Annotated in this window: 73 protein-coding genes and 1 pseudogene; 40 read left to right on the top strand and 34 right to left on the bottom strand. The window is 69.8% G+C overall.

The features are described 5' to 3' along the window. The 6 genes from RR3_RS05295 to RR3_RS05270 all read right to left on the bottom strand — a co-directional run. Positions 1-1,115 (bottom strand): cbb3-type cytochrome c oxidase subunit I (locus tag RR3_RS05295; RefSeq protein ID WP_174557548.1); only part of this gene is annotated, 1,115 nt, incomplete at its 3' end. A 601-nt stretch (positions 1,116-1,716) separates the two neighbouring features. Continuing rightward, positions 1,717-2,826, bottom strand: a complete 1,110-nt coding sequence (locus RR3_RS05290) for an alcohol dehydrogenase catalytic domain-containing protein (protein ID WP_064065927.1) — start codon at positions 2,824-2,826, stop codon at positions 1,717-1,719. An 89-nt stretch (positions 2,827-2,915) separates the two neighbouring features. Then, positions 2,916-3,677, bottom strand: coding sequence for a glycerophosphodiester phosphodiesterase (locus RR3_RS05285; RefSeq protein WP_017681902.1), 762 nt, complete (start codon positions 3,675-3,677; stop codon positions 2,916-2,918). Then, entirely contained in the window at positions 3,677-5,053 is a 1,377-nt protein-coding gene (locus RR3_RS05280; RefSeq protein WP_017681901.1) for an ABC transporter substrate-binding protein, read from the bottom strand. Before RR3_RS05280 ends, RR3_RS05285 begins: the two co-directional genes overlap by 1 nt. 44 nt (positions 5,054-5,097) lie before the next feature. Further along, entirely contained in the window at positions 5,098-5,934 is an 837-nt protein-coding gene (locus RR3_RS05275) for a carbohydrate ABC transporter permease (protein ID WP_017681900.1), read from the bottom strand. Next, positions 5,934-6,893: a carbohydrate ABC transporter permease gene (locus tag RR3_RS05270; RefSeq protein WP_026138035.1), complete on the bottom strand. Its 960-nt coding sequence runs from the start codon at positions 6,891-6,893 to the stop codon at positions 5,934-5,936. The genes RR3_RS05275 and RR3_RS05270 overlap by 1 nt, the downstream gene beginning before the upstream one ends. Before the next feature lie 312 nt (positions 6,894-7,205). Between RR3_RS05270 and RR3_RS05265 the strand changes: the two genes are divergently transcribed. Beyond that, the gene (locus RR3_RS05265) at positions 7,206-8,015 is read left to right on the top strand and encodes a DeoR/GlpR family DNA-binding transcription regulator (RefSeq protein ID WP_017681898.1); all 810 of its coding nucleotides are present in this window, start codon (positions 7,206-7,208) and stop codon (positions 8,013-8,015) included. A gap of 6 nt (positions 8,016-8,021) precedes the next feature. Then, entirely contained in the window at positions 8,022-8,702 is a 681-nt protein-coding gene (locus RR3_RS05260; protein WP_064065928.1) for an HAD family hydrolase, read from the top strand. 53 nt (positions 8,703-8,755) lie between these two features. On the opposite strand, the gene RR3_RS05255 is transcribed toward RR3_RS05260, so the two are convergent. After that, positions 8,756-9,838 carry an ABC transporter ATP-binding protein gene (locus RR3_RS05255; RefSeq protein WP_040273054.1) on the bottom strand — a complete coding sequence of 361 codons (1,083 nt, stop codon included), beginning with the start codon at positions 9,836-9,838 and terminating at the stop codon, positions 8,756-8,758. Between the two features lie 188 nt (positions 9,839-10,026). Between RR3_RS05255 and ggh the strand changes: the two genes are divergently transcribed. Beyond that, entirely contained in the window at positions 10,027-11,364 is a 1,338-nt protein-coding gene (gene ggh, locus RR3_RS05250; protein WP_040273051.1) for a glucosylglycerate hydrolase, read from the top strand. A 102-nt stretch (positions 11,365-11,466) separates the two neighbouring features. Here ggh and RR3_RS05245 read toward each other — a convergent pair whose 3' ends face one another. Together RR3_RS05245 and RR3_RS05240 are read right to left on the bottom strand one after the other, a co-directional pair. Beyond that, positions 11,467-12,924, bottom strand: coding sequence for a catalase (locus RR3_RS05245; protein ID WP_017681894.1), 1,458 nt, complete (start codon positions 12,922-12,924; stop codon positions 11,467-11,469). A gap of 106 nt (positions 12,925-13,030) precedes the next feature. Further along, positions 13,031-14,842, bottom strand: a complete 1,812-nt coding sequence (locus RR3_RS05240) for a sigma-54-dependent Fis family transcriptional regulator (RefSeq protein ID WP_010596328.1) — start codon at positions 14,840-14,842, stop codon at positions 13,031-13,033. A 163-nt stretch (positions 14,843-15,005) separates the two neighbouring features. Between RR3_RS05240 and RR3_RS05235 the strand changes: the two genes are divergently transcribed. The 9 genes from RR3_RS05235 (at position 15,006) to RR3_RS05195 (ending at position 24,267) form a co-directional block, all read left to right on the top strand. Next, complete coding sequence (locus tag RR3_RS05235; RefSeq protein WP_010596327.1) at positions 15,006-16,634, top strand: ferritin family protein; 1,629 nt, start codon at positions 15,006-15,008, stop codon at positions 16,632-16,634. A 90-nt stretch (positions 16,635-16,724) separates the two neighbouring features. Then, the gene (locus RR3_RS05230) at positions 16,725-17,768 is read left to right on the top strand and encodes a 2Fe-2S iron-sulfur cluster-binding protein (protein ID WP_048771201.1); all 1,044 of its coding nucleotides are present in this window, start codon (positions 16,725-16,727) and stop codon (positions 17,766-17,768) included. A gap of 50 nt (positions 17,769-17,818) precedes the next feature. Beyond that, positions 17,819-18,925: an aromatic/alkene monooxygenase hydroxylase subunit beta gene (locus RR3_RS05225; RefSeq protein ID WP_040273022.1), complete on the top strand. Its 1,107-nt coding sequence runs from the start codon at positions 17,819-17,821 to the stop codon at positions 18,923-18,925. A gap of 2 nt (positions 18,926-18,927) precedes the next feature. Next, on the top strand, positions 18,928-19,263 hold the full coding sequence (gene mimD, locus RR3_RS05220; protein ID WP_085997962.1) for a propane 2-monooxygenase effector subunit MimD: 336 nt from the start codon (positions 18,928-18,930) through the stop codon (positions 19,261-19,263). Positions 19,264-19,341: 78 nt separating this feature from the next. Next, the gene (locus tag RR3_RS05215; RefSeq protein ID WP_010596322.1) at positions 19,342-20,385 is read left to right on the top strand and encodes an amidohydrolase family protein; all 1,044 of its coding nucleotides are present in this window, start codon (positions 19,342-19,344) and stop codon (positions 20,383-20,385) included. Then, positions 20,382-21,131: an iron-sulfur cluster assembly protein gene (locus RR3_RS05210; RefSeq protein ID WP_010596321.1), complete on the top strand. Its 750-nt coding sequence runs from the start codon at positions 20,382-20,384 to the stop codon at positions 21,129-21,131. Before RR3_RS05215 ends, RR3_RS05210 begins: the two co-directional genes overlap by 4 nt. After that, positions 21,128-22,153: an NAD(P)-dependent alcohol dehydrogenase gene (locus tag RR3_RS05205; protein ID WP_010596320.1), complete on the top strand. Its 1,026-nt coding sequence runs from the start codon at positions 21,128-21,130 to the stop codon at positions 22,151-22,153. Before RR3_RS05210 ends, RR3_RS05205 begins: the two co-directional genes overlap by 4 nt. A gap of 37 nt (positions 22,154-22,190) precedes the next feature. Then, on the top strand, positions 22,191-23,840 hold the full coding sequence (groL, locus tag RR3_RS05200) for a chaperonin GroEL (protein WP_017681891.1): 1,650 nt from the start codon (positions 22,191-22,193) through the stop codon (positions 23,838-23,840). A 100-nt stretch (positions 23,841-23,940) separates the two neighbouring features. Next, positions 23,941-24,267 (top strand): putative quinol monooxygenase, encoded by a 327-nt coding sequence (locus tag RR3_RS05195; RefSeq protein WP_010596318.1) that lies wholly within the window; start codon positions 23,941-23,943, stop codon positions 24,265-24,267. A gap of 5 nt (positions 24,268-24,272) precedes the next feature. Here the strand turns inward: RR3_RS05195 and RR3_RS05190 are convergent, their stop codons facing one another. After that, positions 24,273-27,395, bottom strand: coding sequence for an NAD-glutamate dehydrogenase domain-containing protein (locus RR3_RS05190; RefSeq protein WP_064065929.1), 3,123 nt, complete (start codon positions 27,393-27,395; stop codon positions 24,273-24,275). Between the two features lie 177 nt (positions 27,396-27,572). On the opposite strand from RR3_RS05190, the gene gabT reads away from it, so the two are divergent. From gabT to RR3_RS05170, 4 genes are read left to right on the top strand one after another with little or no spacing between them, the layout of a single operon-like run. Continuing rightward, complete coding sequence (gene gabT, locus RR3_RS05185) at positions 27,573-28,931, top strand: 4-aminobutyrate--2-oxoglutarate transaminase (protein WP_048771209.1); 1,359 nt, start codon at positions 27,573-27,575, stop codon at positions 28,929-28,931. A 30-nt stretch (positions 28,932-28,961) separates the two neighbouring features. Continuing rightward, positions 28,962-30,155, top strand: a complete 1,194-nt coding sequence (locus RR3_RS05180) for an acyl-CoA dehydrogenase family protein (protein ID WP_003934993.1) — start codon at positions 28,962-28,964, stop codon at positions 30,153-30,155. A 32-nt stretch (positions 30,156-30,187) separates the two neighbouring features. Then, a complete protein-coding gene (locus RR3_RS05175; RefSeq protein ID WP_010596314.1) occupies positions 30,188-31,654 on the top strand; it encodes an aldehyde dehydrogenase family protein in 1,467 nt (488 codons plus the stop codon). Beyond that, the gene (locus tag RR3_RS05170) at positions 31,651-32,766 is read left to right on the top strand and encodes a CaiB/BaiF CoA transferase family protein (RefSeq protein ID WP_017682277.1); all 1,116 of its coding nucleotides are present in this window, start codon (positions 31,651-31,653) and stop codon (positions 32,764-32,766) included. Before RR3_RS05175 ends, RR3_RS05170 begins: the two co-directional genes overlap by 4 nt. An 84-nt stretch (positions 32,767-32,850) precedes the next feature. Here RR3_RS05170 and RR3_RS05165 read toward each other — a convergent pair whose 3' ends face one another. Beyond that, positions 32,851-33,999: a hypothetical protein gene (locus tag RR3_RS05165; protein ID WP_048771218.1), complete on the bottom strand. Its 1,149-nt coding sequence runs from the start codon at positions 33,997-33,999 to the stop codon at positions 32,851-32,853. 477 nt (positions 34,000-34,476) lie between these two features. Between RR3_RS05165 and RR3_RS05160 the strand changes: the two genes are divergently transcribed. Next, complete coding sequence (locus RR3_RS05160) at positions 34,477-35,076, top strand: hypothetical protein (protein ID WP_017682279.1); 600 nt, start codon at positions 34,477-34,479, stop codon at positions 35,074-35,076. Between the two features lie 7 nt (positions 35,077-35,083). Next, positions 35,084-35,728, top strand: a complete 645-nt coding sequence (locus RR3_RS05155; protein ID WP_026138123.1) for an RES family NAD+ phosphorylase — start codon at positions 35,084-35,086, stop codon at positions 35,726-35,728. Between the two features lie 138 nt (positions 35,729-35,866). Here RR3_RS05155 and RR3_RS05150 read toward each other — a convergent pair whose 3' ends face one another. Then, entirely contained in the window at positions 35,867-37,417 is a 1,551-nt protein-coding gene (locus tag RR3_RS05150) for a PucR family transcriptional regulator (protein WP_017682281.1), read from the bottom strand. A gap of 28 nt (positions 37,418-37,445) precedes the next feature. Next, a complete protein-coding gene (locus RR3_RS05145) occupies positions 37,446-39,005 on the bottom strand; it encodes a PucR family transcriptional regulator (RefSeq protein WP_082900283.1) in 1,560 nt (519 codons plus the stop codon). A 110-nt stretch (positions 39,006-39,115) separates the two neighbouring features. Here RR3_RS05145 and RR3_RS05140 point away from each other — a divergent pair, with 110 nt between their 5' ends. The 9 genes from RR3_RS05140 (at position 39,116) to RR3_RS05100 (ending at position 53,364) form a co-directional block, all read left to right on the top strand. Beyond that, positions 39,116-41,176 carry a hydantoinase/oxoprolinase family protein gene (locus RR3_RS05140; protein ID WP_064065930.1) on the top strand — a complete coding sequence of 687 codons (2,061 nt, stop codon included), beginning with the start codon at positions 39,116-39,118 and terminating at the stop codon, positions 41,174-41,176. Beyond that, positions 41,176-43,137 (top strand): hydantoinase B/oxoprolinase family protein, encoded by a 1,962-nt coding sequence (locus tag RR3_RS05135; RefSeq protein WP_010596305.1) that lies wholly within the window; start codon positions 41,176-41,178, stop codon positions 43,135-43,137. The genes RR3_RS05140 and RR3_RS05135 overlap by 1 nt, the downstream gene beginning before the upstream one ends. Positions 43,138-43,304: 167 nt before the next feature. Then, positions 43,305-44,708: a purine-cytosine permease family protein gene (locus RR3_RS05130; protein ID WP_010596304.1), complete on the top strand. Its 1,404-nt coding sequence runs from the start codon at positions 43,305-43,307 to the stop codon at positions 44,706-44,708. Between the two features lie 170 nt (positions 44,709-44,878). After that, complete coding sequence (locus RR3_RS05125; RefSeq protein ID WP_010596303.1) at positions 44,879-46,348, top strand: amino acid permease; 1,470 nt, start codon at positions 44,879-44,881, stop codon at positions 46,346-46,348. Positions 46,349-46,508: 160 nt separating this feature from the next. After that, the gene (locus RR3_RS05120) at positions 46,509-47,969 is read left to right on the top strand and encodes a class I adenylate-forming enzyme family protein (RefSeq protein WP_010596302.1); all 1,461 of its coding nucleotides are present in this window, start codon (positions 46,509-46,511) and stop codon (positions 47,967-47,969) included. An 82-nt stretch (positions 47,970-48,051) separates the two neighbouring features. Continuing rightward, positions 48,052-49,839: a DUF3556 domain-containing protein gene (locus RR3_RS05115; protein ID WP_064065931.1), complete on the top strand. Its 1,788-nt coding sequence runs from the start codon at positions 48,052-48,054 to the stop codon at positions 49,837-49,839. Further along, positions 49,836-51,263 (top strand): phytoene desaturase family protein, encoded by a 1,428-nt coding sequence (locus tag RR3_RS05110; protein ID WP_017681618.1) that lies wholly within the window; start codon positions 49,836-49,838, stop codon positions 51,261-51,263. Before RR3_RS05115 ends, RR3_RS05110 begins: the two co-directional genes overlap by 4 nt. Beyond that, positions 51,256-52,551, top strand: coding sequence for a PucR family transcriptional regulator (locus tag RR3_RS05105; protein WP_048771234.1), 1,296 nt, complete (start codon positions 51,256-51,258; stop codon positions 52,549-52,551). The genes RR3_RS05110 and RR3_RS05105 overlap by 8 nt, the downstream gene beginning before the upstream one ends. 93 nt (positions 52,552-52,644) lie before the next feature. Continuing rightward, entirely contained in the window at positions 52,645-53,364 is a 720-nt protein-coding gene (locus RR3_RS05100) for a haloacid dehalogenase type II (RefSeq protein ID WP_059174492.1), read from the top strand. A gap of 52 nt (positions 53,365-53,416) precedes the next feature. Here the strand turns inward: RR3_RS05100 and RR3_RS05095 are convergent, their stop codons facing one another. The 7 genes from RR3_RS05095 to RR3_RS05065 form a co-directional block, all read right to left on the bottom strand. Beyond that, on the bottom strand, positions 53,417-55,492 hold the full coding sequence (locus tag RR3_RS05095; protein ID WP_040272999.1) for a PhoX family protein: 2,076 nt from the start codon (positions 55,490-55,492) through the stop codon (positions 53,417-53,419). Positions 55,493-55,630: 138 nt separating this feature from the next. Further along, positions 55,631-56,374, bottom strand: coding sequence for an amino acid ABC transporter ATP-binding protein (locus tag RR3_RS05090; protein ID WP_010596296.1), 744 nt, complete (start codon positions 56,372-56,374; stop codon positions 55,631-55,633). A gap of 3 nt (positions 56,375-56,377) precedes the next feature. Next, complete coding sequence (locus tag RR3_RS05085) at positions 56,378-58,174, bottom strand: ABC transporter substrate-binding protein/permease (protein ID WP_017681621.1); 1,797 nt, start codon at positions 58,172-58,174, stop codon at positions 56,378-56,380. A gap of 40 nt (positions 58,175-58,214) precedes the next feature. After that, positions 58,215-59,156: a winged helix-turn-helix transcriptional regulator gene (locus tag RR3_RS05080; protein ID WP_172603522.1), complete on the bottom strand. Its 942-nt coding sequence runs from the start codon at positions 59,154-59,156 to the stop codon at positions 58,215-58,217. Positions 59,157-59,166: 10 nt separating this feature from the next. Next, positions 59,167-60,543: a carotenoid oxygenase family protein gene (locus RR3_RS05075; protein WP_234420139.1), complete on the bottom strand. Its 1,377-nt coding sequence runs from the start codon at positions 60,541-60,543 to the stop codon at positions 59,167-59,169. Between the two features lie 10 nt (positions 60,544-60,553). Next, on the bottom strand, positions 60,554-61,780 hold the full coding sequence (locus RR3_RS05070; RefSeq protein ID WP_072786354.1) for an acetyl-CoA acetyltransferase: 1,227 nt from the start codon (positions 61,778-61,780) through the stop codon (positions 60,554-60,556). Positions 61,781-61,910: 130 nt separating this feature from the next. Continuing rightward, positions 61,911-62,705 (bottom strand): LLM class F420-dependent oxidoreductase, encoded by a 795-nt coding sequence (locus RR3_RS05065; protein ID WP_064065933.1) that lies wholly within the window; start codon positions 62,703-62,705, stop codon positions 61,911-61,913. Between the two features lie 92 nt (positions 62,706-62,797). On the opposite strand from RR3_RS05065, the gene RR3_RS05060 reads away from it, so the two are divergent. Beyond that, positions 62,798-63,274, top strand: a complete 477-nt coding sequence (locus RR3_RS05060; RefSeq protein ID WP_064065934.1) for a nitroreductase family deazaflavin-dependent oxidoreductase — start codon at positions 62,798-62,800, stop codon at positions 63,272-63,274. A gap of 6 nt (positions 63,275-63,280) precedes the next feature. Here the strand turns inward: RR3_RS05060 and RR3_RS05055 are convergent, their stop codons facing one another. Continuing rightward, positions 63,281-63,919, bottom strand: a complete 639-nt coding sequence (locus tag RR3_RS05055) for a TetR/AcrR family transcriptional regulator (protein WP_010596287.1) — start codon at positions 63,917-63,919, stop codon at positions 63,281-63,283. 181 nt (positions 63,920-64,100) lie between these two features. Between RR3_RS05055 and RR3_RS05050 the strand changes: the two genes are divergently transcribed. Beyond that, on the top strand, positions 64,101-65,273 hold the full coding sequence (locus RR3_RS05050) for an acyl-CoA dehydrogenase family protein (protein WP_064065935.1): 1,173 nt from the start codon (positions 64,101-64,103) through the stop codon (positions 65,271-65,273). Between the two features lie 9 nt (positions 65,274-65,282). Beyond that, a pseudogene (locus RR3_RS05045) lies at positions 65,283-66,420 on the top strand (acyl-CoA dehydrogenase family protein). Positions 66,421-66,430: 10 nt separating this feature from the next. Here RR3_RS05045 and RR3_RS05040 read toward each other — a convergent pair. From RR3_RS05040 to RR3_RS04995, 10 genes are read right to left on the bottom strand one after another with little or no spacing between them, the layout of a single operon-like run. Next, entirely contained in the window at positions 66,431-66,724 is a 294-nt protein-coding gene (locus tag RR3_RS05040) for a gas vesicle protein K (protein WP_003934962.1), read from the bottom strand. Continuing rightward, entirely contained in the window at positions 66,717-66,953 is a 237-nt protein-coding gene (locus RR3_RS05035) for a gas vesicle protein (protein ID WP_010596284.1), read from the bottom strand. Before RR3_RS05035 ends, RR3_RS05040 begins: the two co-directional genes overlap by 8 nt. Beyond that, positions 66,950-67,738, bottom strand: coding sequence for a GvpL/GvpF family gas vesicle protein (locus RR3_RS05030; RefSeq protein ID WP_059174488.1), 789 nt, complete (start codon positions 67,736-67,738; stop codon positions 66,950-66,952). The genes RR3_RS05035 and RR3_RS05030 overlap by 4 nt, the downstream gene beginning before the upstream one ends. After that, positions 67,731-68,120 carry a gas vesicle protein gene (locus tag RR3_RS05025; RefSeq protein WP_040272977.1) on the bottom strand — a complete coding sequence of 130 codons (390 nt, stop codon included), beginning with the start codon at positions 68,118-68,120 and terminating at the stop codon, positions 67,731-67,733. The genes RR3_RS05030 and RR3_RS05025 overlap by 8 nt, the downstream gene beginning before the upstream one ends. Then, a complete protein-coding gene (locus RR3_RS05020; RefSeq protein WP_040272975.1) occupies positions 68,117-68,455 on the bottom strand; it encodes a gas vesicle protein GvpO in 339 nt (112 codons plus the stop codon). Before RR3_RS05020 ends, RR3_RS05025 begins: the two co-directional genes overlap by 4 nt. A 6-nt stretch (positions 68,456-68,461) precedes the next feature. Then, positions 68,462-68,719, bottom strand: a complete 258-nt coding sequence (locus RR3_RS05015; RefSeq protein ID WP_010596279.1) for a gas vesicle protein GvpG — start codon at positions 68,717-68,719, stop codon at positions 68,462-68,464. 3 nt (positions 68,720-68,722) lie between these two features. Next, positions 68,723-69,520, bottom strand: a complete 798-nt coding sequence (locus RR3_RS05010; RefSeq protein WP_010596278.1) for a GvpL/GvpF family gas vesicle protein — start codon at positions 69,518-69,520, stop codon at positions 68,723-68,725. Then, complete coding sequence (gvpJ, locus tag RR3_RS05005) at positions 69,520-69,942, bottom strand: gas vesicle protein GvpJ (protein ID WP_029540195.1); 423 nt, start codon at positions 69,940-69,942, stop codon at positions 69,520-69,522. The genes RR3_RS05010 and gvpJ overlap by 1 nt, the downstream gene beginning before the upstream one ends. Then, positions 69,939-71,174, bottom strand: a complete 1,236-nt coding sequence (locus tag RR3_RS05000; protein ID WP_064065945.1) for an SRPBCC family protein — start codon at positions 71,172-71,174, stop codon at positions 69,939-69,941. The genes gvpJ and RR3_RS05000 overlap by 4 nt, the downstream gene beginning before the upstream one ends. A gap of 5 nt (positions 71,175-71,179) precedes the next feature. Continuing rightward, positions 71,180-71,884, bottom strand: coding sequence for a hypothetical protein (locus RR3_RS04995; protein ID WP_010596275.1), 705 nt, complete (start codon positions 71,882-71,884; stop codon positions 71,180-71,182). A 293-nt stretch (positions 71,885-72,177) separates the two neighbouring features. On the opposite strand from RR3_RS04995, the gene RR3_RS04990 reads away from it, so the two are divergent. Continuing rightward, positions 72,178-72,399, top strand: a complete 222-nt coding sequence (locus RR3_RS04990) for a CsbD family protein (protein ID WP_010596274.1) — start codon at positions 72,178-72,180, stop codon at positions 72,397-72,399. Between the two features lie 4 nt (positions 72,400-72,403). On the opposite strand, the gene RR3_RS04985 is transcribed toward RR3_RS04990, so the two are convergent. Next, entirely contained in the window at positions 72,404-72,919 is a 516-nt protein-coding gene (locus RR3_RS04985) for a TIGR04338 family metallohydrolase (RefSeq protein ID WP_064065936.1), read from the bottom strand. Continuing rightward, entirely contained in the window at positions 72,916-73,725 is an 810-nt protein-coding gene (locus RR3_RS04980; RefSeq protein ID WP_017681638.1) for a DUF2786 domain-containing protein, read from the bottom strand. The genes RR3_RS04985 and RR3_RS04980 overlap by 4 nt, the downstream gene beginning before the upstream one ends. An 89-nt stretch (positions 73,726-73,814) precedes the next feature. On the opposite strand from RR3_RS04980, the gene RR3_RS04975 reads away from it, so the two are divergent. The 6 genes from RR3_RS04975 (at position 73,815) to RR3_RS04950 (ending at position 80,731) form a co-directional block, all read left to right on the top strand. Then, positions 73,815-74,888: an ABC transporter ATP-binding protein gene (locus tag RR3_RS04975; RefSeq protein WP_010596271.1), complete on the top strand. Its 1,074-nt coding sequence runs from the start codon at positions 73,815-73,817 to the stop codon at positions 74,886-74,888. A 145-nt stretch (positions 74,889-75,033) separates the two neighbouring features. Further along, positions 75,034-76,311 (top strand): ABC transporter substrate-binding protein, encoded by a 1,278-nt coding sequence (locus RR3_RS04970; protein ID WP_010596270.1) that lies wholly within the window; start codon positions 75,034-75,036, stop codon positions 76,309-76,311. Positions 76,312-76,325: 14 nt separating this feature from the next. Further along, the gene (locus RR3_RS04965; RefSeq protein ID WP_040272965.1) at positions 76,326-77,408 is read left to right on the top strand and encodes a carbohydrate ABC transporter permease; all 1,083 of its coding nucleotides are present in this window, start codon (positions 76,326-76,328) and stop codon (positions 77,406-77,408) included. Next, positions 77,405-78,256 carry a carbohydrate ABC transporter permease gene (locus RR3_RS04960; RefSeq protein ID WP_010596268.1) on the top strand — a complete coding sequence of 284 codons (852 nt, stop codon included), beginning with the start codon at positions 77,405-77,407 and terminating at the stop codon, positions 78,254-78,256. Before RR3_RS04965 ends, RR3_RS04960 begins: the two co-directional genes overlap by 4 nt. Next, entirely contained in the window at positions 78,253-78,450 is a 198-nt protein-coding gene (locus RR3_RS04955; protein WP_010596267.1) for a hypothetical protein, read from the top strand. Before RR3_RS04960 ends, RR3_RS04955 begins: the two co-directional genes overlap by 4 nt. 139 nt (positions 78,451-78,589) lie before the next feature. After that, positions 78,590-80,731: a transglycosylase domain-containing protein gene (locus RR3_RS04950; RefSeq protein ID WP_064065937.1), complete on the top strand. Its 2,142-nt coding sequence runs from the start codon at positions 78,590-78,592 to the stop codon at positions 80,729-80,731. On the opposite strand, the gene RR3_RS04945 is transcribed toward RR3_RS04950, so the two are convergent. Continuing rightward, complete coding sequence (locus tag RR3_RS04945) at positions 80,634-81,290, bottom strand: TetR/AcrR family transcriptional regulator (protein WP_017681641.1); 657 nt, start codon at positions 81,288-81,290, stop codon at positions 80,634-80,636. The genes RR3_RS04950 and RR3_RS04945 overlap by 98 nt on opposite strands. Positions 81,291-81,372: 82 nt before the next feature. On the opposite strand from RR3_RS04945, the gene RR3_RS04940 reads away from it, so the two are divergent. From RR3_RS04940 to RR3_RS04930, 3 genes are read left to right on the top strand one after another with little or no spacing between them, the layout of a single operon-like run. After that, positions 81,373-82,623, top strand: a complete 1,251-nt coding sequence (locus RR3_RS04940; RefSeq protein ID WP_040272962.1) for an acyl-CoA dehydrogenase family protein — start codon at positions 81,373-81,375, stop codon at positions 82,621-82,623. Further along, positions 82,620-83,690: a phosphotransferase family protein gene (locus tag RR3_RS04935; protein WP_010596263.1), complete on the top strand. Its 1,071-nt coding sequence runs from the start codon at positions 82,620-82,622 to the stop codon at positions 83,688-83,690. The genes RR3_RS04940 and RR3_RS04935 overlap by 4 nt, the downstream gene beginning before the upstream one ends. Continuing rightward, entirely contained in the window at positions 83,687-84,439 is a 753-nt protein-coding gene (locus RR3_RS04930) for an SDR family oxidoreductase (RefSeq protein ID WP_010596262.1), read from the top strand. Before RR3_RS04935 ends, RR3_RS04930 begins: the two co-directional genes overlap by 4 nt. Positions 84,440-84,465: the final 26 nt, after the last annotated feature.

The raw sequence follows: 84,465 nt of genomic DNA, 5'->3' as shown, positions 1-84,465 counted from the left end.
CCGAACAGGAAGGTGACGATGAACCCGACCGAGAACAGCATCGGCGACTCGAACGTCAGCTGCCCCTTCCACATGGTGCCGATCCAGTTGAAGAACTTCACGCCGGTGGGCACCGCGATCAGGAACGTCATGAACGAGAAGTACGGCAGCAGCACGGCGCCGGTGGCGTACATGTGGTGCGCCCACACCGCGATGGAGAGCGCCGCGATCGCCAGGGTCGCGTAGACCAGGCCGGTGTAGCCGAAGATCGGCTTGCGGGAGAAGACCGGGAAGATCTCCGAGACGATGCCGAAGAACGGCAGCGCCAGCACGTATACCTCGGGATGACCGAAGAACCAGAACAGGTGCTGCCACAGCATGACACCGCCCGTGCCGGGATCGAAGATGTGAGCGCCGAACTGCCGGTCGACGAACAGGGCGATCAGCGCCGCCGCCAGCAGCGGGAAGATCAGCAGGATCAGCAGCGAGGCGATGAAGGTGTTCCAGGTGAAGATCGGCATCCGGAACATGGTCATGCCGGGGGCGCGCAGGCACACGATGGTGGTGATGAGATTGACCGCGCCGAGGATCGTGCCCAGGCCGCCGACGGTGAGGCCGAGGATCCACAGGTCCGCGCCGACGCCGGGCGAGTGCAGCGAATTCGTCAGCGGCACATACGCCGTCCAGCCGAAGTCCGCGGCGCCCCCGGGGGTGAGGAAGCCGGCCGCGGCCATGAGGCCGCCGAAGACGTAGAGCCAGAAGCCCACCGCGTTCAGCCGGGGGAAGGCCACGTCCGGTGCCCCGATCTGCAGGGGCAGAAGATAATTGGCGAAACCGAAGAACACCGGCGTCGCATAGAGCAGCAGCATGATCGTGCCGTGCATGGTGAAGAGCTGGTTGTACTGCTCGTTCGACAGGAACTGCAGGCCGGGCACGGCGAGCTCACCCCGGATGAGCAGCGCCATGAGCCCGCCGACGAGGAACCACGCGAAGGCCGCCACGATGTACATCACACCGATCACCTTGTGGTCGGTGGAGGTGACGACCGTGAGGATCCTCGAGCCTTTCGGGCGGTGGGTCGGAGGATACGGCCGGTGCGCGTCCGGCGTCCTCAGTATCGGCGCGACATCGACCATGACCACGACTCCTGCCTTCGGGCCCGCCTCCCGGCGGGGCATCGAGTTCCGACCTGCTGCCGCGAGCGGGCGGATTCGCGGCCGCCCGCTCGACCGGCGGCGCAGACGTCCGAGCGGAGCCGCCGACCGTCGGCGCGCTGACTCTTGCACCGCCGCATCGACATCGGCAATGAGACGTGGAGCACGTCCACGGCGCGGCGTGGACTCGCCCAGGTGCGCCGGACACCGCCCGCTGCTCCGGACGGGCCGGGCCGTCGCGGACGCCGGGGTCGTCGTCGGCCGGGTCGAAAATCACTGATCAACAGGTTTTTCCACAGCTGTGGATACTCGCGTTCGCGAGCGGTCCGGGCACCCGCCGCGCACCGGCGGGACGGGAAACGCACCTCGACTCCGGCACGGCCGGAGGGACCGAGGACCGGGAGAAAAGGGTCCGAAGACTCCCGTCGCATGCGCCCATCGGTCGGAGCAGTCCGGCGCCGAGCGGGGGACCGAGCGGCCGGGACGCGCGGGCACCTCGTCCCCGTCCGCCCCGGACGTCCGGAAAATCATTTTCCCACAAGATATCCGGTCCGGGACCTTGGTCCCGGCCGACGTCCGGCGCTCAGTCGTCGAACACGACGACCTGACGTACGGCCAGGCCGTCGGCGAGCTGGTCCATGGCCTCGTTGATGCGCGAGAGGGGGATCCGGGAGGAGATCAGTTCCTCCACCGGCAGCCGGCCCTCGCGCCACAGGCGCGCGTACTCGGGGATGTCGCGGCGCGGCACGGCCGAGCCCAGGTAGCTGCCGACGATCGTGCGGGCCTCCGCGGTCACCGTCAACGGGGAGATCACGGCCGTCGTCGTCGGGGCGGGCAGGCCGACCGTCACGGTCGTGCCGCCGGGTGCCGTGAGGGCGAACGCGGTTTCGAACGCGCGTGCGCTGCCGGCACATTCGACGACGTACCGGGCTGCGACGCCCCGCTCGAGCGCCTCGCCCGGGGTGTAGGTCTCGTGCGCCCCCAGTTCACGGGCGCGGGCGAGCTTGTCGTCGAGAGTGTCGATCGCGACGATGCGCGAGATCCCCTGCGCGACGGCCGTCAGGAGAGCGGCCATGCCGACCCCACCGAGGCCGACGATCGCGATGCTGTCCTGCGGCCGCGGCCGGGCCGCATTGAGGACGGCACCCCCGCCGGTGAGCACGGCACAGCCGAGCACCGCGGCGACGTCGGGCGGCACGTCGTCGTCGACCGCGACGGCCGACGCGCGGTCGATCACCGCGTGCGTCGCGAAACCCGAGACCCCGAGATGGTGGTGCACCGGGTGACCGTCGCGGTGCAGGCGCCGGCCGCCGTGCAGGAGTTCGCCGGCGTTGTTGGCGGCGGACCCGGCGGTGCAGGGCAACCGGCCGTCCTCGGCGCAGTTGTCGCACGCCTCGCACCGCGGCAGGAACGACATGACCACCCGCTGCCCCACCCGGAAGTCGTCGACGGCCGAACCGACCTCGACGATCCGTCCGGCCGCCTCGTGTCCGAGCAGCATCGGCACCGGACGAACCCGGTTGCCGTCCACGACGCTCAGATCGGAGTGACACACCCCGGCCGCCTCGATCCGTACCAGGAGCTCGGTCGGTCCCGGCGGATCGAGCTCGAGTTCGGACACGCTGATCGGCTTCGACTCGGCGAACGGCCGCGGCCGGCCGATCTCCTCCAGGACTGCGCCGGTGATCCTCATCTGCCGCTGCTCCTCGGGTCCGTCGGACGGTTTCCCCGACCACGGTATGGCCTGCGCGGGCCGGCGGAAAACACCACCGTCGGCCCGCGTCACCCGACCGGTCGGGAAACGAGTGCCGCCGCGAGCCAGTACCGGGCCGCGCCCGGGTCGTCGGCGGTGCCGCCGTCCAGGCCGAAGGCGAGTGCGCGCCCCACGTCCTCCGGTCCTCGCAGCGGCCAGCCGTGCATCTCGTAGCCCAGGCCCCGGACGCGGTCGACCAGGGCGGCGGTCAGGCCGTCCCAGCCGCAGAAGAAGGCGCTGCACCCGGTCTCGGCCAGCACGGCCTCGATCCCGCCCGGATGCCGCTGCGCGTCCGGGTAGCCGAGCGTGATCAGCCCGCGCGGCACGGTCGGGGCATGCTCGGCCAGCAGCCGCAGGTCCTCCGGTCGAAAGCTGGTGAAGCGGACACGGGCGGTGTCGGCGGGCCGGGCGGCGACGATGCGTGCCACCTCGGGCACCACGGCGGGTGTCTTGATCTCGACCTGCAGGGTCACCGTGGTGGCGTCGAGCGCCTCGTCGAACGTGAGGACCGGATGCCCGGAGTCGAGCTGCACGGCGCGCAGCCGGTCGAGGTCCAGGTCCGCGACCGGGCCGAGACCACGCCCCGACTCGTCGGCGGCGACCCGGTCCAGCGTCGCGTCGTGCAGCACGATCGCGGCGCCGTCGGCGGTGAGGCGGACGTCGAGCTCGATCTCGTCGGCGCCGAGTTCCTCGGCGAGCAGGAACGACTCGACACTGTTCTCGGGGGCGTGCGCCATCGCGCCGCGATGCCCGACGATCGTGAAGGGGCGGGCGGGTTCGGGCGCGGGCATCAGGCGACCATCTCCTCGTACCGGGGGCGAAGGATGTCGGCCTCGACGCGCAGCTTCTCGGCGGTCTGCCGCAGGGTCGTCGCCGCGTCGGCGTTCTCGGTGTAGAGCTTCTGGATGGCGGTGCGCATCTCGACTATGGCGCTCGAGACGTAGCGGCGAACGGCGTCGGGCTGCCGGGCGATGTCGAGTTGTTCGACGGCGAGCCGGTAGTACGGATTCTCGGCCATGCGCTGCTGCACGGTGGCGGATTCGGCCGCGCCGATCGTCGCCGGGAGGTAGCCGGTGCCGACGGTCCAGTCGGCCGACGGTTGCGGCCGGGACAGGTATGCGAGGACCTTCGCGGCAGCCTCCTTCCGTTCGGGGGCGGAATGTTTCATGATCGACAGTCCGCCGCCGCCGGTGGGTACCCCGGTGGTGGTGGCCGTGGGCAGGAAGCCGGCGCCCACCTCGAAGTCCGCCCCGGAGATCAGGCCGGTGAGCGAGCCGGTGGAGTTGGTGATCGTGGCGACGAGACCGTTGGTGAAGTCGTTGTTCATGCTCTGCGCGAGGTAGCCGATCCGGTCGTCGTTGACGATCGCACGGTCGAACTCGGCGGCCGTGATGCTCTCCGGCGTGTCGAGCACCACGTCGAGACCCTCGGAGATGCCGCCGCCGAAGTTCCACAGCAGGCCCTGGAAGTACCAGTCGTCGGTGCCGGTATAGGCGCGCATCTGCAGTCGGTTGCCCCGGTAGTCGCGACCGGTGATCTCCTTGCCCCAACCGCGGAACTCCTCCCAGGTGGCCGGTGCCCGGTCGGGCAGACCGGCCGCGGCGAAGACCTCCTTGTTGTAGTAGAACAGCGGTGTCGAGCGGCCGTAGGGCACCCAGAACGACTGTCCGCGCACGACGCCCTCGTCGAACAACCGCGTGTGGAAGGTGGCGGGTCCGAAGTCGTCGGTGAAGTATCCGTCGAGGGGTTCGAGGCTGCCGTTGAGGAAGAAGATGTTCCAGTGCACATCGGAGAACACGGCGATGTCGGGAATCTGCCTGGCCTGCAGGCCCGCGGCGAGCTTCTCGGACACCCCGTCGTAGCCGTTGAACGTCTGGATCTCGGCGTAGATCTCGGACTGGGAGTCGTTGAAGTCCTTGATGATCGTGGCGAGCCGGTCGCCGTTGTTGCCGGTCCACGGACTCCACATCACCACGTTGGTGCGGCCGGCGTATTCGGCCGGCGGTGCGACCTCGGGTTGGCCGAACGAGGCCGAGGATCCGGCAGTGGGGCTTCCGCAGGCCGACAGGATCGGCACGGCGGCGGAGGCCATCGCGGCGACGGTGAGGAACCGGCGCCGGCTCAGGCGTGCCGAGGTGAGCGGCGAGGGGCGGGAAATCGGGGACATGATCTCTCCTGGAGGGGTTTTCGTGATGCGGAAGAAGGGTGAGGTCAGCGGCGGACGGCGGCGCCGGCCATTCCGCTGATGATGTAGCGCTGGGCGAGCAGGAACAGCAGCAGCATCGGCACGACGACGAACGTGGTGCCGGCCATGATCGAGCCCCACTGGTCGACGCCTTCGGTCTCCTTCAGATACATCAGGCCGATCGGCAGCGTGCGCATCTGCACGGAATTGGTCACCAGTAGCGGCCAGATGAAGTCGTTCCACTCGTCGATGACGGCGATCAGTGCGACGGTGATCACCGCCGGCAGCGACATGGGCAGCACGAAGTGCACCAGCCGGCGCAGGTGCCCGGCGCCGTCGAGCTCAGCGGCCTCGAGGACCTCCGGGGCGATCCCGCGGAAATGCTGACGCAGCAGGAAGGTTCCGAACGCACTTGCCAGCCCAGGTAATACGATGCCGGCATAGGTGTTGATCAAACCGAGGTTGCCGACGGTGATGTAGTTGATCAGCAGGGTCACGTGGCCGGGTACCATCAACGCACCGAGCACCGCCACGAAGAGCAGGTTCCGTCCGGGGAAGGACAGGAACGCGAACGCGTAGGCGCTGAAGACGGCCAGGACCACCTTGAGCGTGGCGCCGACGGCGGTGACGACGAGCGAGTTGATCAGGAACCGGTCGAACGGGGCGGCCTCCCAGGCGCGGGCGAAGTTGTCGAGGACGAACTCGCTCGGGAGCCACTGCAGCGGCCACCGGTAGATCTCGGCCTCCGGCTTGAAGGCCGAGCTGAGCATCCACAGGAAGGGAGCGGCGAACACCAGGCCCGTCACGACGAGCGCGGGCAGCGACCGCAGTCGCGCGATGCGGCGGGGAACGAGGGTGGCCATCAGTAGTGCACCTTCTTCTCGACGTAGCGCATCTGGAACACCGTCGTCGCCATCAGCACCACGAACATGATCATCGAGCCGGCCGCGGCCGACCCGGCGTCGAACTCGCGGAATCCCTGCTGGTAGATGAACCAGCTGAGGGTCGTCGTGGCGCCGGCCGGCCCGCCTCCGGTCATCATCGCGATCAGGTCGAACGACTGGAATGCGGCGATGACCTGGGTGACGAGCAGGAAGAACGTCGTGGGTGAGAGCAGCGGAAGGACGATGTGCCGCAGCGACTGCCACCGGCCGGCGCCGTCGAGCCGGGCCGCCTCGAGTACTTCGGACGGAATGGACTGCAGGGCAGCGAGGTAGACGATGGCGACGAAGCCGACACCCTTCCACACCGCGACGATGATCAGGGCCGGCAGGGCCCACCGCCCGGACGTCGTCCAGTGCGGAGAGTCCGCGCCGACGACGGAGAACAGGACGCGGGACAGACCGTAGTTGGGGTCGAACATGAACAGCCAGATCGCGGCGACGGCGGCCCCGGAGAGGATGTGCGGGGAGAACGCCAGTGCGGTGACGGCGCCGCGGCCGGGCAGGCGCACGTTGAACAGCAGGCCGAGCGCCAGTCCTCCGCACAGGCTGGTGCCGACCACGCAGACCACCCAGATGCCGGTCAACCGGAGCACCCGCAGGAACGCGGGGTCGGTGAACAGAGCGAGGTAGTTGTCGAGACCGACGAACAACGGTTGCGGGGCGATCATGTCCCACCGGGTCAGGCTCAGATAGGCGTTGCCGACGATCGGCCAGTAGGCGAATACGACGATCAGCGCGAGGTTGGGCAGCGCGAACAGCGCGAACAACAGTCGCTCGCGGCGCCTGCGCCGGGTGCGGCCCGGCCGGGGTGCCGAGGCCGGGATGTCCGGGGAGCGGACCGCCGGGTCCGTCTCGCGCCGGGTCAGTGTCACGGACACGTCCACCGTCCTTGTCGAAATAACATCGAGTAGTTAAGAACCGAAGCGGCCGGGACGATGGTGGCACCGGTTCCGGCGCCCGGTCAAAACGGGCCGGAAGGTCTCCGGTACGCGGTCGCGGAATCCAAAAGTGCGCGAAAAAATCTGCAAAGCAATGTTTTGGATCTCCAAGTCGGGGAGGGTTCCCGTCCGGGTTGCTTGCGGTTGGTGGCCCGTCGGCCATCATTTCCCAGTCCGTTCACGCGGAGTTAATAACACGACTGGTGATATAAAGTCCGTGTCGATCATCAGAACGAGAGGAGGTGATGCGCGATGTCCAGAGCGAGCCGCAACCCCCGCCAGGAAAGGCTCGACGCGATCCTCGAATCGCTGCTGGCGGACGAACGTGCCACGGCCCAGGCCCTTGCCGAGCGGTTCGGTGTGTCGCTGATGACGGTGCACCGCGACCTCGACGAACTGCAGCGCCGCGGCGTCGTCCGCAAGTTCCGCGGCGGTGTCAGCATCGAGCGCACCGGCACCTACGAGATCGCCGCGGCGGTCCGGCGCCGCCTCGCGCTGCCGCAGAAACTGGCGCTCGGCGCCGCCGCGGCGCAGACCGTCGCCCCCGGCACGTCGATCATGCTCGACGACTCGACCACCGTCGCGACGATGATCGACCACCTGGCCGGTGCCGAAGACCTGCGGGTGGTCACCAACTATCTGCCGGGCCTCGCCGCCCTCGCCCGTCACGCCGCTGTCGAGACCGTGGCTCTCGGCGGCACATACGACGTCGGGCACGAGTCGTTCCTGGGCGCCGGAGCGCTCGCCGCCGTCCGCGGCGTGCGGGTGGACACCCTGTTCCTGTCCACCACCACCGCGGACGCGGACGGGCTGTACCACCAGGAGGATTCGATCGTCTCGCTCAAGGCCGAGATGCTGCGCGTCGCCGACCGGCGCGTCCTGCTGCTCGATTCCGGAAAGATCGGCCGCCGATCCTTCCATCTCGTCGCCGGCTGGGACGCGATCGACGACGCGATCGTCGACGACGCCGCACCGGCCCACTTCGTCGACGCTCTGCGCACCCGCGGAATCCGGGTCCAGGTCGTCCGCGTACCGCCCACCCCGAACCCGGATCAGGAGTAGCCCCGAATGCACACATCCCCCGCCGTCCACGCGGTGCTCTGGGACATGGATGGCACCCTCGTCGACACCGAGCCCTACTGGTTCCGCGCCGAGCGGGAACTACTGGCCGCGTTCTCGATCCCGTGGAGCGACGGGCAGGCAGCCGAACTCGTCGGCTGCGCGCTGCCCGAGACCGCCCGGGTGCTGCAACGTGCCGGGGCGGACCTGCCCGTCCGCGCCATCGTCGACGGGCTCGTCGACTCGGTCGTGACCCAGGTGCGGCAGGCGGTCCCGTGGCGGCCGGGTGCGCGGGAACTGCTCGGCGAGCTCGCCGCGGCGGATGTGCCGTGCGCGCTCGTCACGATGAGCGAACGGCCCCTCGCCGACGAGATCGACCGCCTGCTGCCCACCGGCACGTTCCGGTTCCTGGTCACCGGCGACATGGTGAGCAACGGCAAGCCTCACCCCGAGCCGTACCTGCGGGCCGTCGAGGCGCTCGGTGACGACCTGGGCGCACCGCTCGACCCCGCACGCATCGTCGCGATCGAGGACTCGTTGCCGGGACTGGCGTCGGCCCGCGCCGCCGGCGTCGTGACGCTGGGGGTACCGAACGTGGTTCCGCTGCCCGAGAACCCGGGGCACACCCTGTGGCCCACCCTGGCGGGACGCTCGATCGCGGACCTGAACGACCTCGTCTGCCAGAACTGAGCGGACCGAACCGGTGGCGGAGCGAGCCCGTTCCTGCTCCGCCACCGCACGAGTCAGGCGCTCAACCGCATACCGGTTTCGGCGTCGAACACGTGCACCCGCGCCGGGTCCGGTTGCAGTCGCACCACCGTGCCCGCCGGCGGCGGGTTGTGTCCGTCGGTGCGGAACACCACATCGCGGCGGTCGCCCTCGACCGCGGCGCCACCGTAGACGTAGGCGTCCGCCCCGAGTTCCTCGACCATGTCGACGGTCACGTCGAATCCGGAGTCGCCCGCGGACAACGCCAGGTGCTCCGGGCGAAGGCCGATCGTCACCGTGGCACCCCGCGCGGCGGCGAGCACGTGCCGCGGCACGGGCACGAGGTGCCCGCCGATCCGCACCCCGCCGTCGGCGATCGGCGCCTCGAACAGGCTCATCGCCGGAGAGCCGATGAAGCCGGCGACGAAGGCGTTCGCCGGCCGGTCGTACAGCGCCCGCGGCGTGTCCACCTGCTGGAGCCGGCCTCCGTCGAGCACGGCGACCCGGTCCCCCATGGTCATGGCCTCGACCTGGTCGTGCGTGACGTACACCGTGGTCACGCCGAGCCGCCGGGTCAGGCGCGCAATCTGGTTACGGGTCTGCACGCGCAGCTTCGCGTCGAGGTTGGACAGCGGTTCGTCCATCAGGAAAACCTGCGGGCTGCGCACGATGGCCCGGCCCATCGCCACCCGCTGCCGCTGCCCGCCCGACAGGGCCTTCGGCTTGCGGTCCAGGTAGGCCGTGAGATCGAGCATCGCCGCGGCCTCCCGCACGCGGGCGACGCGCTCGTCCTTCGGGACCCCGGCGATCTTCAGCGCGAAGCCCATGTTCTCCGCGACGCTCATGTGCGGGTACAGGGCGTAGTTCTGGAACACCATCGCGATGTCGCGGTGGCGCGGTTCGACGTCGGTGACGTCGCCGGCGCCGATGAGCAGCCGCCCGGAGTCGACGTCCTCGAGCCCAGCGAGCATCCGCAGCGAGGTCGACTTGCCACACCCGGAGGGGCCGACGAGGACGAGGAACTCGCCGTCGGCGATGCGCAGGTCCAGCGCATCCACTGCCGGGGACTCGGCCCCCGCGTAGTGCCGGGTGGCGTGGTCGAAGGTCACTGAAGCCATTGTCTCGAAATCCCTTCACGGGCAGGAACGTGCCCGACGATCCGTGGTGAACGGACGAATGTCCACCGGCCAGTCCACCCGGTACAGGTGACGGTCCGGTACCGCCCGGGCCAACGGGTGGTGTCCGCTCGGCGTCCGGGACCGCGCCCCGACGCGCGCCGAGGGCCGGGCGGTCGCACAATGATGCGATGCCGGACCGCGGATTCACCCACACCCAGCTCGCCGCGCGGGCTGCCTATCTGCTGCGCGGCAACGACCTCGGCACGATGACCAGCGCCGCCCCGAAGCTGTACCCGCACATGTGGAGCTGGGACGCGGCGTTCGTCGCGGTGGGGCTGGCCCCGTTGAGCGTCGAGCGGGCCGTCGTCGAACTCGACACCCTGCTCTCCGCGCAGTGGCGAAACGGCATGATCCCGCACATCGTGTTCGCGAGCGGGGTGGACGGCTACTTTCCGGGACCGGCGCGGTGGGCCTGCACCGACCTGGCCGCCGCTGCCCCGCAGGGGCCGCAGACCTCCGGCATCACCCAGCCACCCGTGCACGCCATCGCGGTGCAGCGGATCCTCGACCACAGCCGACGGCACGGGCGCACCACCCGTGCCGTCGCCGAGGAGTTCCTGGACCGTCGCTGGCCCGACCTGGTGCGCTGGCACCGGTGGCTGGCCCGGGCCCGCGACCTCGACGGCAACGGCCGCATCGCGCTCTACCACGGCTGGGAATCCGGCATGGACAACTCGCCCCGGTGGGACGCGGCGTACGCCAACGTCGTCGCGGGGGCGGTGCCGACGTTCCGGCGCGAGGACCTCGCCCATGTCGGCGACGCGAGTCAGCGGCCCACCGACGCCGAGTACGCCCGCTACCTGTGGCTGCTCGAGGAGATGAAGGAGGTGCGCTACGACGACGACGCCCTGGCCACGGCCATGAGCTTCGCCGTCGAGGACGTGTTCGTCAGTGCCGTGTTCGCGCTGGCGTGCGAGGTGCTCGCCGTCATCGGGGAGGAGCATTCGCGCCCGAATGCGGACGTGCGTGAGCTGCACGAGTACGCGGACCGGTTCCGTCGCGGCGTGCTCGACACCACCGATCCGCGTACCGGCGCCGCCAAGGACTTCGACCTGCGCAGCGGCCGCTGGATGGCCACCGACACGATCGCGATGTTCGCGCCGTTGCTGTGCGGGGGTCTGCCCCGCGGCACCGAACGGGCCCTGTTGCGCACCTTCGAGGGCCCGAAGTTCTGCGGGCACCCCGACCTGCGCTACGCCGTGCCACCCTCGACGTCCCCCGTCTCCCGGGACTTCCGTTCGCGCGAGTACTGGCGGGGACCGGTGTGGCCGGTGATGACGTGGCTGTTCTCGTGGACGTTCGCCCGCCGCGGCTGGGCGGAGCGCGCCCATCTGCTGCGAGCGGAGGGCTTGCGGCAGGCGAGCGACGGCTCGTTCGCGGAGTACTACGAGCCGTTCACCGGCGAGCCGCTCGGCAGCATGCAGCAGTCGTGGACCGCGGCCGCGGTGCTGGACTGGCTGGGCTGAGCCGCCCGGGCCGGCAGCCGCGCGCCCGCCTGTCGGCCGCGTCGGCACTCGACGCGGCGAACGACCGAGGGTTGCGCGGCTGCCGGACGGATCACCGGTCGCTCACAACGCCCCCAGTGCCTCGCAGGCCTTGCGAACTCCCTCACCGTAGGCCGGATCGGCCTGCGTGCAGTTGGCGATGTGCCGTTCGATCGTCGTCACCGATGCCCCGGTGATCGCGCGCGCGGTGTTCTCGAACAGCACGGTCTGCTGCTCGGCGGTCATGGCGCGGAACAGGATCCCGGGCTGCTCGAAATAGTTGTCGTCGTCTGCGCGGTAGTCGAATCGGTCCGCGACGGCACCGACGGTCAGCGGCGGGTCGGCGTACCCGCGTTGCTCCTGGAATCGGCCGTACGAGTTCGGCTCGATGCTCGGGACGCTGCCCTGGTTGCCGTCCACCCGCATCGCGCCGTCGCGGTGGAAGGAGTTCACGTGGGCGGCGGCCCGGGGGCAGTTCACCGGGATCTGGTGGTGGTTGACGCCGAGCCGGTAGCGTGCGGCGTCCCCGTACGAGAAGAGCCGGCCCTGCAGCATCCGGTCGGGCGAGAACCCGATGCCCGGGACGACGTTCGCAGGGGAGAACGCGGCCTGCTCGACGTCGGCGTGGTAGTTGTCCGGGTTGCGGTTCAGCTCCAGCTCCCCCACCTCGAGGAGCGGATAGTCCTTCTTGGACCACACCTTGGTCAGGTCGAACGGGTGGTAGCGGTAGGTCGCCGCGTCGGCCTCGGGCATGATCTGCACGTACAGCGTCCATTTCGGGTGGTTCCCGGCCTCGATCGCCTCGTACAGGTCCCGCTGGGCGGATTCGCGGTCGCCGGCGATCACGGCCGCGGCCTCCTCGTCGGTGAGGTTCCGGATGCCCTGCTGGGTGCGGAAGTGGAACTTCACCCACGACCGGGCGCCCGCGGCATCGACGAACGAGAAGGTGTGCGAACCGAATCCGTGCATGTGCCGGTAGCCGTCGGGGATGCCGCGGTCGGACATCACGATCGTGATCTGGTGCAGGGCTTCCGGCAGATTGGTCCAGAAGTCCCAGTTGTTCTCGGGGTCGCGAAGGTTGGTCCGCGGATCGCGCTTCACGGCATGGTTGAGGTCGGGGAACTTGAGCGGATCGCGGAAGAAGAACACCGGGGTGTTGTTGCCGACGATGTCCCAGTTGCCCTCCTCGGTGTAGAAGCGGACGGCGAAGCCGCGGATGTCGCGTTCCGCGTCGGCGGCGCCGCGCTCGCCGGCGACGGTGGAGAACCGGACGAACACCTCGGTCTGCTTGCCGATCTCGGAGAACAGCGCGGCCCGGGTGTGCCGCGTGATGTCGTGGGTGACGCGGAAGGTGCCGAACGCGCCGGAACCCTTTGCATGCATGCGCCGTTCGGGGATCACCTCACGGTCGAAGTGCGCGAGCTTCTCGAGGAACCACACGTCCTGGAGGAGCATGGGTCCGCGGGCCCCGGCCGTGAGACTGTTCTGGTTGTCCGGCACAGGTGCGCCGGCAGCGGTGGTGAGTCCGTTGTGGTCGGTCATCGATCACTCCTGTCTGGTCACCCCGGTGGGGTGAACGTCTCTGCGCTCAGCAGTGTTTCGTGCGGAGCAGTGTCCCGTCGTCTCAATTTGACACGCACACTCGGAATCAGAGGGTGATGCCGAATTCTCGGATCTTGCGGTAGATCGTCGCCCGCGACATGCCGAGGGCCTTCGCGGCGGCCACCTTGTCGCCGCCGTGCAGCGCCAGCGCCTCCACGATCGCGTCCCGCTCGAGGGACTCGAGCCGGGTCAGACTCCGGCGGGTCGTCGCCCGGCACTCGGCGGGCAGGTCGGCCGGCTCGACGGTCCCGGATCGCCGCCGCCGGCAGAGCTCGTCGAGGACGCCGCGCAGATGGGTCACGTTGCCGCTCCACGACAGCCGCATGAGCTGGTTCGCCGCGGCCGGGGAGAGCGTGAGGCCGGAGGCGCCGGCGGCGTCGAGCAGGAACCGGACCAGGTCGGGCACGTCCTCGAGTCGATGCCGCAGCGGGGGAACGGAGATCGTCTTCGGGAAGAGGCGGAGCAGCGCGTGGGTGTCGCTCTGCCCCTGCGGCGGCTGCATGGTCAGGGCGACCCACGGCGCGGGCGCGCGCGTGTCCTGGGCGACGGCCTGCAGGAACGACTCGAGCGCCGCGAACTGGTCGTCGCCGAGGACGTGGGCGTGCAGCACGGCGAGGTCGCCACCGTCGTCGAGGGTCGCAGCCGCGCGTTCGGGCAGCTCGTCGCCGTCGAGCTGGACCGCGTCGAGGACCGTCAGGGCGTGCCCGGACCGGACGTGGTCGTGCGCCGCCTGGATCAGGGCGGCCTTCCCGACGCCCGGCTCACCGTCGAGGACGAGCCATTCGCCGCGCCGGCACGCCTCGACGACGCCTTCGACGGTGCGCTGCCACTGGGCGCTGCGGCCGGCCAGGGCGCGCGGCGCGGGTGGGGCGACGGCCCGGGTGGACCGGCTCCGGGCGACCTGTTCCTTGATCCGCACGACCCCGCCGGCGAGCCGGTCGTCGACGAAGGTGGGCTGGTAGGACAGCCGGGCCGTGGTCCCGCTCGGCAGGTCGGCGAGCAGGGTGAACGGCTCGTGCCGTCCCCGCGCGTCGCGGGTCCGGTCGATGATCGCGGCCTGGTCGCGCGAGTCGAACCGCTGCTGGGTGAGGGCGTTCATCATCAGGACCTCGTCGCCGATCGCGATGACCGGACGGCCCGAGTGCTGGCATGCCGCGTGGTAGTCGTGCAGCAGCGCCCGGTCCAGCTCGTTGGCGTCCTCGAGGATCCGCTCCCGGATGCGGGTGGCGGCGAGCTTGGCGAACGAGAGCAGCAGCGAGTTCGTGTTCTCGGCCTCGGTGGTCAGGTCCACCACGCCGAGCAGGGCCCCGGTGACGGGATGGGTCACGAGTGCGCCCGCGCAGGAGAACTTGCGCAGATGCCCGCTGTAGTGCTCGTCGCCCCGGATGAGCAGCGGCGCGCCGACCTCGAGCGCGGTGCCGATGCCGTTGGTGCCGACCTGGGACTCGGAGTACCGGAACCCCGGTGCGAGGTGGACCCGGTCCAGCGCGCCGAGCAGGCGACGGTCGCCGCCGTAACGGCTGAGCACGGTGCCCTTGCCGTCGGTGAGGATCAGGCTCACCGGTTCGTTCTCGATCTCCGCCGCCAACGCGCGCAGCACCGGCCGGGCCGCCCGGGTGAGGACGGTGTCGGTGGGAAGGGCTTCGACGTAGTCCGCGGCCGGGCGATCGGCGTCGACCTTGGCCTCCCGGGAACGCACCCAGGACACCCGCAGCCAGTTGCGGACCCGCCGATCGCCGAGATCGGGGAAGTCGCCCGCACGGACCGATTCGCCCGATTCCTGAAGCGAATGCCCGTCCCGGGACCCGCTCCGGTTGTGTTCACCCACCTCGATCTCCCGGTCGTCCGGAGTTGTCACGCCACCTTCTCCTCGGATCTCGCAAGAGCAAAGGTAATCACATCGATTGTGACCTGAGTCTCACATTGAGACAGATCGGGGTTGCACACCGGGGTTGTATCGGCACCCACACCCCACCGTCCACGGCTGGCACAGAGCCGGCTCCCGATCCAGGAGGCGCACATTGAGTAGGCAGAGCCTGACCAAGGCCCATGCAAAGATCACCGAGCTGACGTGGGAACCGACGTTCGCGACGCCGGCCACCCGCTTCGGCACCGACTACACGTTCGAGAAGGCCCCCAAGAAGGACCCTCTCAAGCAGATCATGCGGTCCTACTTCCCCATGGAGGAGGAGAAGGACAACCGGGTCTACGGCGCGATGGACGGCGCGATCCGCGGCAACATGTTCCGCCAGGTCCAGCAGCGCTGGCTGGAGTGGCAGAAGCTGTTCCTCTCGATCATCCCGTTCCCGGAGATCTCCGCGGCCCGCGCGATGCCGATGGCCATCGACGCGGTGCCCAACCCCGAGATCCACAACGGTCTCGCGGTGCAGATGATCGACGAGGTCCGGCACTCGACGATCCAGATGAACCTCAAGAAGCTCTACATGAACAACTACATCGATCCCGCCGGGTTCGACATGACCGAGAAGGCGTTCGCGAACAACTACGCGGGCACCATCGGCCGGCAGTTCGGGGAGGGCTTCATCACCGGTGACGCGATCACCGCGGCCAACATCTACCTGACCGTGGTCGCGGAGACCGCCTTCACGAACACCCTGTTCGTGGCGATGCCCGACGAGGCCGCCGCCAACGGTGACTACCTGCTGCCCACCGTGTTCCACTCGGTGCAGTCCGACGAGTCGCGCCACATCTCCAACGGCTACTCGATCCTGCTCATGGCCCTGGCCGACGAGCGGAACCGGCCGCTGCTCGAACGCGACCTGCGCTACGCCTGGTGGAACAACCACTGCGTGGTCGACGCCGCGATCGGCACGTTCATCGAATACGGCACCAAGGACCGCCGCAAGGACCGCGAGAGCTACGCCGAGATGTGGCGGCGGTGGATCTACGACGACTACTACCGCAGCTACCTGCTCCCCCTCGAGAAGTACGGGCTCACCATTCCGCACGATCTCGTCGAGGAGGCGTGGAAGCGCATCACCGAGAAGGGTTACGTCCACGAGGTGGCCCGGTTCTTCGCCACGGGCTGGCCGGTGAACTACTGGCGGATCGACGCCATGACCGACGCGGACTTCGAGTGGTTCGAGGAGAAGTACCCCGGCTGGTACTCCAAGTTCGGCAAGTGGTGGGAGAACTACAACCGCCTCGCCTACCCCGGCCGCAACAAGCCGATCGCGTTCGAGGAAGTCGGATACCAGTACCCGCACCGCTGCTGGACCTGCATGGTGCCGGCCCTGGTCCGCGAGGACATGGTCGTGGAGAAGGTCGACGACCAGTGGCGGACCTACTGCTCGGAGACGTGCTACTGGACCGACGCGGTCGCCTTCCGCGGTGAGTACGAGGGCCGGCCCACGCCGAACATGGGCCGTCTCACCGGTTTCCGGGAATGGGAGACCCTGCACCACGACAAGGATCTCGCCGACATCGTGCAGGACCTCGGGTATGTGCGCGACGACGGCAAGACCCTCGTCGGCCAGCCGCACCTCGATCTCGACCCGAAGAAGATGTGGACCCTCGACGACGTGCGGGGCAACACCTTCCAGAGCCCGAACGTCCTGCTGAACCAGATGACGGACGAGGAGCGCGCAGCGCACATCGCGGAGTACCGCGCCGGCGCCACGCCGCTCTGACACCGGGCCCGGCGGGCGGCGCCGCACCACATCCGGCGCCGCCCGCCGACACCACCAGCACAGAAATTCACGAGCCCAGGAGACACCCCCGTGGCCGACACGCACCGTATCAACTTCGAGCCCGTCGACATCGAGATGGAGGTCGGCGAGGACGAGTACATCCTCGACGCCGCCTTCCGGCAGGGCATCCACCTGATGCACGGCTGCCGCGAGGGTCGCTGCTCGGCCTGCAAGTCCTTCGTCCTCGACGGCGACATCCAGATGGAGGACTACTCGACGTTCGCCTGCAACGACGCCGAGACCGACGAGGGGCACGTGCTGCTCTGCCGTTCGACGGCCTACAGCGACTGCACCATCGAACTGCTCAACTTCGACGAGGACGAACTCCTGGGTGGTATCCCCATCCAGGAGGTGCGCACCCGGATCACCGCGATCGAGCCGATGACCAAGGACATCGTGTCGCTGCAACTGCAGCCCGTCGAACCCACGGAGTACGACTTCAAACCGGGTCAGTACTCGGACCTGCAGATACCGGGAACCGAGGAACATCGGTCGTTCTCCATGGCGACGACCCGATCGACGCCGGGACACGTCGAGTTCCTCGTCAAGAAGTACCCCGGCGGAAAGTTCGCCGGCCTGCTCGAGGACGGTATCGCGGTGGGCGACGAGATCGCGCTCACCGGGCCCTACGGATCCTTCACCATCAAGGACGGTCACGTCCTGCCGATCGTCTTCATCGGCGGCGGCGCAGGCATGGCCCCGATCCTCTCGCTCCTGCGGCACCTGAGCGAGACCGGCAGCACGCGACCCGTCCGGTTCTACTACGGTGCCCGCACGCCGGCCGATCTGTTCTACGTCGACGAGATCCTCGAACTGGGAAAGACGTTGACGGACTTCGTGTTCACGCCCTGTCTCTCGGAGTCGTCGGAGCCGGCACCGTCCGGCCTGCCGGACGTCGAGGAGGGCAACGTCACCGACGTCGTGGGCCGCCGCGAACCGGAGATCCACCGGTGCGAAGTCTACCTGTGCGGGCCACCGCCCATGGTCGACGCGGCTCTGGAACTGCTCGAGGTGCACAACACCCCGAAGGACCAGATCTTCTACGACAAGTTCACCAGCCCGGCCTTCGAGTAGGCGCCGTAGGAAACCACACCGCTCCTTCACCGACAGAAGTGAGATACGAGATGACCGCAACCACCGAGTCCAAGCAACGCAGTTTCCCGAAGATCGAGTTCACCGACTCCGAGGCCGGCGCGCTGGAGTTCCCCAGCTCCCGCAGCCGCACCTTCACCTACTACACGCCCGCCAAGAAGCGCTCGACGATGTACGAGGACGTCACCGTCGACGTGCAGCCCGATCCCGAACGGCACCTGTCGCAGGGCTGGATCTACGGCTTCGGCGACGGGCCGGGCGGATACCCCAAGGAATGGACGACCGCGAAGTCGTCGAACTGGCACGCCTTCCTCGACCCCAACGAGGAATGGGACCAGACGATCTACCGCAACAACGCGGCGGTCGTGCGCCAGGTGGACCTGTGCCTGCAGAACGCCAAGCGTGCCCGCGCCTACGACGGCTGGAACACGCCGTGGCTGAAGTTCATCGAGCGCAATCTCGGCGCCTGGATGCACGCGGAGAACGGTCTGGCGCTGCACGTGTTCACCTCCATCCAGCGCTCCGGCCCCACGAACATGATCAACACCGCGGTGGCGGTCAACGCGGCGCACAAGATGCGGTTCGCGCAGGACCTGGCGCTGTTCAACCTCGACCTGTCCGAGGCCGGGATCCCGTTCGAGGGGGCCGCCCACCGGGAGGTCTGGCAGTCCGCGCCGGAATGGCAGCCCACCCGCGAGGTCGTCGAGCGGCTGACCGCGGTGCCGGACTGGTGCGAGCTGCTCTTCGCCACCAACATCGTCTTCGAGCAGCTCGTCGGCTCGCTGTTCCGCACCGAACTGATCATGCAGATCGCCGCCCGCAACGGCGACTACATCACGCCGACGATCGTCGGCACCGGAGAGCACGACTACGACCGGGATCTCGCCTACACGCGCAACCTCTTCCGGATGCTCGTCCGCGACGAGCAGCACGGGGAGTCGAACAAGGAGTTGTTCGGGACATGGCTGGCGACGTGGGTGCCGCGCTGCCTCGACGCGGCCCGCGCCCTGCAGCCGATCTGGTCCCAGCCGGCGGACAAGGCGGTCACGTTCGCCTCCAGCCTCGACGCCGCCGAGGCGAAGTTCCGTTCCCTGCTCGAGGATCTCGGGCTCGACATCCCGAAGGAGTTGGACCAGTGAGCATGCAATTCGGATCGGCCACCGAGTTCTCCAACATGTGTGGCGTCACCCTGATGAACACCCCGATCGGACGTGTCGTCGCCGACGTCATGGGCGCCAAGGAGGGAGTGGAGCTGACGGAGTACCCGTCGATGATCCGCGTCGACGGCGTGAACCGCCTCGAATTCGACTACGCCGAGCTCACCGACGCCCTCGGTGAGGACTTCGACGGATCGATCTTCGAGGAGATCAGCTCCACCCACTACGGGCGCATGGTGCATCTCGACGACAAGACCATGCTCTTCGCCAGTCCCGAGGACGCCGCCGAGTACATCGGATTCGATCTCACGGCGCACTGACCGCAGCCGTCCGGGCCCGCCCGCCGGGCCCGGACGGCTCCCGATCCACCACCGGCACACGACAGAACGAGGGAAGCGATGTACGAGAAGGACGGCCAGCAGTACTTCATCGTGGACGGCCACGTGCACATCTGGGACGGCCGCGAGTCGAACCAGAAGAACGTGCACGGACGGCAGTTCATCGACTGCTTCTACGACTACCACAAGAACCTCAGCCCCGAGGAGGAGGTGTGGGACTACGACACCTACACCTACTACGGTGGCGAACGCCTCATGAAGGACCTCTTCGTGGACGGGCACGTGGATCATGCGATCTTCCAGGCCACCCTGCTGAGCGAGTTCTACCACAACGGGTTCGGGCAGACCGAGGAGGCGTTCGAGCTCACCCGCAAGCACCCGGACAAGCTCACCTACAACCACGCCTACGACCCCCGCCACGGCGAGGCCGGACTCGAGCAGCTGCGCCGGGACGCCGAGCGGATGAACCTTCAGGGCGTCAAGCTGTACACCGCCGAATGGCACGGTGACTCCCGCGGATACAAGCTCGACGACCCGTGGTCGAGGCGTTACCTCGAGGAGTGCATCGAGCTGGGCATCAAGAACATCCACGTGCACAAGGGCCCGACCATCCGCCCGCTCGACCGGGACGCCTTCGACGTCGCCGACGTGGACAAGGTCGCCACCGACTACCTCGAGCTGCGGTTCGTCGTCGAGCACGTGGGCCTGCCCCGGCTCGAGGACTTCTGCTGGATCGCGACCCAGGAATCGAACGTGTACGGCGGTCTGGCCGTGGCGATTCCGTTCATCCACACCCGCCCCCGGTACTTCGCCCAGATCATCGGCGAACTGCTCTACTGGCTCGGCGAGGACAAGATCCTGTTCTCCAGCGACTACGCGCTGTGGACACCGAAGTGGCTGATCGAGAAGTTCGTGGACTTCCAGATCCCCGAGGACATGACCGAATACGCGCCGATCACGATCGAGCAGAAGAAGAAGATCCTCGGTCTCAACGCCGCGGCGCTCTACGACATCGACGTTCCGGAACACCTGCGGCTGCCCGAGCCCGCCGGACAGGAGGGCGTGGAGGTGGCGGCGGGAGCTCGAGAGGCGGTGTCGTCGTGACGGCCGCACCGGTGTCGGGCAGCGACGTGCTCGCCGCGCTCGGCACCGTGGTCGACCCCGAACTGGACGAGCCGATCACCGATCTCGGTTTCGTGCGGTCGGTGGTGCTCGACGACGACGGGGTCACCGTGCACCTGCGGCTGCCCACCGCGTTCTGTTCACCGAACTTCGCGTACCTCATGGCCTCCGACGCTCAGGACGCGCTGCGCGCGATCGAGGGCATCGGCGAGGTGCGGATCCTGCTGGACGACCACCACGACAGCGCCAAGATCAACGCGGGGCTCGCCGCCGACGCCGGCTACCGGGGCACCTTCGGGTCCGAGGCGGAGGAGAACCTCGACGAGTTGCGCCGCACGTTCCGGCGCAAGGCGCACCTCGCCGCGCTGGAGCGCTGCCTCGAATCCCTGTTGCAGCACTCGTCCCTCACCGTCGACGACATCCCGTCGCTCACCCTGAGCGACCTGCCGCCGGGCCGGCACAAGTCGGCGCTGATGCGGCGACGGTTCGACATCGGCCTGAGCCTGTGCCCGGCCGGCCGGGTGTTCGTCGACGACGACGGGCGGCCGATCCCCCACGAGGCGGTGCCGATGCGGCTGCGTTTCGCGAAGTCCGTGCGGATCTCCATGGAGGGGAACGCGCATTTCTGCCGGGGCCTGCTGGCCACCCGGTACGCCGACGACGGCGAATCGGCAGCGCCCCGGGTCGCCGACGTCCGTTGTTCCGAAATCGTCAGGAGAGTGTCATGAAGGCCGTGCAGGTCGTGGGTTACCACACCAAGCTTCAACTCGACGACATCCCCGAGCCGAAGGTCGAAGGCCCGCTCGACGTCATCGTCCGCATCGGCGGGGCGGGGGTGTGCCGCACCGACATCCATATCCTCGAGGGACAGTGGGCCGAGAAGAGCGGCGTCGTCCTGCCGTACACCATCGGCCACGAGAACGCCGGCTGGGTGCATGCCGTCGGCGACGCGGTCACCAACGTCGCCGTCGGTGACAAGGTCATCCTCCACCCCCTCATCACGTGCGGGCTCTGCCGCGCGTGCCGGTTCGGCGACGACGTGCACTGCGAGAACAGCCAGTTCCCCGGCATCGACACCCACGGCGGCTACGCCGAGTACCTGCGCACCACCGCGCGCAGCGTGGTCCGGATCGACGACTCGCTCGAGCCGTCCGACGTCGCGGCGCTCGCCGACGCCGGGCTCACGGCCTACCACGCCGTCGCGAAGGCGGCGCGTGCGACGCGGCCCGGCGACGTGTGCGTCATGATCGGCGCCGGCGGTCTCGGCCACATCGGCATCCAGGTGCTCAAGGCGATCTCCGCGGCCACCCTGATCGTGGTGGACCGCAATCCGGCCGCGGTCGCCCTGGCCGTCGAGATCGGCGCCGACCACGGCATCGTCGCCGACGGCACCCACGTGCAGCAGATCCTGGAACTGACCGGCGGGCGCGGCGCCGAAGCCGTCGTGGACTTCGTCGGGGAGGGCGGCGCCACGAAGGACGGTGTCGCGATGCTGCGCCGCGCCGGCAACTACTACGTCGTCGGCTACGGCGAGAACATCGACGTGCCCACGATCGACGTGATCTCCACCGAGATCAACTTCGTCGGCAACCTCGTCGGCTCCTACAACGACCTGCAGGAGCTCATGGTCCTCGCCGCGCAGGGCAAGGTCGCGCTGCACACGACCAAGTACCCGCTCGAACAGTTCCAGCAGGCGATCGAAGACCTCGACGCGGGACGGGTCCGCGGCCGCGCGATCCTGGTCCCCTGAACCGCATCCACCGGTCGGCACGAAAGGAAACCCAGTCATGGCAAAGGATCTGCGGTTCGCTCAGGAAGCACGCACCCTGCTCGAGTACGGCGTCAACGCCCTCGCCGACGCGGTCAAGGTGACGCTCGGTCCGAAGGGCCGCAACGCGGTGCTCGAAAAGCTCACCGGCCCACCCACCATCACCAACGACGGCGTCACGATCGCCCGGGAGATCCAGCTGCGGGACCCGTTCGCCAACATGGGTGCGCAGCTGGTCAAGGAAGTGGCGATGAAGACCAACGGCGTGGTCGGTGACGGCACCACCACCGCGACGGTGCTCGCGCAGGCCATGGTCCGCGAGGGCCTGCGCGCCGTCGATGCCGGCGCGAACCCGATGCGGGTGCGCCGCGGCATCGAACGCACCGTTCCCGTCGTCGTCGAGGCGCTGCGCGACCGGTCCGTGCCGGTGGAGGACCGCGCGGACCTGCGGCGCGTCGCGACGCTCGCCGCCAGCGACGACGAGTCCATCGGCGAGGCCATCGCCGAGGCCGTCTCGTACGTCGGCAGGTCCGGCATCGTCACCACCGAGGAGAGCGACACCCTCGGGATGTCGGTGAGCGTCGTCGACGGCATCGAATTCGACCACGGCTACATCTCCGGCTACATGGTCACCGACCCGGAACGCATGGAAGCGGTCCACGACAATCCGCTGATCCTGCTCACCAACAAGAAGATCAGCCAGGTGCAGGACATCATGCCGAGCATCGAGGCCGCCAAACGCGCCGACCGGCCCCTCGTCGTGCTCGCCGAGGACGTCGACGGCCCCGCCCTGCAGCTCCTCGTCGGCGGCAACATGCACAAGACGATGCAGTCCGTCGTCGTACGCGCGCCCGGATTCGGTCACCGGCGGGTCGCCGAGTTGCAGGACCTCGCGGTGGCGCTGGGCGGGCACGTGATCGCCAAGGACACCGGCGTCGAGCTGTCCGAGGTGACACGCGAGCATCTCGGGTCCTGCGACCGCATCACCGTCACCGAGAACGAGACCACCATCGTCGGCGGCCACGGCGACGCGAAGCTGCTCGAGGCCCGGATCGCGCAGCTCGAGACGCAGCTGGACCGCGCCCGGATCGACGCCGACCAGGACAGCCTCCAGCTGCGCATCGCCCGGCTCACCGGGCGGGTCGCGGTCATCCGGGTGGGCGGCGCCACGAGCGTCGAACTCAAGGAGCGCATGCTGCGCGTCGAGGACGCCCTCGCCGCCACCCGGGCCGCCCTCGAGGACGGCATCGTCGCCGGCGGCGGCACCGCGCTCGGTCAGGCGCACCGCGCGCTGGCCGATCTCGAGTTGCCCGGCGACGAGGCCATCGGCCGGGACGTCGTGCGGCGGGCCCTGCCCGAGCCGCTGCGGTGGATCGCGGTCAATGCCGGCTTCGACGGCGACGAGGTCGTCGATGTCGTCGCGGGCCTGCCGTCGGGGCACGGCTTCGACGCCCTGACCGGTGAGTACGGCGACATGTTCGACGAGGGCATCGTCGACCCCCTCAAGGTCACGCGCGCCGCGCTCGAGAGCGCCGCGTCCATCGCGGCGCTGCTCATCACCACCGAGACCGCGATCGTGGAGGAGGTCGTCGGCAATCCCGGCGCGATCCACGCGCCCGGCTTCGGGGACCTGGCCGAGGGCATGGTCCGCCCGTCCAACATCTACTGAGCGCGGGGGGACGGTCTCGGCGGCGGCCGGGCCCCGTCGGTCGCTTCCCTCCGGGGCGACCGGCCGCCGCCGTGTCCACCCGGCAGAATCGGAGTACGCAATGATCTTCATCGTGGTCAAGTTCCGGGTCCGTCCCGAGTACCGGGACGACTGGCTTTCGCTCACAAGGGAATTCACCGAGGCGACCCGGGCCGAACCCGGAAACCTGTGGTTCGAGTGGTCCCGCAGCGTGGACGATCCGTCCGAGTACGTGCTCGTCGAGGCGTTCCGCGACGGCGAGGCCGGCGCCGCGCACGTCGGTGCCGACCACTTCCGCAAGGGACTCGACGCCATGCGCCCCGCGCTGAGCGAGACGCCGAGGATCCTCAACACCGAGCTCCCTGGCGTCGAGTGGGCCCGCATGGGTGAACTCGAGATGGCCGGCTGAGGCGGTCACCGCTCCGTCGCGCGCACGAGCAGGCGCAGTTCCGCGCCGAGGGTGCACGCCCGCGGCAGATCGACGGGCCCGTTCTCACGCAGCTCGGTGGTCAGGCGCGTGACCCGGGCGATCGCGTCCGGGACTCGCGCCTGCCACCGCGCCAGGACCTCGTCGACGTCCGCCGGGCCGGTCGGCGCGCCGTCCCGGCGCAGGATCGCGGCGACGAGACCGTGGTGGCGATCGGCGAGTTCGTCCCGCGCGGTGGCGATCGCCGTGCTGTCCCACCAGGTGTGGGATCCGGTGGACAGGTCCGGTGACATCCCCTCGATCCCGAGCAGCGATCCCGTGGCGGCGTGCACCCGGGCGACGAGGCGGGCCGGGCAGTCCAGCGTGTGCGCGGTGTCGACCAGGGCCGGGCACTCGGCGAGAAACCGGAAGTCGGGGCCGTCGCCCGGCGCGGCGTCTGCGAGCAGATCCTCGACCCCGGCACGCAGCCGCGCGATCTCGGCGGTCACGTCGAGCGGCGACGGCCGCAGCCGCAGGATCCACGAGGCCGCATGCTCGACGAATCCCTGCACGGCGCCGAGCCGCTCCCAGCGGTCGGCGCCGTCGCGTGCCTCGGCCCACCACCGGTCGGTGTCGAACACCGCCCGGATCACCGCGTACGCCCGGGCGACCGCCGGGGTGCGCACCCCGAGCCGTTCCTCGAGCTGATAGATCATCCCCGGACCGACGTGGTCGACGAGATCGGAGGCGATCCGGGTCGCGACGATCTCGCGGCGCAGGGGATGGTCCCGGATCTCGTCCCGCAGCACGGCGCGCATGCCGGCGGGGAAGTACTCGAGGGCGACGTCGGCGAAGACGGGGTCGTCGGGCACGTCCGACTCGAGCAGATCCCGGCACACGACGTTCTTCGACCGGGCGAGCAGCACCGCGATCTCCGGCCTGGTCAACCCGCGGCCGGCGCCGGCGCGGGCGGCCAGTTCCTGCACGGTGGGCAGCACCTCGGTGCTGCGCCGGAGTCCGCCGCCGGTCTCGAGGTGGATGATGAGCCGCTCGTGCCTGCCGAGCAGCCGGGCCGCGCGCGAGACGGCGAGTCCGAGCGCCACCGCCTGGTCCCGGTTCGTGCGCAGCACCGTCCGGGCCACCTCGTCGCGGGCGTCGTCGAGCAGCCGGTTGCGTTCCTCGAGGGTCAGACCTCCCCTGCGCCGGGCGGATTCGAGGGCGATCTTCAGGTTCACCTCGGCGTCGGAGGTGGCCACGCCGGCCGCGTTGTCGATGAAGTCCGCATTGACGCGCCCGCCCGCGGCCGCGAACTCGATGCGGGCCCGCTGCGTGAAACCGAGGTTCCCGCCCTCGCCGACGACGCGGCACCGCAGCTGCGAGGCGTCGACACGGACGGGGTCGTTTGCCGGATCCGCTGCTTCGGTGTGGCTTTCGGAGGATGCCTTGACGTAGGTGCCGACGCCGCCGTTCCAGAGCAGATCCACCGGGGCCGTCAGCAGCGCCTTGATCAACTCGTCCGGGGTGGTGGTCGGGTGGGACAGTCCGAGCAGGCGCCGTGCCGGTTCCGGGACGGTGACGGACTTCGCGGAGCGCGGCCACACGCCGCCCCCGGCGGAGAGGATGTCGCGGTCGAAGTCGTCCCAGCTCGATCCGGGAAGCTCGAACAGCCGCCGGCGCTCCGCGTAGGCACGGGCGGTGTCCGGGTCGGGGTCGAGGAAGATGTGCCGGTGGTCGAAGGCGCCGACGAGGCGCAGGTGCGGCGAGAGCAGCATCCCGTTGCCGAACACGTCGCCGGACATGTCCCCGATCCCCACCGCCGTCACCTCGGTGGTCTCGACGTCGATGCCGAGGTCGGTGAAGTGCTCGCGGACCGCGACCCACGCGCCGCGCGCGGTGATGCCCATCGCCTTGTGGTCGTATCCGCTCGATCCGCCCGAGGCGAAGGCGTCGCCGAGCCAGTAGTCGTACTCCGCGGCGATGGAGTTCGCCAGGTCGGAGAACCGGGCCGTGCCCTTGTCCGCGGCCACCACCAGATAGGCGTCGTCCCCGCCGTGGACGACGGTGCGGTCCGGATGCACGATCCGACCGTCGACGATGTTGTCGGCGAGGTCGAGCATTCCCCGGACGAACGTCGAATATGCCTGGGCGGGAGAAATATCCGGGTTTCTGCGGACGAACGCGCCCTTGGCGCCGACGGGGACGATGGGGGCGTTCTTCACGACCTGGGTCTTCATCAGACCGAGGACCTCGGTGCGGTAGTCCTCCGGACGGTCCGAGAACCGCAGCCCCCCGCGGGCGACGGTGCCGCTCCGCACGTGGATGCCCTCCACGTCGTCCGAGTGGACGAAGATCTCGCGGTGCGGAACGACCGGTCCGGGGTCGGCCAGACGGGCGGAATCGAGCATGAATGCCCCGTACGGTTTCGCCGCACCGCGATCGTCGCGCTGGTACCAGTTGGTGCGCACGGTGGCGGTGACGAACGACTCGAGGCTGCGCAGGATGCGGTCCTCGTCGAGGCTTTCCGCCGCGCCGCGCCGTTCGGCGAGCGCCTGTCCGGCGGCGACGTCCCGATCGTGCCGGTCCGGGTCGAAGCGCGCGGCGAAGCAGGCGACGAGTGCCTCGACGAATCCGGCATGCCGGCAAAGCGTGTCGACGACGTACCGTTCCGACATGATCAGTCCCGCCTGGCGGGCGAAGCGGGCGGCGGCGCGGACCAGGGCGATGTCCCGCACGCCCACCTCGGCGACGACGGCGAGGCGGGAGTACCCGTCGACGACAGTGCGGCCCTGTGCGTGGGCGTCGAAGACCGCCGCCACCCGGCGCGGCGAACCCGGTTCCCACTCCGGGGGCGTGACGAACGCGAATCGATGCACCCGGCGGTCCGCGTCGCCGGTGGTCAGGAGTTCGTGATCGTCGATCCGCAGGCCGAAGTGCTCGAACGTGTGGACGGAGTCGGCGAGCAGCGGGTCCCGGCCCGGCCATCGCATGACGGCACAGGCGGTGCCGTCGGAGGACGAGTCCTCCACGAACAGCAGTGCCGGTCCGGCATCCTGTGCGCGCGCGAGGCGCCGCGCGGCCCCGGCGACGTCGGTGGGCGCCGGTTCGTACGGGTGCGTGGGGGCGGTGGTCATCGGTATGTCCTTTCGGTCACCCGGTGTGGGCCGTGGTGTGCCGCCAGTCTGCGGCGGACCGCCGAGAACGGACATGTACTCGATGTCCATGTAGACGGCTGAACTTGTACTCGAGGTCCATCAGAAACCCGGGTCTGCGCTCCTACAGTTCGAGGAAACCGACGAAGGGAGAAGGACATGACCGCAGTCGAACTCGTACGGGGTGGCCCCGGGCTCGAGCAGGCACGTCGCATCGTGACGGAGATCCCGGGACCCCGGTCCCGCGAGCTGGCGCAGCGCCGCGCCGCCGCGCTGCCGGCGGGCCTGGCCAGCGGCGCCGAGATCTACGCGGCCGCCGGGGGCGGGGGTGTGCTCGTCGACGTGGACGGGAACTCCTTCATCGACCTCGGCTCCGGCATCGCCGTCACCACCGTCGGCAACTCCGCGCCGCGGGTCGTCGAACGCGCCACCGCACAACTGCAGCAGTTCACCCACACCTGCTTCCTCGCCACCCCCTACGAGCCGTACATCGAGGTCGCCGAGGCCCTCAACCGGCTGACCCCGGGCACGCACGCCAAGCGCACGGCCCTGTTCAACACCGGCAGCGAGGCCGTCGAGAACGCCGTGAAGTACGCCCGCGCGGCGACCGGCCGGTCTGCCGTGGTCACGTTCGACCACGCCTTCCACGGCCGCACGCTGATGACGATGACCATGACGGCGAAGAACCAGCCCTACAAGCACTCCTTCGGCCCGTTCGCCCCGGAGGTCTACCGCGCGCCGATGGCCTACCCCTACCGGTGGCCGAGCGGGCCCGACCGCGCCGCGGACGAGGCGTTCGAGCAGTTCCGGCTGCTCGTCGACGCCCAGATCGGCGCGGACCAGGTGGCGTGCGTCGTCGTCGAACCCATCCAGGGCGAGGGTGGGTTCATCGTCCCCGCCGACGGCTTCCTGCGGCGCGTCGCCGACTTCTGCCGGGACCGCGGCATCCTCGTCGTCGCCGACGAGGTCCAGACCGGAATCGCCCGCACCGGAGCGTGGTTCGCGTGTGAGCACGAGGGCCTCGTGCCGGATCTGATCGTCACGGCGAAGGGACTCGCCGGCGGGCTCCCGCTCGCGGCCGTCACCGGCCGAGCCGAGATCATGGACCGTGCCCATCCGGGCGGCATCGGCGGCACCTACAGCGGCAACCCCGCCGCGTGTGCCGCGGCGCTCGGCGTCTTCGAGACGATCGAGGCCGAGCATCTGCTCGACCGCGCCCAGGAGATCGGCGCGCTGATGCTGCGGGAACTGCGCGAGATCGGCACCCGTCACCCCGTCGTCGGCGACGTCCGTGGCCGCGGCGCCATGGTCGCCGTCGAACTCGTCGAGCCCGGTACGACCACCCCCAACCGCGAAGCCGTCGCGGAGATCGCCCGGTACTGCCAGGCCCACGGAGTCCTCACCCTGACGGCCGGCACCTTCGGGAACGTGCTCCGGTTCCTGCCGCCGCTGTCGATCTCCGACGCACTGCTCACCGAGGCGTTCTCGGTGCTGCGCGACGCATTCGCCGCCCTCTGACCACCCCTACTTCCCCCCGAGGACCAGCACATGACCACCACCGCACCCGCACGCACGACCGGACCCCTGCGGCCGCTCGAACTCCTCGGCGCCGACACCCTGCTCGACGCCGACGAACGCGACATCGCCGCCACCGTCCGGCGCTTCGTCGAGACCCGGCTCGCACCCGAGGTCGGCAACTGGTTCGAATCCGCCACGCTGCCCAAGGAACTGGCGAAAGAGTTCGGCGCCCTCGGCGTCCTCGGCATGCACCTGGACGGATACGGGTGCGCCGGCACCAACGCCGTCAGCTACGGCCTGGCCTGCCTGGAACTCGAGGCCGGCGACAGCGGATTCCGCAGCTTCGTCTCGGTGCAGGGCTCGCTGTCGATGTTCTCGATCCACCGCTACGGCTCCGACGAACAGAAGGAGCACTGGCTGCCCCGGCTCGCCTCCGGCGACGCCATCGGATGCTTCGGCCTGACGGAACCCGACTTCGGTTCCAACCCCGGGGGAATGCGCACCCGCGCCCGCCGGGACGGGTCGGACTGGATCCTCACCGGCACCAAGATGTGGATCACCAACGGTAATCTCGCGGACGTCGCCACCGTGTGGGCCCAGACCGACGAGGGCGTGCGCGGGTTCGTCGTGCCCACCGACACCCCCGGCTTCACCGCCAACCCGATCCACCGGAAGCTGTCGCTGCGGGCCTCGGTGACCTCCGAACTGGTGCTCGACAACGTGCGTCTGCCGGCATCGGCCGAGCTGCCGCTCGCCCGCGGACTCGGCGCTCCCCTGTCCTGCCTCAACGAGGCCCGGTTCGGCATCGTGTTCGGCGCGCTCGGCGCCGCCCGCAACAGCCTCGAGACCGCGTTGGACTACGCCGCCTCCCGGGAGGTCTTCGATCGGCCGCTCGCCTCCTACCAGCTCACCCAGGAGAAGCTGGCCGACATGACACTCGAGCTCGGCAAGGGCTTCCTGCTCGCGCTGCACCTCGGCCGCCTCAAGGACGAGTCCGGGGTCACTCCCGAGCAGATCAGCCTCGGCAAGCTCAACAACGTGCGCGAGGCCCTGGCCATCGCCCGCGAATGCCGGACCATTCTCGGCGCCAGCGGAATCACGCTCGAGTACTCGCCGCTGCGGCATGCCAACAACCTCGAGTCGGTGCTGACCTACGAGGGCACCAGCGAGATGCACCTGCTCTCGATCGGCCGCGCCCTGACCGGTCACGCCGCATTCCGCTGACCCGCACCGTCGACGCGTCGAAGGGACACACGATGACGACACCCGTTCTGCTGCAGCACTACATCGACGGCGAGTGGTTCGACGGCGAGGCCGATGCCCTGGTGAGCATCAGCCCCGCCGAGCCGGACGTCACCGTCGCGCACGGCCGCGCGGCCACCGGCGACGACGTCGACCGGGCCGTCGCCGCCGCGCGGGCCGCGGCCCGGCACTGGGCGCGGACCCCGGCGCACGAGCGCGGTGCCGTCCTGGCCCGGGCGGCCGCCGTCGTCGAATCGTCCGCGTCACGGTGGGGTGCGGAGCTCGCCCGGGAGGAGGGCAAGACGCGGGGCGAGGGCGTCGCCGAGGTGCTCCGCGCGGCCCAGATCCTGCGCTTCTACGGCGGCGAGGGCGACCGGGAGGCCGGCGAGGTGTTCGCCTCCCCGCGCCGGGGGGAGCAGATCCTGGTCGCGCGCAAGCCCGTCGGCGTGGTGGGGGTCGTCACCCCCTTCAACTTCCCCATCGCCATCCCCGCCTGGAAGATCGCCCCGGCACTGACCTACGGCAACACCGTGGTGTGGAAGCCGGCAGGCACCGTGCCGCTGCTGGCGATGCGGCTCGTGCAGGCCCTCGCCGATGCGGGCCTGCCGCCGGGGGTGCTCAACCTCGTCATCGGCGGCCGGGAGGTCGGCGCCGGCATCGCCGACCATCCGGGGATCGACGCGCTGACCTTCACCGGTTCGACCGCGGTCGGCCGGAGCCTCGCGGCGGCCGGGGCCGCGCGGGGCGTGCCCGTGCAGGCGGAGATGGGCGGCAAGAACGCGGCCGTCGTGCTCGGCGACGCGGACCTCGATCTCGCCGCCGAACAGGTGCTCCTCGGCGCGTTCCGGTCGTCGGGGCAGAAGTGCACGGCGACCTCCCGGCTGATCGTCACCGACGACGTCGCCGACGAGTTCGTCGGTGAACTCGTTGCCCGGATCGGCAAGTGGACCGTCGGCAATCCCCTCGACGAGCACGTCCACATGGGTCCGGTGGTCGATGCCGCGGCGCGGACCTCGATCCAGGCAGGTGTCGACGAGGCGGTCCGGCAGGGTGCCCGCGTGCTGTGCGGCGGCCGGCCGTACGAGGACGGTGCACTCGCAGCCGGGTTCTACGTGCCGCCCACCGTGCTCGAACTGCCCGGCACCGGGCTCGACGTGTGGCGGGAGGAGTTGTTCGGACCCGTCCTGGCCGTGTGCCGCGCGGCGGACGCCGAGGCGGCGTTCGCGCTCGCCGACGACAGCGACTACGGCTTGTCGGCGGCCGTGTTCACCCAGGACCTCACCCGCGCGCTCGGGGCGCTCGAGGACCTGGACGTGGGCATCCTGCACATCAACTCCGAATCCGCCGGCGCCGATCCGCACGTCCCGTTCGGCGGCGCGAAGAAGAGCGGCTACGGCCCGAAGGAACAGGGCCGCGCCGCGCGGGAGTTCTTCACCCACACCACGACCGTCTACCTCCGCGGCGGGAGGCCGATCGCATGAGCCAGGGCGCACTCGACGGCATCGTCGTCGCCGATTTCACCCGGGTCCTCGCCGGCCCCTACGCCACGATGATGCTCGCGGACATGGGCGCCGAGGTCGTCAAGATCGAACGTCCCGGCACCGGCGACGACACCCGCGCGTGGGGACCGCCCTACGACGACGCGGGCTCGGCCACGTACTTCAACTCGGTCAACCGCAACAAGACCTCCGTGGTCCTCGACCTCGCGTCGGAGCAGGGCCGGGCCGAGGCCCGCCGGATTGTCGCGCGCGCGGACATCGTGGTCGAGAACTTCCGCGCGGGCACCATGGAGCGGCTCGGCCTGGGCTACGACGACCTGCTCGACGTCAACCCGGGGCTGATCTACTGCTCCGTCACCGGGTTCGGGAGCGGCGACGGAGCGGCCCTGCCGGGTTACGACCTGCTCGTGCAGGCCGTCGGCGGGCTCATGAGCATCACCGGACCCGAGGCCGGCACGCCGACGAAGGTGGGCGTCGCGGTCGTCGACGTGCTCACGGGCCTGCACGCCCTCGCCGGGATCCTCGCTGCGCTGCACCACCGGCAGCGCACCGGCGAGGGGCAGCGCGTCGAGACCAATCTCCTTGCCGCGCTGCTGTCGTCGCTCGTCAACCAGGGCTCGGCGTACCTCGGTGCCGGGGTGGTGCCGGGGATTCTCGGCAACCGGCACCCCAGCATCGCCCCGTACGAGGTGTTCCCGACCAAGGACCGGCCGCTGGCGCTGGCGGTGGGCAACGACAAGCAGTTCACCCGGCTCGCCGAGACGATCGGCGCGCCGGAACTGGCCACCGACCCGCGGTTCTGCAGCAACCCGCTGCGGGTCGCACACCGCGAGGAACTGTGCGAGGAGATCACCTCGATCCTCGCGACGGCCGGGGCCGACCACTGGTACGACGAACTCGCCCGCGTGGGTGTTCCGGCCGGACCCATCAACGACGTCGCCGAGGCCTTCGAGTTCGCGCGGCGACTCGGTCTCGACGCCGTCGTGTCGGTGCCCGGAAGTGCCACACCACAGGTCGGAAACCCGTTGACCTTCTCCAGGACTCCGGTCCGGTACCGGTCGGCTCCGCCACCCCTGGGTGGAGCCGCGGACTGACCGGAGCGGCCCGGAGGAGTGCCCGTCCCGTCGCGTCCGGCCGCGGCGGGACGGACGTCGCGCGCCGACGGGACCGCCGCCGGATCAGGGATGCGCGACGGCGCGATCCTCGGGCGCGGGAACGGCGGGCCGGCGGATCCCGAAGGACTCGAAACCGACGACGTACAGAAGAGTCACCAACGCGAACAGGTCCATGAACCCGAGGGCATTGCCGTGCAGGCCGTCGGCGACGGCCGGTTCGTGCAGCACGATCTCGGCGACCACGTAGTAGTACAGGACGAACGTGGTCACGGCGAGGGCGAACGTGATCGCCGCGCGGGACACCAGATTCGCTACGGCCCCGGCTGCCGTCGGCTTGTTACCGAAGGCGTTGGCCCACAGAATCATCCAGGCGACCCAGCACACGCCCAGCTGGGCCGGGAACTGATCGAGCGGGAAGCCCGGGTCGGCGGCCGTGCCGGAGCCGACGAGCACCGCACACACGGCGCGCAGTGCCACGAACAACACGGTGCCGAGCGCGATGTTGCCGATCGTCGAGACCAGCGCGACCCGCATGCGGCTCCCGGCCAGTCGCCACGGCCAGTTCTCCAGGGTCTGCCCGGTGAGCACGATCGCGACGATGATCGAGTAGTACCAGCCGAGCAGTGTGTCGACGTCGAGCAGTGCTGTGCCCTCCCGAACCGTCTCCGAGACCGCGGGTACCCCCAGTACGAAATAGAGCAGTGCGGTGGGGACGAGGAGGGTGACGATCTCGCAGGCACCGACCCACGGCTGTTTCAGGCCCAGATCGGTCCACGGCCAGTGCCCCCAGTTGAGCACCACCAGAACCCACGTGGAGAAGCCGAACAGGACGAACAGCGCGCCCGTGAAGTAGCCCAGGCCGTCGGGACGGTCGGCCGCGTAGTCGGGATACAGGTGGCCGATCCCGCTCGCCAGGACGTAGGTGACGACGACGGCGAAAACCGAGGTGGCGCCGAGGAACACCAGTCCGCGCCACGGCTGCCGTAGCCGGTCGAATCCCCAGAACTCGAGGTTGAATCCGGCCCACACGACGAACAGGAGCGCCCAGAACAGGAGGGCATTGAACGGTAGCGGATACAGGTCGAACGGACTGAACTGCGGGTCGGCGAGCAGATACCACGCCGCGACGGAGACGGTGAGGACCACGGCGGTGTTGACGACACCGAATCCGAGCCACCCCGGGGACGTGTCGGCGTGCGAGCGTTCGGGCATGGGATACCGGAACCTTCTGTGATGCCCTCGAATCGAGGGGTGAGGGGAACGTCGGCCGAGGAGATCGGTGAGTGGCGTGGTGGCCGGAGCCGACTGCCGGATCGCGGACCGTGTCCTCGACGGTTCTTCGTCAGCTCCGGCGGCGCAGTTCGGGACCGGCCGTGGGAGCGTGGAGCATCGGAGTGTCCTTCCCGTGAGGATGCGACTCGTGAGAATGTGACTCGGAGCACACTCGAAACGATCACGCGTCACAACCGTTGCGCCGCGTTGCATCCCCCGCCCGGGTCCGGATCGTCCGCCACCGCCGGCATCTGCCGGGCCTCGACGGCCGCTCACCACTCCGTCGGGGTGTGGATTGCGTCGAGTTCCCGGCCACATCGTTCGCGGTGTGCGCGCTGTCGGGCACCTTGGACAACTCCCACTCTCACCTCACTAACAGCGCGATACTCTGTTAGTGACTGTTAGGAGGTGGTGGGGATGGCCGACACGGAAGACCGCTACCTGGCCGGTGACGTCGACTTCGAAAGCGCCGCCGCCGACGCGCTCGGCACCCCGAGCATCGATCGCCGCGATCTGTTGCCCCTGTTGCGTGCGCTGCGGGCCGCGAAGCGTCCCGCAGCGTCCCTGCCCGCCCACGAAGCCGACCTCCTCGACGTCGGCGGCGCACCCGAATCGCTCCTCGCCCTCGCCACCGTCGTCGCCGACCGGACCGCACGGATGCGCCGCCTGCTCGACAGCGCCCTGACCGTCGGGCAGGCCGCCGAACGACTCGGTGGGGTCGGCCCCTCCCGCGTCCGACAGCGCGTCGGCGACCGCAGCCTGTGGGCGCTCAAGCGAGCGAACCGGCTGCTGCTCCCCGCCGTGCAGTTCACCGACGACGGCCAGGTGCCCGGCCTCGACGCCGTCCTGCGGGCACTGCCCGAGAACATGCAGCCCCTGTCGATCCACGGTCTGCTGACGACGCCGCAACCGTCCCTTGTCGTCGACGGTGCCCCGACCTCGGTCGTCGACTGGCTGCTCACCGGCGGCGCCGTCGAGGACGCCCTGTCGGTCGTCGACCAGTATCTGACGGCCTGAGCCGCCGATGCTCCCAGCTCTGCCCCATCCGCCGGGCGTGGAGGCGCTCCGCGCGGCCGGAATCACCCCTGACGAATACCTGATCCTCGACACCGACACGATCGTCTGGCGGGTGCACTCCACGAGCGGCGACCACGTCCTGCCGTGGAACACCCTGCGCACCTTCGGGCCGGTCTTGCGGTTCGATCCGCACCCGCTGCCGCGCCGGGACCACGCCCGGCACGGGGTCTGGTACGGCGCCGCCGATGTGCCCGGGGCGTTGGCCGAGGCGTTCCAGACCACTCGAGTGATCGATACCCGCACCCGCGTCCCCTACCTGACCGCGGTGCGGTTCACCCGTCCCCTGCACCTGCTCGACGTCGCCGCCCACGGGCCCGGCCGATGGCCGACTCGCGTCGGAGCGAATTTCGCGCTCTCGACCGCAGCACACGGCATCGCCCAGCACTGGGCGCGCACCATTCGCGCCGCCCACCCGGATCTCGACGGGCTCGCCTACCGCGGCCGGTTCGCCGGTGGACTGTGCGTTGTGCTCTTCACGCCCGCCGCCCGGGCGTTCCCGGATCAGCCTGAGATGACCATCCCCCTCGACCACCCGGGATTCGCATCCCGGTTGGCCGGAGCTGCCGACCGAATCGGCTACGCGATCGAATAACCGGCCGATCCACTCCAGTGCCTCGCTCGCCCCGCGCCTGCTCTGTCCCGCCCTGGACGGCTGTATCCCCGGGAGGCGCAGACGCGATGCCTCTGCTCTGGTGCCGGACTCTTCGTGTGGTAACTCGGACGCCGGCACCTATCCACCACGGCCGTCCAGCATTTCCCTAGCCTTGACGGCCAGCCACCACTCCACGCGGGTGTGGATCGAGTCGAGGTCGCGGCCGGTGAGTTCGGTGATGCGGGCGAGCCGGTTGCGCAGGGTGTGCCGGTGGATACCGAGGGCAACGGCGGTGCTCTCGGCCTGACCGTTGTGCTCGAGGTACGCCGCAAGGGTCTCGACCAGTCGTCCACTCGCTCCGTGCTTCTCGTCGTAGGCATCGAGTGCTTCGAGACCCGAGTGGGCGATGGCCTGCAGCGCATCCGGATCCTGCATGCCCAGCAACACGGAGAAGGTGCCCAGCTCGGCGAACACCACCGGTGCCCGGCTGCCGTCCCGCGCCGCGCGTGCCGCCGAGAGCGCCTGATGCACACTGCTGTTCGCGTCCGTCACGGCGCCCGGACCACCCAGCCCGCACCGGACCGGGCGGCCGAGCTGCGCGCGGACGCGGTCCTGGACCCGGGTCGCGACCTCGCGTGCCCGGTCGGCCGGCAGGACCACCGCGACATCCGCACCGATCGACGCCGTGAGGTGGGGGATCCCCTCGGCGGCGAGGGCGGCGCCGACCTGCCGTTCCGCCGGCAGTAGCGGACCGACGTCGGTCAGCACGGCGACCGCGACGGTGTCGGTCGGTTCGAACCCGAAGTACCGGAGCAGGCCGGCGTCCATGCGTTCGGGTGCGTCGAAGAGGGTCCGGGTGACGACGGCCCGCAACCGCTGCTCCGCGCTCTGCACCTTCGCGGGCTTGCCGAGTTCGATGGAGATCAGCGACACGGCGTGGGCGAGGAGCAGACGGTCGGCCGGCGGGAGCGGTTCCGCGGTGCCGACGGCGAGGTATCCGTAGAGGTCCTGGGCGGCCGCGATGCTCTGCACGGTGTAGTGCCCGCCGTCGTCGGCCAGCACCTTGCTCAGCTGCCGCCGCCGCGGGGATCGGGACGCCGACTCCGACACCGCGCGGGCGTGCCGGATCGCCCGGCCGGTGTCCGACCCGTACTCCGCGAGCACGCGATCGTCGGGGTCGACGACGGCGACGACGCCGGCGAGCGCCTGGCCGAGTGCGGTCACCACCGCGGGCACGCCCCCGCGCAGCGTGGCCCGGGCCAGCCGCTCCTGCTGATCGACGACCCGCTGCACCGCCCGCACCTGATCGGCGGTCAGTTCGTCGATGACCGCCCGGGTGATGGCGATGAACGGCGTCGAGGCGGGCACGGCGAGCACCGGGAACCCGAGCGCGTCACCCGCGGTGCGCAGACCGTCGGGCACGCGGTCGAACCGGGTGCCCGTGTCGAACGCCAATGCCACGCAGCCGGCTCCGACCAGGCCCTGGAGGTACGCGAACTGCGCGTCCGCGTCGGCGCCGATCTCCAGGCCGGTGGTCATCACGAGCTCTCCGCCCGAGAGCCACGGGGTGGGGTCGGGAAGCTCGATCGGATGCGCCCACTCGATGACACGGTCGGCGCCGTCGCGACCGGCCACGAGAGTGAGCCCGAGATCCGGCAGCGTCGTGAGCCGACGCACGGTGACAGCCATGACGACGATCCTTCCGCACACGGGGCGACTATGAGGTGGGGCGTTCGGCGAGGACTTCGAGGGCCAGGTGGAGGTCGGTGACGTCCCGCGGGGAGCGCAGGGACCGGCCCAGCAGGTCCTCGACGCGTTTCACCCGGTGCCGCACGGTGTTCGGGTGCAGATTCAGCTCCCGTGCCGTGCGTCCCACGTCCAGGTCCCGGGCCAGGTGCAGCACGAGGAAATCGACCAGGTCGTCGTGGCCGTCGAGCAGGGGACCCAGCACCGCGGTGGCGCGCCCGAGGGCCTGCTCCGGGTCGCGGCCCGCCAGCAGCCAGTCGGCGAGGCTCACGTCCTCGAAGCGCTGGGTGGTCCTGCCGAGCCGCTCGGCGGACCGTCGTGCCCAGCGCGCCTCCCGCAGTTTGCCGGGCCCGCGCGTGGGATCGGTGAACGGCTCGCTCGAGCCGCACGTCAATCCCTGCGGGAGGTTGTGGGACCACGACTCGAAGGCCTCGGCCCGGGCCGGGACCACTCCGATCAGGCCGCCGTCGCCGCGGGCGAGCAGCAGGGTCAGCCCGATGTCGCGGGCCAGACCGGACACGTCCGACTCGACGGCGTCGAGCAGTGAGTTCGCCCGGAACACCCATCGGCGGTTGTCGTAGTCGGGGGCGGCGGACAGGACCAGCATCCGCATGTCGGGCTCGGGGCCGAACCGGAGCATCTCGAGCTGGTCCAGGACGGTGTCGGCATCGGCCGGATCGCCCGACGCCAGTGCCCGCACCAGTGCGGCGTGCCGCGCACGGTTCTCGACGGTGGCGCGCTGGCGGGTGCGTTCGATCGTGTTGAGCAGCCGCAGCGACACCTCGACCGCGGGTGCGGTGAGCGGGTCGGCGAGTTCGTTGCTCTTGGACGCGAGGGCCAGCCAGTAGTGCTGGTCGCCCGGCGAGATCGAGTGCGCGCTCACCGACCAGCGGCCCACCCGGAACAGCAGCCGCCCGTCCCGGCCGCGCAACTGATTGCGGATCAGGTGCACGGGCGCGCCGCCGGCCGAGGCCACGACGTCGCCGACCTCGTTGTAGAGAACCACGCTGCTGCGGAGCAGTCCGGTGAGACGGGCCACGAGGTCGGCCTCGGGGGACTCGGCGGTCATCGCCTCGAGCAGGTGGTTCTGCATCTGCAGCGTACGTCGCAGCAGCATCGAGTCCTGCGCCTGCACTGCCGCATTGACGCGTCCGACCACCTCCATGAACGGCAGCTCCGGCGGGATCGCCACCACGGCGAACCGGTGGCGTTCGGCCTCGTCGAGCAGGGACCGGGGAATGTCGCCGGTGATCACTCCCACGCCGTACCCGAGTGCGGTGATGCCCGAACCGACGAGTTCGCGGATCAGCTCGCGGCAGGCCTGCTGCGGGTGCTCGAGGCTGGGAAAGCGCGAGCCGGTGGTGAGCATCATCGACCCCGGCCGCAGCCACCGGGTCGGGTTCTCGATCTCGATCGGGTGCGCTCCGGTGATTCCCACGTTCGGGTCGGCGTCGGTCACCAGCCGGAGCCCGAGATCGGGTTCGAGCAGCAGGTCGACGAGCCGGAAACGGTCCGGAAGCATGCCCGACATCTTTCCCCCTCCGATGTGAGAATCTCCAACGATTCGCCGAACTCGATTCACTTTCTCCAATTGATGAGGCGTCGACCAGGCCGAATACTGAGTCCACCCGATTCAGGAGTATGACGATGATCACATCTCGCAACCCCCACCTGCGCGTCGCCGTGGACGTCGGCGGCACTTTCACGGACGTGTGCATCTTCGACGAGAGCGCATCGACCACCCGCATCGCGAAGGTCCCCTCGACCCCCGACGACCCCATGCGCGCCGTGGTCGACGGTGTGCGCACCGCGGGCATCGACCTGACCGAGGTGACCCTGTTCTCCCACGGCACCACCGTCGCGACCAACGCGCTCATCACCCGCAACTTCCCGCCCGCCGCCCTGGTCACCACCCGCGGGTTCCGCGACGTGCTCGAGATCCGCGACGGCACCAAGGACGAGCTGTGGGACACGTACGTCGACGTCGGCACCCCCTACATCCGCCGCCGTGACCGGTACGAGGTCACCGAACGCATCGACTACGCCGGCGAGGTCGTCACCCCGCTCGACGAAACCGAGGTCCGCGAGATCGCCCGGATCCTGCGCCGCAAGGACATCAAGACCGTCGCGGTGTGCCTGATCAACAGCTACGTCAACAGCGCTCACGAGCAGCGTGTACGGGCCCTGCTCGAGGCCGAGCTGCCCGACGTCACCGTCTCGACGTCGAGCGAGATCCTCCCCGAGATCTTCGAGTACGACCGCGCCTCCACCACCGTCGCCAACGCCGTGCTCGCCCCGCTGGTCAGCGGATACGTCAACCGGCTCGAAGCGCAGTTGCGCACCGACGGGTACGACGGCGACCTGCTCCTGCTCCATTCCGGCGGCGGTTCCATGACCCCCGCGATGGTGGAGAAGTACCCCGTCCGGCTGGCCGCCTCGGGCATCGCCGCCGGCGCGATCGCCGTCGCGGACATCGCGACCCGCTGCGGATACCCCAACGCGATCGGCCTGGACATGGGCGGCACCAGCACCGACATCTCGCTCGTCTACGACGGTGAGGTCCGCACCACCAAGCAGTGGCAGGTCGAGTACGGCTTCCCCATCTCCTTCCCCAGCATCGAGGTGCTCACCATCGGGGCGGGCGGCGGCTCCCTGGCCTGGCTCGACGAGGCTGGCTCGCTGCGCAACGGGCCGCAGTCCGCCGGCGCCTCCCCCGGCCCGGCCTGCTACCTGCGCGGCGGCACCGAGCCGACCAACACCGACGCGAACGTGCTGCTCGGCCGCCTGGGCACCGCCCTCATCGGCGGCGGACTCACCCTGGACGTGGCGGCCGCGGAGAACGCGATCAAGCAGAGCGTGGCCGGACCGCTGGGTCTCGACGCCGACACGGCGGCGAGCAACATCATCCAGGTGGCCAACGCGAACATGGCGGATGCGGTGCGGCTGTTGTCGATTCGCCGGGGCTACGATCCACGTGACTTCGTCCTCGTCGTCTGCGGCGGCGCGGGCGCCCTGCACGGCGCGGCCCTCGCGAAGGAACTGTCCATTCCCACCGTCGTGGTGCCGCCCCATCCGGGCATCACCTCGGCGCAGGGCTGCCTGCTCGTCGACATCCGCCACGACCTGTCGGCGATGTTCCAGGGCCGCGTCGACGAGATCGACACGACCGCACTCGAACGCGAGTTCCTGCGCCTCGAGCAGGAGGGCACGCAGCGTCTGCGCCACGAGGGGGTCGCACCCGAACGGATGGTCCTCGACCGTCACATCAGCATGCGCTACGCGGGACAGTGGCGGTCGCTCACCGTCACCGCCGGCAGCGGTCCCGGCTTCCTCGCGGAGGCCGTCGAACGATTCCACGAGGAGCACGAGCGGGACTACTCGTTCCGGCGCGACGACACGCCTGTGGAGATCTACCAGATCGGCCTGCGCGCGGTGGGTACCACACCGAAGCCGAACTTCCCCCGCACCTCCGAACCCACCACCGCGGAGCCGGTGCCAGTGGAACGGCGCAGCGTCTACTTCGACGAGGCGCACGGACGGCTCGACACACCCGTCTTCGACCGCGACACCCTGGAGTTCGGTACGCGCATCCCCGGCCCTGCCGTGATCACCCAGCTCGACTCCACCACCGTCGTCCCCCCGGGGACCACCGCCACCATCGACGAGTGGGCGAACATCCGCATCGACATCCAGGAGTCCTGATGACCACCACCTCCCCCACCCTCGATCCGGTCACGTTCGAGGTCCTCAAGAACGCGTTCGCCACGTCGGTCGACCTGATGTCCGAGCAGATCCTGCGCACCTGCTACTCGTTCGTCATCTACTCGCGGGACTTCTCTTCCGCGCTCTGCGACGCCGAGGGCAACACCGTGATGCAGGGCAGCCAGGACATCGCCGTCCACGTCGGCACCCTCCACTTCCAGTGCAAGGCCGTGCTGGAGGAATTCGGCTCCGACATCAACCCCGGCGACATCTTCATGGTCAACGACCCCTACAGGGGCGGCACCCACCTCAACGACGTCAGCTTCATCCGGCCCATCTTCGCGGACGGGGTCCTCATCGCCTTCGCGCAGAACAAGGGACACTGGGCCGACATCGGCGGCAGCGTCCCCGGCTCGTTCGACGTGACCGCCACCGAGCACTTCGGTGAGGGCCTGCGGATCACCCCGGTGCGGGTGTGGCACGAGGGCCGCTTCCTCGCCGACGTCGCGAAACTGCTCGTCGCGAACACCCGGTCGCCGGAGATCAGCATGGGCGACCTGCACGCCCAGGCCGAGGCGACGGGCGTGTGTGAACGCGAAATCCACCGGCTGGTAGACAAATACGGTCGCGGCACCGTCACCGATGCGATGCGCGAGGTCCAGGACTACGTCGAGCGCATCGTGCGCAGCCGGGTCGCCGACCTGCCGGACGGCACCTGGACCACCGAGGACTACCTCGACTCCGATCCGGCGCGTCCCGAGGGCCTCGTCCCGATCCGCGTCACCATGACGATCGAGGGCGACCAGCTCAGCTACGACCTGACCGGCAGTGCGCCCGCCGTCGCCAGCTTCCTCAACAGCGGCTACGGCACCGCCTTCTCCGGAATCGTGGCGGGCACCAAGTCCTTCTTCCCCGACGTGCCGCTGAACTCGGGCCTGTACAACGCGATTCACACCGACCTCGGGCCGGAAGGCACCGTCGTCAACGCCGGCTGGCCGCACGCGGTGACCGGGTTCTGCTCCGGCCCCTACGAGAAGATCATGAACGCGATCTTCGAACTGTGGTCGAAGGTCGTGCCCTCCCGGGCCATCGCCTGCTCGTTCAACCTCGAGTACCTGCTCGTCGGCGGGCGCGACGCCCGCACCGAGGAGCGGCCGTTCTTCATGTGGTACGACTGGATGGCCGGCGGCTGGGGAGGCCGCAGCTCGAAGGACGGATCGAGCGCCACCGCACCGGTGTTCGGCATCGGTCTGGCCGTGCAGCCCTGCGAGGGGCAGGAACGCCTTACGCCCGTGCTCACCACCGAGCATGCCATCATCACCGATTCCGGTGGGCCCGGCGAATACCGCGGTGGGTGCGGCCTGTCCAAGGGCGGCGTCCTCACCGACAGCGACAACAGCGTGATGTCGTACTGCTGTGACCGTTCCCGCTCGGTCACGTGGGGCATCGAGGGTGGTCTGCCGTCCATCCCGCACGGCGTCTGGCTCAACCGCGGCACTCCCGAGGAGCGCTTCCTGGGGTCCGTGTTCTCGAATGTGCCGGTCCGGTCCGGGGATTCGTTCGAGCGGCCGTCGGCGGGCGGTGGGGGGTACGGGGATCCGCTGCAGCGGGACCCGGAGGCCGTGCTCGAGGACGTGATCGACGGCTACGTTTCCGTCGAGCGCGCTGCCCTGGACTACGGCGTCGTCGTCGTGCCGGTGGACCCCGAGATCGACCGCTACGAGCTCGACGACGACGCCACCGATCGGCTCCGCACGGAGATCCGTGCATCGCGCGAGGGCTGGCTCGGCGAGGACCCCGAAGCCGTCGCCGCCCGCTACCGCAGCGGGGAGCTGTCCATGCTCGACCTCGTGCGCCGTTACGGCGTGATCGTCGACTGGGGCACCGGCGCGCTGCTGCCCACCACCACCGCCCAGTTCCGCGACCTGCTGCGGACCCGCTCCGTCGCGCACTGGTCCTGACGCGTGAGGCGGGGCAGCGATCCCGCTGCCCCGCCTGAGGTTTCCCGCTCTCCCCTCCCCGAAGACTCTCCCCTCCCCGAAGACTCCCCTTGCCGAACCTCCCGTGCCGCGGGCGGTCGAGCGCCCCTGCGCCGGTTCGGATTCCCTCCCCTCGAGAGGCGACCCCCATGTCCGATCACCTCACCGACTCCGCCCCCGAATCCCCCGTGGACCGCGATCGCGTGCCCGAATCCGGCCGGCTGTCCCGCTGGTCGCTGACGATGGCCTGGTGGGCCATGTTCAGCGCCATGTTCTGGCTCTACATCGCGGTCGCCTCGGCCGGCGCGGTCGGGGTACCGGCCACCCTCGCCGGGATGGCCGCCTCCATCGCCACCTTCGGCGTCGTCAATCTGCTGCTCTCCCGCTATGCGATCCACACCGGCCTGTCCGTCGAGCTGCTGTCCCGGCGCATGTTCGGCGCCGTCGGCTCGCTGCTCGCCCCGGCGCTGTTCGCGGCCACCGCGCTCTACTACGGGGTCTTCGAAGGCTCCATCGTCGCGGTGGCGCTGCAGGAGTACTTCGGCGGCGACATCCGGCTGTGGTACCTGCTGTGCACGGTGTACATGATCCCGGTGGTGATCGGGGGCGTGGCCGCATGGCTCGACAAGCTCAACGGGATCCTGCTGCCGTTCTACCTCGTCGGCATGGTCGCCGTCGTGGTGGCTGCGACCGTGCAGCAGGGTTACCCCACCGGGTGGCTCACCGCCACGGTGGCCTCGGGTCCGCTTCCGGGCTGGCTCACCGCCTACCTCGTCTACATGGGCGTCTGGGTGCTGATGATGTACACCTTCGACTACGCGCGGCTCGGTCGCCGCGCCGACGCCGGCTTCCACGGCACCGTCACCTTCGGCTGGGTGTTCTACGCGCTGACCTTCGGCGTCAACGGACTCGTCGGCCTCTACCTCCTCGGCGCCTGGGACATCGCCGGAACCGAGACCGGCGTGGTGGAGGCGGTCGTCGGCTCCCTCGGCTTCGCCGGCGTGCTGCTGATCATCGTGTCCCAGACCCGCATCAACTCGGCCAACTTCTACCTCGCCTCCACCAACCTGCAGGTGTTCGTCCACCGGGCACTGCGCCTCGACGTGCCCCGGCCGGTGTGGGTGGTGGTCACCGCGGTGCTCGCCTACCTGCTCATGCTCACCGACGTGCTGGGATACCTGCTGCAGGCCCTCGCCTGGCAGGGCGTGCTCATCACCGCGTGGGTGGCGATCGCGGTGGTCTACGTGCTGCGCGATCGGGGGCGCATCATGCCCCGTACCGCGTCCGGCGGGGCGCTGGCGTGGCTGATCTCCTCCGTCGCGGGCATCGTGCTCACCGTGCAGGAGGTCAGCACGACGTGGGCGCAGCTCGCCCCGGTGGTGACGGTGCTGCTGGCCGCGGGCAGCTACGTGCTGCTCACCCCGACGGATCGTGCGCCCTCGGAACCCGAGGCGGCGCAGGGACCCGAAACGCCGCAGGGACCCGAAACGTCGCAGAAGCCCGAAACGTCGCAGGCACCCGAGGCGGCGCCGGACGAGGCGCAACCGGTCTGAATCCGACGGACAATCGCCCCGACGGCGGGTGTGACTCACGATTGTGTACATCACGGACATGTCGTGGGTCACATCGCGGTCGTAGGGTTCTCCCATCCGAGCGACAGCGCCGCCGGGACGCCGGAACCGGCACCCCACGGCGCCGCACACCAGGTCTCGAAGGGAGTGCCGTGCACACCGATTCACCGGCCGAAAGGTCCGACACCCTGGGTCACGCGCTGAAGAGGCGTCATCTCACCATGCTGTCCATGGGCGGGGTGATCGGCGCGGGATTCTTCGTGGGCATCAGCGCGATCATCGGCCAGGCCGGCCCCGGCGCGATCCTCACCTGCCTGATCTGCGGACTCATCGTCTTCCTGGTCATGCGCATGCTCGGGGAGATGGCCGTCGCCAAGCCCTGCACCGGCTCGTTCACCGAGTACGCCCGCGACGCTATGGGCAACTGGGCGGGCTTCGCCACCGGCTGGCTGTTCTGGTACTTCTGGGTGGTCGTCGTCGGAATCGAGGCCGTGGTCGGGGCCACCCTGCTCGGCCGCTGGCTCCCCGGTGTTCCGTTGTGGCTGATGGCGGCCGGCCTGCTGTTGATCATGACCGTGGTGAACCTGTTGTCGGTCGGCAACTTCGGTGAGGCCGAGTACTGGTTCGCCGGAATCAAGGTCGCGGTGATCATCGCGTTCCTCGTCCTGGCCGGTCTCTACGTGCTGGGCGTCTGGCCGGGGGCCGACCTGTCGTTCGTAAACCTGACCGCCCACGGCGGCTTCCTGCCGAACGGCTTCACCCCTGTCCTGGTCGGAGTGGTCGCCGTCATCTTCTCGATGACGGGAGCCGAGCTGGTCACGATCGCCGCGGCGGAGTCGAAGGAGCCGGCCGCGGCGATCCGCCGCGCCACCAGTACCGTCGTGTTCCGGATCCTCGCGTTCTTCGTCGGCGCGACGTTCCTGCTCGTCACCATGCTGCCGTGGGACAGCTACGTCGTCGGCGAATCCCCGTTCGTGTCCGCCCTCGAGGTCCTGGGTATCCCCGGCGCGGCCGAGATCCTCAACTTCGTGGTGCTGGTCGCCGTGCTCTCGTGCCTGAACTCGGGGCTCTACACCGCGTCGCGCATGCTGTTCGTGCTCGGTGCCCACCGCGACGCCCCCGCCTGGATGACGGCCGTCAACTCCCGCGGTGTCCCGCTGAAGGGCGTGCTGTCGTGCACGTTCGTCGGATACGTGTGCATCGTCGCCGCCTACGTCTGGCCCGACACCATCTTCCTGTACCTGGTCACGTCGTCCGGTGCGATCTGCCTGTTCGTGTACATCATGATCTGCCTGTCCGAACTGGTGCTGCGCCGCCGCTGGGAACGCACGTCGCCCGAGATCCTGCAGTTCCGGGTGTGGCTCTACCCCGTCCTGCCCGTCGTCGTCACGGCCGTCATCGTCGCGATCCTCGTCGGCATGTGGTTCACCGGCGCCCGCGCCGAACTGGTGCAGTCGCTGATCGCGCTCGCCGTCATCGTCGCCGCGTACCACCTCAAGACCCGGTACCTGCGCCGGCGTGGTGCCGCACGGACCGCTGCGCCCGAGGAGGCGGCACTGGCCCGGGCGATGCACGTCGCGGCGGCGCCGCAGCCCGCCGCCTCGGGCGATCCGGCCCCCTGACGATCCGCTCCGCGCCGCCGGCTGCCTTCCGCAGCCGGCGGCGCGGTGTTTGTGCTCGGAGGACAACACCCGGCCGGAACTCGAGCCCGCGAGGCCGTAGCCGGGACGTGATCCCCGTCACTACCGTCGTGGTCAGCCGAAAACGAGAGGACCGACGGTAGTGACGATCGAATACCTGGTGTGGCACCGCGAATCGGACCGGCCCTGCGTGCGGGACGACAACCGGCAGCTCACCTACGCCGAATTCGCCCGCAGAGTCGACGGTTTCGCGGCGCAGCTCCAGCAGCACGGCATCGCAGCGGGTGACGTCGTCGCGGTGATGCTGCCCAACCGGGCCGAACTGCTCGTCGCCCTCATGGCGGCGTGGCGGCTGCGCGCGACGGCCACCCCCGTCAATCCGGCGTTCACCGCGAGCGAGGCCGGGTACCAGATCGACGACGCCGGAGCCGCACTCGTCGTGAACGCCGGCGCCGGCGCCCCGTCGGGCGGCCGACCGGTGATCCACGTGGACGACATGGCCGTCGCCGCTCCCGCCGGATGGGCGGCCGGCGCCGACCCGGAACCCGACGACACCGCCCTGCTGATCTACACCTCCGGCTCCACGGGCCGCCCGAAGGGCGTGCAGCTCACCCACGCGAACCTGCAGTTCATGGCGGACTCCTTCCGCACGCACCTGCGGCTGACCGAGACCGACCACTGCCTGCTGATCCTGCCGCTGTTCCACGTCAACGCGATCGCGGTCAGCTTCCTCGCGCCCCTGCTGGCCGGTGCTCAGCTCAGCATCACCGGCCGGTTCTCCCCGGACCGCTTCTTCGGCGACGTGGCCCGGCTGCGACCGACGTACTTCTCGGCCGTGCCCACCATCTACGCCCTGCTGGTCTCCCAGCCGCAGGACACCCCGGTGGACACCTCGTCGCTGCGCTTCGCGATCTGCGGCGCGGCCCCGATCTCGAAGGAACTCCTCGACCGCGTCGAGCAGCGCTTCGGGCTCGTCGTCGTCGAGGGCTACGGGCTCACCGAGGGCACCTGCGCGTCGGCGTGCAACCCGGTCGACGGCCCCCGCAAGCTCGGCACGGTCGGCCCCGCGCTGCCCGGTCAGCAGATCGCCGTCGTTGGACCCGACGGCCGGCACCTGCCGCCCGGCGCCACCGGCGAGGTGCTCATCAAGGGCCCCAACGTGATGCGCGGCTATCTCGGCCGGCCCGAGGAGACCGCCCGCACCGTCGTCGACGGCTGGTTGCACACCGGCGACGTCGGCCGGCTCGACGAGGACGGCTACCTCACCCTCGTCGACCGCATCAAGGACATGATCATCCGCGGCGGGGAGAACCTGTACCCCAAGGAGATCGAGAACGCACTCGCCACCCACCCCGCGGTCCTCGAGTCCGCCGTGATCGGCGCGCCGCACGAGGTGTACGGCGAGGTCCCCGTCGCGTACGTCGTGACCTGCCCCGGCCGGACCGTCACCGGGGCCGAACTGCTCACCCACGTCGCCGAGCGGCTGACGAGGGTCAAGGTGCCCGCCGAGGTACACGTCGTCGACTACCTGCCGCGCAACCCCGTCGGCAAGATCGACAAGCCCGGTCTGCGGCGCAGCCACGGGGCTCCCGTGCACGCCTGACCGCTCCCCGAGACACCACACGCTCCGACTCGCCGGCCCCGGGCCGGTGGGGCGGCCGCCCCTACCCGAAAGGCGAATTCCCATGGGTTTCAAGACCGGCCACTTCCCGGAAGTGGATCCCGCCACCTTCCGTCAGCTCCCGTTCCGGGATCGGCTGCGGGCCATGTCGACCCACTGGGTCGACCACGGATTCGGCACCCCGAAGATGGTGCACACCGTCTACATCCTCAAGCTGCTGGTCCTCTACGTCGGCGCCGGCACCGCCCTCGCGACGCTGACCTCGGGCCTGCCCTGGCTCGACGTGGCGTCGTGGTGGAACCAGCCGATCGTCTACCAGAAGCTGATCCTGTGGACGGTGCTGGTGGAGGCGCTCGGCGTCGGCGGCTCGTGGGGCCCGCTCGCCGGGCACTTCAAGCCGATGACCGGCGGATTCCATTCCTGGCTGAAGCCGGACACGATCCGGCTCCCACCGTGGCCGGGCAAGGTGCCGGGCACGGCCGGTGACCGCCGCACCGCCGGCGACGTCGCGCTCTACGCCGTCCTGCTCGTCAATCTTCTTGCCGCCATCGTTCTTCCGGGTGTCCACACCGCCTCGGTCGACGCGGTGATCGCCGACAACGCCGGACTGGTCCGGCCCGCGGTGGTGGCACCGATCGTCGTGCTGCTCGTCCTGATCGGCCTGCGCGACAAGGTGATCTTCATTGCGGCGCGCAGCGAGCAGTACCTGCCCGCGCTGGTGTTCTTCACCTTCCTGCCGTTCGTCGACATGATCGTCGCCCTCAAGCTGCTCATCGTCACCGTCTGGGTCGGCGCCGGCGTCTCGAAGTTCGGTCACCACTTCTCGATGGTGATCCCGCCGATGATCAGCAACACGCCGTGGATGCTGTCCAGGACGATCAAGCGCGCGCACTACCGCAGCTTCCCGAACGATCTGCGCCCGTCCGTGCTGGCCGGCGGCGTCGGGCACGTCCTGGGCACCCTCGTCGAGATCGCCACGCCGCTCGTGCTGCTGTTCTCCACGAACCGCACCCTCACGCTGCTCGCCGTGCTGCTGATGGTGGCGTTCCACTTCTTCATCGCGTCGACCTTCCCGCTCGCGGTGCCGCTGGAATGGAATCTGCTGTTCGCCTACGCCACGGTCTTCCTGTTCTGGGGCTTCCCCGCGTGGGACGGTTACGCCGTGACCGACATGTCGTCGCTGTGGCTGGCCGGGGGGATCGCCGCCGGGTTGTGTTTCTTCCCGGTGCTGGGCAATCTGCGTCCCGACCTGGTGTCGTTCCTGCCGTCGATGCGGCAGTACGCCGGCAACTGGGCGTCCGCCACCTGGGCGTTCGCGCCGGGCGCGGAGGAGAAGCTGAACCGGCACATCGTCCGCGGCGCGCAGAACACCCGCACCCAGCTGCTCGCCACCTACCCCGAGGACGTCGCGGACGTGGTGATGCACCAGCTGCTCGGCTGGCGGTCCCTGCACAGCCAGGGCCGGGCGCTGTTCTCCCTCATGATGCGGCACCTCGGGGACGACATCGACACCTACGACCTGCGCGAGGCCGAGTTCTCCTGCAACTCGATCGTCGCCTTCAACTTCGGGGACGGTCACCTGCACAACGAGCACCTCATCGCCGCCATCCAGCGCCGCTGCAACTTCGCCCCCGGCGAGTTCGTCGTCGCGTGGATCGAATCGCAGCCCATCCACCGGGGCACCCAGGAGTACAAGGTGATCGACGCGGCCCTCGGCGTGATCGAACGCGGCACCTACAGGGTGGCCGACGCCGTCGCCGAGCAGCCCTGGTTGCCCAACGGACCCATCCCGTTCGACGTGCAGTGGACAATGGACCGCACAGACGCCGAACAGCTGGAGGTGCAGGCGTGAGTACGGCGGTCGTGGTCGGCAGCGGGCCCAACGGGCTCGCCGCCGCCGTCCACCTCGCCCGTCGCGGCGTGGACGTCCAGGTCCTCGAGGCAGCCGAGGAGATCGGCGGCGGAACCCGCTCCGGCGAGCTCACCGTCCCCGGCCTGGTCCACGACCACTGCTCGGCCTTCCATCCGATGGGTGCCGGCTCCCCCTACCTGCAGACCCTCGGCCTCGAACGGTACGGCCTGCGGTGGCGGTGGCCGGAGATCGACTGCGCCCACCCCCTCGACGGGGGTGAGGCCGCCCTGCTGCACCGCTCCCTCGACGTCACCGCGGCCGGTCTCGGCGCGGACGGGCCGCGGTGGCGGCGGATGTTCGCCGACCTCGCATCCGGGTTCGACGCGCTCGCCGCGGACCTGATGCGGCCGGTGCTGAACGTCCCCCGCCACCCGCTGCGGCTGGCGGGGTTCGGGCCGCGGGCCCTGCTGCCCGCGACGGCCGCGGCCCGCTGGTTCCGCACGCCGAAGGGACGGGCCCTGTTCGGCGGCGTCGCCGCCCACGCCTACCACCGGCTGGACCGCCCGGCGACGTCCGCCGTGGGGCTGATGATCACCGCCGCGGGCCACCGCTACGGGTGGCCGGTGGCCGAGGGCGGCTCCGCGGCCATCGCGCGCGCACTGACCGCCCAGCTCGCCGAGCACGGTGGCAAGGTGCACACCGGCGTCCGGGTCCGTCGCGCGGCGGACCTGCCGCCGGCGGACGTCGTCCTCCTCGACGTCGCCCCCGGCGCCGCCCTCGACATCCTCGGTGACGCGGTGCCGTCGCGGATCGCCAAGTCCTACCGCAAGTTCCGTCACGCTCCCGGCGCCTTCAAGGTCGACTTCGCGATCGACGGCCCGATCCCCTGGACCGATCCGGACTGCGGGCGGGCCGGGACCGTCCACCTCGGCGGCGAGTTCGCCGAGATCGCCCGGGCCGAACGCGACGTCGCGACGGGCCGCATGCCGGCGAAGCCGTTCGTGCTGCTCGGTCAGCAGTACGTCGCCGACCCGACCCGCTCGGCGGGCGGCCTGAACCCGGTGTACGCCTACGCCCACGTCCCGGCCGGCTACACCGGTGACGCGACGGACGCGATCGTCGCGCAGATCGAGCGGTTCGCCCCGGGGTTCCGGGACCGCGTCGTCGCGACCTCGACGACGGCACCGGCCGACCTCGCGCGGCAGAACCCCAACCAGATCGGCGGGGACATCGTCGGCGGTGCCAACGCCGACCTGCAGGTGGTCTTCCGGCCACGAATTGCACTGGACCCCTACAGCACCGGGGTTCCGGGTGTCTACCTGTGCTCGGCTTCTACCCCGCCCGGGGCGGGCGCGCACGGAATGTGCGGTTACAACGCCGCCGAGTCGGCGCTGCGGCACCTGCGGAGCACGGGCCGTGGCTGAGCCGGTGGTCTCGGGGCGGTCGACGGGTGCACCGTCGGCCGTCGACGACGTCCGGCGCGTCGTCGCCGAGGTCGCGCGCCGCTTCGACGCCCGCCAACGGGAGATCAGCCGTTCCATGACCGCGATGATGGCGCGCGAGATCGCCCACCTCGACGAGGATCCGCAACTCGTCGAACTCCTCGAGGCGAGCGTGCACGGCAACATCGCGACGATCATCCACGTGCTCACCAACGAGATCCCTGCCGACCACCTCCAACCCACGACGGCGGCAGTGGAATACGCGCTCCGTCTCGCGCAGCGCGACGTGCCGTCGCACTCCCTCGTCCGGGCGTACCACATGGGGCAGAACGACCTCATGCGGCTGTGCTTCGACGAGGTGCGGTCGATGAACCTGCCGCCGCAGGTGACCCTCGACGTCGTCGAGTACATCTCCGCGGTGGTCTACCGGTACATCGACTGGATCACCCTGTACGTGTTCGACGCGTACGAGAAGGAACGTCGCCGGTGGTCGGCCGTGCGCGGCAACGTGCACTCCGCCCTGATCCACGGCCTCGTCGACGGATCCGAGACCGACGCCGCGGCGTTCGAGGCGGAGACCCGGTACCGGCTCGACCGCTGTCACGTCGGGGTGATCGCCTGGACCACAGTCGAATCCGCGGACGGTGCCATCAATCCGCTGGACCGGCTGGTGCGTGCGGTGGCGGTGCATCTCGGGTCGGACGCCCCGCCGATCCTCACCGCCATCGACCGGCGCACGGTGTGGGCGTGGCTTCCGTTCGATCGGCGCCGGCCGGTGATCGACACGGCGGCGCTCGACGCCGTCGTGCGCTCCCATCCGGCCGGCCGTCTCGCGGTGGGCCTGCCCGGTTCCGGCCTGGCCGGCTTCCGGCGCTCGCACGAGCAGGCCGAGGCCGCGTATTCGATTGCGGTGGCGCAGACCACGTGCACCCGGCGGGTCGTCGGCTTCGGGGATCGGGGCGTCGCGGTGGTGTCGCTGCTCGCCCGCAACCTCGACGCCGCGCGGGCATGGGTGGGCGAGATCCTCGGTCCGCTCGCCGACGACACCGAACAGGCCGCGATGCTGCGGGTCACCCTCGGCACCTACTTCGCCACCGGTGAGAGCCACCTGCACACCGCCGAACGGCTGAACCTGCACCGCAACACCGTCAAGTACCGGATCAACAAGGCGCTCGGCGACCCGACCGGGGCACCCGCGGTGCACGACAAGCTGGACATCGCGCTGGCGCTGCAGGCGTGCGAGTTCCTCGGGGCGGCGGTGCTGCGCTGACGCGCACCGGCCCGGCGGTGCTGGATGACGTGCACCGGCCCGGCGGTGCTGGTTGACGTGCACCGGCCCGGCGGTGCTGGGAGGATGCGGCGTATGAGCATCTCCGGGGTGAAGGCACTGGTCTTCGACGTGTTCGGCACGGTGGTGGACTGGCGCACCAGCATCGCGCGGGAGGCGGCGCCCCTGCTGGCCCGCTACGACGAGTCGATCGACCCGGTCGTCTTCGCCGACGCCTGGCGGGCTCGCTACCAGCCGGCGATGCAGGCGGTGCGAGCGGGCACCCGGCCGTTCGTGCGGCTGGACGTGCTGCACCGAGAGAACCTGGACGCGGCGCTGCGTACGGTCGGCATCGATCCGGCCGCCGTGCCGGGGACCGATCTCGATCGGCTCAATCTCGCCTGGCACCGGCTCGATCCCTGGCCCGACGCCGTCGAGGGACTGACCCGGCTGAAGCAGCGTTTCGTCGTCGCCCCGTTGTCGAACGGCAACATCGGCATGATGGTGGACATCGCCAAACGGGCGGGCCTGCCCTGGGACGCCGTCCTCGGTGCCGAGGTCGCGCGAGCCTACAAGCCCATGCCCGAGGCGTATCTGCGCACGGCCGACATCCTGGGCCTGGAGCCGGGCGAGGTGTGCATGTGCGCCGCCCACAACGAGGACCTGGCGGCCGCGCGGTCCTGCGGCCTGAGGACCGCGTTCTTCGCGCGACCCACCGAGCACGGCCCGGCCCAGACCACGGACCTGCGCGCGGAACAGGACTGGGACGTGATCGCCGACGACCTGATCGACCTCGCCCGCCGCCTGGGCGCCTGACGGCACCCGTGCGCGCTTCTGGTAGCGGCTGCTACCAGAAGCGCGCACGGGGTCAGGCGCCGATCAGGCCGTCGGACTTCCAGGCCGCGACGACGGCCGGGCGCGGCTGCGAGGTGCCGCCGTCGGGCCAGTGCGACGACGGGGCGTCCCACGTGGCGTCGTCGGTCTCGCCCGGGTGCTGCACACACACGACGACGCGGTTCTCCTGCACGATCGGACCGCACGTCTCCGCACCGACGGGCACGGTGAGGAACTGCTTGGTCTCCCCGCGGCGCGGGCCGTCGAGCGCGACGCTGAACAGCCCGTCGTTGGACTTCAGGGCGTTGCCGTCGGTGGAGATCCAGAGATTGCCGTGCGGATCGAAGGCGAGATTGTCCGGGCACGAGATCGGGCTGACCTGCGCCTTGTCGAAACCACCGAAGTACGTGTCGGCGGCCTCCGGATCGCCGCAGACCAGCAGCAGGCTCCACGTGAACGACGTGCCGGCGTGGTCGTCGTCGATCTCGAGCACCTGCCCGTTCTTGTTGTTGTTGCGGGGGTTCGCGACGTCGGCGGCGGCCTTGCCGTCCTCGCCGCGCTTGGTGTTGTTGGTCAACGCGACGTAGACCTTGCCGGTGACGGGGTTCGGCTCGAAGTCCTCCGGCCGGTCCATCTTGGTGGCCCCGACCTTGTCCCCGGCCAGACGGGTGAACACCGCGACCTCCTCGGCGGTCATGCCGTCGACCAGGGACTCGCCGCGGCCGTCCTCGGCGGTGCGCAGCAGGGGAATCCACTCTCCCGTGCCGGTGAACGTGCCGGAAGCGGGAAGCGCGCCGCTGCCGTCGATCTCGTCCGGTGATTCACCGGTCAGCTTGGCCACGTACAGGGTGCCGGCGTCGAGCAGCGTCATGTTGTGCCGCATCGCCGCCTGCGACGTGCCGGGCTGCATCTTGCGGGAGGAGACGAACTTGTACATGTAGTCGAAGCGTTCGTCGTCGCCGCTGTAGGAGACGACGGTGCCGTCGCCCGTGACGTGGATCGTCGCGGCCTCGTGCTTGAACCGTCCGAGGGCGGTGTGCTTGACCGGCACGGACGTCGCGTCCCACGGGTTCACCTCGACGACCCACCCGAACCGGTTGACCTCGTTGGGGGTGGCGACGATGTCGAAACGCGGGTCGAAGCGCTCCCACAGGCGTTCCGACGCGCCGCCCTCGAGGCCGTAGCGTGCCAGTCGCTCGGCGGCGACGGGGTCGGTGACGTTCTCGGCGTTGGCGAAGTACTGGTTGAAGTTCTCCTCGCCGGAGAGCACCGTGCCCCACGGGGTGAGACCGCCGGCGCAGTTGTTCAGGGTGCCGAGCACGCGGGTGCCGGTCGGGTCGGCGGCGGTCTTGACCAGGTCGCTGCCCGCGGCGGGACCGGTGAGAACGAACTCGGTCAGACCGGTGATACGCCGGTTGTGCGGGCCGAATTCGGGTGTGAGACGACCGGATCCGGCCTCACCCTTGACCTGCACGACGGACAGCCCGTGATTGGCCCATCCGATGCGCACCTGCTCCTCGGTGGGGTTGTCGGGATCGTAGCCGGCGAACATGAAGGGCTCGGACGTGTACTCGTGGTTGACCACCAGCAGGTAGGTGTTCGGCACGCCGTCGACGGGCAGCAGCCCCGCGAAGTCGTTGTTGTAGCCGAACTGCTTCTCCTGCGCGGCCGCGGTCTGGTTGCCGATGTCGAAGGCGGGCGCATCCGGCAGCACCGGGTCACCCCACCGGATGACGACGGACTGGTCGTAGCCCTCGGGAACGGTCACGACGTCGTCGGTGTTCGGGACGACGGCGGTGAAGTCGGTGCCGGTGGGCGCGGGGCCGAGGTCCGCCGGGCCCGACGTCGTGGCGCCGCCGGTGCTGCCCGCGTCGTCGGCACACGCGGCGAGCACACCGCCCGCACCGACCGCGAGCACCGCCATCGCGCCGCCGCGCAGCACGCCGCGCCGGCTCATGGCGGTGCGCACGACGTCACCGAAGTACTCGCCCCCGGAGGTGTTGGGCACGGCGTGGGAACACGCGTTGCCGCACTTGTAGCGGCAGGTGACGGCGGCGCGTGACGATTTGCCGTGGTGCGTGACGATCAGCGGCAGGGGCTTCGGACTCACAGGTACTCCCTCGTCGAATCGGTTCAACGCGGGCACCGTAGGAGACCGAAACCAGGCGAAGGGAAAGACGAGGTGAACGTCCGGTGTGCCCTTTGGGCTGCCCCAGCCGCCCAAAGGACACACCGGCCGCGGAGCGGCCTACAGGACCTGCGACAGGAACTGTTGCAGGCGCTCGGTTTTCGGGGCGTCGAACAGTTCCTCGGGTGGGCCGGTCTCGACTACCGCGCCGTGGTCCATGAACACCACGGTGTCCGACACCGAGCGGGCGAAACCCATCTCGTGGGTGACGACCACCATCGTCATGCCGCCCGAGGCGAGGTCGGCCATGAGGGCGAGCACCCCCTTGACGAGTTCCGGATCGAGCGCCGAGGTGGCCTCGTCGAAGAACATCACCTGCGGGGCCATCGCGAGGGCGCGGGCGATCGCGACGCGCTGCTGCTGCCCGCCGGACAGGTTGCCGGGACGGGAGTCGGCCTTGTGTTTCAGCCCGACCAGGTCGAGCTGTTCGAGGGCGAGCGCGCGGGCCCGTTCCTTCGACAGCCCCTTGAGCTTGTGGGGGCCGAGCGCGATGTTCTCGGCCACCGTCTTGTGCGGGAAGAGGTTGAAGTGCTGGAACACCATCCCGATCCGCTGCCGCAGCTCGTCGGGGTTGTCCTTCAGCACCGAGCGGTCGTCGAGGAGGATGTCGCCGGCGTCGGGTTCGTGCAGCCGGTTGAGCACGCGCAGCAGGGTCGACTTGCCCGAACCGGACGGGCCGACCACGGTGACGGTCTTCCCGGCGTCGACGTGGATGTCGACCCCGCGCAGCACCCGGTTGGTTCCGAAGGCCAGGTGCAGCCCGGTCCCGGTGAGGGACACACTCTCGGGGACGGTGGTCGGCATCGGTCAGCCCCTCTCCACGACGAGTTCCTGTTCGAGCGGGTCGAGGGTGGCCTCGGGCCGGCCGGTGCGCAGGCGGTGGTCGATGTAGTTCACGAGGTGCGTCAACGGCACCGTGAGGATCAGGTAGAACAGGCCCGCCGCGACGAGCGGGGAGAGATTGCCGGTCTGGGCGTTCAGGTCGCGGCCGACGGCGAACAGTTCCCGCTGGGTGGCCAGCAGGCCGAGGAAGTAGATGAGCGACGAGTCCTTGATGAGCGAGATGAACTGGTTCATCAGCGCGGGCAGCACGCGTCGCACCCCCTGGGGGATCACCACCAGCGTCAGCGCCCGGCGGTAACTGAAGCCCAGGGCGCGGGCAGCCTCCATCTGCCCCGGTTCGACCGACTGGATGCCCGACCGGAAGATCTCCCCGATGTAGGCGGCCGCGAGCAGCGCCAGGGCAGCGGCGCCGAGCCAGTACGGGTTGTTGCCCGTCAGGCCCTGCACCACCGGTCCGGCGCCGAGGCCGACGAGGAGGATGATCACGACGGCGGGCAGCCCCCGGAAGATGTCGGTGTAGACGCGGGCGGGCCAGCGCAGCCAGCGGGTGCGGGAGATCCCGGCCATGGCGAGCAACATCCCGAGGATCGTCCCGGCGACGCCCGACGTGACGGCGAGGATCAGGGTGTTGGGCAACCCGGTCTTCAACAGATCGGGGAAGGCGTGCCGGTACAGCTCCCAGGAGAAGAACGTCTCGCGCAGCTGCTCGAGCGTGGATTTCGGTGCCGTCGCCCCCGGTTCCTCGCCGGCGTTCTCGGCGGCCAGCGCCGCGAAGTCCGGTAGGTCCGGTTCCGGCGCGGCCCTGCTGCCGGGCTTCCAGCCCTCGGGCAGTTCCCGGGGCACCCATCGGGTGTACAGCTCGGCCCAGGTGCCGTCGGCGATCACCGCGTCGAGCCCGGAGTTCAGGGCGTCGATCAGCGGCTGGTTCTCCCTCGCGACGGCCCAGCCGACGAAGTTGTTGAGGCTGAAGGTGTTCTGCACGATCGACGTGGGATCGCCGGGGGCGATGGCGCCCTCGGCCTGCTGCGACGGTGCCACCCACGCGTCGATCTGGCCGGTCTTCAGGTTCGCGTAGGCGGTGTTGTAGTCCGGGAACTTCACCGGATCGAGGCCGAGGGTGTTGACGACGTAGTCGTCCTGCACGGTGCCCTGCACGACCCCGATGCGCGTGGCGGCGTTCAGGTCGCCGAACCCGCGGATCGGGCTGCCGTTCTGCACGACCAGCGAGAAGTACCCGAAGTCGTATCCGTTGGTGAAGCCGACCAACTGGCGCCGTTCGTCGGTGGTGGTGATCGACGACGAGCCGACGTCGAAGCGCCGGCCGGCCACCTGGGCGAGCAGGCCTGCGAACTCGGTGCCCACGAACTGCACACGCAGCCCGAGCTTCTCCGCGACAGCCTTCAGCAGTTCGTTGTCGTAGCCCGTGAACTCGCCGCTCGAGTTCACGCAGATGCTCGGTGGCGCGTCGGAGAGCGTGCCGACGGTGAGCACGCCGGGGGTGACGAGGTTCAGCCCCGCGACGTCGACCGAGTCCAGGGACACCACGTCCGGCGTCGTGTACCGGTCCTCCGCGGCGGCGGCCGACGTGTCCAGGTTCGCCGGTGCCGCGGACGCCGAGCCGACTCCGGGCGGGGAACACAGATCCTGGGGAGCAGACGGTCGATCACCGCCCGACGAGCAGGCCGTCGCAGTCAGCGCCAGGAGCACCGCCAGGAGCAGCGCCGCGACGGTGCTCCGTTTCGCGATCACGGATTCGGGCATGGTGGGAGCCTAATCCGAATCGAGCCGCCGGACGGGCGGGTCAACCGCCGGACGGCTCGATCGAGACCGTGGAGGCCCGCAGCCGCTCCCCGCAGTGACTGCACGTCAGGACGGGGGTGAAGGTGTGGTCGCACTCGCGGTGACACAGGACGATCGCGGGTCCCTCCGGTGCGCGGAACCAGCGCAGCCCCCAGTCGATCATGCAGGCGACGACGGGGAAGAACGCGCGCCCCTTGTCGGTCAGGTGATAGGTCACCCATGCCGGGCGGGCGGGATTGGGCAGTTCCTCGAGCACGCCGAGTTCGGTGAAGCGCCGGAGCCGGCCGGCCACCACCGCCGGCGGCGCACCCATGCGCTCGGCGAACTGCCCGTAGCGGGTGGCGCCGAGGAACGCCGCCCCGAGCAGTGCCGCCGACCACCGGTCGCCGAGCAGTTCCATCGTGTGCGGCAGGATCTCGGGCGAGCGAGCGCGGCCGGACCGGCGGCGCCCGGTCGCCGCGGGCACGCTCCGCGACCACTGCCCGCTGGGGCCGAGCTGCGCCTCGACGTCGGGTGCGCCGACGGGACGGTCGCAGTGGCCGCACACGAGGACCGGGGTGAACCGGGCGGCGCAGCCCGTGTGCCGGCGGGCCGGGAGCCGGCCCCTGTGGTCGGGCGCCCACTGCTGCTCCCACGCCCACATGGTGAGCAGGACCGGCCACACGCCGTGGCCGCGTGCCGTCAATCGGTACTCGTGCCGGGCCGGCCGCGCCTGGTATTGCACCCGCTCGAAGAGTTCCGCGTCGGTGAGGCGGGTCAGCCGCGCAGTCAGCACCGCGTTGGAGATCTCCCCCCGCTCGATCCAGTCCCGGTAGCGGCGGTCGCCCTGCAACGCGTACCGCAGGATCCACAGGTTCCATTCGTCGCCGAGGATGCCGAGGGTGACCGCGATCGCGTTGTCACCGCCCGGCTCGAGTTCGGTGACCGTGCCGGAACCTGCCATCGACACATGATCATAGGTTCAGGACGTCGCCGGCCCGGTCCCGGTTCATGTCTGTGGTGATCGTGATCAGGTAGCCGTCGTCCTCGCCCGCGGACCCGGTGCGGGGCGCCATCACCGTCTCGCTGCCGAAGACGCCCTCGCCGAACGAGTAGTGCTCCTCTGCTCCGGTCTGCACGTCGTGTTTGACGAGCCCGTCGAAGAGGAACCAGCCCGGCACCCCCGTCGCGGCGTAGGTGTAGCGGTGACGGATGCCGCCGTGATGCGGATTGATCATCCCGAACTCGGTGACGGACTCGGACAGCCGCTCCTCGGTGAGCGAACCGGTGCGCAGGTTCAACCGCCAGCGATGCAGGTGGGTGCCCATGCGGTCGAGCGCCAGCGAACGGAACAGCCGCCGGTAGAGCGTTCCGGTGCCGTCGTCCGGCGGTTCCGGCGTCTCCTGATGGAATCCCTCGAGCACGATCTCGTCGCCGTCCTCGTAGGCGTTGGTCCAGTGCAGCACGTAGGTCGGGTCGGCGTCGAACCAGACGATCTGGTCCGGGCGGCCGCGCCGGGGTATGACGCCGAGCCGCATCGGCAGGTCGGGGTGGTAGCGCGGTACGTACTTGCCGTGCGCGAGGGCCTCCGGGATCCAGAACAGGGGACAGTCGTTGAGGATCGCGTAGTTCTCGGTGAATGCCATGTCGTGAGGCAGGCGCGGGCCGGGCAGGGGGATGTCGACGTAGTGCGCCAGCCGGTCCTCGGCGTCGACCACGCCGTAGTGCAGGTACGGGGCGTCGGTGCCGTAGTTGAAGAACAGCAACTCGCCGGTGCGGGCGTCGGCCTTCGGATGGGCGGAAACGCCCCAGTCGGAGGGGAATCGGCCGTCCCACGTCGCCTTGCCCAGGGTCTCGAGGGTGGTCGGGTCGAGGCGGTAGAGGTCCCCGCACTGCCAGAAACTGGTCAGGGCGACGCCGCGATGCACGGTGACGTCCGTGCTGGAGGCGTCCTTCATGTGGCCGCGGGCGCCCCAGCCGTCCCGGCGGATCGAGTTCTGGGGCCGTTCGGCGATGCCCGCCCACAGCGGGCCGCCGGCCTCCTGCTCGGCCAGGAAACCGTCGGTCCGCACGAATCTGTTTCGGTAGAAGGCCTTTCCGTCCCGGAAGCCGACGACGTGCACCATGCCGTCACCGTCGAACGGATGGTAGAGACCTTCGAGTGCGGGGTGCGCCGGGTTCTCGGTGTTACGCAGGTACACGCCGTCCAGGTCGGCCGGCAGGTCGCCGACCACCTCGAGGTCGTCGGCGCGACGCTCGGTGTGCTGCGGACGCCACGGACCGGTGCGGTACGGGTGGTCGTCGTCCGCGGGCAGGGTGGACAGCGCCCGTCCCAGGATCTCGAGTTCCATGGAAGTCCTTTCAGCCGACGACGAAAGCGACCGTGGTGGTCGTACTTCCGCCGATGTTCAGGGTCGCGGCTCGGGCGGCGCCGGGCACCTGGTAGTCGCCGGCGCGCCCGGTGATCTGGCGGTGGCAGTCGAGCAGCATCCGGACTCCGGTGGCGCCGACCGGGTGCCCGCCGCCGAGGAGTCCGCCGCTGGGGTTCACGGGGATGCGGCCGCCGATCTCGAGGTCGCCGTTCTCGATCGCCCGCCAGCTCTGTCCGGGGGCGGTGATCCCGAAGTGGTCGACGGCGAGGTATTCGCCGACGGTGAAGCAGTCGTGTGTTTCGATCAGGTCGAGGTCCCGGACGCCGCCGATGCCGCTCCGCTCGAACGCGTCGACGATCGTGGCGCGCACGTGCGGCATGACGAGGGGATCGTCGCCGCCGCGGGTGAGCTTGCCGGACAAGGACAATCCGACCGTGCGATGTCCCCACCCGAGGATGCGGGTCATGTCGTCGACGGTGCGGGGGTGCCGGCTCAGGTAGCGGTTGCTCAGCAGCACCACGCCCGCGGCCCCGTCCGTCAGCGGACTGCAGTCGGCCCTGCGGAGTCGTCCTTCGACCACCGGATTGGCGGTCTCGTCCGGGCCGAAGCTGCCGGGTCCGTAGGTCCGGTTGCGGGTCTGGGCATTCGGATTGGCGCGCGCATTGCGGATGTTCAGTTCCGCGATCGCCCAAAGGTGCTCGTCGTCCAGGCCGTAGCAGCGGTCGTACTCGTCGGCGATCCTGTCGAACATGTACGGCCACATGTACTTCGCCTCGGCGCCCTCCTGTCCCACCCAGGCCGCGGCATCCATGATCCGGGTGCCGGCGTCGCCGGGGACGCACCGCTCGAGTTCGATGCCGAGGACGAGGGCGCAGTCGTAGCGCCCGGCCTCGAGATCGGCCGTCGCGGCGAGCACGGCCAAGGAGCCGGACGCGCAGGCCCCCTCGTGCCGGGTGGCCGGGATCCCCCACAGTTCGGGCAGCACGGAGGCCGGCATGCCGCCGAGGTGTCCCTGACCGGTGTAGAGCTGTCCGAAGGCGTTGCCGACGTGGATCACCCCGACGTCGGCGGCATCGATGCGGGCGTCGTGCAGCGTTTCCGTCACCGTCTCGGCGACGAGGTCCGCGAGGTTCCGATTTTCCCTGGTCAGGTTCCGCACGAAGTCGGATTGGTATCCACCGGCGATCCACACGCCCGCAGGGTTCACGCCGCTCACCGCCTGGGTTCGACCGTCCGTGGTTTCAGCTACAGTAAACAGAGTGACTGGTCCGGCGCAACGGTGGGCTCGCGGGTAGCCGGGAACCCTGCACTCCGGTTGCCGCGTCCCCGGCGGCCCGAGCCCGCTGTCAGGCCAGGCCGGAGAGCGGCGGCGCGGAGTTCTCGTCCCGCCACCCGATCGCCTCGACGAGGTCCGTCAGGTCGTAGTCGGGTCCGCTCACTCCCACGGTGAACAGGGTGACGCCGGCGTCGACCAGCGGGGCCGCGTTCCCGGTACCGCGCCACGGCACGGACCGTTCGATCTGGTTCGGCGAACGGCCGACGTCGGCGCAGCGCGCGGCGAGGATCTCGGCCTTCTCCCTGTGGGTGTCGAGGTCGCCGAAGCTGTGCCAGATGTCGGCGTACTGCGCCACCAGGGGGATGGTCTTGCGGGGTCCGCCGCCGCCGATGAGCAGCGGGATGTGCCGGGTCGGCTGGGGGTTGAGCTTCGCGAGCCGCGCGGTGATCCGGGGCAGGTATTCGCCGAGCAGTTTCAGCCGGGAACCCTTGGTGCCGAAGTCGTAGCCGTACTCGTCGTAGTCCTTCTCGAACCAGCCGGCGCCGATGCCGAGGATGAGCCGGCCGCCGCTGATGTGGTCGACGGTGCGGGCCATGTCGGCGAGCAGATCGGGATTGCGGTAGCCGCCGCCGGTGACGAGCGCCCCGATCTCGACGCGCTCGGTCTGTTCCGCCCAGGCCCCGAGCATCGTCCAGCATTCGAAGTGGGCGCCGTCCGGGTCCCCGGAGAGGGGATAGAAGTGGTCCCAGTTGAAGACGATGTCGGCGCCCGCGTCCTCGGCGCGGAGCACGGTGTCGCGGATCTTCCCGTAGTCGGGCTGGTGCTGGGGCTGGAGTTGGAGACCGATGCGTATGGGACGGTGCATGGGTCAACGGTAGGGCCGTCGCGCGGGTCTCGCAGCCGATCCGCGGCCGCGTTCCGGTGGTGCGGCCGACGGCTCGGGCGCACAGTGAAGGAATGCGCCTCACCGAACCTGCCGCACCACCGACCGGGCTGCGCCGCCGATTCCTGCGTGCTCCGATCCACCTCTACCGGATCGGGCTGGGGCGAGTGCTGGGCCGCAGATTCCTGCTGCTGCACCATGTCGGCCGGCGCAGCGGCGTGCCCCGGCAGACGGTGCTCGAGGTGGTGAACCACGAGGACACGTCCGGCGGATTCGTCGTGGCCGTCGGCTTCGGGAAGCAGACCGACTGGTACCGCAACCTGCGGGCGCACCCCGCGGCGCGGATCGAGTCGGGGCGCGAGAAGCTGGCGGTCACCGCCGAGTTCCTGCCGCCCGACGACGCCGGGGAGTTCATGGCGCGGTACGGGCGCCGGCACCCGAAGGTCGCGCCGCGGTTGTGCGCGGCGATGGGGTTCGAGGTCGACGGCAGCGAGGCCGACTATCGGGCGGCGGGCCGGCAGCTGCGGTTCGTGCGGTTGCGCCGCACCTGAGACCGCTCAGCGGTCCGCGCCGGTGAGGCTCGCGAACCGCTGTGCCAGGCCCTGCAGGAACGACTCGAGCGCCAGCTCGAATCCGTCGCGGTCGATCTCGTCCGCATGTTCGCGCAGCCGGTGTGCCTGGGACAGATGCGGATAGCGTTCCCGGTAGATGGTGAGATCGTCCAGGAAGCCCCCGGAGAACGAGGCGATGGCCGAGCCGACGACGAGGTACTTGATCGACGCGCCGATCAGGGTTGCGGTGCGCGGGGGCCAGCCGCAACGGGTGAGACCGCCGTGCACGGCATTGGCGTGGTCGAGGGCGAGCTCTCGCCGGCCGGGGCTGCGTGCGAGGAAGGGGACGAGGTTCGGGTGCTCGGCGAGGGCGGCGCGGTAGGACCTCGCCCAGCGCCGCAGCGCGTCGAGCCAGTCGTCGGTGTCGAACCCGCCGACGTCGACGGACTCCCCGATCCGGTCGGCGATGTCGTCGAGCAGTTCGTCCTTGTTCGCGTAGTGGCTGTAGAGCGACGGGGCGCGGACGCCGAGCTCCGCGGCGATCTTGCGCATGGACAGTTCGTCGAGGCCGTGCTCGTCGACGAGGCGCAGCGCGGTCTCGCGGATGAGCGGGCGGCTGAGAAGCGGGGTGCGGGGCCGGGCCATCGATGCTCCCTCCTCGTCGGATCCGGGACCTGGACAACCTAACACTGTCAGGTTACAGTCGGGGAGTAGGCAGCACCAGAGCGAACCACCCCCTCGTCCCGGCGAATCAGGTAGCGCGGCGTGGGGATCGGTCGTCGCCGGTGTTGCGCTCGCACAGGCACAACCGTGATGGAAGGCCCCCATGAACCTGAAGCTCACCGACGAAGAGCTCGCGTTCCGCGACGAACTGCGCACGTTCTTCACCACCGAGTTCCCCGCCGAGATCCGCGAGAAAGTCGCGGCCGGCCGGCACCTGGAACGCGACGAGGTCGTCCGGAGCCAGCAGATCCTCAACGCCAAGGGATTGGCGGTGCCGAACTGGCCGGTCGAGTGGGGTGGCAAGGACTGGACCCCCGTCCAGCGCCACATCTGGCTCGACGAGATGCAGCTCGCCTCCGTGCCCGATCCGCTGCCGTTCAACGCATCCATGATCGGACCCGTGATCGCGCACTTCGGGTCGCAGGAGCTCAAGGAGCGCTTCCTGCCCGCCACCGCGAACCTCGACATCTGGTGGTGTCAGGGATTCTCGGAGCCCGAGGCCGGCTCCGACCTGGCTTCCCTCAAGACCCGCGCCGTGCGCGACGGCGACGACTACATCGTCAACGGCCAGAAGACGTGGACCACCCTCGCCCAGCACGCCGACTGGATCTTCTGCCTGGTGCGCACCGACCCGGATGCGCCGAAGAAGCAGGCCGGCATCTCGATGCTGCTCATCGACATGAACACCCCCGGCCTGACCGTCCGTCCGATCAAGCTCGTCGACGGCAGCTACGAGGTCAACGAGGTCTTCTTCGAGAACGTGCGCGTCCCCGCCGAGAACCTGGTCGGCGAGGAGAACGCGGGCTGGAGCTACGCGAAGTTCCTGCTCGGCAACGAACGCACCGGTATCGCCCGCGTCGGGGCCACCAAGGTCCGGCTCGCCCGCGCCAAGCAGCTCGCCGCACGGACCCGTGCCGGATCCGGCACCTTGCTCGACGATCCGCTGTTCGCCGCGCGCCTCGCCGAGATCGAGAACGAGCTCCTCACACTCGAACTCACCCAGCTGCGGGTGGTCGCCGGTTCCGCCGACGGCAAGCCCAATCCGGCGTCGTCGCTGCTCAAGCTGCGCGGCTCGGAGCTGCAGCAGGCGGTCACCGAACTGCTCACCGACATCGCCGGACCCGACTCGCTGCCGGTCGGCGCGGAGGGTATCGACTCGCTGGAGTGGGCGCAGCGCACCGCCCCGACCTACCTGAACTACCGCAAGGTGTCCATCTACGGCGGATCGAGCGAGGTGCAGCGCTCGATCATTGCCTCCTCGATCCTCGGATTGTGAGCCACTGTCATGAACTTCGAACTCGATACCGAACAGGACCTGCTCCGCAAGACGGTCCGGGACGTGCTCTCGGGCACCTACGACACCGAGACCCGTAACAAGGTCGCCGACACCGACCGCGGTTGGAGCACCGACGTGTGGCGCCAGCTCGCCGAGCTCGGCGTGCTCGGCCTGCCGTTCGCCGAGGAGCACGGCGGAATGGGTGCCGGACCGGTGGAGATCATGGCCGTGATGGGCGAGATCGGCCGGGCACTGGCCCCCGAACCGCTCCTGAACGCGGTGTTCCTGCCGGGCGGCCTCGTCGCCGAGGTCGGCACCGACGCGCAGCGCACGGACCTCCTGCCGCGCCTCTCGGAGGGCGCGCTGCTGCTCGCGTTCGCCCACGACGAGCCGGGCAGCCGCTGGCCGGCAGTCGAGGTCGCCACGAGCGCCGCCCACAGCGGCGGCGGCTGGACCCTGACCGGCCGCAAGAACCCTGTGCTGCACGGGGACTGCGCCGAGACGTTCGTGGTCTCGGCGCGGCTGCCGGAGGGTGGGGTCGGGCTGTTCCTCGTCGACGCCGACGCGGCCGGCGTCACCCGCACCCCGTACCGCACCCACGACGAACGCCGCGCCGCGCAGCTCGTCCTCGACTCGGCGGCCGCCGTGCCGCTCGGTGAGGCCGCGGACGTCACCGCGGCGATCACCGCCGCCCAGGTGCGGGCGCAGGCCGCGCTGTGCGCGGAGGCCGTCGGTGCGCTGTCCGAGACGGCTCCCCCTGACCACCGATTACCTGAAGCAGCGCAAGCAGTTCGGCGCCCCCCTCGCCCGTTTCCAGGCGCTGACCCATCGCGCGGCCGACATGTACGTCCTGCTCGAACTGGCGTCGAGCATGAGCCTGTACGCCACCATGGCCCTCGCCGACGGCATCGTCGACCCGACGATCGCGTCGCGGGCGAAGCTGCAGGTGGGCCGGTCGGCCCGGAAGCTCGGGCAGGAGGCGATCCAGATGCACGGCGGTATCGGGATCACCGCCGAATACCCGGTGGGCCACTACGTGAGCCGGCTGACCGCGATCGAGCACACGCTCGGCACCATGGAGGACCACGTGCGGGTGCTTGCCGGATCCGTCGCGGACTACGACCGCATCGAGGTCGCCGGCATGTGACGACACGGGCTCACTCCCGGGGCAGCAGCGTCCCCAGCGGTCCGAGGTCGATGTTGAGATCCTCGGGGGTGAGCCCGAAGTGGTCGCGCAACTCCCCCATGCGCTCCTCGAGCAGCATGAGGGTGGTGCCGATGCGCTCGATCTGCTCGTCGCTCAGGTCGCCCTCGTCCACGCGCCGCAACGCCTGCCGTTCCATCAGTTGCCGCAGCAACTCCACGAGGGTGAGCACGAGCGTGACCAGTCCACGCTCGACCGACTCGGGATCGGCGTCGATACGCGGTGGGATGCCCTCGAATTCAGTCATCGACCGGAGGCTCCAGGGCGTCCCGCGGGACGGGTGGCTCGATCGCCGTGACCGACAGCGTGCTGACGGAGGAGATGAGCGCCCGCAGCGAGATCTGCACCATGTCGACGTCCGCGATCGAAAGCTTGATGTCGCCCGTGATGACGACGCCGCCGGCGAGCACCCGGTCCAGCAGATCGATCAGGGCGATGCGACGCTCGCCGTCCACGGAGGGGTCGACGTGCTTCATGCCGTGTCCCGTTCGACGCCGGCGAACGAATACGGCGGCCACGGCCCGGTCAGCTCGAGCCGGATCCCGGGATACTCCTTGCCGAGTTCCTCGACCGCCCTCGCGAACTCGTCCGCGCGGTCGTCGTCCACCAGATAGGTGCCGTTGAGCACCATCCAGTCCCGGCGGCCGCTCAGCGCCGGATCCGTCGCGGGCTGCCGCCGACCGGCGGCGGCCTGCCGCAGCAACCGGGAGTGGATCTCGTCGGCGCGGGCCGCGGCGTCGCGTTCGACGGACTCCTGCGCGGCCAGCTGCGCGCGGCGACGGAGCAGATACGCTGTTCCCGAACCCTTGGCGCTGCCCGCGATCTGCGCTTCCGCGACCGCGTCGGCGAGGGCCTGCCGGTCGCCGTACGCCTTGACACCCCATTCGGTGCGACCCGTCACGAGGGTCAGCGCCGACTCGAAGTCCGCCTGCCGCTCGTCCAGGAGGTCGCGCACACGGGCGTCGTCGAGGTAGACGGTCGCCAGGCGCAACGGGACCGCCGGACCGCGCTGGGCGACGGTCGAGACGACCGCGTCGTGCGCCCGGGCCGTCGCCTCGAGCCACGACAGGTCCTCGAGATTGCGTTTCAGCGGCTCCTCCCCGAACACCGCGAGCGGCACCGAACCCACGACGGCCGTGAGCCCCCCGGATCCCACGGCGCGCACCGACTCGCCGGCGACGCCGGCCAGCCCGCCGAGATCCCCCTCGGCGAGCCGGTCGTCCGTCACGGCGTACAGCCACACTCCGGTTCCGTCAGTCACGATCCTCCTCTTCCACACGAGCGCTCTCGACGGCCTCGCGGCGGCCCTGCCCGGACTCGAGTTCGGCGATCCGCTCGCGCAGCCGCCGGTTCTCGAGTTCCAGCTTGTCGTCCTCCCGATCGAGTTCGCGGTTGCGGGCCTTGCTGCTGAGCCACGGATCCGACTCCCACCAGTCGATGCCCACCGCCTTCGCCGTCTCGAGCGATGCGATCACCAGCCGCAGCTTGATCGTGAGCAACTCGATGTCGAGCAGGTTCACCTGGATGTCCCCGGCGATCACCAGCCCCTTGTCGAGCACCCGCTCGAGGATGTCGCCGAGGTTCGTCGACTGATGGCCACCCCCGTACGGTTGCGGCGACGAACTGCCCCCCACCACCGTCATCGCCGGTCCCTTTCGCCGATGTCACTGCTGCCGCGGCCGTACCGCTTGGTCCGGCGGTAGGCCAGCAGGTTGCCGTCCAGGTCGATCTCCACCTCGTAGAGGGCCAGCATGTCCGCCGACGACGGGATGCGCCGGTCCTCGAGCACCTCGACCTCCACCGTCCAGCCGTGATCGGCCGGTTCCACCGACGTGGCGCCCTGCGGCTCCTTCGAGGTCAGCTGCACGAGGTGCTCGATCGCGGTCGCGGCGGCCTCACCTGCCGTCAGGGCCGGCGGCTCGCCCGCTTCCTCGTCGTGGCCGTCGCCGGGATCCTCGGGCGTCGCCTTGGCGCTCACGGGTTCTCACTCCCCCCTCGCGGCGGGTGTCGTGCCGCCGCCCGGCCGGATCATGCGGTCCAGGACCGCCTGCTGTGCCTCCTCCTTCTCGTCCTCCGACAAGTGACCGGCCGCCGCCGCCTCGTCGATCTCCTCGAGTTCCTTCCGGATGGTCGCGGGGTCGTGCATCTTCTGCTCGACCTGGTCCTGGATGACTTCGCCGAGCCAGAGCACGCCTTTGACCGGTGCCAGCGGCAGCGTGAGGATGGCCGAGATCAGTCCCATGCGTCAGCCCTCCGGTTCCCGCTTCATCACGAAGTCGTACGCCGCCATCGGGCCCAGCAGCGTCATCTCGACACGGCCGTCCCATTCCTGCGCGAGCGAGCCGACCGCCTCCTCGAGCTCGTCCTGCCGGTCGAGCTCCACGAGGACGGCGATGTGCGCCGCGTCCTCCTCGTGGGTGGGCTGCCGCTCGTTGACCATCGGTTCGAGGGCCTCGAGGGCGTCGATCACCCGACGGGTGTCCTCGGCGCGTTTGGCCTCGATCGCCTGGGTGATGATCTCCCCGAGCGCCATGCGGGCGTCGCGGGTGGCGTCCTCCGACTTGTCGCGGATCTCCTCGCGCAGCCGGGCGGCCTCGGAGTTCTCGTCGAGCACCTCGCGCAGCACGGCGTTCTCGACGTAGCGGCCCTTGATCACGAACTGTGCCCGGCCCTCGAGCTCGTCGAGGGCCGCCTTCAGCTCGTCGTGGTTCTCCTCGAGCAGTTCCTTCTCCACCGCCTCGGCGTCGGTCATCACCGCCCCGAACCGCAACGGCAGCACGGGCGCGACGGCCGCGGAACCGTCCAGCAGTTCGGCGTGCGCCTTCAGGTCGTCGGGCGTGCCGAGCGGCCGGTCGACGGAGATCTCGCTGACGAGGGCGGCGACGTCGCCGTGACGCACCACCGCGACGTCGCTCGGGGGTTTTCCCACGCCCTTCGCGTGCTCCTCGGGCTCCACGTCGGCCGGCACGATGCCGTAGACGTACATCGCGGTGCTCTGCCCGCCCTCGCTCTCGGGTGCCTCTGCGGCCTGATCGGCGGACATCAATCCCCCCTTCGTTTCGGTCGGCTCGCCGTCTGCCGCTTGTCCTCGACGTCGCCGAGGAAGTCCATGACCTTCTCGCCCGCGGCCTCGAGCGCGCCCTTGGTCTTGTGCTTCGCCCCGCCCTGGGTGATGTCACCGACGAGGTCCGGCAGGCCCTTCGGCTCGTTGTCGGCGATCTCGAGGCGGTTCACCGCCTCGGCGAATCGCAGATAGGTGTCGACGCTGGCCACCACGATGCGTGCGTCGATGGTCAGCAGCTCGATGCCCACCAGCGATACTCGCACGAACGCGTCGATGACGAGTCCCTTGTCCAGGATGGTGTCGATGACGTCGGCGAGGCCGGAGGAGTTCGGCCGGGCCATCGTGCCGCCGCCGCCACCTCCTCCTCCGCCGCCCCCGCCACCGGCGGGTTGGATGGTCATGTGCGTGCTCCTCGCCGGGCGCCCCTACGTGTGCCTGCACCCCCGCGCCGTCGCCGTGCCGGTGCCTCCTCGTCCTCTTCGGGCTCCTCCGGCTCCTCCTCGGTCTCGTCCTGCAGACCTTCGTCCTCGTCGTCCTGCAGACCCTCGTCCTCCTCGTCCTGCTCCTCGGGGAGTTCGTCCTCGTTCTCGTCCTCGGGGAGTTCGTCCTCCGAACCTTCGTCCCCGACGTCCTCCTCCTGTTCCTGCTCCTCCTCCTCGCGCCGCGCGGTCTCGTCGTCCTTGACGACCTCGCTGTCACGGATCTCCCCGTGCCAGCCGACGACGTCGTCCGGGTGCAGGACGGCCTCCGTCATCACGTGCCGCTCGAAGTGCTTGAGTTCCAAGCGCGCTCGTCGGCCGACGGCGCGCCACAGGTTGGCGGTCTTCTCGAACAACCCCCGCGGGTGGTATTCGAGAACCATGATGATCCGGGTCAGATTGTCGGTGAGCTCGTGGAAGGTCACCGCCCCGTCGATGTAGCCCTTACCGCCCTTCGAGCGCCATACGATCCGATCGAACGGAACCTGCTCGAGAATCGTCGACTCCCACGTCCGCCGGGACCAGAAGACCTTTCCGGTCCATTGCAGCTTCTCGTCGGAGGCCTGCTCGACCTGCTCGACCTTCTTCATGAACTTCGGCCAGTCGGCGAACTGCGTCCACAGGTCGTAGGCGAGGTCGATCGGAACACCGACGTCGATCTGCTCGACGATGTTGGTGAGCTTGAGCTTCTTGTTGCCGCCGCCCTTACCCTTGCCTTCGCCGCCGCCGAGGGATTCCTTGACGTCGTCGAACTTGTCCTTGGCGGTCTGCTTGACGTTCTCGAAGCCGCCGCTCAGCGCCGCGGTGATCGGAGACTTCCCCTCGGCGGACTTCTGCACACCGGTGATCGCGCCGAGCAGATTCCCTCCCCCGCCCTCGGCATAGTCGTTGAGGCGCCCGGCCGTTCCGGTCACCTTGTCGGAGACCGTCGACAGGGCACGCTCGGCGAACGTGCCGGCCAGGCCCTGCAGTGACTTCTGCAGGTGCTTGGTGGGCGAGAGGTCCTGTGCCGCTTTGCCGGCGCTGCCGGCAGCCCCGCTCGCCGTCTTTCCGGCCTGTCCCGCCGTGCCGGCGGCGGTCTTTCCGGCCTTGCCGGCCGTCTCCTTGGCGGTCTTGCCCAGCCGGCGGGTGGCGTCTTCGAGTGATCGCGTCATCGAACTCACTTCCTCGTTCGCCGGACCGGAGCGCGCCCGGAGGCGGATGCCTCGGCGCGGGTGCTGCGTCGCCGGGGCTTCGCCGGCTCCTCGTCCTCGTCGCCGGACTCCTCCGGTTCCTTCGCCTTCGACTTGGCTCGGGATGTCTTGGGACGGCTCGTGGATTCGCCGGTGCGTCGCCTGGCGGCCGGTCGCCGCCGGGCGGGCTTCGGGGCCTCTTCTTCCGCTTCTTCGGCCTCTTCCGGAGCGCCTTCTCCCTCCTCGGGGGCTTCCTCCTCGTCGGTTTCCTCCTCGGGATACTCCTCTTCGGCGGACTCCTCGGCCGGTTCGTATCCGCCCTCCGCGTACTCGTCTTCGGGACCCTCGTCGGCGGACTCCTCTTCCTCCGGCTCCTCCTCGGAAGCCGTGGGACGCCCGGTGGCCCGCTGTTGGAGCCGCTCGTTGAGCGAGTCGATCCGATTGCTCGCGGCGGTGACCGCGGCCGCGCGGGCGGCGCTCATCAGCTCACCCCGCACCGAATCGGTGATCTTGACCAGTTCCGGTGAGGACCCGACCATCGAGGCCCCACGCTTGAGGATGTCCTGCGGGTTGTTCGGTAGGCGCCCCGTCAGGCCTGCCCCCGCGAGCATCAACGCCAGCCGCATCTTGTGCGTGCGTCCGAGGAAGTATCCGATACTCACCCCGGCGGCGACTCGTGCCCCACCTTTCATGACCGTTCTCCTTCGCCTGCATGTGGCCGCTGTTGCGGGCAGGATCTCGGCTGCGCACGGTGTCTCGTCCGATGCGGTGGGCCCGCGGTGCGGTTCGAATGTGATGTAGCCCACACTACGCATTCCAAACATCGATTCGCTGACGATCGACCGGAATGCCCCGCCGGCACGACAGCGGTGTGCTATCAGACCGATCGGTACGTCTCGGAGGCGTTTCCCGCCGGCGCGACGGGGGTATCGCAACACTCGACGGGCGCAGCTGCGTCCCCACCGGAATCCACAAGGAGGGCATCATGGCTCACCTCGCCAGCAAGGTGATGCACAAGGCCGAGGAGATGGTCGGCAAGACCCGGTACAACTTGGGTAAGCGGACCGGAAACAGGAACCTGCAGAGCGTGGGTCGGCGCGGTCAGGTCTCCGGGCGCGTCAAGGGGTTCGGGGACAATCTCACGCATGCGGTAAGGAACGCCCAAGGAAGGTTCAAGAACAGGTCACATCGTTCCGATCTCCGCTGAGGCGTCATTCGCCGGCGGCGATGCCGCAGGCGCGCAGCGCGAACGCCGCCTCGGGCCCGACGATCTCGCCGACCAGGGTCAGGAACCGGTCGACGAACTCGGGCCCGTGCGGCGCTTCCGCCGGGTCGTCCGGATCGGACGGATCCAGATGATGCGCCAGCTCGTGCAGCACCACCAGCTCGCGGAATGCCCATGCGGTGTTCGCGTGGTGCTCCGGGAGTGCAATTGTGGCGCAATCGCTTTCGTAGTGAGCGGCGGAATTTCCGGCGCGTGCCCGGACGCGCGCTCGCACCGTCGCCCGCGGCCAGCGGGCCAGCACCCAGTTCAGCGCCAGCACCGAGTCCACGTACGCCTGGACGGACTCGAGGGAGGCGAAGCGTCGCTCCACCGGCAGGGTGAGCTGCGATCCGGCCAGCTCCACCACCCGCAGGCCGCGCTCGTCGGCCCGGTCGAACATCGTGCGTACCAAGGATCCCGCCTCGTAGACGGCGGTCCTCCGGGTGTCGCGCAGGCGGGTCACCGCGGCAACCTCCGGGCCGCGGCCGGCAGTTCCGGACCGGTACCCAGGCGCGCCTGTCGCCCCGCCCGGTCCCCGGCACGACGGGCGTCGGACGAGTGCCCCACCCCCACCGCGGACCCGCGCCAGCGGCCGCGCGCCTCGGACGTGCTGCGGTAGAAGTCCCGCAGCTCGATCTGCTTGTCGCGCAGCGCCAGGGCCGCCCCGGGCGTGTCGACGCTCGCCTCCCGCTCGATGTCCTGCTTGGCGTCCGACAGTCGCTGCCCGATCCGTGTCGCGAATGCCGACTGGAAGTTCAGCCGCGCGGTGACGGCCGCGACGGGCCGGCGCACCCGCGTCCGCACGCGCCGCCCCCCGCGGGTCTCGACCACCGTGCGCACCGTCGTCTCGTCCTTGTAGGTGCCCGAACGCAGGTAGGCGTCGGAGGCGCGAACCATCTGCACGAGCAGCGACGAGTACAGGGCCTCGCACACGTCGATGTCGGAGGCGAAGCCGTAGGCGTAGATCACCGTCGACGTCGTGGTGATGTCGCACTGCACGTCGTTGGCGGCGGCGATCGCCAGGAACAGCTGCGCGTACGTGCGCAACCCCTTCTTCCCGCTCTCCCCGATCGTGATCAGGCGCTGCACCGGCGTCGCCCGGCGCTCCCGGCCCGCCGTGTGGGCACGCGCGACCGCCAGATCCACCGACGCCGCCGTGGCCAGCCGCTGCGCGGCGGCGAGGAACGCGTCGGCCTCGTGGGGGTTGTCGGTGGATTCCGCCTGCCGGAGCAGGCCACCGATGCGGGTCAGCATCTTCTCCGAACTCACTCCGGCAGGTTACGCCTGCCGTGGTGCCTTTTCGGGCCTGCGGCGATCCGGAAGGACACCGGGGCGCCGGGGTCGCCTATTCTCCTGCCATGGCCCCAGTGACCTTCGACCATGCGACCTGTCTGTTCCCCGGGTCGACCACGCCTGCCGTCGACGCGCTGAACCTCGAGATCGAGGACGGGGAGTTCCTCGTCCTGGTCGGCCCGTCCGGCTGCGGCAAGTCCACCTCCCTGCGCATGCTCGCGGGACTCGAACAGGTGCACAGTGGGCGCATCCTCATCGGGGGCCGCGACGTCACGGCGCAGGAGCCCAAGGACCGGGACATCGCGATGGTGTTCCAGAACTATGCCCTCTACCCGCACATGTCCGTCGCCGAGAACATGGGCTTCGCGCTCAAGCTCGCCAAGACACCGAAGGCGGAGATCCGGGCGCGGGTCGAGGAGGTGGCGAAGATGCTCGACCTCGAGCAGTACCTCGACCGCAAACCCAAGGCACTGTCCGGCGGTCAGCGCCAGCGCGTCGCCATGGGCCGCGCCATCGTCCGCCAGCCGCAGGTGTTCCTGATGGACGAGCCGCTGTCCAACCTCGACGCGAAGCTGCGCGTGCAGACCCGCACCCAGATCGCGCAGCTGCAGCGCCGCCTCGGCACCACCACCGTCTACGTCACGCACGACCAGGTGGAGGCGATGACGATGGGCGATCGCGTCGCCGTGCTCGACAAGGGGATCCTGCAGCAGTGCGCCTCACCGCGCGTGCTCTACAACAAGCCCGCGAACGTGTTCGTCGCCGGATTCATGGGTTCGCCGGCGATGAACCTGTTCACGCTGCCGGTCTTCGACCGCGGGGTGATGCTCGGCGACACCGCCGTGCAGGTGCCGCGCGACGTCGTCGGCCGGGTCACCGAGTCCGAGGTGGTGGTCGGTATCCGTCCCGAGCACTTCGAGATCGCACCCGACGGCCTCGAGATGGACGTCGACGTCGTCGAGGAACTCGGCTCCGACGCCTACGTCTACGGCCGCGCCCAGGTCGCCGGCCGCCCGCAGCAGATCGTCGCGCGCGGGGACTGGCGGAATCCGCCGCAGAAGGGCGAGCGGGTGCACCTGCGGTTCGACCCGGACCAGGTGCACGTCTTCACCACGTCCGACGGTCGTCGCCTGGGCTGACCGGGTGCCGGGCGCCGACACGGAACCGATCAAGGTCGGGTGGAATGTCTGCGGTTCGGTGCCCTCCATGCCAGAGTAAGGGCCGATGTCGGTGGCCCGGTGCCGCCGACGACGGTTTTCTCACGATCTCAACGGGGAGTCATTCATGATTCTGAACTCGAAGGCGATGCGCCGCGCAGCGGTCGCGGCGTCGGCCGCGTCGATGCTGGTGCTCACAGCCTGTTCCTCCGACGGTGGCTCGGATTCGGGCAGCGAAGGAGGCACCGCCGCCGGCGGTGAGGGCCGCGGGCCGATCACGATCGTCGAGGGTCAGGATCCGCTGAACACGGCACTCGAGAGCATCATCGCCGACTGGAACGCGGAGCACCCGGACGAGCAGGTCACCTTCAAGCCGTTGGGCAAGGAAGCGGACCAGCAGCGCGACGACATCACCCAGCGCATGCAGGCCCAGAGCGACGAGTACGACCTCATCGCCGTCGACGTCACCAACACCGCCGAGTTCGCGGCCAACGGCTGGCTGCGGCCGCTCGAGGGCGACTACGCGATCGAGACCGACGGCCTGCTGCCCGCCACGGTCGACTCGGCCACCTACAACGGCACCCTGTACGCGGCGCCGAAGAACACCAACGGCGCGTTCCTGTACTACCGCACGGACCTGGTCGACCGCGCACCCGAGACGTGGGCGGAGCTGAAGGAGCAGTGCCCGAAGGCGCAGGAGGCGGGCATCGACTGCTACGTCGGGCAGTTCAAGAATTACGAGGGCTTGACGGTCAACGTCTCCGAGATCGTCAACGCCTACGGCGGGTCCTTCGTCGCCGAGGACGGCACCACCCCGGCCATCGACGACAAGACCGCCGAGGGCCTGCAGTTCATCGTCGACTCGTTCGAGGACGGCACCATCCCCGAAGCCGCACAGACCTACACCGAGGGCGAGTCGCAGAACGCCTTCGGCGAGGGCCGCGCCCTGTTCATGCGGACCTGGCCGGGCTTCTTCACCGACGGTGAGTCCTCGTCGGTCGCCGGCCGCTACGGCATCGCCGTGCTGCCGGGTGTGGACGGCCCCGGCGCCTCCACGCTGGGCGGCTACAACGTCGGCATCAGCGCGTTCTCCGACGCGCCGGCGACCGCCCGCGACTTCCTCGAGTTCATGCAGACGCGTAAGTCGCAGACCTACTACGCCGAGGCCGGCGGCGCGCCGGTCCTCGAGGAGGTCTACGACGACCCGCAGATCCTCGAGCAGTACCCGTACTTCGCGACCCTGAAGGAATCCCTGGCCAACGCGCAGCCGCGTCCGGTCACCCCGTACTACTCGCAGGTCTCCAAGGCCATCCGTGACAACGCCTATGCGGCGATCCGCGGTGAGAAGACGGTCGATCAGGCGCTCGCGGACACCCGCGCCGGCATCGAGACCGCCGGCAACTGATGCAGGAGTAGTACATGGCGAAGCCGCAGGTCGAGCCCGCGGATCAGTCGCCCCCCACCACGGTCGGGACCGCAGTGCTCGGTCCCGACCGTGGCCGTGGGGGCGGCCGGCACCGAGCCCCCGAACCCCCCGAGCCGCCGGTCGCGGCCGTGAAGCCGCGCCGGCGGATCCCGGTATGGGCGTTCGTCGCGCCGACGCTGGTCGTGCTGGCCGTCGTCATCCTGTATCCGCTCGGCCGGGCGGTGTGGATGTCGCTGCACGGCGACGCGAAGAAGCTCGACCCCGAGACGGGCCGGTTCGTCACCGGCGGCTTCGTCGGAGTCGAGAACTACGTCCGGTGGATCACGCAGACCTGCGGCACCGCGACGGGCTCGATCCCGTGCCCACCGGGTACCCTCGGCTCGCAGTTCTGGGGTTCGGTCGGCAACACCTTCTTCTTCACCGTGGTGACGGTGGCGCTCGAGACGGTCATCGGGTTCGCGATGGCGCTGGTGATGGCGAAGTCGTTCCGCGGGCGCGGCCTGCTGCGCGCGTCCGTGCTCGTGCCGTGGGCGATCCCGACGGCGGTCACCGCCAAGCTGTGGTTCTTCATCTTCGCCAACGACGGCATCGCCAACCAGATCCTCGGCACCGAGATCCTGTGGACCGCCGACCCGTGGCCCGCGCGTTTCGCGATCATCGTCGCCGACGTGTGGAAGACCGCGCCGTTCATGGCGCTGCTCATCCTGGCCGGGCTGCAGATGATCCCGTCGGACGTGTACGAGGCCGCGAAGGTCGACGGTGCCACCGCCTGGCAGCGGTTCACCCAGATCACGCTGCCGCTGGTCAAGCCCGCGCTCATGGTCGCGATCCTGTTCCGCACGATGGACGCGCTGCGCATGTACGACCTGCCCGCCATCATGATGGGCTCCAACCCGGCCACCTCGACCATCTCGGTGCTGGTGGTCGACCAGATGCGGCAGGGCGCGAACTCCGCGTCGGCCCTGTCGACGATCACGTTCCTCATCATCTTCGCGGTCGCGTTCGTCCTGGTCCGGTTCCTCGGCGCCAACGCGGTGCGCACGCAGGAAGAACAGCGGAAGGGGACCCCGGCATGAGCCGACCGGGCACCGGCAAGGCACTGCGCGGCAGTATCGGCACCTATGTCGGCGTCGCGCTCATCGTCGTGTGGGGCCTGGCCCCGTGCTACTGGATGATCGTCACGGCGCTGCGCGACCCGGCCGACACGTTCAGCACCACGCTGTGGCCGTCGAATCCGACGCTGCAGAACTTCGCGGATGCCCTGGATCCGTCGGCGAAGGTCAACTTCTCCCGGGCGCTGGTCAACAGTGTGATCATCGCCGGGGCCACCACCGCGATCGCGCTGCTGGTCGGTGTGTTCACCGCCTACGCCCTGTCGCGGTACGACTTCCGCGGCAAGTACTTCGTCACCGGCATCATCCTCGGTGCGTCGATGTTCCCCGTCGTCGCGCTGGTGACGCCGCTGTTCCAGCTGTTCACCGACCTGGACTGGATCGGCACGTACCAGGCCCTGATCATCCCGAACATCTCGTTCGTGCTGCCGCTGACGATTTACACCCTGACCTCGTTCTTCTCCGAGTTGCCGTGGGAGCTCGAGGAGGCCGCCCGCATGGACGGCGCCAGCCGGGGCCAGGCATTCCGGATGATCATGCTGCCGCTCGCGGCGCCCGCGTTGTTCACCACCGCGATCCTCGCGTTCATCGCGACCGTCAACGAGTTCCTGCTCATGTCGCAGCTGTCGACCGAGAAGACCGCCCCGGTGACGGTGGCGATGGCCCGCTTCACCGGAACCGACCCGTACGTCACCCCGTATGCGTCGATCATGGCGGGCGGCACCCTGGTGATGGTGCCGCTGGTGGTGATGGTGCTGATCTTCCAGCGTCGCATCATCGCGGGCCTGACCGCCGGCGGCGTCAAGTCGTGAGCCGACGGCCGTCGCGCCGGCAGCGGCTCGAGCTGCTGCTCGGGTTCCTGACGATGGTCACGCTGCTGACGCTGGTCGGCGCGGTCGCCGGGTTGCTGTCCGCCACGCCCGGGGTGGTCCCGTCGCTGCTGCTGCTCGCGTGCGTGGTGGCGTGGGGGCTGACGTTCCGGGCCTGGCGGCGCGCAGGTTCCTGAGGCCGGCGTATCGCCGCAGGCCGGGGACGGGTCTGCGCGGCCTGCGGTACCCGTCACATCGGGACAGAACTCCGTACCATGCGATCGAGAGGGTGCGATTATTTCGTCGGACCCGGATCCATCCGAGAAAGTGGTACGTGTGAGTTCTACGACCCCGCCGAACCCCCAGCACAGAAAACCCACCGCCGCTGCGAAAGCGCGGCGGTGGCGCATCGTCGGCAACCTCGCGCTCGCCGTGGTGGCCGTTCTGGTGCTCGTGCCGGCGTTGATGTTCGCGGTGGCGTACCTGTCCACGGACGTGCCCCGCCCGTCGGACATGAAGACCAACCAGGTCGCGACCGTCTACGCCGCGGACGGTACCACCGAGCTGAGCCGGATCGTGCCACCCGAGGGCAACCGTGTCGAGGTCGACCTGGCGGAGATCCCGGAGCACGTGCGCAACGCCGTGCTCTCGGCCGAGGACCGCAACTTCTACAGCAACCCGGGCTTCTCGGTGAGCGGATTCGCCCGCGCGGCCCGCGACAACGTGCTCGGCAAGGAGACCGCCGGCGGCGGCTCCACCATCACCCAGCAGTACGTGAAGAACGTGCTCGTCGGCGCCGACCGGACCGTCACCCGCAAGATGCGGGAACTGGTGATCTCGACGAAGATGGCCAGGCAGTGGTCCAAGGACGAGATCCTGCAGGCATACCTGAACACCATCTACTTCGGCCGCGGCGCCTACGGCATCGCCGCCGCCGCGCAGGCGTACTTCGGCAAGCCGGTCGGTGAGCTGTCGGTCGCCGAGGGCGCCGTGCTCGCCGGGGTGATCCAGACGCCGTCGGCGCTCGACCCCGAGTTCAACCGGCCGGCGATCGAGGCGCGCTGGAACTACGTCCTCGACGGCATGGTCGAGATGGGCGAGCTCGACACCGCCGAACGCGACGCCCAGGAGTTCCCGCCGACGGTGCCGGCCGCGCAGGCGACGCAGGCGGACGCGGCCACCGGCCCGGAGGGGCTGCTGCGTACCCAGGTGATCCGTGAGCTCGAGGCGGCGGGGATCAGCGGCCAGGTGCTCAGCACCGAGGGCCTGCAGATCACGACGACGATCGACCCGCGGGCGCAGCAGGCGGCGATCGATTCGGTGCGCGAGACCCTCGAGGGGGAACCGGCGAACCTGCGCACGGCCGTCGTGTCGATCGACCCGCGCTCCGGCGCGGTGCGGGCGTACTACGGCGGCGAGGAGGGCGCCGGGTTCGACTTCGCGCAGGCCCCGGTGCAGACCGGCTCCGCGTTCAAGGTGTTCGGCCTCGTCGCGGCGCTGAAGGACGGCATCGGCCTGAACGCCCGGTTCAGCAGCGCCCCGCTGACCGTCGGCAATCTCGAGATCGGCAACGTCGAGGGCGAATCGTGCGGGGTGTGCACCATCGCCGAGGCGCTCAAGCGGTCGCTGAACACCAGCTTCTACCGGCTGATGATGGCCATGGAGAACGGGCCGCAGAAGATCGCGGACGCCGCTCACGAGGCCGGCATCCCGCTCGAGATCCCCGGCGTCGACGGCCGCACGCTCAGCCACAACGGCGGCGCGCCGGAGGGCGGCATCGTGCTGGGCCAGTACCAGTCGCGGGTGATCGACATGGCGTCGGCATATGCCACGCTCGCCGCGTCGGGGACCTACCACCAGCCCTACTTCGTGCAGCGCGTCGTCAACGCCGAGGGCGAGGTGCTGCTGGACCGGCCCGCGTCGCCGGGCGAGCAGCGCGTCGATCCGGCCGTCGCGGACAACGTCACGCAGGCCATGCAGCCGATCGCCGCGTACTCGCGCGGACACGCGCTCGCCGGGGGGCGGCCGTCGGCGGCCAAGACCGGCACCACCCAGCTCGGCGACACCGGCCTGAACAAGGATGCGTGGATGGTCGGGTACACCCCGTCGCTGTCCACGGCGGTGTGGGTCGGCACGCCGGACGGCACCGCCATCACGAACAGCTGGGGCGGGTCGATCTACGGTTCGATGCTGCCGTCGGACATCTGGAAGGGCACGATGGACGGCGCTCTCGAGGGCACCGAGGTCGAGAGCTTCCCGTGGCCCGATCCGATCGGGGGGCAGGCAGGTGTCCCCGTCGACACCGGGGTCACAGCCCCGTCGAACAACGTCCCGGCCCCGGTGCAGCTGCCCCAGCTGCAGCTGCCGGAGCTGCCGCCGATCACGATCCCGGCGCCTCCGGTGGAACTGCCACCGGAGATCCAGGTGCCGCAGCAGATCGAGGTGCTGCCGGGCGTGACGATCCAGATCCCGGGGTAGGACACCACGCCGCGAGCGCGGCTGTCACACAGTCGACGACGTCGTCGACCGACACCGACGGCTCGTCGAGCCGGTCCATCGCCATGGACTCGACCAGCGACCACCACCCCCGCAGCTGCATGGTGACGAGCGGTGTGGGCGCGACGCCGATCGCGGCGACGGTGCGTTCGACCATCGTGTTCCGCATGTTCTCGTGGATGGTCCGGATCTGCGGATCGGCGCCGAACCCGCCGTGGAAGAACGCCTGGTAGTGCCGGCCGTGCCGGTCGATGAACGCCACGAACGGCTGCACCACCGCGCGCAGCGGGTCGGTGTCGTCGGGATCGGGGACCGCCGCCCGCAGCAGGCGCCGAGCGGCCGCGGCCACGACCGCGACGTAGAAGTCCTGTTTGGTGGGGAAGTAGCGGAACAGCAGGCCGCGGGAGATGCCGGCGATCTCGGCGACCCGGTCGACGGACAGGGCGTGGATCGGGCGGGTGGCCAGTTCCTGCAGGCCGATGGCGACGAGCTGGCGTTTGCGCTCTTCCGGAGGAAGGCGCCGCCGCTTCTCGGTGCTCACGGATGGTCCCTCCCTCTTGATGGTGTGCTGCGCGCCCGGCTAGTCTAACTAAGCATTGCTCAGTTAGAGCTACGGAGGCCTCATGGATTTCGGTCAGTCGGAACGCTCGCGCGACTACCTCGAGCGGCTGCGCCACTTCGTCGCCACCGAGGTGGTGCCCGTCGAGGAGACGCTGCGGCGGGAACGGATCGCCCCCTTCGCGGCGCGCGGCGACAGTTCGGGCGCGGCGACGTGGTCGGTACCCGACGAGTTCCGCGAACTGCAGCGCAAGGCCCGCGCCCAGGGCCTGTGGAACCTCTTCCTCCCCGACGCCGAACTCGGAGCCGGGCTGACGAACGTCGAGTACGCGTCCCTCGCGGAGGAGATGGGTCGTTCCCCGTTCCGGTCCTCGATCTTCAACTGCGACGCCCCGGACACCGGCAACATGGAGGTGCTGTACCACTACGGCAGCCCCGAACAGAAGGAACGCTGGCTGCGCCCCCTGCTCGACGGCGAGATCCGCTCGGCGTTCTGCATGACCGAACCCGGGGTCGCGTCCTCGGACGCGACGAACATGGCCGCCACCGCCCTCGTCGAGGGCGACGAGGTGGTGCTCAACGGACGCAAGTGGTGGAGCACGGGCATCGGCAGTCCCGACTGCAAGATCCTGATCTTCATGGGGCTCACCGATCCCCAGGCGCCCAAGCATCAGCAGCACTCGATGGTGCTGGTGCCGATCGACACCCCCGGGGTGAAGGTCGAACGGATGCTGTCCACGATGGGCTTCTACGACGAGCCCGGCGGACACGGCGAGGTGTCGTTCACCGACGTGCGCCTGCCGCTCGACGCGATCATCGCCGGACCCGGCCGCGGATTCGAAATCGCCCAGGGCCGGCTCGGTCCCGGCCGCGTCCACCACTGCATGCGTCTGATCGGGCTCGCCGAACACGCCCTCGAACTCGCCTGCCGGCGCGGCCTCGACCGCGTCGCGTTCGGCAAGCCCCTGGTCAACCTCGGCGGCAACCGCGAACGCATCGCCGACGCCCGCATCGCGATCAACCAGCTGCGGCTGCTCGTGCTGCACACCGCCTGGCTGCTCGACACCCAGGGCCTGGCCGGCGCCCGCTCCGCCGTCTCCGAGATCAAGGTCGCCACCCCGCGCGTCGTCCAGCAGGTGGTCGACTTCGCCATCCAGATCCACGGCGGCGCCGGTCTTTCGGACGACTTCCCGCTCGCCGGTGCCTGGACGGCCGCGCGGGCGCTGCGCCTGGCCGACGGCCCCGACGAGGTGCACCAGGGACTGGTGGCCCGCTTCGAACTCGGCAAGTACACCAACCCGGAGGGTCGCAAGTGACAATTCCCGACAACGCCCGCGCCGTCCGTGACGAGGACGCCTTCGACGTCGCGGCCGTCGCGGCCTGGCTCGGCGAGCACGCCGGCATCGCCGGAATCCCGGAGGTGCACCAGTTCTCCGGTGGCGCATCGAATCTCACCTATCTACTGCGTTACCCCGACCGGGACCTCGTGCTGCGCCGACCGCCGGTGGGGGCCAAGCCGTCCTCCGGTCACGACATGGTCCGCGAGTACCGCATCCAGTCGCTGCTCGCGCCCGCATACCGGTACGTGCCGCGCATGGTGGGCCTGTGCACCGACCACAGCGTGCTCGGCAGCGACTTCTACGTGATGGAACGGGTGCCGGGGACGATCCTGCGGGCGAACCCCCCGGCCGAACTCGCCCTGACCCCCGAGCGCACCCGCACCCTGTGCCTGCGGATCGTCGACCTGCTCGTCGAGCTGCACGGCGTCGACCCCGCGTCCACGGGGCTGAGCGAATTCAGCCGCGGCTCCGGATACGTCGCGCGCCAGGTGTCGGGCTGGACTGCGCGCTACGAGAAGGCGCGCACCGAGAACGTTCCGGACTTCGCCCGGGTCACGAAGTGGCTGAACGACACTCAGCCTGCCGACGTGGCCTCGGCTGTCATCCACGGCGATTTCCGGCTCGACAACGTGGTGCTCGACGAGAACGACCCGCTGCAGCCCGTCGCGGTGCTGGACTGGGAACTGGCCACCGTCGGCGATCCGCTGATGGATCTCGGTTCCTCCCTCGCCTACTGGGTGCAGGCCGACGACGATCCGATGCTGCTCGCCACCAAGCGGCAGCCGTCGGACCTGCCGGGCATGCTCACCCGCCGCGAGATCGTCGACTACTACTCGAGCAAGACCGGTCTGGCCGTGGACAACTGGGGCTTCTACGAGGTCTTCGGCCTGTTCCGGCTCGCGGTGATCGCGCAGCAGATCTACTACCGCTACCACCACGGGCAGACCACCAACCCGGCGTTCAAGGACTTCTGGGTGATCGTGGGCTATCTGGACTCGCGATGCAACACGCTGATCGACGACATCGAGGCGGGACGCGCATGAGCACGCGGAGGAACATTCTCATCACCGGCGCGAGCTCCGGCCTCGGCGCCGGCATGGCCCGCGAGTTCGCCGCGCGGGGGCGCAACCTCGCCCTCGCGGCGCGACGGACCGAGCGGCTCGAGGAGCTGCGCGACGAACTGCTCGCGCAGCATCCGGGTATCACCGTCGCGGTGCGGCGGCTCGACGTGGACCGGCACGAGGACGTGTTCACCGTCTTCCGGGAGTTCGACGACGAACTCGGCGGCCTCGACCGCGTCGTCGTCAATGCGGGCCTGGGCAAGGGGCAGCCCTTGGGCACGGGCTACTTCCGTGCCAACGTGCAGACGGCGAACACCAATTTCCTCGGTGCGCTGGCACAGAGCGAGGCCGCCCTCGAGCTCATGCGCCCCCGCAATGCCGGTCACGTGGTGCTCATCTCGTCGGTGAGTGCGGTGCGCGGGATGCCGCGCAATCTCACGACGTACGCGGCGTCGAAGGCCGCCGTCGCGGCGCTCGGCGAGGGAATGCGTGCGGACCTGGCGCGCACGGGCATCCGGGTGAGCACGATCTTCCCCGGGTTCATCCGCTCGGAGATCAACGAGAAGGTGAAGAACGTGCCGTTCATCGTCGACACCGAGACCGGGTGCCGCGCACTGGCCGCCGCGATCGAGAAGGAACCGCACAAGGCGTACGTCCCGGCCTGGCCGTGGACACCGCTCGCCTATGCGATGAAGGTACTGCCGCTGTCCGTCGTCAGCCGGATGGTCTGACGACGCAGCGTGTGTGGACGCGTGTG

The sequence above is a fragment of the Rhodococcus ruber NBRC 15591 genome, from assembly GCF_001894945.1.
Taxonomy (GTDB): Bacteria; Actinomycetota; Actinomycetes; order Mycobacteriales; family Mycobacteriaceae; genus Rhodococcus; species Rhodococcus ruber.
Note: the sequence above shows the minus strand (reverse complement) of the source record. Positions and strands in the feature narration are given on the sequence as shown.

Excerpts from the sequence above, each read along its gene's own strand:
- RR3_RS05100 (WP_059174492.1), top strand. The coding sequence starts at position 52,645 with ATGAGCATCTCCGGGGTGAAGGCACTGGTCTTCGACGTGTTCGGCACG.
- RR3_RS05260 (WP_064065928.1), top strand. The coding sequence starts at position 8,022 with ATGCACACATCCCCCGCCGTCCACGCGGTGCTCTGGGACATGGATGGC.
- RR3_RS04990 (WP_010596274.1), top strand. The coding sequence starts at position 72,178 with ATGGCTCACCTCGCCAGCAAGGTGATGCACAAGGCCGAGGAGATGGTC.
- gabT (WP_048771209.1), top strand. The coding sequence starts at position 27,573 with ATGACCGCAGTCGAACTCGTACGGGGTGGCCCCGGGCTCGAGCAGGCA.
- RR3_RS05035 (WP_010596284.1), bottom strand. The coding sequence starts at position 66,953 with ATGAAGCACGTCGACCCCTCCGTGGACGGCGAGCGTCGCATCGCCCTG.
- RR3_RS04970 (WP_010596270.1), top strand. The coding sequence starts at position 75,034 with ATGATTCTGAACTCGAAGGCGATGCGCCGCGCAGCGGTCGCGGCGTCG.
- mimD (WP_085997962.1), top strand. The coding sequence starts at position 18,928 with ATGCAATTCGGATCGGCCACCGAGTTCTCCAACATGTGTGGCGTCACC.
- RR3_RS04975 (WP_010596271.1), top strand. The coding sequence starts at position 73,815 with ATGGCCCCAGTGACCTTCGACCATGCGACCTGTCTGTTCCCCGGGTCG.
- RR3_RS05275 (WP_017681900.1), bottom strand. The coding sequence starts at position 5,934 with ATGGCCACCCTCGTTCCCCGCCGCATCGCGCGACTGCGGTCGCTGCCC.
- RR3_RS05115 (WP_064065931.1), top strand. The coding sequence starts at position 48,052 with ATGGGTTTCAAGACCGGCCACTTCCCGGAAGTGGATCCCGCCACCTTC.
- RR3_RS04995 (WP_010596275.1), bottom strand. The coding sequence starts at position 71,884 with ATGAAAGGTGGGGCACGAGTCGCCGCCGGGGTGAGTATCGGATACTTC.
- RR3_RS05215 (WP_010596322.1), top strand. The coding sequence starts at position 19,342 with ATGTACGAGAAGGACGGCCAGCAGTACTTCATCGTGGACGGCCACGTG.
- RR3_RS05205 (WP_010596320.1), top strand. The coding sequence starts at position 21,128 with ATGAAGGCCGTGCAGGTCGTGGGTTACCACACCAAGCTTCAACTCGAC.
- RR3_RS05010 (WP_010596278.1), bottom strand. The coding sequence starts at position 69,520 with ATGTCCGCCGATCAGGCCGCAGAGGCACCCGAGAGCGAGGGCGGGCAG.
- RR3_RS05280 (WP_017681901.1), bottom strand. The coding sequence starts at position 5,053 with ATGTCCCCGATTTCCCGCCCCTCGCCGCTCACCTCGGCACGCCTGAGC.
- RR3_RS05265 (WP_017681898.1), top strand. The coding sequence starts at position 7,206 with ATGTCCAGAGCGAGCCGCAACCCCCGCCAGGAAAGGCTCGACGCGATC.
- RR3_RS05255 (WP_040273054.1), bottom strand. The coding sequence starts at position 9,838 with ATGGCTTCAGTGACCTTCGACCACGCCACCCGGCACTACGCGGGGGCC.
- groL (WP_017681891.1), top strand. The coding sequence starts at position 22,191 with ATGGCAAAGGATCTGCGGTTCGCTCAGGAAGCACGCACCCTGCTCGAG.
- RR3_RS05140 (WP_064065930.1), top strand. The coding sequence starts at position 39,116 with ATGACGATGATCACATCTCGCAACCCCCACCTGCGCGTCGCCGTGGAC.
- RR3_RS05150 (WP_017682281.1), bottom strand. The coding sequence starts at position 37,417 with ATGGCTGTCACCGTGCGTCGGCTCACGACGCTGCCGGATCTCGGGCTC.
- RR3_RS05130 (WP_010596304.1), top strand. The coding sequence starts at position 43,305 with ATGTCCGATCACCTCACCGACTCCGCCCCCGAATCCCCCGTGGACCGC.
- RR3_RS05075 (WP_234420139.1), bottom strand. The coding sequence starts at position 60,543 with ATGGAACTCGAGATCCTGGGACGGGCGCTGTCCACCCTGCCCGCGGAC.
- RR3_RS05155 (WP_026138123.1), top strand. The coding sequence starts at position 35,084 with ATGCTCCCAGCTCTGCCCCATCCGCCGGGCGTGGAGGCGCTCCGCGCG.
- RR3_RS04960 (WP_010596268.1), top strand. The coding sequence starts at position 77,405 with ATGAGCCGACCGGGCACCGGCAAGGCACTGCGCGGCAGTATCGGCACC.
- RR3_RS05135 (WP_010596305.1), top strand. The coding sequence starts at position 41,176 with ATGACCACCACCTCCCCCACCCTCGATCCGGTCACGTTCGAGGTCCTC.
- RR3_RS05000 (WP_064065945.1), bottom strand. The coding sequence starts at position 71,174 with ATGACGCGATCACTCGAAGACGCCACCCGCCGGCTGGGCAAGACCGCC.
- RR3_RS05055 (WP_010596287.1), bottom strand. The coding sequence starts at position 63,919 with ATGGCCCGGCCCCGCACCCCGCTTCTCAGCCGCCCGCTCATCCGCGAG.
- RR3_RS05195 (WP_010596318.1), top strand. The coding sequence starts at position 23,941 with ATGATCTTCATCGTGGTCAAGTTCCGGGTCCGTCCCGAGTACCGGGAC.
- RR3_RS05180 (WP_003934993.1), top strand. The coding sequence starts at position 28,962 with ATGACCACCACCGCACCCGCACGCACGACCGGACCCCTGCGGCCGCTC.
- RR3_RS05015 (WP_010596279.1), bottom strand. The coding sequence starts at position 68,719 with ATGGGACTGATCTCGGCCATCCTCACGCTGCCGCTGGCACCGGTCAAA.
- RR3_RS04930 (WP_010596262.1), top strand. The coding sequence starts at position 83,687 with ATGAGCACGCGGAGGAACATTCTCATCACCGGCGCGAGCTCCGGCCTC.
- RR3_RS05160 (WP_017682279.1), top strand. The coding sequence starts at position 34,477 with ATGGCCGACACGGAAGACCGCTACCTGGCCGGTGACGTCGACTTCGAA.
- RR3_RS05050 (WP_064065935.1), top strand. The coding sequence starts at position 64,101 with ATGAACCTGAAGCTCACCGACGAAGAGCTCGCGTTCCGCGACGAACTG.
- RR3_RS05040 (WP_003934962.1), bottom strand. The coding sequence starts at position 66,724 with ATGACTGAATTCGAGGGCATCCCACCGCGTATCGACGCCGATCCCGAG.
- RR3_RS05025 (WP_040272977.1), bottom strand. The coding sequence starts at position 68,120 with ATGACGGTGGTGGGGGGCAGTTCGTCGCCGCAACCGTACGGGGGTGGC.
- RR3_RS05145 (WP_082900283.1), bottom strand. The coding sequence starts at position 39,005 with ATGTCGGGCATGCTTCCGGACCGTTTCCGGCTCGTCGACCTGCTGCTC.
- RR3_RS04965 (WP_040272965.1), top strand. The coding sequence starts at position 76,326 with ATGGCGAAGCCGCAGGTCGAGCCCGCGGATCAGTCGCCCCCCACCACG.
- RR3_RS05170 (WP_017682277.1), top strand. The coding sequence starts at position 31,651 with ATGAGCCAGGGCGCACTCGACGGCATCGTCGTCGCCGATTTCACCCGG.
- RR3_RS05290 (WP_064065927.1), bottom strand. The coding sequence starts at position 2,826 with ATGAGGATCACCGGCGCAGTCCTGGAGGAGATCGGCCGGCCGCGGCCG.
- RR3_RS05085 (WP_017681621.1), bottom strand. The coding sequence starts at position 58,174 with ATGCCCGAATCCGTGATCGCGAAACGGAGCACCGTCGCGGCGCTGCTC.
- RR3_RS05245 (WP_017681894.1), bottom strand. The coding sequence starts at position 12,924 with ATGACCGACCACAACGGACTCACCACCGCTGCCGGCGCACCTGTGCCG.
- RR3_RS05165 (WP_048771218.1), bottom strand. The coding sequence starts at position 33,999 with ATGCCCGAACGCTCGCACGCCGACACGTCCCCGGGGTGGCTCGGATTC.
- RR3_RS05060 (WP_064065934.1), top strand. The coding sequence starts at position 62,798 with ATGCGCCTCACCGAACCTGCCGCACCACCGACCGGGCTGCGCCGCCGA.
- RR3_RS05175 (WP_010596314.1), top strand. The coding sequence starts at position 30,188 with ATGACGACACCCGTTCTGCTGCAGCACTACATCGACGGCGAGTGGTTC.
- RR3_RS05285 (WP_017681902.1), bottom strand. The coding sequence starts at position 3,677 with ATGCCCGCGCCCGAACCCGCCCGCCCCTTCACGATCGTCGGGCATCGC.
- RR3_RS04940 (WP_040272962.1), top strand. The coding sequence starts at position 81,373 with ATGGATTTCGGTCAGTCGGAACGCTCGCGCGACTACCTCGAGCGGCTG.
- RR3_RS05090 (WP_010596296.1), bottom strand. The coding sequence starts at position 56,374 with ATGCCGACCACCGTCCCCGAGAGTGTGTCCCTCACCGGGACCGGGCTG.
- RR3_RS05190 (WP_064065929.1), bottom strand. The coding sequence starts at position 27,395 with ATGACCACCGCCCCCACGCACCCGTACGAACCGGCGCCCACCGACGTC.
- RR3_RS05080 (WP_172603522.1), bottom strand. The coding sequence starts at position 59,156 with ATGGCAGGTTCCGGCACGGTCACCGAACTCGAGCCGGGCGGTGACAAC.
- RR3_RS05065 (WP_064065933.1), bottom strand. The coding sequence starts at position 62,705 with ATGCACCGTCCCATACGCATCGGTCTCCAACTCCAGCCCCAGCACCAG.
- RR3_RS05225 (WP_040273022.1), top strand. The coding sequence starts at position 17,819 with ATGACCGCAACCACCGAGTCCAAGCAACGCAGTTTCCCGAAGATCGAG.
- gvpJ (WP_029540195.1), bottom strand. The coding sequence starts at position 69,942 with ATGACCATCCAACCCGCCGGTGGCGGGGGCGGCGGAGGAGGAGGTGGC.
- ggh (WP_040273051.1), top strand. The coding sequence starts at position 10,027 with ATGCCGGACCGCGGATTCACCCACACCCAGCTCGCCGCGCGGGCTGCC.